This window comes from Marinobacter sp. 1_MG-2023 (genome assembly GCF_030549045.1).
GTDB lineage: Bacteria > Pseudomonadota > Gammaproteobacteria > Pseudomonadales > Oleiphilaceae > Marinobacter.
The window spans coordinates 1-114,124 of the sequence record NZ_JAUOST010000005.1; the positions used below are offsets into that span (position 1 = coordinate 1).

The window sequence follows — 114,124 nt, forward strand, 5'->3', positions numbered from 1 at the left end:
CCAGAGCCAGAGCCAGAGCCAGAGCCAGAGCCAGAGCCAGAGCCAGAGCCAGAGCCAGAGCCAGAGCCAGAGCCAGAAATGGTAGCGGAACCTGAAACCTCCGCAACCCCTGAAATGCCGACTGACAGCCCCCCGGGAGAGGCAATAACCAGCGAATCCGCCGAGCCGGCGCCCGAGAATGGCGAAACCCAGTCACAATCATCGGTGCCCTTGCAGACTGCAGGCAACCCGGATGCCGTCGATGATTACCTGACGAAACTCAGCAGGCACCTGTCTCGCTTTTACGAATACCCCCGCCGAGCCCGCAGGCTAGGGCAGGAAGGCGCACCAGTTATAACCTTCGAGTTCCGTAGGGACGGCTCACTCGTTGACCACAGCCTGCGCACAAAATCCGGCCATGCCCTGTTGGACGAAGCCGCCCTTGCCATGCTCGAACAAGCGGCTCCACTGCCCCCTGTGCCGGATGACATGTCCGGTCGAACCTTCAGCTACGCACTGCCCGTCAGGTTCCGCTTGCGCTGAATTCCGCACCAATGCTGCGCGAATCGCACCTGCGTTGTGCGAGCTGCCGGACTTGGCTTTAATCAATACGGCCACCCGCCTTCGCATTACCTATTGAATAAAAAGCCTTTTATTAAAAATTTTCGATACTGGCACGACACCTGCTGTTAGTCATTCAGCAGATCGTAATTATCTGCCCACACAAAAGTTTGTTTCAGACGACGGCGTCTGCTCACACCTGCCAGCTAACGGCAGCCTGTGAGCGGCGCCGTTTTTTTTCGCCTGTCGAAAAGACGGCCAGAAAAGCACAGGGGATTACCTTATGTCTTACATCATGCCTTCAGAGTTCGTCACCAAAATGGTGGACGCCGGTGAATCAAAAATCTACATGGCCACCAGGGACGTGCTAATCCGGGCGTTCATGGCTGGCGCCATTCTGGCGTTGGCAGCAGTATTTGCCATTACCGTAGCCGTTCAGACCGGCAGCCCACTGGCGGGAGCCATGCTGTTCCCGGTCGGTTTCTGCATGCTCTACCTGATGGGCTTTGATCTACTCACCGGGGTATTCATGCTGACACCACTGGCGTTGCTGGATAAGCGCCCGGGGGTTGATACCAAAGGTATTCTGCGCAACTGGGGCTGGGTATTCCTGGGTAACTTTGGTGGCGCCTTGACGGTGGCGGTAATCATGGCCTTTGTCTTCACTTACGGGTTCAACACTGACCCCGGCGCCGTGGGCGACAAGATTGCCAGCGTCGGCAAGGCTAGGACCCTGGGTTATGCCGAATACGGAATTGCCGGCTGGATGACAATTTTCCTGCGCGGCATGTTGTGCAACTGGATGGTCTCCATGGGCGTGGTTGGCGCCATGATTTCAACCACTGTCCCCGGCAAAGTGCTGGCCATGTGGATGCCGATCATGCTGTTCTTCTACATGGGCTTTGAACATTCCATCGTCAACATGTTCCTGTTCCCGTTCGCTCTGATGATGGGTGGCGAGTTCTCCATCATGGACTACTTCATCTGGAACGAAATCCCGACTGTGCTGGGCAACCTGGTCGGCGGCCTGTCCTTTACCGGCCTCACCCTGTACACCACGCACATTCGTACGGCACCCAAGCGCAATGTTCCGGTCAACTTCAGCGGTGAGCTGGCCCGTTCAAACTAAACAACTGCAGTAGGGACAAAGCCCGGGGGCCGCACCCTCCGGGCTTTTTACCGTAGTTTGAGGCAGAGCGAGCCATGACTACCCAACTTTCCGTGACCACAGGCCAGCATTCGGACAAAGGTCTGAAGCCGCTTAACCAGGATTTTCATGGCCTGGTGCTACCAGAGAACCATCAGCTCCGATCCAAGGGAATCGCGGTGGCCATCGCCGATGGCATCAGCTCCAGCAATGTCAGCCAGATCGCCAGTGAATCAGCGGTGGCAGGTTTTTTGAGCGACTATTACTCGACGCCAGACAGTTGGACGGTCAAGCAGTCAGCCCAGCGCGTCCTGCGGGCCAGCAATGCCTGGCTGCATGCCCAGACCCGCCAAAGCCGGTACCGTTATGATCAGGACCGCGGATATGTATGCACCCTCAGCGTGCTGGTTCTGAAATCCGCCACCGCCCATCTCTTTCATGTGGGCGACGCACGTGTTTATCGAGTTCAGGGTGACTCTCTGGATCAACTGACTAGCGACCACCGGGTCTGGCTATCGCGAGACGACAGTTGCCTGAACCGAGCCATGGGGCTGGGGCAGCAGCTGGACATTGATTACCTGGCGACTCCAGTGTGGCCCGGAGATACCTTTGTGCTGGCAACCGATGGGGTTTACGAGCACCTCTGCGAAGGTGACATGGCTGGAATCATCCGCGAATCCTGTAATGACCTGGAGAATGCAGCCAAACAGATCGTTGCAGCTGCCCTGGGCAACGGCAGCGACGATAACCTGAGTGTGCAAATCGTGCGGGTCGACTCGATCCCCGCCAGCAAAAGCAATGACGAGATAACCCGGAATGCGCACCAGCTCCCCTTTGCTCCTGAGCTTCACTCGGGGCATGTGGTGGACGGTTACCGGATTCAACGACCGATTCACGCCAGCAGTCGAAGCCACGTCTATCTGGCCGTTGACGAGGCCAGCAGCCGGCAGATTGCTTTGAAAGTACCTGCCATGGAAATGCAGCAGGACCCAGCAGCGCTGGAACATTTCACCACCGAGCAATGGGTAGCTCAGCGCATCAATAGCCCCCATGTCGTGCGGGCTTTTGCTCCGGAGCGGCAACACAGTTGTCTGTATCTGGCCACGGAATACGTTCAGGGCGTCAGTCTCAAACAGTGGTTACAGGACAATCCACACCCGGACCTGGAAACCGTACGCCGGCTGGTAGAACAGATAGCGCGGGGATTGCGCGCCTTTCACCGGCTGGAAATGGTGCATCAGGACCTGAAGCCGGAAAATATTCTGATCGACAACGAGGGCACCGTGGTCCTTATCGACTTCGGCGCCACCCGGATTGCCGGCCTGCAGGAACTGAAAGAGCATGACGAACCCTATTGGCCCAGGGGCGCTGCGCTCTACAGTGCACCGGAAACCTTTTTGGGGGAGCCCGCAAGCTGGCAGGCCGACCAGTTTTCTCTTGGTGTGATTACCTATCAGTTGCTGACCGGCCAGCTACCTTACGGCACCCGAGTGCCCGGCATCCGTAACCCTAACCAATTGCGGCGCCTCAGCTACCACTCCGCTCGCCTGCACCGGAACGACCTGCCGGGGTGGGTTGACAGTGCTATCGCCCGCGCTGTTAACCCGGAACCCCACAAACGCTACCAGGCACTCTCTGAATTCCTGTTCGATCTGCGTCAACCGAGTCGTCACTGGCACCAACAACACCGCAAACCCCTGATTGAGCGCCACCCGGTAGGCTTCTGGCAGGGATTGTCAGCGCTGTTGCTGTTCGCTCTGATCTTATCGTTTGCCTATCGACCATAATCCGGGCCATTTATTGCCCCGCCAGCAAAAGCTCGCCCAAGCTTCCAGGCAAGGGTTTGCTTGGTGCTCTCGACCATGACCAAAGAGAAGCGTCATCTTGCTGTTTTTAATGGATTTTAACAGATTGGCACGCGCCTTGTAGAAGTCTGCGCGTCCAGGGAACACCCCGGGGACGAACACTTACTTAAACGTCATGGAGCAGACAATGCCAACCCCTTGTTATATCGCCATCGAAGGTAAAACCCAAGGCAACATCACCGCAGGTGCATTCACATCCGATTCCGTCGGGAACATCTACGTAGAAGGTCACGAAGACGAAGTCCTGGTTCAGGAATTCAGCCACGTTGTTACCGTACCCACCGACCCACAGTCCGGCCAGCCTTCCGGCCAACGTGTGCACAAGCCATTCAAGTTCACATCCGCGCTGAACAAGTCCACCCCGCTGATGTACAACGCTCTGGCTTCCGGCGAAATGCTGCCAAAGGTTGAACTGAAGTGGTACCGCACGTCCGTTGAAGGCAAGCAGGAACACTTCTTCTCTACCATTCTGGAAGACGCCACCATCATCGACGTCAACTGCAACATGCCACACTGCCAGGACGCCGCCAGCGCTGATTTCACACAGCTGGTTACCGTTTCCCTGTCCTACCGGAAAGTAACCTGGGAGCACGCTGTTGCCGGCACTTCCGGTTCAGACGACTGGCGTTCGCCGATCGAGGCGTAATTCGCGCTTTGATGTGAAAAAGAGGGGCTACGGCCCTTCTTTTTTCCACCGATCAAAGCCCGGTATTTGACGGTTTCCTACTGTCCCGGTTTAGTAAGCTTTTGATGTCGGCGCTGGATTAGGCAATTTGCCCAGTGCTAGGCCACCCACTTCCGACCACTAGCCGCAAACTCCACGACCAGCTCGAAAACGTTGTCACACTTCTCCTTGAACGCCACACGGTCATAGCTTTCCGGAAGATCCTTATCCAAAACCTCTTCAATGGCGGCCTTAACAGCCCGCTGGGTCTGGCCATCTCTCCACCAGTCCTGAACCCGTACTTTGTGGTGCCCTTCCAGTAACCTGATAATCAGATCCTTGGCTGCCAACTTGACCTTCTGCTCTTCCGACTTGGTGAGTTTGTCTTTCTTGAGGAGCTTTCGGAATTGTATTTTAGGCTGAAGGCCCTGCAACAGCGCCTGCTCGATGTTATCTTCCGAAATAAAACTAGCCATCGGTCTACTACCTGCTCCATGGACCGGGTGGGTGCCAGACTTCCTCAGAGGTGCCTGCAGCCTTGCCCGCCATCACTGGCGCAAGAAACTCAGTCACCACCGTTACAACCTCCATGAACGCGTCTGGTACATGGGGCTGGCCAAGGCGTTTGCAGAAAGCTTGCCATTGCGGTTGCTTGCTTTCCACAAAAGCGGCAGAAAAGGGACTGGTTTCAGGGATTCCCGTTCCGCGTTTATGGAACGTGCGTTCAACCGCACCCATCAGATTTTCCAATCTGAACTCATGCTGGCGCGAAAGCAGCCAGATATCATAAAAGTCTTTCATCCGACTGTTCAGTTCACCAAGATTCACCATGGCCTGAAACTTCTCAGCGATGGAAGACTCCGGTGTATAACACTGAATTCTGGCTGTGGGAAAATCCAGCAGGGCCGGGAACTCCAGCCAGGAAGGAAAGGGAAAAACCGGGTCGCCAAATCCGATGTCCAGTTGCATCGGGATTCTGGCATTATCAAGAAAACCGGTGAAGGCCACTCTCAGCCCCTGATAATCGGCATCTTCGGTAATGCTATCCACTTTCAAAGTGTCCGGATCAAAGCGCAGACCGTCATCGACGACTTCCGCAGCAATAACATCACGAACTTGCGCCAGAATCGCCTCAGGCTCATTGCTGGTCTGACCCAGCATATCAATATCCCGGGTCGGTCGGCTGCTCGGCCCCTGGATAGCCCAAAGCATCAGCGCGCCCTTGAGAGTAAAACAACCGCTATGGGGCGACTGGCTCAGCCGGTATAGAAACCGCTCCATCGCGTAGTACTGTAGCAGCTCCTGAAAGGGGCGTTTCTCTTCCCGGGATTTATTCAACAACTTCTGACGAACAGACGCGGCGATGTTTTTCGCCATCGTGATCTCCTTTCACGCTTGTTTATTCCTTTAAACGCCTGGCTCCACTCACAGCTTCGCTTCCACGTAGGGTGCCATCACATTAGCGACCCGGCAGATTCTGGCGTATTCCATCAGCTTGCCCGGCAGGAAGGTTTTGCGGGTGCGGTAGAGCTCCAGTGCTTCCAGCACCACATCCATACCGATGCGATTGCGGAACTTGAAGCAGTCCGCCAGTGTTTTCTCCGGGTTGTAAACTTGCAGTGTGATGCCGTCCACCGTCACCTGCGCTATGCCTTCACTGAAGGACCGCCCGGAGAACCGGTAACCCGCCACCGGGGGATAATCCAGAACCGGCAGACGAGCATCCCGCTCAACCGCGAGATGGACCTGATGGGGAATCTGCGTGGTGATACCATGCCAGTCCAGCGCGGAAATAAGACAGAGCACTGCATGGGGGAAACGAGTAACGGCGGCGACCAGATCCGGGTTTTCAATAGGAGGCAGGTCCGCCAGCCGGTATAGGCCCCGGCTGACCGGCTCAATCAGCCCTTCATCCCGCAGCTGATAGAACTGGTATCGATTGATGCCCTTGGCCAGCGCCTCGCTCAGGCGGAGCTGACCGCCGTGCAGGCGGAACAGAGATTGGAGTTGCACCCGGAATGAACGGGTGGAATCAGACTCAGACAAACCGTCACCACTTATTTATATCTGGTGACAGTTTGTCTTATTAGTGTTGCAGGTTCAAGCAAGACTAAAGATCAGTCCGAGCACCGGCTGGGTCATAGCAAACACCCTCTTCGAACGTTATTCTTGTTGAAAGCTATTAACCAGACCATGAGGCGTGTAGCCCTTCAATTGATATGACTGACCCGAAACCTCAAGCCCGCAAACTCGGCGAACTGATGTGCATTGTTACCGAACAGATTCTCTGGCAACCTGCTGCAGGCTGGGTTCAGAAACGGGTATCTGGCAGCTCTCTTGTGTGCCGGGTGGGCTCTGGGCAGGCAACTTATCATCGCTTTGAGCCGCAGCGAAAACAGCACCAGATTACCTACGGCCTCCGTATGATTCAGGCCAAGCATCAGCCGGATACGGCCAGTGGCTGGCTTTCTGCACGGGAAATCCAGAGGCGAGGCTATTTCGGCGGCGAGCTGAGTACACTTAACCTGCTGGCACACACCTGCTGTCACGAGTTTGCACACCTGTTACAGCACAGCGCCGGCAAGAGATATCGTGGCTCGGTTCACAACCGGCATTTCTACACCATTCTCGATGAACTGCATGAGAGTGGTGGTGCAGAAACGACGCGGGCGACACTGGCGAAGCAGGCGAATGAACACCAGATCCCTCTATCCAGTGAAACTTTCGAGCTCCCTGAACCGGCACTCCAGCCGTCGCCCTGGCAAGTAGAAGATGCCGTGGCCTTCAGCTCCGGTGCTCGAGAGTTTCAGGGAGAGATTGTCCGGGTCAATCGGAAAACCTGCACTGTCGACGGGACAGGAAGCTTCCGGGGGCAACGCTACCGAGTGCCCTTATCAATGCTGCGCAGGCGGTCTACTTCAACACATCGGCCATAGAGACCAGCGCCCGCGCAACCTCGGGCAGCTTCTTACCCTGATCCATGGCCAGCTTTCGCAGAACCCTGTGGGCTTCGTCGTTACTGATCTTTCGGTGACCCATCAGCAATGAGACCGCTTTTTCCTGGATTTTCCGCTCCTCCAGTGCTTCCTTCGCACTCCGCAAATCCTCGCTCATTTTTTGAAGCCGGAGTGATTGTTCCTGAACCAGGTGAAAAATCGACCGCCCTGATTGCTGGCCCATTCCCTCACTGCTCCAGACTTCACCTGCCAGGGCCTCCCCACTGTCATCCGGCTCACATAGAACCAACAGGGGCTGAGCCGAAGGTTCAGGCTCATCGAGTGATGCGATGAGTGTCTCATGGTGTGCCAAGGAACGTCGCGCCTCGGAGAATCGCTCTACGCAGCGACCATGAAAGCTGCCCTCCACGGACTCTTCTACTTTCTTGAATTCGTCCATACGCTCGCTCATTAACGCAAACCACTGATCGGAAAGCTCCGGGTCCAATGGCTTGTAGCGACCGATAGAGCATCCGAGCTTCCGCAGGCGCTCAATTTCCTTCTCCCGCTCGTGAGCCAGAAGGTCCTGCAACTGCCCGCAGCTTTGCTCATCTGCAAACCCGAGAAACACCTCAAAACACCGTTCCTGTGCTTCAACAAGGTGCGTTATGCGCCGAGCCAGTGCACCATCAAAGCTCCCCTTCGCGAAGCCAGCAGAGCCTGTTGCACGCTCCTGACCACAGAACTCTTTGCCGTTCATCAGATGCACCATGGCCACCAGCAAACGCGCAAGTGAAGGGTCTACCGCTGTATCCGCCGCTTCGAAGACCACCGCAATCAGACGATGAATAAGCATGCTGTAGGATTCGGTTGCCTCCGACACCGACAACGTGCGGTCCTTTACCCCCAGGCGCAGCGCCGGCAGGCTCCCCAGTCCGTGAAGAGCACTGGCAATATGGGCCAGTAAGGGACTGCTTACGGGATGAGCCGTCAGCTCTTCATGGATCTCATCCAGAGCCCTTTCGAAAACGGTGTACAAACAACCGGATTCCGCGACCATGGCCTTTCGTTCCTCGCCGAACTTTTCACCATCCGACCCCAGAAAGATGTTAGATGCGCCTCGCTCCCGCTGCAGGCCGTGCACCAGGTTACCGATGCTCTGCATCAGCTTGCCCATCTGCAAAAAATATTGGAGGTGCATAAGCTCGCACCGTCTGGAGGCAATCAGATACTCCTCAGCCGAGGGCTGCGCAGATTTGCGTTGGCGTTTACGGGTGTCCATTTCAAAACTCCGGGTGAGTCACACGGTTGCGTTACCGGGTACCGGAGCAATTACTGCGCCAGCCAAAAGGCATCAAAATCGTGCAACCTGCTCCGCCAAAGTGCAGAAAACCCGCGTATCTGTGCGCCACCGCCAACCAGGAAAACTATAACCATATGATTTAAATAGCTCTTTGAAACTGGCATGAACATCGCTTTGCATAACCCAAGGATGCATATCCCGGCCAAGGACCAGGCCGAGCTTCCAGAACACTATTGTTGGCATTGGCGCCGGACCATCGACTCCCACAGGGGACGAGATGCTCCGGCTTTTTTTTGTTTAAAAGGACACCACCATGAGCAAGAAAACCCTGATCGTGATTGGCAATGGCATGGTAGGTCACCATTTCCTGGAGCAGTTCGTCGCCAGCTCCAAAGCCGCTGATTACGCGATAATCGTATTCGGGGAGGAAAAACAGCTGGCTTATGATCGCGTACATTTATCGGAGTATTTTTCCGGCTCCACCCACGCCGATCTCGCTATGGGCACCACAGACTGGTACACCGGGCAGGGTATTGAGCTGCGGCTGAATGAGCCGGTCACCGCCCTGGACCGTGAGCAGCGCACCCTTACCACTCCCCAAGGCGAATACAACTACGACGAACTGGTGCTGGCCACCGGGTCCTTTCCGTTTGTACCGCCGATTGAGGGCCGGGAGCACCCACATTGCTTCGTATACCGGACCCTGGAAGACCTCGATGCTATCCGGGCCAGTGCACATGAAGGCAAATCCGGGGTAGTGGTTGGGGGCGGGCTGCTCGGCCTGGAAGCCGCTAACGCACTAACCAGCCTCGGCCTGAAGGCGCATGTGGTTGAATTTGCCCCCCGTCTGATGCCCGTACAGCTTGATGCCGATGGCGGGGCACTATTACGCCACAAGATCGAAGAGCTGGGTGTTCAGGTGCACACCGAAAAAGCCACTACCGCCATCGTTGAAGGCGAGAGTGCTCGGCTGCGCATGAACTTCAGCGATGACAGCCATCTGGAAACCGACCTGATCGTATTTTCTGCGGGTATTCGCCCGCAGGATACCCTTGCGCGAACCAGCGGCCTGGAGGTGGGCGAGCGCGGCGGTATTGTCGTGAATGACCAGTGCACTACCTCAGACCCACATATCCATGCCATTGGCGAGTGTGCGCTCTGGGAACAGAGAATTTTCGGGCTGGTTGCCCCCGGCTATACCATGGCCCGCACCCTGGCTTCGGTTCTGAACGGCGACAACAATGCCGCCTTTACCGGCGCTGACATGAGCACCAAGCTGAAACTGCTGGGTGTCGACGTGGGCTCCATCGGCGATGCCCACGCCCAGACCCCGGGAGCCCGGAGTATCCGTTTCAATGATGAGCAGGCCGGCCACTATCGTCGCATGGTCATCAGTGAGAACGGCAAGACCCTGCTGGGCGCCATTCTGGTGGGCGATAACAGCCACTACGATTCCCTGTTGCAATACGCTCTGAACGACATTCCGTTGCCAGAGAATCCGGAAACCTTGATCCTGCCGGAAAACCAGGGCGGCGCCCCGGCACTGGGTCCGGATGCCCTGCCGGAAACCGCCTCGATCTGTTCCTGCCACAACGTAACCAAAGGGGACATCTGCAAGGCCATTGATGCGGGTTGTGCCGATTTCGGCAGTGTCAAAGCCGAGACCAAAGCCAGCACCGGCTGCGGGGGCTGCACCGCACTGCTGAAGAACGTGGTGGACTGCGAGCTTGAAAAGCGCGGCGTGGAAGTCAGCAAAGACCTTTGCGAACACTTCCCGTACAGCCGCCAGGAGCTGTTCCACCTGGTCAGGGTGAATGGCATTCGCACCTTCCGCAGTCTTATCAGGCAGCATGGCATGGGCCAGGGCTGTGACATTTGCAAGCCGGCGGTCGGCTCCATCCTGGCCTCCTGTTGGAACGAGCACATCCTGGCCACTGACCATGTGCCCCTGCAGGACACTAACGACACCTTCATGGCCAACATGCAGAAGAATGGCACCTACTCCATCGTGCCGCGCATTCCGGGTGGTGAGATCACTCCGGACAAGCTGATTGTGCTGGGCGAAGTGGCCAAAGAGTACGATTTGTATACCAAAATTACAGGCGGCCAGCGGGTGGATCTGTTTGGTGCCACCCTGAGCCAGCTACCGGAGATCTGGGAAAAGCTGATCGCTGCCGGGTTTGAAACCGGCCACGCGTACGGCAAATCACTGCGGACCGTGAAATCCTGCGTCGGGAACACCTGGTGCCGATACGGGGTGCAAGACAGTGTGGGTATGGCGATCCGCTTGGAGGACCGCTACAAGGGCTTGCGGGCGCCGCACAAGGTGAAGATGGCGGTGTCTGGTTGTACGCGGGAATGTGCCGAGGCTCAGAGCAAGGATTTCGGGGTGATAGCTACCGAGAATGGCTGGAACCTGTATGTCTGCGGTAACGGTGGCATGCGGCCGCGCCACGCCGATCTGTTTGCCACCGATTTGTCTGATGATGAGCTGATTCGCACCATTGACCGGGTGGTGATGTTGTATGTACGCACGGCAGACCGGCTACAACGTACGAGTGTGTGGATGGAGAATCTGGAAGGCGGCCTGGAGTACCTGAAGCAGGTGGTGCTGGAGGACAGCCTGGGGATCTGTGCCGAGCTGGAGGAACATATGGCCGGCATTGTCGACACTTACCAGTGTGAGTGGAAAACGGCGGTGGAAGATCCCGAGAAGCGTAAGCGGTTCCGGGAGTTTGTGAACCTGCCAGAGCAGAAGGATCCGGTGCAGCAGTGGACTTCAGAGCGGGGGCAGAGACGGCCTGTTCTGGAGTCTGCGTAGCCTGTTTGTTTGGGTGCGAGAGCGCGGCGGCACGAGGTGCTTTTCCTCTGGGAAAAATAACTCGCTGCGCTCAGACATCTTTTTCCCGGCGGAAAAGCACCCCATACCACCACTCTCACCGAACTCGCGAATATCAAAAAACGAAGACTTAAGGAGAACGAAGATGAAAACTCATACTTCCTGGAATGCGGTTTGTACTGTTGACGATCTGGTGCCTGAATCCGGCATTGCGGTCTGGACGGAAGAGGGGCCGGTGGCGGTGTTTTATCTACCGCACCGACTACCGGCTCTCTTTGCCATCAGTCACACGGATCCATTCAGCGGCGCTAATATTCTGGCCCGTGGTATCACGGGGGACCTGAAAGGAAATGCTGTCGTAGCCTCGCCGTTATACAAACAGCACTTTAACCTGAAAACCGGAGCTTGCCTGGAAGATGACTCGGTGTCGGTCAGAACCTACCCTGTTCTCCTGGACGGCAACCGAATTCTCCTGGAAACAGCCGATGTTCAGCGGCAAGCCGTGGCTGCTTGACCGGGCGGGGCTGGATCAAGCGATTTTAACGGGCCGGCATGCACCCGAGGTCAACCTCTCACAGACAACCTGAGGTAAGATCAGGGAAACATCAATAAAAAGGATGCCGCCCGTGAAGCCTCTGAGCCCCACCGACCAGCTTTTCCTCTGGCTGGAGAAGCGCCAGCAGCCCATGCATGTGGGCGGACTGCAGATCTTTTCGTTTCCCGAAGATGCACCGGATGATTACGTTGCCCGGCTTGCCGAGCAACTTCGCAATGATACTGAAGTGACGGCGCCCTTTGATCGTCGTCTCGACAGTCGGTTTGCACAACCGGTTTGGGTACACGACAAGCATCTGGATCTGGAGCACCATTTCCGTTTTGAAGCTCTGCCTACCCCGGGTCGTATTCGCGAGTTGCTTGGCTTTGTCTCTGCGGAACACTCGCACCTCATGGACCGTGAACGGCCACTGTGGGAGTTTCATCTCATCGAGGGGATGGGCGACAGGCAGTTCGCAGTTTACATCAAGATACACCACTCCCTGGTAGACGGTGTTTCTGCGATGCGCATGTTTCAGAGAATGCTGTCCACGGACCCTGCAAAGCGCAATATGCCACCAATCTGGGATTTGTCGGCACGATCCGGGCGAAATGAGAATGGGGGCGGATCCTCCCTCTGGCGCAACTTGAGTCATTTGCTGGGAGAATCCGGCAAACAGCTCGGCACTGTGCCGGCCGTAGCCCGGGCGTTGTTGCGCACCATGAACACCGCACGCAAAGACCCCTTCTACGACTCCATTTTTCATGCGCCACGCAGTATTCTGAACCAGAAAATTACCGGCTCCCGACGTTTTGCGGCCCAATCATACTGTCTGAAGCGGATAAAAGCAGTGTGCCAAGCTTATGGCGTCACCGTAAACGATGTCGTCACTGCAATGTGTGCCAGTGCTTTGCGTACCTACCTCATGAACCTGGATGCGCTACCAGAGAAGCCATTGATCGCTATGGTTCCGGTATCGCTGCGCAAGTATGACAAACCCGACGACGGGACACCGGAAAGCAAGCAATCAGAAGGCAATCAGGTGGGTGTAATCCTGGCGAACCTGTATACGGACGAGAGCCACGCTGGCACGCGCCTGCAAAAAATTCATCAAAGTATGCAGGAGGGGAAAGACCGCTACGCGAACATGTCTCCTGAAGAAATCGTTAACTACACCGCACTCACCTTATCGCCAGCAGCGTTTCATCTGCTGACAGGCGTGGCCCCTAAGTGGCAGACGTTTAACGTGGTGATATCCAACGTCCCCGGGCCGAAAGAGGCCAGCTACTGGAACGGTGCCAAACTGGAAGGCATGTACCCGGTTTCCATCGCTATGGACCGCCTGGCGCTGAATATGACCCTCACCAGTTACAACGATCAGGTGGAATTTGGTTTGATTGGCTGCCGCCGCACGCTACCAAGCCTGCAGCGGATGCTGGATTATCTCGAAGATGGGTTGGTCGAGCTGGAACAGGGTGCCGTCAGCTGAATTTTACGTCGCGGTTACGCTCCGAGATCTGGTCATTCAAGGTCCAGAAATCGTAGAGAATACCGATAAGGAAGAGGCCGCCGGTCAGCAGGTAGATAATACCTGTGATCCACTTTCCCATGTACATCCGGTGTAACCCGAAAACGCCGGTGAAGGTCAGCAGCAGCCAGCCAATGTTGTAGTTGACCTCACCTTCGCGGAACCGGCTGTCGGCCTGCTCATCCATGGAAGGTATAAGAAACAGGTCGATTATCCAGCCTATAAAAAATAGCCCGAATGTGAAGAACCAGATGGTTCCGGTGATCGGCTTGCCGTAATAAAAACGGTGGGCACCTAAAAATCCGAAGATCCAGAGCAGGTATCCAAACAACTTGCTGTGCGTATCTGGTCTGCTAATCATAACTACTCCGCTGAAAATTATTCGTGACCTTTATATGGGGCTAACACCTTAATTCCACAAGGCCTGCAGTTAAGGTGCCGGGCCGGAGAGTGGCCGACCTCTGATACCGGATCAGGCCCACCTTCGCGGAATTCGCTGGCGGATTTCCCGGTCCACTTTCTGAAAGCCCGGCTGAAGTTGGAGAGGTCGGCGTAGCCCAGTTGGTAGGCAATTTCGCTAACCGACTGGTTTGTATAACGTAACAGCTGAATCGCTCGGTCTTTCAAGACCCATTCTACGATTTCACGGTAGTTGGTCTCTTTGTCTGCGAGCCGGCGCTTTAATGTTCGGGAAGATACGCAGAAGCGCTCTGCCATGGCTTCCAGAGAAGGCAGGGGCCCGGGCATCATGCGCAACATGTTGCGTACGGCCATGGCGAGATCGTCCTGTTCTTTCAACGCTTTCTGCAGCTCGAACTCGCACTCCTCGCGGGCCATGAGACTGGCTTCTGCATCCGCCAGCCTCATGGGGACATCCAGCAATGCTTTTGGAAACACCAGGAGTGCATCGGGCTGATCGTACTCGAATCTGACCGGCAGCTGATCCGCAAACTGGCGGTAATAAGCGGGTTCAGCGCCGCCAAGGCGCACACTTACGCCAGACAGCTTGCCGTTATCAAGAGAAAATCCGCGTTTTTCCACATCCCCGCCATCCAGTAACTGTTCGGTGAGCAAGATGAGTGTGGCACTGACGGTTTCTACCAGAAACGGATAGAGGCTGGGCACATCAAAATCGGTGCAGAGTTTCACCAATACGTGATCATCGGCTTCAGTCCAACTCATGCTCAGAAAGGGCGCTCGTAACTGCAAATAACGGCGAACCGAGTCAAGAGCCCCGGCAAACGTCGGGCTGGTTAAAGCAGCAAATCCAAGCGTGCCATGGATGGTTACCCGCAGCTCCCGGGCCAACATGAAACTCAAACCTTCGTTGCCGGCGAGTTTCAGTGCGCGCTCGGCCATAATCATTGCGTCGGTTACGAACACCCGGCTGTCATTGGCTTTCAGGTCTTCCGGGCCGAATGTGAGGCCCTCGTAGAGCGATAGGTCGTTATGTCCAAGCTGTCGAACAGTCTGTGCCAACACCCGCATGTACACGCCAGGCAAAAGGGAGAGTCCCAACACATGCAGTTCTTTTTCTGCTCCGGGGATCACCATAGGCTGCCCTTTACCACCTGGGAGAATGTCTCAAACTGACTCTAGCAAAAGCCCACACCCACTACAGTGGGACGAGTTGCACCCCGGCTAGCGTCGCGCCGGCCAACTGACCAGCAATTTTGTCCCATATGGCATGGTGACCGTCCCGTTTCCGCATTCGTCCTGACGCTGGACTCCCACACACTGGGCATGACATCAGCCAATGTGAGGAGTAGACCCATGCTGAGCACAAAACCCGCTGAGAAGCGGGCTTCCAAAGTCAGCCTGGCGTCAAAAACGCCGGGTAACGTTAACATCAAGGCCCAACGCATGGGGTTTGAATTTAATGAACAGGTGCCCCGTTACTGGCTGGAAAACAGCCATTTTCTGAGCCACATGATGAACGCTCTCTCAGTACTTTTTCCCCTGGGCGAGCAGTTTTTCGTGGACTCTGTACGCGCCTATCGGGATCAGATTGATGACCCCAAGCTGAAGGCCGAGGTACGGGGATTTATCGGGCAAGAGGCCATGCACTCCCTGGAGCATATGGCCATGAATCAGCATGTGCGGGATCGTGGCATGCCGGTGGACGAGATGGAAAAACACCTCGCCGTGGTTCTGAACGCCACAAAAAAACTGCCAAAGCGCCATCAGCTGGCGATTACCTGCGCCCTGGAACACATGACAGCTATGATGGCGGATATGCTTCTGGAGCGTGACGATATCCGCGAAGGCATGCATGAGACCATGCGCCCGCTCTGGGCATGGCATGCGATTGAGGAAACCGAGCACAAAGCAGTGGCTTACGATGTGTTCCAGCAGGTCGGTGGCACCTACGCCGAAAGAACCTTTTACCTGGCTTTCAGCACGGCCGCTCTGGGTGTCATGGCCACTTATTTCACCTGTCGCATGATGCTGAAGGATGCCAGACGCTTCTCAATCAAAGATACCGTCAGCGGCTTGTGGCGTTTATGGGGGAATAACGGCACCTTTTCCAGCCTGATCCCTGCCTGGTTTGCCTACTTCAAGCCAGGCTATCATCCCTGGGACCATGACAACAGCGAGCTGGTTGCACACTTCAAAGCTGAAATCCAGGCTTACATTGCACCCCAGTACCAAAACGGCAACCGCAAAACCCTGCAGTAACTCCGAGATGCAACCGGGTGGCCGGCCAAATAGTAGCGCCGGCCAGTCTAGTTTCCAGGCGCAACGCTCTGTTCGTTGACCGCTATGCCTTTCGCTTCCACTATGCCCTTACGCCATAACCGCCACTCGCCGGGCTGATAAATATCCCATTCCTCATCGCTGGTCAGCGGCTCGGTTACGATAACGCTCACGATATCGTTCGGCGTCGTTTCAGACTCAAAATCGACGATAACGTCGGCATCTTTCAGCCTTGCGGGGCGAAAGGGCGCACGGCGGGTGATGCTGGCCATTTTGGTAGTGCAGTAAGTGAACAGCCAGTCGCCGTTGCTCAGCAACAGATTGAACACACCCTGACCAGCATAAGTTTTCGAGAGCTGAACCAGTCGCTCGGTAATAGCCTCAGCCGGGTCGCTACGATCACACTGACCACGCAAGTGATTGAGAATGTCGCAGAACAAAGCCTCACTGTCCGTGCCGCCAACAGGTTCGTAAAACCCCGGCGATGACTGAAACTCGGAAAGCTGACCGTTATGGGCAAACACCCAGTAACGGCCCCAAAGCTCACGCATAAACGGATGGGTATTGGCCAGGCAAATTTCACCCACATTAGCCTGGCGGATATGGCAGATCGCTACTTCGCTTTTGATCGGGTGAGTCTGAACGACTTCCGCAAGCCGTGAATTAGCGCTGGCATCCACATCGTGGAAGGCCCGCACGCCTTTGCCCTCATAAAAAGCCACACCCCAGCCATCCTTGTGGGGGCCAGTGTCGCCACCTCGGCGGGTCAGCCCGGTGAAACTGAAGCAGAGATCAGTGGGTGTATTGGCGCTCATGGCCAGCAGTTCACACATAGAGCGAAGTTATTCCTTACAGTTGTTCCGATCAGCGATACAAACTCTTTCCGGCAAAACGCTCAACCAGGGGCTGATAGGCCGAACCCAGCAGTCGGTTGATCGCATCAATACCCCAGGCATCGGTTCCCACAAGAATACGGGACTCATTTTTAAGAATGCCTTTTACAATCGTTTCAGCGGCTTTTTCCGGAGTGGTCATAGCCAGCCTGTCAAAGCCTTTTCGTAGATGTTCGGCACTTTTAGGCCGGCTGGTGCGTGCCGAATTGGCAATATTGGTTTTGATACCTCCAGGGTGCACACAACTGACCGCAACCGGCTGTTTTTCCAGTTTCATTTCCTGGCGCAGGGACTCGGTAAATCCGCGAACGGCAAATTTCGCTGCGTTATAAGCACTTTGTGTGGGCACGCCGATCATGCCAAACACACTGGATATGTTCACCACATGACCATCACCCGAGGCGATCAGGTGTGGCAGGAAAGCACGGGATCCGTTTGCAACACCCCAGAAATTGATATTCATGATCCACTCAAAATCCGCGTCAGACATCTCTCTCACCGTTGCAGAAAGTGCAACACCGGCGTTATTGATGATCACATTAACCTGGCCAAAGTCCTTCACAACATCCGCCGCATGGGCGTATACAGCGTCTCTGTCACTCACGTCCAACCGATAGGTTCTGACTTCCGAACCTTCGATAGAAGCAGCCGTTTCAGCCAGGCCTTCCTCGTTAACATCCGATAAGGCGAGCCTGCAGCCCCGCACTGCCAGCGCTTTGGCGAGGGCTCGCCCGATACCAGAACCCGCTCCGGTTACTACCACCACTTTGTTTTTCAGATTTTTCATGGGCGTTGAACTCTTGTTGTGTGTTGTGCTGATTAAAGAAGATACTCTAACAACCGCCCCTGATCAGCATATGGCTTCAAATTTCTGTCTTGAGCGACGCCAGGGCCACTCGGACTCAGCCCTCGCTTTTGGGTACAATCCAGAATCCGGGAGCTTAGTCTCGCGGATTTCTTCAACCCTGAACCTGCGGATTTTCTGTATGGAATGGAGTCTTACGCATTTCTGGCTGATTCTGGCGCTCGTGTTAGGCCTCGCCGAGCTGACATCTGGCGTGCTTTTACTGCTGGCATTGGCGATTGCCGCCGGCCTGACCGCTGTGCTTGCCTATATTGGCCTGTCGTTCGAGTGGCAGCTTGTTGGTATGGGCCTGTTCTCTGGCCTGCTGGTACCCATTGCTATCCGCTGGATACGCCCGCGCTTTTCGCCTAAAGGCGTGGCCTACGGCACTACCGGCACAGGTGTCGAGCAGGGGCAGCGTTATCGCACCCAAAAACGGGATTTCGACGGTGCCGCGGGTATAAAAATCAATGGCGACTTTTATCGTCTTAGAGACGAAAAAACCGGGGCTACCGATTTCCCTGAAGGAACCCACGTCATATTCAGACAATTCGACGGCACCACCGCCGTTGTTCAAACCGCCCCCAAGGAGTAGTAAGTTATGGAACCCTATATTTCACCGGGACTGATCATCAGTCTTATTGTTGTTGCCATCGGTATTTTCATCATTGCCAAGGGCCTGGTGATCGTGCGCCAGTCTGAAGTCATGGTTATTGAGCGTCTGGGCTCGTTTAACCGGGTTCTGGAAAGCGGCGTGAACATTATTATCCCGTTCGTAGAGCGGCCCCGCCCCATCACTATGATCCGCTACATGCGCATGGGTGAGGAATATCACCCGATGACCACTGATGAAACCCGCATCGACCGCCGTGAAACCGTGATGGATTTCCCCGGGCAACCGGTGGTGACCACCGATAACGTGACCGTAAAAATCAACGGTGCGCTCTACTACCAGATCATCGACCCCCGTCGTGCCGTATACGAAGTAGCCAACATGAGCCAGGCGGTTGAAGTACTGGCCAAAACCACTTTGCGCTCGGTAGTGGGCAAGATGGAACTGGACAAGCTGTTTGAGTCCCGCGCCGAGGTGAACAACGCCATTCAGGCCGAAATGGAAGAACCTGCGTCAAAATGGGGTGTAAAACTGACCCGGGTGGAAGTGCAGGACATCAGCATGCCGGAAGAGGTGGAGGATGCCATGCGTTTGCAGATGGCCGCAGAGCGCAAACGCCGAGCCACCGTAACCGAGGCAGAAGGCGAAAAAACAGCAGCGATTGCCATGGCACAAGGCCAGCGAGAATCCGCCATTCTCAACGCCGAGGGTGATAAACAATCGGCTATTCTGCGTGCCCAGGGGGAGCAGGAATCCATTCGCCTGGTGCTGAGCGCCATGGGTGATTCGGAAGAGAATAAACAGACGGTTATCGGCTATCTGCTGGGGCAAAGTTACATCAAGGTATTGCCGAACATGGCGAAAGACGGTGAGCGGGTGTTTGTACCCTACGAGTCTTCTGCGCTTCTGGGTTCTATGGGTATGTTCCGGGAACTGGCCGGCAGCCCGGACGACGTGGTTCGCCAATCACTACAAAAAGACGGCCTGCGTGGTGGGTTCGTTGGCGGCGCCAGCAACCTCTGACGCTCACGAGTGCTAAATAACCTGCCGGGCATCAGCCCAGCAGGTTATCCAACGGCTTTTCATAGCCGGGAGCGAATACTTCCATAAAGTAAGCGACTTCCGGCAACCCTTCCTGCTCTAGCCTCTGACGGATCTGCTTCTCAGCCGGCTCAAACTCACGGTTACCCGCCCGCACTTCCGCTTGGCACTTCAGCCAAGCCGACAATCGGTCTGCGGCCTTGATCAGTTCGCGATCCTCAGCCGGCAATTGGGACTCCCGAAGATAGGGCGCAAAATCCTCACGCAGGTCCTCCGGTAGCAGTGCCAGCAACTCAGCCTCCGCCTTGTGTTCAATATCACCGAAAGCCTCCCGCATAACTTTCGAGTGGTACTTAACAGGAGTCGGCATATCGCCGGTGATCACTTCAGTAGCGTCATGATAAAGCGCGGCAGCAGCGATTTTATCGGCATTCACCCGCCCGCCAAAGTGCCGGTTGCGGATCAGTGCCAACGCGTGAGCCAGTGTGGCCACTTCCCAGGAGTGGGTAGCTACGTTCTCTTCGATAGCGTTGCGCATCAGCCCCCAACGCTTGATCCAGCGTAACCGGGAAACATAAGCAAAAAAATGACTACCAGCCTGTGACACGCGCTTTATCCCTTTCAAACATCGTGGTGAAATTTACCGCCGCCTCAGCGGGCATCCAACGTAAACCCGACAATGACATTGCCGTCCTCAGATACCTCGGCACTACGTGACGGATCGAGCATGAATAACTGGTTTGCCGGAACACCATGAGTATCCCGCAGGATTTCCTGTAATGCGGCGCCCCGTGCGCTGGCGAGATTACTCATTGCCTCGGGCACCAGAGTCCGCTCTCCCGCCAGATAGGCCTCACGGGCTTCTTGCCAGACCTCCTCTGACAAGGCTCCGTTCTGGCTCGCCGCCAGCTCATCACGCAGCAGCGCCAGCCCATCAGCATCGGGCGAAACACCACCACGTATATTCAGTAACAAATCCGGGCGATCAAGCAGGGCTTCTGCCAGGGCGGCCAGCTTCTCAGCCTCGCCCTGCACCAGCCTGGTCGTACCGGGCTCAAAGCGCACCTTGCCCAACTCCTCGCTACTCAGGCCAGCCAGTTCGGCAATCGATCCAAGCACACTGAACGGTGACGTAGCGGCTTTTGCAAGCAGGTTAACAAACGTTCGCATAACAACCTGACCGATTCTGAAATCCGGGCTGTCCAGATCGCCGCTGACTGGCAGGTTCACATCAATAACACCATTGCCGTCCCTTAGCAGGGTCAACCCTAGCTTCACCGGTGCGTTAACGGCCTCTTCGCTGGCAACGGGTTGCCCCAGACTCAGGCGATCCATAATCACCCTGTTCGATGCGTCTATCTGGCTCCCGGTAATTTCATAGTCAAGATCCAGCTCTAACTTGCCGCTATCAATGCCGTAGCCCAAATAACGACTCAGATAGGGCGAAAGTGCGGGCAATGAGAGGTCTTTCATGGTCAGTTTCAGATTACTGGTCTCTTCCGTACCCAGAGTGCCGATGGTGCCGTCAGCTTCCACGCTGGCGCTGCCACCCACTCGACCTTTCAGGGACACCTTGCCTTGCTGCGGCGATACATTGCTGAGGCCGGTGATTGTTCCATTGAGCTGGTCAAGCGACGTTGTAAACGCGGGGTCCAGAGTACGATCTGTGTAATCGAGCGCGCCTTTTTCAATCATTAACTGGCCGATCCGGAAGATAAACGATTCGTCTTCTGTCGTGTCCTCCTGCGGCTCTGAGGCTGTATCAACAGACTTGGGCGGCAGAGAAATTTTCGCTACGTTGTGCACACTGTCGGTGTTGCGAACAAGGTTAATCGTGGGCTCGGCGAGGGTAACCGTGCCGATTTCCAATCTGGGCGGGTGGACGTTGTACTCGATGGGCGCCAGGCGAAGCGCCTGCCAGGAGATCATTCGATCGCTGCTATCTGGCAACTGAAGGTTCAGCCCGCTGACCTCAGCTGTGCCGCTGAAAGTACCCGTTAGCGGGTCCTGCTGCCCATCCAGATCGAGATTACCATCCAACCCCAATGTGCCAGATTCAATGGCAAGATTGGCTGACTCCTGCAAATAGGGCTCGAACACCGCCAGAAGGATGCCCGAGCCGGATATCGCAGCTTCCAGCGTAAAGGGCAGAGGTGTCAGCTGGCCATTCAGGGACAGCGTGCCACCGCTGGCCAAAGCTGTCTGGAGCTTGTACGACATAGGGTCTTCCATCTCGCTGCTGATGTCGCCGGTGGAAAAGGACAATTGCTCCAGTGTCAGCTCCGCAGGCGAGCCCGGCTTCTGATCCTTCCAGCTCACACGACCATCAGAAATGCTGATGCCATCCAGTGACCACCGGAACGGTTGCTCAGTCGATGCAGGCTCCGACGCTTCAGTGCCAGGTTCTTTTTGTTGGTTGTTCTCATTGAACGCGGCAAGCCCGGCGACCCAGTCAATGTCGCCTGCTTTGTTCCGCGCCAATGCAACATTGGGCTGCTCCACCGAAATCTGACCAACAACGGCTTCACGGGCATTGAGGTCGAATCCTATATCGTCAACAGTGATGGATGCCGTGGTTAGCCCAGGCTGCTCGTTTTGTGCATCGGGAGCCACGGCCAAATCTTCCAGCAACAACCGGCCGTTGCGGGTAGAAAAATACAGAACATCTCCTGACTGCAGCTCGTAATCTGAACTTACCGACACCTTACCCCCGCGCAAATCATAGGGCAGGTAAGGTGCAAGGAAATGCCCAACTGTCTCGTGGTCAACGTTGGAGACCATCAGGTTTCCGTTGGAGTAAAGCGGTGTAACACTCAGGTTGCCGCGCCACTCAATGATCTGGCTGCCCAGTGCTGCCTGCAGGTCATAGTCACTGTTGCGATCATCCCGTTGCCATGTGGCAAGGTCGCTCAAAGTAAGGTCCAGTGGTGTAATCCGGAACTCTGCCATTTCGGCCTGGGTGTAATCCCGAAACAGTAGTTCGCCACCGTTCACATCGATCTGCCCAAAATACACCGAAGGTGGGGCTTGATCCTCCTCCGCCCCGGCCTGCTCTTCCGGCAAAGCGTCGTCCTCTGCACTGGCAGCCTGAAAGTCCCGCGCAAAGTTCACACTGTAGTCTTCAAGCAGATCAACCCGTATAAAAGGTTCCTCGAGCTGAATGGCCTCAAAGCCGACAATTCCACGAATCAGCTGAAAGAAGTTCATGTCGATCATTAGTCGGTCGAAACCAACCACCGTTTCTTCGCTGCTATCGCGGGCAGTAAGCTCAGAGGCTTCGACACTCAACCTGAACGGGTTGGCGCTGATATCGGTAACGTCAACCTGCCAGCCCATACGCTGGCTCAGCTGTTCTGGTACAAATCTTTCCAGCCACCAGGGCAAAAGCAGAAAGCCTGCAAGGCTATACAGAATCAGAAGAACCAGAAATCCGATAATCAGATTTCTGGGCATTCGGCTGTGCTGACGGCTCTGGGCCACGGGTATCTCCTCAATAACGGCGGAATACCGGGGCGATCTTGCCCACCTTCCTGCCCATAAGGATAGTCGGCCAGGTGCCGGTTTGTCAGCTGCTCACTTTGTTGTTAATTGCATGTCACCGGTTACAACACGGGGACCGCTGACAAGCGGCCCAGAACCGGATATGCTCAGCCGTCGTAATGTCATCCCGTGCAGTCTGTTCAACGCGAGTGAGGGAAAGGTTTATGGATATTGGCGATATGCGTCGCGATTTTGAAAGCGAAGGGCTCGATCGCGAGGCACTGAGCGACGACCCGGTCCAGCAGTTCGAGACCTGGTTCAGCGACGCCCGGGAAGCCAGTATTCTGGAGCCGAACGCTATGTCCCTGGCTACAACCGGCGCCAACAACATGCCGGATTTGCGCACAGTGTTGCTGAAGTATTTTGATGAGCGCGGGTTTGTTTTTTACACCAATTACGAGAGCCGCAAAGCCCACGAGATGGCGGAAAACCCGAACGCTGCCCTGCTGTTCCCCTGGATTGGCTTGAACCGTCAGGTACGCATTCAGGGCCAAGTCGAAAAAGTCAGCAAGACTGAATCCCTGAAGTACTTTGCCTCACGCCCAAGAGGCAGCCAGATAGGCGCCTGGGTATCAGAACAGAGCAAAGCCATTAACTCCCGGGGATTGCTTGAGCAGAAAGTGGCGGAGATGAAACGCAAATTCAGCGAAGGTGAAGTGCCATTACCGGGTTTCTGGGGCGGCTATCGCGTTGTCCCGGAGCGCATTGAATTCTGGCAGGGCCGACCCAGCCGTCTCCACGACCGATTTGAATACGTGAGGGAAGGTGATGGCTGGCTCATCCAACGACTTCAGCCCTGACTCCAGCGGCAACCAACCGAAGCCGGCCATCTGGCTATGCCACCAGGCCGGACCCACTCCCGAGGCTCCACCGGACTGGCTTGCACTTGATGAGCGTGAACGGTTTTCCGGGCTCAGCCAGGACCGCGCGGCAGAGTTTCTCACCAGTCGCTGGCTGATCCGCCAGGCTCTCAGCAGGGTAAGCGCCGAAGAGCCAGCCCGGTGTTGGCCGGTGAAAGGGCGCGCGACAGCCTCTGGCAACCCGCCAGGCTGGCAACTCTCACTCAGTCACAGTAACGGGCTGTCTGCCTGCAGCACTCAGTACGGCTCAGCCCTGGGCATAGATATAGAACCCAGCAAGCGTCACCCGCAATGGCAGAAAGTGGTTAAGCGCTGGTTCTCGCCCATTGAACAGGAGTGGCTGTTTCAGGAAGATGACCCCCACGCTTTTCTCTGGGCCTGGACATTGAAAGAGGCATGGTTGAAAGCAACGGGGCGCGGTATTGCGGGAAATCTGCAGACACTGGAAGTGCGAAGGAATTTTGAGCTCTACGGCGACCAGCCTGACGATGACTGGCGAGCCTGCGCCTTTTACACCGAGGGATTTCTGTGCTCACTGGTGTACAGGCAGACTACAAGTGACCAGCCTGATTCATGGCCGGTCATCACGCTGCTGGAACCGCCACCAGAGAATTACAACCTGAGCGCAGGGGAGGTGCTGGACCCCCACTGGGAGCCAATGTTTCAGCGTAGAATCCGGCCAAAGCGCTGAAGGCGAATCGATAAAACCGTCGGGAGACCAACTTATGCCTGTTGCGCAGCAAGATGACAAAGCCCGCGAAACTCCGGCCGGCACTCAACGCTGCCCCTGGTGCGGTACAGACCCGCTTTATGTGCACTACCATGACACCGTCTGGGGTCGCCCCGAATACGACGACCTCGCCCTTTTTGAAAAGTTGTGTCTTGATGGCCAGCAGGCTGGCCTGAGCTGGATTACGATCCTGCGCAAACAGGAGAGCTATCAGGACGCCTATGACCACTTCTATCCGGAAAAAATTGTTCGCTACAACGACGCAAAAATCGCCGAGCTTCTGACAAATCCGGGCATTGTTCGCAACAAGCTGAAAGTCCAATCGATTATCAAAAACGCCAGAGGATTTCTCGACTTGCAGGAGCAAGGCATCGGGTTTTCACATTTTCTCTGGTCTTTCGTTCAACACAGCCCTATGCAGAACAACTGGCGGAGCCATGATGAGGTCCCCGTTACCACACCGGAATCCGAGGCTATGTCCAAAGCTTTGAAGCGAGCCGGTTTCACGTTTGTCGGCCCGACCATTGTTTATGCTTTCATGCAGGCAACCGGAATGGTTAATGACCACCTCGTACATTGCCCGCAGCACATGCAGTGCCGCGCACTCGCCCAATGATCTTAAATGCTCACTGGCTCGTAAGTTCTGGAGAATCAGGTATCCCGGAGCTTCACTGTGAGAATTACCCTGGAACAACTCGCTACGCAGCCTAAGCAGGTCATTGACCTTCTTGAGATCATATCCATTGAAGGCCAGCAATACATGGCCAGGCTGAGCCTCGGAGACAGGCAGCTGCTACTGTCTGACAAGAAAGGTCTTACCCGACTGTTCAGCAGTGCCTGGCAGATTCAGGACACTCTTGGCAGCTTTCCCATTAAAGAGACTCAGGTCATTCACCCTTCGGCCTATCACGAGATGATAGGCATGGCGCCCGCCGCAGTAGAGCCCTTGAGAATACGGGTTCAGAGACAGAAGGTTCAGGGGCAAGAACAGTGATTTCGGTAGCAAGACTGGCAATTCTGGTGGGCATTGCGGGCCTGATCCCCTTCATTGCCGGTGTTACTGCTCTTTTTACACTACCGCAATACAGCGTTTCTGTGTTGGGTTATTTTTATCTTTACAGTGCGGGCATTCTGGCTTTCATGGCAGGTGTGTACTGGCCCATAGCAATGCAACTGGATAATCGTTGTTACCCGCTATCACCGCTGGTAACCATGCTGCTAAGCCAGGTCTTCTTCGTTGCAGCAGGCGTCGGCCTTCTGCTAAGCACTCCAGCGCAGATTGCACTTTACAGTTTTGCCTACCTTGCGCTTTATATTACCGACACTCGCTGGATGCGAGTGTATTGGCCAGGCTGGTACCTGCGACTGCGCCTTGTCCTGACCCTCGTCGCAGTTACCTGTCAATTGACCGTCGGCGCCTGGTTCTTCCTGATCCATTCCAGCCAGGTGGTCTAGAGCTGATACGCCTCCTCCTGCCCAGTAACCAGCGCTTGCAACTTGCGTAGCGCTAACTTTTCTATTTGCCGGACCCGCTCCCGACTAATACCCATCTCATCAGAGATCACTTGCAGCGTGTCCGGTTCAGGCAAGCCCAGTCCGTAGCGGCGAGCAAGAATCGTCTGCTCCCGCTCCGTCAGCTCACTAAACATCGATGTCAGGGCCCGACGATCATCGCGCCCAGACATTCGGTGCTCCGGACTTGCCTGCTTGTCGGCTTCAAGGCTGTCACCCAAAGTGATTGAACCATCATCAATCAAAGGAACGTCCGTTGATAATTCCCGCCATGCCAGCGCCCTGAGTTCTCCAATCCGTGAGGGCGTCGCTTCCATCGCCCGGGCCAGTTCTGTCTGAGACGGCATGCGCCCGAGATTCTGATGCATCTGCAAGGATACTTTGTGAAGGTTGCGAATTTCATTCACGACGTTTTCCGGCGTATGAACCAACCGGGCACCCCGCTGCAAACAGCGTTTGACCTCTTCACTGATCCACCAGTATGCGTAAGTCGAAAAGCGGAAGCCTTTGGTAGGGTCGAAGCGCTCAACCGCTTTAATCAGGCCCACATTCGCATCCTGAATCAAATCAGACATGGGTATGCTGTGCTGATTGTGACGGCGGGCAATGTGCACGGCCAGACGCAAGTTGCTTTGAATGAGTTTGCGACGACAGGCGTTAGCAAGATGGAAGGCGCGGCGGCACCTGGGTGAAAAGATGCAAGCGTCGCCAAGGCTGCCGATGACAGCACGGAAGGTCTGTGGTGTGTCTTCAGGCAGAGTTAACTCTGCGCTGATAACATGGTAACACCGCGTGAGTTTGCGAGAGAGGCGGCGTTCAGACACCTCCGTGAGCATTTCATAGCGGGACGCATCCCTGAAATACAGCCCGACCAGAGAATCCCTTTCACCATCGCTGGGCTTTTTAGGAGATGGTCCCGGCCTGTCTGTATCTAACATGGCACGGTACCCGTTGGAATTTACAGAGAATACGTCCTCATACCAAGGATGGATTCATCGCCGGCCGCCCTGCCGGCGCCATGAATCCACTCTGCACTCATTCCTCAGGCCGCGACAATCGCATAACCATGATTGTGGGGTTCGACTAGAACCCCATGCAAAGCAATGATCGCTTTCTCATAGTTGTCTTCATCAACCACAAACTGGATATCAACCTGTCGCATACACTGGTGCAAAGCCAGAATGTTGATTTCCTCATCAGCCAACACTTTGACCGACCGCGCAAGAATACCCGGCATCTTTATATCGCTGCCAATCGCTGAAACCACCGCTACTTTACGGGTACTGATCTCACCATTGGGAAACTCATCTTTCAGCGCACTTACCACACGCTTTACGTGCTTTAGAGTGCTGTCCACATAGTGGATAATCGTATTGGCGTTAGTGTCCTTCGCCATAAAACGCACCTTGAAGCGGCTGAGAATATCCAGAATGCGACGATCAGAGCCTGGCTCTCCCTGCATATCCTGATCAAACACTTCTATCGCAAACACGCCCTTGGCACCGGCAATAATCTCAACCTGTGGCTTTTCGCTCACATAATCGCCAGTGATCAGGGTCCCCGTGTGTTCAGGCTCGAAGGTGTTCATCACACGTAGCGGAATCTCAGCCTGACGCAGGCCTTTGCCAGCGCGGGGATGAATTGCTTCCATACCCAAATTTGCCAGCTGATCTGCCACGTCATAATTGGTGCGACCCAGCGGGACCACTTTTTCTGCGCCTACAATGTTGGGGTCAGCCGAACTCAGGTGGTATTCCTTGTGAATAATGGCTTCGCGGGCGTCAGTCATCACTGCCACGCGGCTGAAGGTCATTTCGCTGTAGCCCCGATCGAAGGTACGCATCAGTCCTTCTTTGCACTGTGCGTAGCCAGTTACGATGGGTAGTTCACGGCTCAAATCCACCGCATCAAATGCCTGCTTCAGCTTTTCATCCAGCGGTAACAGTTCGGTATCACGCCAACCGGTAAGATCCACAAACCGCGCATTGATGCCTTCCTGCTGCAGTTTCAGGGTTGTATTGAACGCACTGTGCGCTTCACCAATGCCAGCAAGCATTTCCCGAACCGTTAGCAGATGCTCTTCGAGTTGGAACTGGCCGTAAGAGCACAAACGCTGAAGGTCGATAAGACAACCGCGAACACCCTCAATACGATCGGTAATAAACTGATCAGCCTGCTGCTTCAGCATCGGGTCTTCAAAAAGTTCGCCGTTAATATCGGTGATGAACTTGATCAGATGGGTAAGATCATCACCCCATGCCCAATCCGACTCTGCATCAGCGAACAAGGCATACACGCCCGGCTCACCGGTTTTTTTGTGTTCCAGCAACTCGTTGGTAACACCACCGTATGCAGAAACCACGAAGATGCGCTGGTAGAGATCTTCCTTACTACGGTCCGCGACAATAATGTTGTCGCGGACCGCTTCGTAGTTGCTCATTGAGGTACCGCCGATCTTCTCAACGGTATGTAATTGACTCGTCATATTCGTACCCTGGCTTATCCTGCAGATTATTGTTCGAGTTGCGGGGGCGCCTTACGACGCCTCGCTGATTCCTTCCTGCATGATTTCATCAACACTTTTCCCCAACAACTCGGCACCCAGCTTCAAATCGTCCTTGCTGGTTGTCAGCGGCATCAGGCATTTGATGACTTCATCGTTCGGACCACTGGTCTCGATGATCAGGCCATGCTCAAAGGCACGTTTGGTAATTGGCCCGGTAATATCCGCATGGGTAGCCTCAATGCCTCGCATCAAGCCCCGCCCTTTCATTTTGAACTCGCCCGGGTACTTATCGCAAATCGCCTGCAACGCATCACCCAGAACCTGGGTCTTTTCTTTGACACTGTTGGCGAACTCATCGTCTTTCCAATAGGTTTCTACTGCCGTACGGGCAGTAATGAACGCCATATTGTTACCACGGAAGGTACCGTTATGCTCACCTGAGTCCCAAATGTCCAGTTCCGGCTTGAGCAGCACAAGTGCCATCGGCAGGCCGTAGCCACTCAGAGACTTGGAAACAGTGACGATATCCGGCTTGATACCCGCAAACTCAAAACTGAAGAACTCACCTGTACGACCATTGCCTGCCTGGATATCATCAAGGATCAGCAACATATCGTGCTTTTTACACAGAGCTTCCAGGCCTTTCAGCCACTCAGCACGAGCCGCATTCAGGCCACCTTCGCCCTGAACTGCTTCCACAATGACTGCCGCAGGTAGCTCAACACCGGAAGAACTGTCCGATAGCAGTTTGTCCATAATGGCCAGAGTATCAACATCGTCACCCAGATAGCCGTCATAAAACATAAAGTCGACGTTGCTCAGGGGCGCGCCCACGCCACCACGGTGGTGTTTGTTACCTGTTGCAGCTACTGCACCCATGGTCACGCCATGGAAACCGTTGGTAAAAGAGATGATACCGGTACGACCTTTCACCTTACGTGCCAGCTTCAGGGCTGCTTCGACACAGTTCGTACCCGTCGGGCCCGTGAACTGCATTTTGTAGTCCAGGCCACGGGGATCAAGAATGTATTTCTTATAGGATTCGATGAAGTCATGCTTGGCGGTGGTAAACAGGTCCAGGCCCTGGCTTACGCCGTCTGATTCAATGTACTCAAGCAATGCTTTTTTAAGAATATCGTTATTGTGGCCGTAGTTCAGCGAACCTGCTCCGGCCAGAAAATCCAGATACTGCTTACCGTCTTCCGTGTAAAGATGTGCGTTTTTGGCACGATTAAAGATCACTGGAAAGGCACGGCTATATACACGTACTTCGGATTCAGTCTTGAAAACTTCCATAATAGTTCCTCTTAGCCTCTAGGCTTTTGAATAGAGTTCGGTGTCGATGGGGGCCGAGAGAGCAGCGCGGGTGCAAAGGGAGACACAGTGCCCCTTAAAGAACACCCGGATAAGCTCTGAAATCGCTCCAGGGCTGCTTGAGAGCCGCTTGCTGCAGCTACTTGGTGAAAGGCCCTATGCGCAGCAGAAATTCAGAATCGTGCTGACCACCAAAGTGAGTGTCTTTCTCGAAGTGCTCATGGTGCTCAAGCTCGGCGCCCATATCTCGCGCAAAGGAGCGGAACAGTGCCCATGAAGCTTCGTTGTCAGCGGTGATCGTGGTTTCCATGTGGGTCACGCTTTTGCACGCATCCCGAGCCACGATTTCTTTAAGCATCCGCTTGGCCAAGCCCTGACCGCGGCCTTTCTCATGGACGGCCACCTGCCATACAAAAACAGTTTCGGGCTTTGAGGGGGGGATGTATCCGGAGATAAAGCCGACCAGATCGCCGTCTTTCTCCGCAGCAACGCCGGTGTCGGCGAAATGGCTGCACTGCAAGAGGTTGCAGTAAATCGAGTTGGCATCCAGAGGGGGGCATTCTGCTACCAACTGGTGGAGCCTGAAGCCATCATCCTTAACGGGTGTACGCAGGGTGATGGCGGTGGTATTCGATCCTTCTGATGTCATAACGTGGTTAATTCGCCTTAAAAGTAAGAGGTAAATTATATAGACCACAAAATATATTTCAAGTCGGCCCGGTCAAAGGCGCCACGGGAACCATGAGCGCCTCCATCAATGATAGACCGGATTATGGCATTCGCCAGTGACGGAAATATTAAAAAACCGAAGGAAACACAAGTTCGCCCGGGGTCAGCGAGGCACCTTCAAGAACACGCTTTCGATAGGAGATCGCAGCCGGGGAACCCTCGGGCCAGAGGCGATCAAACTCCGAAAGCCAAGCCCTGACATCGAAGTCAACAGGCATCAGATGCAGATGCAATCCACCGGACTCCAGGCCTGCGACCGACTCAGACAGCGGTGCTGAGCGACTAACACGAGCAATCAGGCCGCGGGTATCAGAGCTCAGATTGCCCATACCCGATGAGCCATTGTTGGCCACCAGGCGACGACGCCCCTCGACTTCGCCCGACCAGAGCACCGGCAGGCAGGTGTGGGTGGACACCATCACATCCGCGCCGGAACTCCCAAACCACTCAGTGAGCTTTTCTCTGTTGCCAGCAGCAAAGGATTCATGAGCCAGCCCCCAACCGGCCAGAGACTCCGGATCGCCATGCAACACCAGAATCTTTAGGCCTCCAAATAACAGACAATGATATCTGGGAAGAGAGGCCAGCCGCTTCTGGATATCCGGATGCGATCCGGCAACATCCTGAAGCTTCGCCATAATCTGATTGGAGCGCTCAACCACGCCCTGGTTTATAAACTCAGGATAGGCACAACCGCACCCGGCACCCGTACTCGGGGCAGCCAGTTCATAGTCAACGTTCCCCAGGCTGGCCGTGTGGCTCAGTACCCGACTGTTGATGTTGCGGAACAGTTCGTCACTGGCGTTGAACCAGTTGAAATCGCCATTGAACACCAGCCTTACGCTGCGCCCTTGCCGTTCTTCGGCGAGGGCCATGCGCTCAATTTCATCCAGAGCAAAAGGGTTCCCATAGAGCCCGCCAATGACATACAGAACGTCTTCCGTAACCGGCATGGGGTTTGCGCACAAAGACGCCGGTTCATAGCGATAAGCCAGAGGACAACTGCGACCTTCACTCATCGTACCTCTCCCGCAGTCAGAGATTTACCAACCAGCAAGCGCAAGGCCAGCGGCAGGAAAAAGCCCGCAGTGCAAATAAGGAACCCATAGGCATTAACGCCGAGCAACATGGCGTAATTACCGTCACCAATAGCCCAACCTGCCGGGATAAGACCGATTGCCAGCATCAGCCCCAACCCGAGACCGGTCCAGAAGCTCAGGTGAAAACTCCACGGCGACCAGCGCGTGAACCCGTAAAACAGAAACACCGGCGCCAGCCCCATCACCATGGTTCCGGAAATCGTGGTGGCCTTGAGAATATCCGTACCGGCAAACATCGGCAGGTTGCCAATCACTGCAAATACAATCATTACAGCCGCGCCCACCCGCATACCGGGCAGCCGGTCTGTCGCCCGCTTCGCCAAACGCGGTAAGTCAACCGCCAGGGATTTAGCGAGAGAGGTAAAGGTTGAATCCAGGGTAGAACCTGCAGAAGTCATCATCACCACACTCATAAAAAACAGCGCCGCCAACCCAAGTGACTGGCCGACTGCAGCGGGCGCATTGCCCATGGCCTCAATACCATTCAGGCGGGCGTGAACACCCACCAGGCTGAACAAGAACACCGCCACAAAACCCAACAAGCCCGCAACCACAAAGCTCTTGAGCATGGTTTTTTCCTTGTTCACAAAACCCCGATCCGTCAGCACCGGGTCATGAAACGGATAACTGAACATCTGCAACAAGGCGACTAACAACAAATCAAACCCAGCATTTAACCGGAACTCGCCTTCGCTCAGTAAAGCCGAGGTTTCGTTGGCCGGGATAATCATGAACAGCACCGCACCCAGGAAAAACACGAACACGAAGGTCTGGATCACATCGGTAAAAATCGAGGACCGGAGCCCGCCTTTCAGGCTGTAGGCCAGCGTAAACGCCGTGAACACCATAGCCGCAACGTAATACTCCCACTCCCCGGGCAACCCGAAGTAACCACCCACAACCGCCGTGTTACTCCAGACCTCGTTATACAGCCGAATCAGAATAGCCGCAGCAAACGCCAACCCCGCAAAACGCCCAAACCGCGAAGTAAGAAAATCCTGCAGACTGCGCGCGCCAGTCTGTGTCCGAATGAGATAAATGATGTACCCAGCCACCGGAATCGACAGCCAATAACTGGCATAAGCCAGCCCTCCGGTCACGCCGTAAGTCGCGCCAAGGTTCGCTGCATTGGTCACCGACTTGGCAAAAATCCAGCTGATAAAGATACTCGCCGTAAGCGACCACTGACTAACCGGGTTACCCTGATCATCCGCGCCTTTGTAAAAAGACTCTGAATTCCTGCTTTTTGGCGACAGCACATACATAACCACGCCATAAACCAGCAAAAATCCCCAAAACAGGGAGGCTTCCGTGATGTTCATTGATGTCTATTTCCTCGTTGTGTTCCGGGGTTTTATTCGTATTTCAGCTTCGTTCTGATCAGGAGGCCTGCACGATTCCGCCGCGGTATGGGGGGTGACTGTTTATTTTCGCCGGAAAAAAATGTCTGAGCGCAGCGAGTTGTTTTTTCCAAGAAAATAAACAGTCACCCCCCCATGCCGCCAACTCCCAAGCCAAAAATCAAACAGGCGCCGAACAACTAGCCCCAAATCGATAACAGGAAAAACACCGGTGGTGCCGCAACATAACCCGCTCATCCATGCTCTCCGCCAGCGACCCACCCAGATCATACTGAGGATCATCATCCACCAGCGTGCACGCATAAACCCGCACCGAATCGCCCTTCTTTACCAACATCCGCGTATAGGTACACATGAAATGCGCACGACTATCCACCGTCGGATATTTCTCCATGCAGTTCTCGGTAATCTCCGGGCTACCATCTTCTGATCCCGGCGTACCCAGATCCGGGAACGCAGTAAACGCTAGAGTTTCGGGAATCTGCCACTCACGGAAAATCTCCCGGAACGCAGCTTCCACATCAGCCGGAATTTCATCCGGATCCGTCTGGCGAGCAATAGACACCTTGAACCCCTGCTCAACCAGCCAGTGAATGCCCTCCAGCGCCTGATCAAAACTACCCTCACCTCGATCCTTGTCATGGCGGGCTCGATCCGGGAAATCCAGGCTCACGCGGAAATGGATCGGGTAGGGATTTTCCAGCAACGGCAACACCTGATGACGGCGCTTAAGTAACGGCTCCGTGGCATTGGTAAGCACAAAGCAGGGCCGATGCTGACTGGCATAATCCAGAATGTTCACAAAATCACGAATCACAAACGGCTCGCCACCGGTGAACGAAAGCTGCTCCACACCCATATCGAGGGCTTCGTGAATAAACGGCTTCACATCACTCAACTTCATGCCGGGAATACGGCCATCACCCGGGTGACTGCCTTCCAGACAAAAGGGGCAGGCCAGGTTGCAAGCTGTGCCCGTGTGAATCCACAGCTCTTTAAGCCTGGCGGCGTCGATGTATCCGCGAGGGTCGCCATTGCGGGTGTGAGTCCAGCTATCAAACGCTCTGGACTCCAGTACTTCTACCGCCGGAATGCGTTTTCTGGCAGGTCGGGTTTCGGTCAGGGGCATAAATGCTCCTCGATAGCTCTGGAATAAGGATGCTCGAAAACAGGCGAAGCCTTCTGGTGACAGCTATCGCCCACAATTTTCAGCGCTCGGTTACTTTTATACGGTTCGCCGGAACGGTCGGGCTTTTACCCCGGCGCCAGCCGTGTAATTTTTCCAGCAGTTTCAGAATACCTTCAGGGGCGTGGGCGCGTTTCCACTCACCAGCTGCGTACTTGGCCGACTCATTCCAGGTCGGGTAGGGGTGAATAGTGCCCAGAATCTTGTTCAGCCCAAGGCCATGCTTCATCGCCAGCGTAAATTCCGCGAGGATTTCACCCGCATGAGAACCAACCACAACCACCCCAAGGATCTTGTCTTTACCCGGTGGCGTCAGGATCTTTATAAAACCGTAATCTTCACTTTCAGCAATAGCGCGATCCAGGTCATCCAGGCCATATCGGGTAATTTCGTAAGCAACACCCTGGGCTTGAGCTTCCGCCTCACTGAGCCCCACCCGAGCCACCTCTGGCGAAGTAAACGTTACCCAGGGCATTACCCGATAATCTACCCGAAAGCGCTTGAACTGCCCGAACAGACCATTAACCGCCGCATACCAGGCCTGATGAGCAGCCGCATGAGTAAACTGATAGGGGCCTGCCACATCACCACAGGCAAACACGTTGGGGTAGCGAAGGCTCATATCGTCTTCAACTGGCACGGTCCCATTGCGCAGAGTTTCAATACCAATATTTTCGAGCCCCAGACCTTTGGTGTTCGGGGCGCGACCCACTGCGACCAACACCTGATCAAAGGCAATACGAACCCGCTCGCCCTTGTGCTCGCAGTAAACGACTTTCTCACCCTCTTCGATGGCGAATTCCCTGGCCGCGTGTTCCAGGCGAAGGTCGATACCATCGTTCTCAAACTGGGTTTTTATCAGTTCCGAGACATCGCTGTCTTCTTTAGCCAGCAACCGGTCACCCATTTCTACCTGAATTACCTGGCTCCCCAAGCGAGCAAACGCATGGGCCAGCTCGGAACCGATCGGACCACCACCCAGAACCAGCAAGCGCTCTGGCTGTTCCTGCAATTCCCATAAATTGTCAGAGTTCAAAGGCTCCATTTCTGCAAGCCCTGGAATCGGCGGCATGGCCGGCTTTCCGCCAGTGGCAACAATTATGCTGCGAGCGGTCAACCGCTCGGTACGGCCGTCGTTATGCCTGACTTCCAGCTCCCAGGGAGATACGAAGCTCGCCTCTCCCGAGATGCAATCCACACCCAGCTTGCTGTACCGCTCCGGGGAATCATGGGGTTCTACCTTGGCAATCACTTCTTGAACACGGTTCATGATGTTCTTGAAGGAGCCTTTCACCGGCACCGACTCCAGCCCATAGCGGTTCGCATGGCGCATGGTATCCGCGGCCTTGGCACTGCGAATAAGGGCTTTCGATGGCACGCAGCCAGTGTTCAGACAATCACCGCCCAGCTTGTGCTTTTCAATCATCCCCACTTTCGCTTTCACCGCTGCAGCGATATAGGCGGACACCAGGCCTGCCGAGCCACCGCCAATCACCAACAGGTTGTAGTCAAAGCTCTCAGGCTTCTGCCAGCCGGCATAAACCTTGCGACGGCGGATGAAGCCCACCACGAACTTTGCAATCAGAGGGAAGAGCCCGAGCAATGCAAAAGAAAGCAGCAGGTCTGCGGAGACGATATCACTCGTAGACTGGATCTGACCCAGTTGCGTTCCGGCGTTAACGAAAACAAAAGTACCTGGAAGCATGGCAATCCAGCTTACCAGAGCGTAAGTGCGCAGCTTCATGGCCGTCAGGCCCATGGCCAGGTTAATCAGGAAGAAGGGGAACACCGGAACCAACCGCAGCGTTGCGAGATAAAACGCACCGTCTTTTGAAATTCCCCGGTCCATCTTCGCTACGGTTTCCGCGTAGCGCTTGCGCAGCGTGTCCCGCATGAGGAATCGGGCCACCAGAAACGCCAGGGACGCACCCAGGGTTGAAGCAATAGAAACCGCAATCAGGCCATAAAAATTGCCTAAAAAGGCACCACCTGCCAAAGTCATTATGGTAGCCCCTGGCAAAGACAGGGCTGTGACTACCACATAAACAGCAGCATAGCCGACCACGGCGATCAGAAGATTCTGCTCAATCCATTGTGCCAAAGCACTCTGGTTCGCCTGCAGATTCTCCAGGGTGAGCAACTTGTGCCCGTCGAAGCCGATAAAAGCGGCGACAACTACCGCTATGGCCAAAAGAAGTAAGAGCTTGCTACGAGTCATATCCATGCCTTTTAAAATATAGGAACCAGTATGTTGATTTCATTCAGACACGGTCATCTATTGAATGTTACACGCTACTGAGAAATATTTTTGAGTGATCGCTCCAAAATACAGGAACTTTCCCGGAATCAGAAACACTAAAAACAAAATAATCTCCTAACGCCATACAAGGGACGACGTTCCATGGACACTGCCACCCACCCCGATCCTCAAGGTTTGCTGATCGAAGATCTGAAACGAGGCAATTCATTCGCCTACAAAGAAGCCGTGCGGGAATACTCACCCGGTATGCTGGCAGTCGCCCGGTTTTACCTGGATCACTCCGGTGCTGAAGAAATTGTCCAGGACTGCTGGGTTACGGTGATTGATGCCATTCAGAAGTTTGAAGGCCGCTCTGGCCTGAAAACCTGGCTGCACCGGATTGTCGCCAACCGCTGCAAAAACAAGCTCCGATCCATCAACAGGGAAGTAGCTACTGACTTTTCAGAGAGCCTCGACCCGGAGCTTGCCGACCGTTTCAATGCCAAAGGCCGCTGGGACCTGCCACCAAAACTAAAGTTCCACGAATCTGCTGACACACTTATGGAAAAAGATGCGCTCAGTGGCTGCCTGGACAAACACCTGTCGGCTCTGCCAGAAACCCAGCGTTCGGCCCTGATGCTGTACGAAGCCCATCAGCACAAATCTGAAGATGTCTGTAACATTCTTGATATCAGTGCATCTAACCTCCGTGTACTTTTACACCGCGCGAGGCAGAAGATCTTTCTGATGGTTGAAACGTTTCAGGAGACAGGAAAATGTTGATGTGCAGGGATCTGGCAGACATAGCCAGTGACTACATAGATGGTGAACTCACGAGCCGACAGAACCTGTCCGTGAAAATGCACCTGATGATGTGCAAACATTGTCGGACCTTTATCGGCAATCTGCGCGCGAGTACCGATCTTTTAAAGGTGCATTCATCCGGACGGGAAAATGAAGAGCTGATTCGAAAAATAGATGAGCGGGTGGCTGAGGCCCTCAGGGAAAGAAAGTCTGACGGCGGCACTCGCGAATGACGTAACACAGGCTGCAGTGCGATCTCCGCTACCCCAATCGTTTCAAAAAACTCCCCTTTGGTGGAACTCTGTATGACCGCACCTGTCACTGGAGCGATCACTCAAAAACCACAAAGGAAAAAAGAATGCCCAAACAGCTACCTCTTGCCCTGCTGCTGCTCAGACTCGGCGTTTTTATTGTATTTCTGTTCTGGACCCTGGACAAACTGGTGCAGCCTGAACACGCGGCCAAAGTCTTTACCGCGTTCTATGGGCTAGGAAGTCTTGGAGAAAGCGCTTTTTATGCAATTGGTATCGCCCAACTGGCACTGATTCTCGCCTTCGTCGCAGGGCTCTTTAAAACCTGGACCTACGGCGCCATTCTGGTGTTCCACGGGGTTTCCACCCTCGCGTCATTCAGCAAATACCTCCAACCTTTTGACAACCTCATATTCTTCGCTGCCTGGCCAATGCTGGCGGCCTGTGCCGCCTTATTCCTGTTACGGGATTACGATACCCTTACGCTTTCACGGAAACCGACTCCCGCCCTTGCCTAGCACCATGCATTGGCGGCTTGTGTAACAGATGCCCCGGTTGTCTGTCTGTGTTATCAATATAAACAGATTTACGACCGGGGTACTGCATGTTTCTTAACTGGCTGTCGAGGCGCTTGGCTGCCTATCTTTCCAAGCAGGTAGCGCAACACTCCGTGCCGACTTCAACCTATGAAGCGCTGGAAAAGGCGCTCAGGCCCGGAGACGTCCTGCTTGTAGAAGGTAATACACGCGTCAGCGTCGCGATAAAGTACCTGACCCAGTCAACCTGGTCTCATGCTGCGCTTTACCTCGGGCCGAATTCAGGTTTGGGTATATCGGAAGATGGCGAACCTCACACCCTGATCGAGGCGGATCTGGAGTTCGGTATTCGTCCCCTGCCGCTCTCCTATTATCGAAATAGTCATACCCGTATCTGCCGCCCTGTAGGGCTGGATGACGGCAACATGCGTATGCTAACCGATTACGCACTGAGCCGGTTGGGGAACCAGTACGACATGAAGAATGTGTTTGATCTGGCGCGCTATCTTATCCAGACACCGCCGGTACCTGCCCGGCACCGGCACAAATTGCTGTCGCTTGGAAGCGGCGACCCCACACGAGCGATCTGTTCCACGTTTATTGCCGAGGGTTTTCAGCGTTTGCGTTACCCGATACTTCCGACTGTCGACACAATACCTTCAGACGACCCGAGCTGCAGGGGCTGTATTCGCGAGCATTACCGTATCCGGCACACATCCTTGTTCACGCCGCGAGATTTTGATGCATCTCCGTATTTCCGGATTATCAAACCAACGCTGGAAAACAGCTTCGATTTCAGGGCCATCAACTGGGCAAATCTTTAACCTGCCCCAGTTGCCAGCCAACAAAAAAGGGTGGGGGTTCTGGCCCCACCCAAGGTCGACAAAAATCTTACTGATGCAAACCAACGTAGTTACTTGTCGATGAATTTCTTTTGCTCCGTTCGTGCGTATTCAGTCAGCGCAGCCAACTCCTCGGACCCCCATTCCAGAGGCTCCGCTGCCATCGGAGCCACCATGCAGATCTGGACCATTTCATCCAGGTGCACCATGTCCATCCCAAAGTCACGCTTGCCCATGGCCACGAAATGCGGGTACTCGTCCTTGAAGGTGGGGTTATAGAGCATGCCATTTGTATGGCAAGTGGCACACGCAAGGCCGTTTGAGGACAGGCTGGTGTCGTTGAACAGCTTCTCACCCTTGGCTCTCAGTTCGGCCACATTGCCCTGGTAAGGTGTGTAACCTTCAGGCCGGCGCACCGCTTTCTTGAGACTGGCCGATACACCCTCTCCCTCAGCCTCGCCTTCCGCTTCGCCCTCGGCCTCACCTTCACCTTCGGCGCGACCCTCTGCTTCGCCTTCTCCTTTAGCAGAACCTTCTGCCTCAGCTTTGGCTTCTCCCTCTGCTTCACCTTTGGCTTCGCCTTCAGCCTCACCCTGCGCCGCTTCGGCGGATGGAATCAGCTCCAGAAAAGAGCCGGAACCCGTGTTGAAACCCGCTACAGTCACTACCGTCATCATGGGAAGCGTCACCATGAGATTTCGCGACAGTTTGCGTAAAAGTTCTTTTCGATTTTTATTTGTAGACATATCAACAACCTCCGGTCGTATTTTACCCTTATTCAGGGAGTGCTCAGGGCCTCAGGCGCTTCTAGCCATGCCCGAAACCTGCCTTTCCATATAACGCAACGTCGAGGGATGGACCCCGAATTCTGCATTGACTTCCACACCTGCCTGCTCAGCAAGCATTCCGATAATCGCCATGTGGTGAATGGTGTGGCTGGCCAGAAAAACCAGTTCACGATCGACACTGGTGGTTACCACGTGCCGCTGGCCCTCACTGCTGTGCAGCATCGCAAGTTCATTGCAATACTCTGTTCCAAATCGGGTGCGCAATTCCCGTAAAATGTCTGACAGTCGGCGCCCCCCAGCCCGCCGATCTGTTTCCAGTGCCGGATCCCGGTGCCGGTTTTCATAGTCGAGCAATGCCCCTGGGCAATCAGTGGCCGACAACAAGGCGCTGTAGTGATCGATGATGTGACGAACGTGCTTGCCAATCACATGCTGCTTCCTGTAACCAGAGCTTTGCCGGTACAGGTTCCCGGGCAACGCTTGCAACAAGTTGACGAGTTGCCCGATGGCATGGGCATTTTCTTCAACAATGTCGCTCACGTCCCGACGCTTATCTGAAACTGGCTGTGTCATGGTATTTATCCGTTTGCTGTTGCTCTGTTAAGCACTGAAAGCGACCGAGTGGACACAAGCGTTACTCATGCCCACACCGGACAACATCTCAGCTCTAGGCCTTTCCCTCGGCCTCGCCTTCCCCTTCTCCCTTGCCGTCATCCTTGTCATGGCCTTTCTTCTTGGTTTTGCCTTCAGCTTCTCCATTGGCTTCACCTTTGTCTTCGGCTTCACCTTCTCCATAGCCCTTCATCTTGGCTTCACCCTCGGCTTCCGCCTCTCCAGCGGCAAGCATCAGGTAGCCGGGCTCCGCTGTAACGTCAGCGGCTGAGACGTTGAACGCCGAGGCGCCTATAGCGACTGCAAACACGGGGCCCGTGTAGGCCATGCCCCGGGCAAGCTTGCCGAGCAATCTCTGTTTCTGCGTTTCTCTGGACATGATGCGTCCCCTTTGCTTTTCACGTTATTGCCAGGTTGTATGCCTGGCCTCCCAATATCCGGAATCGAAGAATATTTAGACTCAACGGCTCCCGGATGCCTTTTGCGGTGTTCTCACGGAACACTGCCCGGAAAGCGTTGCAGCAGCGGCCTCCGGATTATTCATATCAACCAGATAGCGTTCGCAGCCTTCCAGCCACTCTGCGAGCCTGCTGAAACCACCGGTATCCAGTGGCCGCCCGTCTTCGGAACAGCAGTTGGCAATGAGGTGTCTGAGTGCCTCATTTACGGTCATGGCCTGTACACCGCTTTTGTCCTCGATTGGCTCGCTCGTAGGGACAAGCACCGCAAGTACCTGGGCGAAGTTGCCCGTTATACCTGCCATTGCGGGCAGGAGCATTCCCTCCAAGTCGGGGGCCTGCAGGGGCAAACCCAGCCCTTCAATGTGATCGTCTCCGGAGGCTTTCAGAAGCGCCCCGCGGCCATAATCAGCACGCCAGTGGGCAGACAGAGCAAGGGTGAGCGCGTCACGCAGGGTTGGTTCACTATGGCTGACCATATACATCGGGCCAGCCTGATCGGGGCCGGCAACCAGGCCGGCGTCTATAGCGATGTCATCGTGTTTGGCTGCGTGCGTTGCCAGGCAGTTTGCAAGGGCGGGCGTGACAGCCGAAAGCGGCAATCGTGGGTGGAGCACCTGACCATCGAGAATCAACGTGAAGCCAGGCGTATCCCGGACAATTTCGAGCCGGGGCAGCGAGTCTTTTCCCGCCTCGTCGGGCAACGCCATTGGCTGCAACAGGTTTTCAATCCGATTGACCAGCGCTGCACTGTCGGTGAAGAATCGAGCGCGGAAGCGACCGCAGGCCAGCACCATCGACATCATCGCGGATGTCTCCGGGAATGGCGGCTGGACAGATTCCAGCGCAACCCGTTCGGCCAGATGATTCTCAGATTGCACCAGAAAACGGTTGTTAACCCAGTCAGCCAGTGTATTCCATACATCATTGCGGATAGCCCAGGCGTCCGGGGCCACAGGCATACTTTTGAAAGCGGAATCTACCAGCGTCGACGCAATATCATCCGGCCCGGCACCTTCTGTGGCCATCAACCAGATCAGTGAGGCGGTCTCGTTCAGGCTACTCAGGTGGCCCAGCCGGGTGTCGTAGACATAGACCTGGTCTTCACTGAAGGTCTCCTCGGACATCCACCGTTCAAGACGAGGCTGCTTCACCGGACGGTCGGAGAGCGCTTGGGCAACCACCCAGTCAGCCAGCCGAGGCAGGGCCATAAACGGCAGGTATACCGTAGGATCCGACCCCGGTATCAGGTTTTTGAAACCACCACTGTTGGCTATTTCGGCCTGGGTTTCCCGAACCAGCCGCTCCGCCATGAAACCGGCAGAATCGGCACCAGCAGGCCGGTTAAGGCCAAGCATTTCAACCATATCCCCTATCAGGGCGCCTTTGATGCCTTCCTCAATGTCGCCGCCACTCTCAGGGCCGGCACAGACTCCCAGAGACGGGCTGAGGTTACACTCCAGGATCCAGGGCTTGAGGTTGCCGTCGACGAGGCAATCAATGCCCATAAGTTCATAACAGCCCCGGGTGTCGGCGCCGATAACTCGTGAGCGCTCGCGCATGGGCTCCAGAGCTGCCAGGCAGGTCAGGGCAACCATATCCTCGATTTTGGTGAATAGCGCCTCGTCGTCATGGCCCTGCTCCCGTAACCAGGCCCGGTAGCGCTCGAAATCCACGAATTCCACCGGCACATCAGCCTCAAGGTTCAGAGCGTTGACATCAGGGTTGGTCAGGTAACTGTACGGATTATTTGCGTTTTCTTCGTCGTAAGGCGCCGACGCGAGCTTGGCAAACCCCTGGTGGTACAGGTAAACCCTGAAGGGCGAAATAGACGACACCAGCACATACAGGCGCAGCACATATTTTCGACCATGCATGGTATGGGGATTTTCAAGATACTCCTGAACCATCCAGGAGGACTCCATGGGCACGTCCGCCGGGTCACCCACCAATTGGACACCTTTTCCGCGGGCGGCATTCTTGGGTTTGAGAATCCAGCGTTTGTCCGGGTTCTGAAGTGCCGCCTGCTGGAAATCGTGATAATCCTCGGGCATGGAGAAAACTCCGGGGACGAAAGCCAAGCGCTCCGTCAGGTGCCCGCCGCCTTTCTCCTGCCGCTCCATTCGTTCCCGCAGCTCCATAAGGCTTTGGTGCAGACGGCTTTTCACCGTGAGGGCATTGTTTCCGGGAATATGGTTAATTTTTCGTTCCGGCCCCACCTGGCTGAAAAACTCCGGGTCTGGCATACCGGTATACCAGCAGGCATGCCATCGTTCGGAGGTCTCTGCCTGTTGCCACAGGGATTTGTCGAGGGATTCGTCAAAAAAGCGGTCTTCCTCGTAGGACCTGTTGCCACCCATCCAATAGTGCCGAGTCATCTTGTCGCGCTCTCCGTTCCGGTTACTCACTGCCTCGGTAGCTTCCAAGGCATTGATTGTTCGCGTTTCACCGGTAGAGACACATGAGAAGTGCAACTGTTACAGTACGTGAGGAACTGTCTGTTCAATCAATAACAAATAAAGAGACTCCTCCTATGCATCGTCCGGTCAAAGCGGATCTTATGCCCTGGTTCGCCCGCGCATTTTCCAGCCCGTACCGATATGCTCTGCAACGATCCATGCACAAAGCTCGGGCAAGGCTGCGAGGCGAGAGCGACCTTGTTCGGGTGTTCGTGAATCCTCGAGACCCTTTCGGGCTAACCTTGTTGCAGGCACTTGTTCAATTGCAGGAGCACTATGGGGTGCGCATCCGGCTCCATACCGTTTGGCAGTTGGATGAAGAAATGTTCCCCGAGCCGGCGCTGTGGGGCTCGTGGGCTCAACAGGACGCCACCCGGATCGCCAAACTGTATAACCTCACGCCGCCTGACCGGCCAACGCCACTCTCGGAAACCGAACTCAAGGCCGCCACCGCCCGGCTGCTTCAGGCCGAACACGCCAACGACGGACTCAATACCGCTGCCCGCTTATTGACGGACCTCTGGAGTTCCGATTCCCAAAGCAAGCCAGGTTCGGGACCTACAGATCTTGATAATCAAACCCTGCTCGATAATGAAAAAATGCTTCGGCGGCTCGGCCACTATCAGGGCAGCATGGTTTGGTACCTGGGTGAGTGGTTCTGGGGCGTAGACCGGCTGGACCATCTTGAACGAAGCCTCACCGATCAAGGGCTGAACCGGGATGCCTCAAGGGCGATAACCTATACGCGCACCTGGGCTGATTTAACAAATATCGCCACAAGATTACCCGATGGCCATCCGGCCGCCGAGACACCTCTGGATGTGTTCTTTTCCATTCGCAGCCCCTACTCCTACCTCGGCCTGGAACGGGTAATTCTGCTGGCGAAGGCATGGAATATACCTCTGCAACTGAAGCCGGTGCTCCCCATGGTGATGCGCGGACAATCGGTACCCGATGCCAAGAAGTGGTACATCTTCCACGACACAAAAAGGGAAGCCGACAAGCTGGGCATTCCTTATGGCTTTGTCGCTGACCCTCTCGGGCCTGGCGTGGAAAGGTGTTATGCCCTGTTTGAATACGCCCGCTCCCTGGGCCGTGAAATCGAGTACATGCGTAGCTACGCCCGGGCCGTCAATGCCGAAGGCATCCGCTCGGAAACCGATGCAGGCTTGAAAGTCATCGTAGAGCGCGCTGGATTGGAATGGCAGAAGGCAGAGACTTTGTTAGATGACCAGAGTTGGCGTGAGTGGGCGGAAGTAAACCGTAAGGCAATGTATGACTGCGGGCTTTGGGGCGTCCCGAGTTTCCGCTATGGAACCTTCAGCTGCTGGGGTCAGGACAGGCTCTGGCTAATTGAGGAGGCCATCAAAAAAAGGGTGGAGACCAGCTCCACCCAAGGGGTTTACGACCCGACCAACAACGCAAAGGTTACAGAGGGCCAGCGCGGCAATTAAGGTAAATCGTTCTATATCTCATGACCTACTGACAGGCGAACCTGCAAATTGTTACAGAATCAGTGCCGGCTTTTTTACCCGCGCCAGTGCCGAATCAACACCCTGGAAGACGACGGGAATGACAAGGTATCGGCCACCAGGTTCAGCCCCGAATGCCAGACTAACTCCGTAACGTTAGAGGTACCGGCTGGACCAGGCCACGAGCATATCCGCAACGTATTCCGCATCCGCAGCTTTTGATAGCAGATGGTCGGCATTATCAAGGGATATAAAGCTTTTGGGATGCTTGGCCGCCTGATAGATAGTGGCCGCTTCGTTGATACCCACAACCTCATCAACCGGCGAATGGAAAATAATCAGTGCCTTACGCAGATTACCGATGTGGTCCGGTGTATTCCATTGCACCAGATCATCCAGCATCTGCGATTTTACATTGAATGTCCGACCGGCCAGGGTCACTTCGGCTTCACCGGACTCACGAATCTCGTCGGCCTTGCTGTCAAAAAGATGCTGGACGTGATGGGCGGTAGCCGGCGCCCCGATGGTGGCAACGGCTTCAAGGGACGGCATGCGCTGGGCTGCTGCCAAAACCGCGGCGCCTCCCAGGCTGTGACCAATGATCATTCGCGGCGCCTCGTAGTGTTGCTTGAGGAATTCGCCGGCCGCCAGCAAATCCTCGATGTTGGAGGAGAAATTGGTATTGCCAAAATCCCCGTCACTGTTGCCCAACCCGGTAAAGTCGAAACGCAACACACCAATGCCCTGCTTCACGAGGGCGCGCCCTATCCGGGACGCTGCAGCAATATCCTTTCCACACGTAAAACAATGGGCGAATAGGGCCATAGCATAAGGCTTGCCCTCGCCCGGCAACTCCAACAAGCCCGCAAGGTTCTGGCCCTGAGCATTTGCGAACTCCACTTTGGATCTCGTCATAGTGTTTTTCCTTGCCCGTTAAGAAGGTCTACTGTTAGTAGACTACCAAGCAGTGCCAATTGTTACAGGACAGACCACGAAATGAAGTTTTTCTTTCGTGAGAATCGCTGCCCTATCCCATTATCGCCCCTCGGTACCCTGGCGATACTCATTCTACTGCTGGGTGGCTGGTCGACGGGCACACCCAATACCGAGCTGAGCGGCACGTCCACGGCAGCCCACTATGACTTCGAATCGCGACTGCCCGGCCAGAAACGTCAGCGTGCAGAAAATCTGTAATCCTTTGATCGCTCGTGTGTCCATAGCGTGAACGCCACACCGCAGAATGTTGACTGAACTCACAGCAACAGGAGTGTGGCCGCTGACCAAAGACGGAGAACAGCATCATGAAAACATTAACACTGATAACCGCCCTCATTGCCTTCACATTTGGCGCAACAGCACATGCAGAAGGAGTAAGCGCGGAGGATATCGAGCGCGGAAACAACCCATCCACCTTCCATATCCAAGAGGGTGAAAGCCAAGGGTCAACCGGATAAGCGGTGAAGCACACGAACCTCAGGCCTCCTGGGGTTCTGTTTGCCATATCGAGGTAATCAATGAGTCGTCGAGCTTCAGTTGGTTAAGCATCAATGGAGAATGCGTATGATAAAACGCAACCCGGGACGGCTCACTGCCATCTTCACGCTGTTGGCTTTCCTGCCTGGCAGGCAGGGCAAACGCCTAACCCGCCTTCGTGTCAGGTGGCCAGCAGATGAAAATTCTGGCCACCAACCCCGTGTGAAAGAGTACCGGCTAGTTTGTCAGTCAGTCTCGTGTTGAAGGGCAGGGTGCTCCACATGGCGCACAGGCCGTTTCATCTCGCTGGCTCAACGCTGTTTGCACGTTGCCTTGCCCGGAATTGAACGCAAAGGTGGGGCTGCTCAGGTGGTCTGCCATAATCAGCACCAGAATAATCCCGAGCATTACCAGAATGCGGGCGGGGCTATAAGCTCGTTCCATGTTCTTCTCCCGCATCAGTTTGGCAGCCGGAACCAGGGGCGCAACCGTATTCCGATCATTGAACCGGCGAAGGCGCAAGCAAACCAGATCCAGGCGTGCAGGCTGGCTGACGCGATACCTGAAAACAGCGCCCCGATGTTACAGCCAAAGCCCAAACGGGCCCCATAGCCCAACAGCAGTCCACCGACTACGGAAGCCAGAAACTGGCGACCTTCAGGCCGACTACGGCTCGCCTCGTTAAAACGGTTCGCCAGGCCTGCCGCCAGCATGGCACCAAGCAACAAACCGAAGTTCATTACCGAAGGTGCATTGGTAAGCATCGAGTCTTTCAAGGCCATGGCGGGGTATTCCCAGGTCCAGAACTCGAACTGGGACATATTCACTCCCAGCACTTCCATAGCTTTGGCGCCCCAAACGTTAAAGGCAAACGTGATACTCCAGGGAGCACCGCTAAGTGCCAGAGTTAACGCGTTCCCAGCGGCCAGAATCAAAATCGCCCAGGTAAACGGCCAGCGACCACTGATCAGCGTTCGGAAGACACCATGTTCCTGGCCTCTCCAGAGCAGCTCATTACGCTCAAGGTTGCCGTGAGCCTTGCGCTCAACCCGGTTAACCCAGCGGGCAATCAGGCCCAGGCCCAGAAGCTGAACAATAATTGCTCCACTGACCCCAAAGGTGTTGACCAGTGGCACCGGGTCGAAGCCCGGCTGATCCAGCCACCAGGGTAGATGGATGGATCCAAGCACAGTACCCGCTATAAAAAACACCAGCGTCACCACCATGCGGATATTACCGGCACCTACCGTAAACAAGGTGCCGGAGCCACACCCTCCACCAAGTTGCATGCCAAGCCCGAAAATAAAGGAGCCCACGACCAGAGAGGTACCTACCGGAGCAACAGCACCCACAAGCCCTGCCTGCCCGCTGTAGAGCATAGGCACCATAATGAGGGAAGAAAGCCCAAACAGCATGAGTTGTGCACGCATACCGGCGCCGCGCTTTTTAACTACCAGGTTGCGCCAACCTGCCGTAAAGCCGAATGCACCGTGGTATAGGGCCATGCCCAACACACTACCAATTACAAATAACGCCACCATGAAGGGCGCGGTTTCCAACCATATCAACCCACCCAGCAAAGCAAGGCCTGCCAGCGCGGTTGCTACGATAAATCGGTCCACCTGCCAGCCTGGCTGCTGAAGCCCGGGCTGGAGAACTGCAGAATCTGTCATTGCGAGTCCACTTGGTTAAACGGGTTAGTTAAACAGGTCGAGAAGCTTGCCAAGCCCCTTCTTCGCTACCTGCATCGGTCGGCTGCTGTCCTGTGACCACTCCGCCATGGAGCCATCATAGAGCGCAACCTCCTGGAATCCGGCAAGCTCACTTAACACGAACCAATCCGTGGCCGCCCAGTGGCCAGTGTTGCAAAACGCGATAGTCCGAGCGCCGGAATCAAGCTCAGCCTGATTAACCCGCGCGGTGATGTCTTCTTCGTTCAGGTACCAGACCGCGTTTTGCTCACCAAGGAAACCTGCGTGGGGCAGATTGAAAGAACCCGGAATTGTGCCAGGTGCCTTGGCGTCGGGGGATTGGTTTTCGCCTCTGAAATAGTCGGAAGGGCGAGCATCCACGAGTTGAGCCTGACTATCTCTGGCTTCCTGCACCTCCTCCAGAGTTGCAAGCAATTCCGGTTGCAGGGTGCCTTCAAACTGCACCAGGTCCCGCTGCCCCCCTTCACCGCCGTCCACCCGGTAACCGGCAGCCTTCCAGCCAGCAAAGCCACCGTTGAGGATGGTTACCTCGTCGTGGCCCAACACTCTGAAGGTCCAGTACACACGGGCGGCACTTCCAAAGTCGGTAGCGCCTGTGCCGGCAGGTACAACCACCACAGTATCGTCGTTACTGATTCCCAGGCTACCAATCAGGCGCTCCACGCTTGCGACAGGCGGTAACAGACCCCTGACGCCGTCCCTGCTTTCGCGCCAGCCATCACCAGTGTAGCTGCTGTATACAGCTCCGGGGATATGAGCATTCTGAAAGCTGCTTCGGTCACCACCATTATCAATGCCCGAACGGACATCCAGCACTACCAGGTTATCTCGTTCGAGGTTCGCTTCAAGCCAGTTGGCATCAACCAGGGGCGGCGTTCTACCGCCATCCGCCCACGCAAGTGAGCTGGCAATCAGCAGAACAATGGCCAATATGCGGCTCATGGCGCTTCTCCTTATATCACTATCAGTTTTTGAGCCGCCATTATGAATTCTACGTTGAGTAATGGACAGCTCAGCTTCTATGACGTTTGGTTATATGCAAATCTCCAATTTTTCTTGCCACTTTCCAAAAATCTGTAACACAAGGGGGCAGTCGGTTGTCTATACCTCGTAAGCGCGGCCTGACCGAGCATCGGACAGACCCTGTGCATCATCACGAACGAGGTACCAAACCATGAAGAAACTGACACTGATATTCGCCGTTATTGCCCTTTCATTCTCAGCATCTACTGCGCTGGCAATGAACGGTCAAGCGGACAGATACAACGAAGCAAAGAGCTACCCGGTTGCAACTGCTGACAAAATTGTGGAAATGAAAGTCTCTGCAAAGTGATCGGGAACGGAAAAGGCCGCTATTCTCCGGAATAGCGGCCTTTTTGTGTCCGTGTTCCGAGAGCAGGCTTAACGCAACTCGGAAAAATTGGCCGGACTGTTTAAAGTCCAGTCATAGTTGATGAATTCTATGGTTCCTGTGCCTGCCACTCGATCCACCACTATCGGATCAGCCCATTCTTCAATGAACGCCTTTTCAGAACCGGAAGCCGCTGCGAAATCCTCTTTATACCATTTGAATAATTCGGTGAGATAAAGAACCTCACCCTCTACACGGAGGTGACGCTCTGTGCTGAACGCCCGGCGGGTATTTTCTGCAAGCATGTCTTCCAGATTGTCTGCGGTATAAAGGATGTCCCGAAGTGGCGGGCAACCAACCGAAGCACAGTTCACCGCAAAATGTACGCGGGCATCCTTCCAGCCCCTGTCCGCGTAGTCGTTTCCCAGCAGGATTTCTTTTTCAATCTCATTAAGACTGTGTGCTCGCCCCCCAATAACAAAGCTCTTCCGCTCAAACACACTGTCAACAAACGGATTCACCCGGCCACCATAATCCCAGACGGACGAAACCAGTTCGCCATCCGGTCGTTCAGTGAGTATCTGGGCAAGCATGAAAAAATTGTAGGCGTTAATCCAGAAGGCTACGGATTCCTCTCGTCCATTCAGGGTCTCGGGGTCGAACTCCCGCAGTTTGGCCTGTTGGTCCGCCAGGTTCTTTTGCAAGCCACTATCGGCCAGAGCAGACCGATAATCGAAAGCCGATACCAGGCCGTTCCCGGGCATCGCTTGCTCAACCACGTAATCAGTCAGAAGGCACTGGTAGCTCTTGTACAGCCCGGTATCAGTATCTGCCCAAGCAAGGGCAGGCATAACGAGAATGGCCAGAACACAGGATAGACGTCGGTAACCAAGCATAATCACTCCAATCGCATCGGATTTTTAGTAAAGGAATGCGATTACAGACAACCATCTTCGCGTTCTGTTACACAGAAAATGCTCAGACTCAAACAACCTTATTCAGATGCAGCCAGCGGGCCAGCCTGGAATTCGGGTGTCGGCCAAGATAAATCGGCAGGGTACTCATAAATACCAGAACAATAACAGCGGCTATTACCGTCAGCACCGGATTGAACTCAAAGCTCTGGCCAAGCCCCGCAAAAACGAAGGTCATCGGCAGCATGCCCAGGGTGGTCGCAAGGGCGTAACGCCAGAGATGTATTGCGGTGACCCCAGCGGCATAACTGACCAGGGCAAAGGAAAACAGGGGGATCAGCCGGGTGATCAGTACCGCGAAAAACAGGAAAGGTTGCGACCCCCGTGCCGAGAACATCGGGTTGTGCCCCAATTTCTTCTGAACGGCATCGCGCCCGAGCATCCGCGCCAGGTAAAAGGCAATAAGCGACCCGGCAAGCGCGCCAATCACTGCAATGGCCGTTCCGGCAAACATGCCATATACCAGCCCCGATGCAGCGCTGATGGGCAATGTCGGAATGGGCCCGACAACTACCGCGAGAATCATCAACAGCATGAGCAACAGTGGTCCGAACATGCCCTGATCGTTAAGCCACTCAGACAGCGCTACTGGTGCCAGACTCACAGGCATGCCCAGTTGGCGAAGAACCAGCCAAATGGCGCCCATCACGAGTGCAACAATAACAAGAATAGTGAGACGGAAAGCCCATTGGGAACGGTTCATCAGACTATTCTACCGGTCATGTTGAGGGCGTGCATTGAGTCTGCGGCATGCAAATAATCTGTAATCCTTCGTTCGCTCGTGTGTCCATACCGTGAAAGCCACGCCGCAGGACGTTGACTGAACCCAGATCAGCAGGAGCGTGGCCGCTATACCAACGAAGAGGAACAGCATTATGAAAACTCTAGCACTGATCGGTGCCCTTGTTGTCTTCGCGTGGGGTGCAACAGCTCATGCGGATACACCAAGTGCCAGAGATCTCGAATGTGGAAACAACCATCCGTGCCTTCATAGCCCGGAGGTCAAAGACGCAGGTACAATCAGCTAAGCGATTTACCCGCTTCATAAACGCGATGAACCTCAGGCCTCCTGAGGTTCCAGCCGACGAAGCATCTCCCAGCTTACCTTTCCAGACAAGTGGCTCAGGGAAGACAATAGCGTCATGAAAAATTACAGGTGATTAAAAGTTGAATGCCTGCTCTCGTTTGCTCTCATTGGCGTTGATGTTCTGTGCTGCAATATTGCCAGAAACCACCAAAGCTGGAGGGACGGTCCGCGTTGAACTCTCCAACGACGTTATTCTCACGTCCGACAATCAGTTCACCAATGGCGTTTCAGCCGTTCTATCGTCAGTACCTGTCAGCTCGCTGGATGAAACCGGGGGCACGCCCGCCTTTGGCAAAGCCTTGGTTGCCTGGGCAATTCCCGACATTGCCGGTCTGAACTATCGTGAGAGTTGGGTGCTCGGTCAGAATATGGAGACGCCGGCAAACATCGAACAACCAGTGCTCATTGAAAATGATGTTCCCTATGTGGGTTTTTTAGGTTGGGGCAACAGCTTTTACGGGTTTGATGATGAATACTTTTTTGGTGCCCAGTGGCTGTTTGGATGGGTGGGGGAGCCGGCACTTGCCAGGCAGGCCCAGGTAACGGTTCACACCGCAATAGGCGGTGATAACCCTGAAGGCTGGGATAATCAGCTCGCCTTTGAACCCATACTCAACGGGTATATCAGTGCCAAACGCCGGCTGTACCAAAACTCCTGGTTTGACGTTGCTCTGAGCGGAGATGCTGCAGTGGGCAACTACTACACGTTTGCGCAGCCCGGGCTGGAGTTGCGGATTGGTGATCGTCCACAAGGATTCACGTTTATTCCGGGCCCCGTCGGTCGTGGGATGGACTATGACGCCACCATCGCACCGGTTACGGGCAATCGGTTTTATGCGTCGATCACCTTGAGAGCAACCTACTTCGCCTGGGCACTGCCGCGTGAAGGCAACCTTCTGGTGAGCAACGACTGGACAGACAGCAACACAATCAAAATCAACCGCACCGTCGGCCAAACCATTCTGGGTTTGCATTGGCTTGGGCCACGCTTTGGGGCCCATCTCAGCCTATGGCTATCGACGGAAACGGTCGACGACGACAACCTGCCTCCGAGCCAAGATCCAAGAAACAGCTTCGGCTCATTCATGGCAGAATACCGGTTTTAATCTCGCGAGAAAGCAACCAGAAACACGCCGGAACCTATGTGCTGCGGCTCCGGCCTCTGCGTTGAGGAGCGATGTCCGAAAGCTTAGCGCAGGTCCGGGTTCAGCGTATAAGTGCCAGTCACCCGCGCGCTCGCCAGCACGTGACCCTTCATGGCGTTGCGCACCGCCTCTCCATCAAACTCTCCGGAAAGACCCAGTGATTCCACATCCAGCGCATGCACTTCGTAGTGATAGTGGTGCAGCAATTCATCGTTCCAGGGCGGACAGGGGCCGTCATAGCCGTAGTAAGTGCCGGCCATATCGGGGTTTCCAGCCAGGAACTGGGTGAAATTGTTCACCCCTCGCAGGCCAACCGGGCCAGAGCCTCCGTCTTTGCCTTTGGGCGTAACGCCATCGCTGTCTTCACCTTCCGGAATACGGCTGATTTTGGCGGGGATATCCACCAGAAGCCAGTGGAAGAAATCAACCCGCGGAATATCTTTGGAAACTGTTTTGCCTTCCTGGTTTGCATCATCAGCCACACTGGGCACATCCGGATCAAACATCATCACAGCGAAGCTTTTCGTACCTTCCGGCGCACCTTCCCAGAACATGTCCGGGCTCCGATTAGGGCCAAAGCTCATGTGCTCTTCCCGGTTGAACACGCCGAACGCGAATATCTCCGGGACCGGTTTGCCCTCTTCAATACCCTCAACGTTCAGTTTCATGGCGCTTTCTCCTGTCAGTTAATGCTGTTAATAGCTGGGTTATATCGTTTTGATTGTGCCAGAGGCGAACCCACTCTGTGCTAAAACGTTGTATCAGCGGTATCGTATGCATGTCTATACCGACTTTTCAGCAGCCTTTGAAACGGAGTCCCAATGAGCGAGCACAAAACCGGCCAACCTCAGCAACCTGAGAACCAGTCAGATGAAGACGCCATCGCCTTTGCACAGGGAATTTTTGAGCTGGCACGCAATGGCGGTGCCGGACCTCTCAGCGTGATGCTGGATGCAGGCGTACCAGTAGACATGCGCACCAGCGAAGGTGAAAGCCTGCTGATGCTTGCCGCGCGCAACGGCCATGCCGATACGGTAGCGCTTTTGCTGGAAAAAGGCGCCAACCCGGAACTCCAGGACGCCGATGGCAACACGGCGCTGAGCCTTGCCCAGGGCAAGGGCGCACAGGACACAATTAAACACCTCAGCCGCTAGGTTTCCGACTTCCTCAAAGAGCACCGCATGTTCAACAAAGGCGAGATTATTCACCATAGCCGGGACAAACTCGGCAGCATTCTGGTGATCGACTACCGCAAGCACCGGGTGTTGACCTTTAACTCCGTGTTTGAGCAAAGCAAGATTGACCGACGATACCCGCATCTCCCCGTGCACGAATACAGCCGGGCCATGTTGCTTCCGGCTGCCTTCATCAAACCGGGCCACGTCACCATCCTGGGCCTGGGCGGCGGGGTTATGGCCAGCGCCTTTCATTATCTTTTCCCGGAATGCCAAGTGCACGCGGTTGAACTGCGCCAGGCGGTACTGGATGTGGCACGGGAGTACTTTGGTCTACCCGAGAGTGATCGCCTGCTCGTTACCATTGCTGATGCCCGCAATGCTCTGAACGATGCTCCAGACGCCAGTACCGACCTGATTCTGGCCGACCTGTATAGCGCAGACCGCATGAGCCCCGCACAGGCAAAGCGGCAATTTATAGAAAGCTGTAGCCGGGCTTTAAGCCCCGACGGCTGGCTGGTTCTGAACTACCACCGGACACCCGACGCCGAAGGGCCCTACTTCCGCCAGCTTCGAAAGCACTTTGCCGTGCTGCTGATATTTAAAAGCAAAACCAACAACACGGTGGTGTACGCCAGCAAGCAGCCCTTCGAGGCCATCCACCCAAAAGACCCCGCACTGGCCCGCCTGGAAAAACGACTACCAATCGACTGGAGCCGGCTGATGAGCAGAGTCAGCCGACTTTGAGCCCAGCCTGGCTCAGGTCCACTTTTCCTGAGGCGGCACGTAGGCGTTGAAGCGATCAATCAGCTCTGTGGGTGTTTGCGTCAACACAATCATGTCGAGGTATTGTTGTTTTACAAACCCTGCAGCCACCATGCTTCTGACCATCTCCAGCAGCGCATCGTAAAACCCTTCGACGTTATAGAAGCCACAAGGCTTCTGGTGCATACCCAGCTGCCCCCAGGTCCACATTTCAAAGATTTCTTCGAGCGTACCAATCCCCCCGGGCAACGCGACAAAGCCATCGGCCAACTCTGCCATCTTCGCCTTGCGCTCGTGCATATCACGTACAACAAACAGCTCTGTAAGGCCAGGGTGCGCCAGCTCACGATTAACCAGATGTTGCGGGATAACACCGTACACCTTGCCGCCGCTGGCAAGCACAGAATCGGCAATAATACCCATAAGGCCAACGTGCCCACCGCCAAATACCAGATCTATACCGTTACAACCGAAGAACTCGCCCAGCTCTCTGGCTTTCTCAGCGTATAGCGGCTCGTTACCTGAACGGGAACCACAGTAAACTGCTACTTTCATGCTTTTCTGTCTCTTGTGTGTTGAACAACCAATAAATCTAGGTCTTATGACCAATTGTACCGGCCGCCCGGAGAACGTTAGTATTAGTATCCTACCTTGTAACCAGGCTCCAGTGATGACAGCCAAGCGTTTTTCAGAGAGAGCGCTTGGCTTTCTTTACCTACATACAGGTCGGATCGCTATGGAAAATCTTCATCATATTGTAGTCGTCGGAGGCGGTGCCGGCGGCCTCGAACTTGTGACCAGCCTCGGCAGAAAGCTGGGCAAAAAAGGCAAAGCCCGCATTACCCTCGTGGACGCAGGCCTGACACACGTGTGGAAGCCGCTTCTGCACGAGGTTGCATCCGGCTCCCTCGACGCCAACTCCAATGAAATAAACTATCGCGCTCATGCGCGCCGGCACCATTACGAATTCCAACTGGGGCGCATGAGCGGCCTGAACCGTGAAACCAAGAAGCTGGTGATCGCGCCTTTTCTCGACGAAGAAGGCAAAGAAGTGGTTCCCGAGCGCCAGCTGAATTATGACACCCTGGTTATCGCCGTCGGCAGCACCGCCAATGATTTCGGCACCCCTGGCGCACAAGAGTACTGCCTGTTCCTGGACAGCCTGAAACAGGCCCGGCGCTTCCACAACCTGATGCTCAATGCCTTTTTACGCAAAAATCACGAAGCCCGGCAAGGCAACGAACACACCCTGGACATCAGTATCATCGGTGCCGGTGCCACAGGTGTTGAACTGGCCGCAGAGCTCCGGTTAGCTTCACGGGAATTGCCGGTGTATGGCATGAACCACCTGAAGCCATCCGATGTACACATAACGGTGATTGAAGCAGCGGACCGGATTCTGCCTGCACTCCCTGGCCGACTCTCTGCGGCCGCTACCAAGGAGCTGGACCACCAGCATGTGAACGTTCTTAACGGCCAACCCGTAAGCGAAATCCGCCCCGGCCTAGTTCTATTGAAAGATGGCACCGAGCTGCCCTCAGAAATGACCATCTGGGCCGCCGGCATCAAGGCACCGGCCTTTCTGGCGGACCTGGACGGACTGGAATCCAACCGCGGAAATCAATTGGTTGTGCACCAGACCCTGCAAACCACCAGGGATTCTGACATTTTCGCTTTCGGTGACTGCGCCGCCTGCCCCCAACCGGACTCCGACCGGCCTGTCGCACCCCGCGCTCAGGCCGCGCACCAACAGGCAGACGCTCTGTTAAAGTCCCTGTGCAACCGGCTCGAAGGCAAAGAACTCGTGCCCTTCGTGTACAACGACTACGGCTCCCTGATCAACTTCAGCCACTACACCACGGTAGGCAACCTTATGGGCAACCTCTCTGGCCGCAGCATGTACATTGAAGGCAAAGTGGCGCGACTGTTTTATGTTTCGCTGTACCGCATGCACCAGGTGGCCCTGCACGGCTTTGTGCGCACAGGGGTGATCTGGTTTATGGATAAGATCAGCAGGGCGATGCAGCCACGGATGAAGTTGCATTAATGGGCGGGGAACCGCATCCATAAAACTGGAGAGAGTGCCGAGCCAGCCTATTTGAACCTTATAACGAGCTCGTGCAACTCTCCGGCAATGGTTTCCATTTGCTGCACCTGGCTTATTGCCAAATCCCCTTTATGCAAGCTGTCGGAGCCCAGGCTGGAGATGTGTTCAACCTGTTCGTTTATCTGGTCAAACACCTGGGCCTGTTCCTCCACAGCGGCTGCCATCTGGATGGACATTTCCGCAATCGTGCCTACCGACCCTGCTATTTGACCAAGCGTTGTCTCAGCTTCGAGCATGTGCGCAAGCCCGCTGTCGGCCGTTTTTTTGCCCTCATCGGTCGCCCTCACTGACACAGACGTTCTGGAGAGCAAGGCTTCGATAATGCTGTGAATCTCCTGGGTGGAGTCCTGAGTCCGCCTTGCCAGGCCCCGTACCTCGTCGGCTACCACCGCAAATCCGCGCCCATGCTCACCGGCCCTGGCCGCTTCAATCGCCGCATTCAACGCCAGAAGGTTTGTCTGATCGGCGATTTCTTCAATGATTTTGGCCGCGCTTGCAATCTTCTGGCTTTCAGACGCAAGCTCGCCCACCGATTCACTGATACTGTGAACGGTTGTTTGCAGGCTCTGGATGACTTCCCGGGTTGTGCCCACAACTGCCGCACCACGATCTGCCAGCTCTCGGGATTCCTCGGCTTTGCGCGCGGTACTCTGAACATTCGAGGACACTTCGGTGATGGTCTGGGACACCTCATGCACAGAAGCCGCTACATTGCTGATTTCCGCCTGCTGCGTTCTCAGGGCTTCATGGGATTCGTAGGTAACTTCAAGCCCTTGCACGGCCCCGGATTTCACTTGCCCGGCAGAGTCTTCAAGCCTGGTAAGCACTGCGTCGAGGTGGGCTTTCTGGGCCATTACGGCCACTTTCATGCGCCCGGAATCAAGGTCATCATCCGTATAGCTTTGTGCCGCGAGGTCGTCGGTAAAGCTGGTTCCAAGTAGGTGCGTTACCGAGCTGATTAACCGACGCCTGGAACCATGCATCCAGATTGCATACGCGATAATTCCACACACCAATACAGCTTGTGAAATTAATGCCTGGCCGACATAGAAGGAGACTGCGGCAGCCACCAGAACGGCCATCAAAAACACGGATTCCGGTGCAAATCTCCGCGAAAGGGAGTTGCCTGAGCTGCCCTGGCGAATTCTTGCGTACTGTTTTTCCGCACGCCGGACATCCTCTCTTAACGGGCAAGAGCGGACTGATTCGTAACCGACAACTTTGCCGTTCTCAGTAACTGGTGTGATGTAAGCGCTGACCCAATAAAAATCGCCGTTTTTACGGCGGTTTTTAACCATGCCCATCCAGGGGGTGCCGGCCTTCAGATGGCTCCACATATTTTCGAATGCGCCCGGAGGCATGTCAGGGTGGCGCACAATATTGTGAGGCTGGCCAATGAGCTCTTCTCGCGTGAACCCGCTGACTTCCACAAACGCCTGATTGCAGTGGCGTATTTTCCCGTCCAGATCGGTCGATGAAATAAGCTTTTGCGACTCTGAAAACGTGTGCTCAGTGTCAGTAACTGGTAAATTTTTTCTCATCAAGAACACCCGGATCGGTGATTGTCGTTTCACTAATCGGGTGTAGGGTGCCCGATATATAAAACATTTGCTGAAACAAATTGTTTTTCAGGAGGTGTGCAGGGCGGCTATAACAGCCACTTGAACTTTATTCCGAATCAAGCAGCGGTAAAGGCGCTGTTATGATTGAACCATTCTTTACGTAATCTTGCAGAATAATACCGTAGGTTCCGTCGGGAACCTCTTTGGAAATCTGATAGACCCTTCCGCTGTCGTCTACTGGCGATTCCCGCAAATCCAGGACCTTGGAGGTAGAGATTGATGATCCATTCACATCCCGAACCATTAACACCTTCGGCTTTAGCCTGTGATCCTCATAGCTCTCAACCACGATGCCCACTTCGCCATTGCGCATTTCGACAATCGACCCGGGCGGATAGATACCGACCATACGGATAAAGGCATCAGCAAGCTCAGTATCAAACTGGGTTCCGCGATTGTTATAAATGATTTCCAGGGCCTGCATAGACGCCATGGCTTTCTTGTAGACACGCGTACTGGTAATCGCATCGTAGGTATCCACCAGCGCAATGATCTTCGCAAAGTAGGGTATGTTTTCGGCCTGAAGCCCTCTGGGATAACCTTTGCCATCCACTCGCTCGTGATGAGAGAAGGCTACATCCACAGCACTTTGCAGGGAGGCGCCGGTGCTCATGAGTATGGTGCGGCCATGAACCGCATGATTTCTCATCAGGGCAAATTCGTCGTCAGTAAGGCGGCCAGGTTTGTTCAGAACCTCGTTAGGAATTCTGGTTTTACCGACATCGTGCAACAGGCCACATAGCGCCAGGTTCTGGATCTCCCCCTTTATCATGCCCAGGGATTTTCCAAACGCGGCAGCCAGAATGGAGACGTTGATGCAGTGTTCGGCGGTATACTCGTCCTGGTTCTTGATTTTGGTGAGCAACATCAAGGCATTGTCGTTACGCAGTACACTTTCTACGCAACTATTCACAACCTTTCTGGCGTTATTTAAATCCAGTGTGCGGCTGACACGCAAACCGGACATGATGGACTTTGCGGTGAGCTGAGCATCTTCAAACCGCATGGTAGCCGTTTGTAACTCCCGGCCTACGCTCACCTTATTAATATAAGACACCCGTTTTCGGGGCGAGCTGGGGGCAGCTCCACTTTTCAACGCCTTCTCAGGCTTCTGTTTGGATTTGAAGAAACCCGCCACACCCCTCCTGTTGGTAGCCTTATCTGCGGGCTGCCGCTTTCTTTCAGCCACACCCTCAATAACAACGAACTCACATTGGCGACGCAACGCATGAATTTCTGTGATGTCGTTGATGATAAAGCCTTGCACAAGAAAGTCTGTGTCTTCCCAGGGCCTGTCCAACCGGATGACATGCATGCCAATTTCCAGGTCAGCAACATCTACCTGGGTTTCTATAAGCTCAACGTATGTGCCGCGCATTGCTTTAGCCCAACCGTGACAGTTACCAACCTAATTAGGGAGCAGTCTAAAGGTAAAAGGCGCAGGGAGTCTGTAAAAAACAGTTAAAACCTGTGTGGTTTGGCGCTACTACGATGAGGCTTCCAGCTTCGCAATGGTCGACCGTGCCGGTGCAGACAACTCGGCAGGGCTTTGATTCGCGTAGGCGATTATTTTCTGCTTCATGCTGCGGGCCCAGAATTTACGCAGGTGGTCGGCAGCCACATCGGTTACCTTTTCATCGTTACCGCAATGTCGGTTGTTGGCGATAATCTGGTCGAGCATCTTGATCAGGTTGTCCAACTGCTGGTCACTCACAGACTGTTCTCCTGAGGTGTTGTATCACCAAGGGTATAGATAACGTGGCGCCCGGGCCGGGCGAACCCGATGAGGTTCATGCCACTTTTGCTGGCCTCGCGGATGGCCAGGGCGGTAGGGGCCGATACCGCCACCAGAGTGCTGATACCTACACTGGCGCTTTTCTGCACCATTTCAAAGCTGGCACGGCTGGAGATCAGCGCGAAGCCTTCGATGAAAGCCTGATTGCCATACTCACGCAGGCGAGCGCCAATAAGTTTGTCCAGCGCGTTGTGGCGGCCTACATCTTCCCTTGCCAACACAACCTTACCCTCCATATCGCACCAGGCCGCGCCGTGGGTAGCGCCGGTTTGCAACTGCACAGGCTGATGTTTTTTCAAATTGTTCAACGCTTCTTGCACAGCCTTGTCCTCGGGGGGTGGCTGCGGAACAATCTGATCAATGGTTCTCACCACATAGGCCAGAGATTCAGTGCCACAAAGCCCGCAACCCGTTCGGCCAGCCATATTTCGGCGCTGTTCGCGTAGTCGTGCATAGCAATCACCGGCAATGTGCATGTCCACCTCTACGCCGTCTTCGCCCGGCTTTATCTCGATGCCGAACAGTTGGTCCGGGCGCTGCAGAATGCCTTCGCTCAAGCTGAAACCCAGGGCAAAGTCTGCAAGATCGCAGGGCGAGGCCATCATCACAGCATGGGACACGCCGTTGTAAACCATAGCCACGGGAATTTCTTCCGCAACCAGATCGTGGGGACGCGCACCTTCAATACCGCCACGCACGACAACCCTGGCTTCACTCATAGATGGTGAAGTGCACGTGGGTGTATCTACTCCAACTGGTTGCTGATTACTTGAGTGTGCTTGCATGGCGGCCTTCCCCGTTTTCCATGGCTGGCTTCAACAAAGCCCGCTGGCGCTCGTCGAAGTCTACGAAGTTGCGCTGCCAACCCGACGGCTGGGACACTTTTTCTACCTGAACAGCGGTTACCTTGTATTCCGGGCAGTTGGTGGCCCAGTCGGAATTATCGGTCGTTATCACGTTGGCTCCGCTGCCCGGATGGTGGAAGGTTGTGTAAACCACTCCCGGCAACATGCGGGTACTGAGCTTTGCCCGCAATACCGTATGGCCCACCCGGCTGCTGATACCTAGCCAGTCACCATCCTTTATGCCACGCAGTTCAGCATCGCTGGGGTGCAGTTCCAACCGATCTTCTTCGTGCCAGTCGCTGTTAGCCGTACGCCGGGTTTGTGCGCCGACGTTGTACTGGGACAATATGCGGCCGGTGGTCAGCAGCAGCGGGAAGCGACGGCTGGCACGCTCTTCCGTAGCCAGATATTCCGTCACTGCAAAACGACCCTTGCCAATGGGAAAGTCCAGCGTGTGCATGGTGGGCGTACCGTCCGGGTGCTCGTCGTTACACGGCCACTGAATACTGCCCAGTTGCTCCAGTTTGTCGTAATTTACACCGGTGAATGTGGGTGTTAACGACGCAATCTCATCCATGATTTCAGAAGGGTGGCTGTAGTTCATTGGGTAACCCAGTGCGTTGGACAACGCCATGGTTACTTCCCAGTCTTCCATGCCGGCAATCGGTTCCATGACTTTACGCACGCGGTTGATACGGCGCTCAGCGTTGGTGAAAGTGCCGTTCTTTTCCAGAAAGGTGGAGCCTGGCAGCAACACGTGGGCTAGCTTGGCGGTTTCATTCAGAAAAATATCCTGCACAATCAGACAGTCCAGAGCTTTCAGCGCTGCCTCTACATGCTGGGTATTGGGGTCTGACTGAGCGATGTCCTCACCCTGCACATAAAGCGCCTTGAAACTGCCGGCGATTGCGGCATCAAACATGTTTGGAATACGCAAGCCCGGTTCGTTGTCGATGGGCGCACCCCAGGCAGCCTCAAAGCGCGCACGCACATCCGGATCATTCACATGCTGGTAGCCCGGCAATTCGTGGGGGAAGGAGCCCATATCGCAGGAACCCTGCACATTATTTTGCCCGCGCAGCGGGTTTACACCTCCGCCTTCCTTGCCGATATTGCCGGTGGCCAGCGCCAGGTTGGCAATACCCATCACCATGGTGGAGCCCTGGCTGTGTTCGGTTACGCCCAGGCCATAGTAGATAGCGCCGTTGTCTGCCTGTGCATAGATGCGTGCGGCTTCGCGCACCTTGTCTGCCGCTACGCCAGTTACCGATTCCATGGCTTCCGGGGAGTTGCGCTCCGCGGCGATAAACGTTCGCCAGGTGTTGTAAGCTTCGGTATCGCAACGGCTGCTGATAAACCCCTGATCCTCAAGGCCTTCGGTCACAATCACATGGGCCAGCGCGTTTACCATGGCGACGTTGGTGCCCGGGCGCAGCGGCAGGTGCAGACCTTCATCAGCATGAGGTGTTTTCAGAACGTCGATACCGCGAGGGTCAATCACCACCAGCCTTGCCCCTTGGCGCAAGCGGCGGCGCATCAGTGAACCAAATACTGGATGAGCATCGGTCGGGTTAGCGCCAATGACCATAATCGTGTCGGCTTTCATCACCGAGTCAAACGTCTGGGTTCCCGCCGATTCGCCGAGAGTGGCTTTTAAACCATAGCCGGTAGGGGAATGGCACACCCGCGCGCAGGTGTCGGTGTTATTGTTGCCAAACGCCGCCCGCACCAGTTTTTGCACCAGATAGGTTTCTTCATTAGTGCATCGCGAGGAAGTGATGCCGCCAATGCTTTCGCGACCGTAGTCAGCCTGAATACGCTTGAGCTTTTTGGCGGAGAACGCCAATGCTTCATCCCAGGATACGACTTGCCACGGGTCATTAATGGAATCGCGAATCATCGGTTCTTTGATGCGGTCCTTGTGCGTGGCGTAACCAAAGGCAAAGCGACCTTTCACACAAGAGTGGCCATGATTGGCTTCGCCACCTTTGTAAGGAACCATGCGCACCAACTGGTCGCCTTTCATTTCGGCTTTGAACGAGCAGCCAACGCCGCAGTATGCACAGGTGGTTACCACGCTGTGTTCGGGCTGACCGGCGTCAATCACGCTTTTTTCCATCAGGGTGGATGTGGGGCAGGCTTGCACACAAGCACCACAGGATACACATTCGGAATCCATGAACGGGTCGTTCTGACTGGCGGAAACCACTGAGTCAAAACCGCGGCCTTCGATGGTCAGTGCGAAGGTGCCCTGCACTTCCTCACAGGCTCGAACGCAGCGCGAGCACACGATGCACTTGCTGGGATCGAAGCTGAAGTAGGGATTGGAATCATCAGTTACAGCGTCCAGATGATTTGCACCGTCAAAGCCGTATCTTACTTCTCGCAGACCTACTGTTCCGGCCACATCCTGCAACTCGCAATTGCCGTTGGCGGGACAAGTCAGGCAATCCAGGGGGTGGTCAGAAATGTACAACTCCATGATGTTGCGGCGCAGCTTCGCCAGCTTGCCGGTCTGGGTGGTGACATCCATGCCCTGGGTCACAGGGGTGGTGCAGGAAGCCGGGTAACCACGGCGGCCTTCGATCTCTACCGCACACAGGCGGCACGAGCCGAAAGGTTCCAGATTGTCAGAGGCACAAAGCTTGGGAATATTGATGCCCGCCAGAGCCGCCGCCCGCAACACCGAAGTGCCCTCAGGTACGCTAATCTCGCGGCCATCAATGGAGACAGAGACAAGCGTTTCCGACACCCTTGCCGGGGTGCCGAAATCAAAATCAGGGTTCGGAATGCTCGTGCCAGCGTCGTAGCTTTGTGTGCTTGGGTCGTAATAATGCAACATGTTATGCCTCCACCGGGTGCGGGCTGGCCATCAGGTCTTCGGGGAAATGTTTCATTACACTCTGCACCGGGAACGGCGTCATACCGCCCATCGCACAGAGCGAGCCGTCCACCATGGTTTCACACAGATCTTCCAGCAACTCCAGATTGCTATCACGATTCTCACCGGCTCGGATGCGACCAATCACCTCCACGCCGCGCACTGAGCCAATCCGGCATGGGGTGCATTTGCCGCAGGATTCAACGGCGCAGAACTCCATGGCAAAACTGGCCTGCTCGCCCATATCCACTGTGTCATCAAACACCACCACGCCGCCGTGGCCGATACCGGCACCGAGCTTCGCGAAGGCTTCGTAATCCATCGGTGTATCCCACTGACTTTCAGGCATGTAGGCCATCAGTGGGCCGCCCACCTGCACGGCTTTCATTGGTCGACCGGTAAAGGTGCCGTCACCGAAGTCCTCTAGCACTTTGCGCAGAGTCACGCCAAAGGCCAGCTCAATCAGCCCCCCCTGCTTGATGTTGCCCGCCAGTTGAATGGGCAAGGTGCCCAGTGACCGGCCCATGCCGTAATCGGCGTAGGCTTTGCTACCGTGAGCCAGGATGTATGGCACGGCCGCCAGCGACAGCACGTTGTTCACCACCGTAGGCTGGCCAAAAAGACCTTTTATAGCTGGCAGCGGCGGCTTGGAGCGAACCAGCCCCCGCTTACCCTCCAGACTTTCCAGCAGTGAGGTTTCCTCGCCGCAAATATAGGCACCTGCGCCTAACCGCACTTCCAGGCGAAAGGTGCGGCCATTGCCACACACGTTATCCCCCAGATAGCCCTGTGCCTCGGCCCGGTGAATGGCCTCGTCCAGCATCCTCTTGGACAGCAGATATTCCGAGCGCACGTAAATAAAACCGAGAGTTGCACCTACCGCCAGCCCGGCGATGGTCATGCCTTCAATCAGCATGTAAGGGTCGCATTCCATCACCAGGCGGTCGGCAAAAGTACCGGAATCGCCTTCGTCGGCGTTGCACACAACATATTTTTGCTGGTTATGCGGTTCGTCGAGTACGGTTTGCCATTTGATCCCCGCCGGGAATGCGGCACCGCCACGGCCTCTTAAGCCGGACGCTTTTACTTCATCCACAATCCCCTGGGGCGTCAGCGCCGCAGCTTTCTTCAAGCCGGCAAATCCGCCGTGGGCGATGTAGTCTTCAATGCAGACCGGGTCGGTAATACCAATGCGGGCGAAGGTAAGACGTTGCTGTTGCTGAAGATAGGGGTGCTGGGCAATATCACCCAGGTACAGAGAATGATCCGGGCTCCCCTCAAACAAGCCGGCGGCCACCAATTCTTCCACATGCTCTGGTTTCACGGGGCCATATGCTACGCGACCATAAGGCGTTCGCACTTCCACCAAAGGCTCGAGCCAGAAAAGTCCGCGTGAACCGTTGCGCACCAGATTGATATCGAGATGTTGCGCTGCCGCCGCATACAGCAGTTCTTTTGCCACTTGGTCTGCCCCAAGAGAAAGTGCAGTGGTATCGCAGGGCACATAAATTGTTATTGTCATGGGATTCGCTCCTGCCTTTACTTTAGCTTAAGGACTGACGTTGTCAGTTTGTCGGCCAGCTCATCGAATGACTGCGGGGTTACCCGGCCAATGATTTCATCGTTCAGCCGAATGGACGGGCCACAGGCACAATTGCCCAGGCAATACACCGGCTCCAGTGTGAATTCGTTATCAGCAGTGGTTTGGTGGTAGCCCACGCCCAGCTTCTCCTGTACGTGGCGCTCAAGTGTGCGACCGCCACGGGCCTGACAGGCTTCAGCACGACATACTTCCAGGATGTTGCTGCCTGCCGGGCGGGTACGGAAATGATGATAGAAACTGATAACTCCGTGAATATCGGCACGGGTTTGCTGCAGCATTTCAGCAATGATAGGTACAGCACCGTCGGGCACGTAGCCGATGCGGTTCTGTATAGCATGCAAAATGGGTAGAAGTGCGCCTGGCTCGTGCTGCAGGGCCGCGACGTCCTGGCGGACCATGTCAGGGTTCCAGTCATCGGCAAGAGGCACCGTTTTATGGCCAGTTCTTTCTGACATATGCATAACTGTTCCTACCTGTTTTTATTTTGATACAGTATCAAAACTCTCAACTACGCCAAATTAGCACTCAAGGCTCAGGTACGGAATATGAACAGACATGCATAACAAGAAACTGAACATATCTCCGGCCTGGGTATTCCGTACCGATACGGACGAACTTTTCGAGCCAGTTCTTTTCCGCCTGCTGGCGAGCATTCGCGATACCAGTAAGCTAACCGTTGCTGCCGCCGCAGTCGGTATTTCCTACAGGCACGCCTGGAATCTGCTCAACCGTGCTGCCGATATTCTGGGGATGCCATTGGTTATTATGCGCAAAGGCCACGGCAGCCAGCTTTCTGCCTTGGGTGAGAAACTGCTTTGGGCCGAGCACCGGGTAAGCGCGCGGCTTGGCCCACAAATTGACAGTATGGCGGCGGAGCTCAATGATCAGATTCAGCAATTATTGGCAGGCTCCAAACCCACCCTGCGCCTGCATGCAAGCCACGGGTACGCGGTTGCACTGCTGCCGGAGTTCTCGGAGCAGGCAAACATCAACCTGCAGTACCGGAACCCGGAAGAAGCGCTTTCTGCCCTGAATCGCGGAGAATGTGATATTGCCAGCTTTCACTTGCCCACCTGCCCATCACTTGCCCGACAGATTATCAGACACTATAAAAAGCACCTGTATGGCCATGAGCACCGCCTTATCCGCTTTGTCACCCGGCGTGAAGGTTTGATGATGCGCAAAGGCGAACATGAGAACATCCGCACTTTGCAGGATTTGAGCACTTCCGGACTCAGCTTTATCAGCCGCGACCGTCACTCCGGCACCCGGATTCTCTTTGATCTTTTGTTGAAGCAACAAGAGGTAGCCGGGGATAGCATCAACCGCACATCCCAGCAAGAGTTCACCCACACGGCGATTGCAGCCTTCGTAGCTTCGGGAATGGCGGAAGTTGGTTTTGGGGTGCAGGCTGCTGCCGAGCAGTTCGGCCTGAACTTTATTGAAATGGCAGAGGAGCACTACATGCTGATCTATCGTCAGGATCGACTGCCACGTGCTGCACTTGAAGAGTTGAAAGCGCTAATGAAAACTCCGGCACTGATCGATCGCATCAACAGCGTGCCGGGCTATGACCCCGACAGCCCGGGCGAGATCACCACGTTTGATGCACTTCCTGGCAGAGCTTAGAAACCTTCAAGCCGGGGCGGTCTCGTCAAGCAAGTTTCGGCCGGACTTCCAGGCTCCATCACTTATATCGTTGGTAATGGCCTCCTCCAGAGCAATAACATCACGGGTCGATAAGGCCGCCAGAATCTCTTTATGGCGATCAACCTCATAGTTTTCTGCAACCGTCGTAAGGATCTGCCGCTGAAAAGGACCAAGCTGCAGCCAGATGCTTTCAATGATCGGCATCGAAGCCTGGGCCGGATTAACCGTGTACAGGGTGCGATGGAAATCCTGGTTCAATAAAGTCAGTTGATCCAGGTCTCTTTCGGAAACGAACCCGTCCATCCTGTCATCTATTTCCGTCAGCTTTTCTATGACGACATCCGATATGAAGGGCAGTGCGCGCTTGGCTGTATGGACCTCAATTGCAATGCGCAGTGCAATCAGCTCTTCAAAGCGGTCAGAGGTCATCAAAGGCACGGTCATGCGGCGGTTGTCCTTGACCTGTATCGCATGTTCCGAGCTGAGTCGCCGCACGGCCTCACGCACAGGAGTTGGGCTGAGCCCCAGGCAGTCGGCCAACCCTCGCATCGTCAGCGAAGTGCCGGGCTCAATTGCGCCCAGCATAATCGCGTTACGCAAGCGCTCGTAAACGTATTCCTGCGTGGTCGTGCCGGATACCGCCGGGATATCAGGAATGTTGAGTTCGCCGTTACTGATCATCAGGCCGCCCCGGAATTGAATGAAAGGTATAGATTATCAAAATAGATTGACACATTTAATCTAATGATATAAAAATCCGAAAAATGATATCACATTTTTTCGAAAGGTATCGCAAGGTGACCCATGTCTGATGATAATAAGGCCGAAACCTGGCTGGCACAGCATCCCGAGATTGATTCCATTTTTGCCTGTGTGTGTGACCTGAACGGCACCATGCGCGGCAAGCGTGTGCCTGCCGATCAACTGGCCAAGGTTATAGACGGCGGGCTACGGATGCCCTTGTCGATCGTAGGCATGGATATCTGGGGCGAGGATGTCGAAAACAATGAACTCGTTTTCGAGACTGGCGATTCCGATGGATTATGCGACTTTACCGGCCGCCCGTTGATGCCAATCACCTGGACCAGTCGTCCGACTGCCCTCGCTATGCTGTGGTTGCGACAGGAGGACGGCTCTCCGTTTCCCGGCGATCCGCGCCGGGCCCTCGCACGCGTTGCAGACCAATACAAGGCGCGGGGTCTGACCCCTGTCGTGGCCACCGAGCTGGAATTTTATCTGGTTGATCCAACGGAGGATTATCCACAAGCGCCATGCTCCCCGGTTACCGGCAAGCGGCTTGAATCTGACGGAGCACTGTCACTGGACGAGTTGCAGCATTTCGATGAATTTCTGAATGATGTTTACGATGCCTGCGAATTGCAGGGCATTCCCGCAGATGCAGCTATCTCGGAAAACGGAGCCGGCCAGTTCGAGATCAACATGCGCCATGTCGCCGACCCCTTGCGTGCGGCCGACGATGCTGTGCTGTTCAAACGACTTGTACGTGGCATTGCCCGCAAGCACGGGTTTGCAGCCACCTTCATGGCAAAGCCCTATGGCGCTCTATCTGGTAGCGGTTTTCACGTGCACTTCTCATTGATTGATGAAAACGGCGCAAACGTATTCGATAACGGTAGCGATGAAGGCTCACCGCTAATGCTGAACGCGGTGGCCGGAATGCTGGCCACAATGCAGCAGAACACTCTCACATTTGCGCCGCATGAAAATTCTTATCGCCGCCTCCTCCCAGGCGCTCATGCGCCGACCAATGTTGCCTGGGGCTACGAAAACCGGACGGCGGCAATCCGCATTCCCGGCGGTGCTGCTAGCGCACGACGCATAGAGCATCGCGTTGCTGGCGCCGATGCCAACCCTTACCTTGTACTGACCAGCATTCTTGGCGGCGCGCTGTTCGGTATCGAAAACAATCTGCAGCCAGCTGCACCCATCACCGGGAACGCCTATGCGATGAAGCTGGACAACCTGCCGCTGGATTGGGCGACAGCCATCGACGCCTTTAAAAAAGGAGCAGAGGTGCCGGGCATCTTTTCCAACCGCCTGCAAACAATGCTGGTTGAATGCAAGATGCAGGAGTTGCGCACGTTTGCCCGCCATGTGACCAATTTTGAATATCACAGTTACCTGGAGATCGTGTGATGGGCTCCCGAAGTCACCCATATTCTGGCGACGGCAACCACACCAAAAGTTACTACGCAGCCTCAGCAAATCCTTCGCCAGAGCGACCGGAACTGGTCGGTGATCACCACATCGACATCTGTATCGTCGGTGCTGGCTATAGTGGGCTCTCCACAGGCCTGCACCTCGTGGAGAAAGGCTACAAGGTAGCTATCATTGAGGGCGCGCGGGTCGGATGGGGTGCCTCGGGGCGCAACGGTGGCCAGATCGTCAACGGGCTGAACGCCAGCCTGCAGACCATCAAAAAACGCTATGGCCAGGACACGGCCACATTCGTCGCCGGCCTTGTGCAGGAAGGTGGTGAGATAATCCGCGAGCGAATCAGCACTTACAACATTCAATGCGACCTGAAAGACAAGAATATTTTTACGGGCCTGACCAGCGCCCACATGAAAGAGCTGGAAGAGCGAATGAAGCTTTGGGCCAGCTATGGATTGAAAAACCAGGAGATGCTCGACAGGGATCAACTGCGAAAATACGTCAATTCTGACCTTTACACAGGCGGGATGATCGACCATTCCGGCGGCCATATGCATCCATTGAACCTTGCCCTGGGTGAAGCGGCGGCTTTTGAGCGCAACGGTGGCATAATTTATGAGATGTCTGCAGTCACTGACGTTGATCACAAGGTGACGCAACCTGTTGTAAGAACTGCCAGAGGCTCGATGACCTGCAAGACACTGATTCTGTGCGGCAACGCTTATCTGGGTCATGTGGTGCCGACACTCACCCCGAGGGTAATGCCAGTATCAACGCAGGTGATGGCAACAGAACCCCTGGGCGAGGCGCGGGCCCGAGAATTGATCCCCTCGGATGCTTGCGTCGAAGATATCCGTTACATCCTAGATTACTATCGCCTGTCCGGCGACAAGCGCATGCTATTCGGCGGAGGTACCGTTTATGGTGGCGCCGATCCCAGCAACATCAAAGCCAAGTTGCAACGCAATATGGACAAGGTATTTCCCCAACTCAAAGGGATCAAAATCGACTACGCCTGGAGTGGTAATTTCGCTCTTTCGTTCAGCCGGGTACCGCAGATGGGGAGAATCGGCGGCAATACCTATTTCGCGCATGGCTACAGTGGCCATGGTGTGACCGGATCACACACCTTCGGCCGCATTCTGGCAGAGGCCGTTCACGGCGACATGACACGGTTCGACGTGTTTGCCAGGGTGCCCTGGTATCCGTTCCCCGGCGGACGCATGTTCCGCGTTCCCTATTCGGTTATGGGCTCCTGGTGGTACTCCCTGCGCGACAAAATGGGAATGTAATAGAAGAATAATTATTAAAAAAGAGACAGCACTGCCAGAAAACGTGAGCCAGTGCTGCGAACGCATACCACTGAAATTGAAACACTAAAGAGAAAAGTCACGGTTTGACACATTAACCATTTAGCCTGCCAACCATTTGATCTAAATGTGGTTTACGTTGATACTGGAAGATGTAGAACATTCAGTATGGAGCGGGTGATGGGAATCGAACCCACGTATGCAGCTTGGGAAGCTGCCGTTCTACCATTGAACTACACCCGCCGGAAGGCGTGAATACCCGCGCAATATAAGCGCTTCTGCCGGTTCCCGGCAAGCACTCTCTTTTGGAGCTCTGATGGACCCAATGCTCACCCTTGTAGGTGCTCTGATGCTTGTTATCAGCATCGTTCTGAGCCCGCTTTCCAGCCGGGTCGGGATGCCGGTGCTGCTTATTTTTCTGGCGGTGGGCATGATGATGGGCAAAGACGGTCCGGGCGGCATTGAGTTCGATGATTTCCAGCTTTCGTTTCTGGTCGCCAACCTGGCCCTTGGCGTTATCCTGCTTGATGGTGGCATGCGAACCCGGGCAGAAACCTTTCGTGTAGGCCTCAAGCCCGCCCTGGTACTGGCAACCGTTGGTGTCGCCTTCACCGCCATGGGAGCCGCATTCGTCGCGTGGTTGGTCTTCGACCTTAACTGGATGACAGCCCTGCTCATTGGCGCCATTATTTCATCAACCGACGCGGCCGCCGTGTTTTCGCTGTTGCAGGGGCGCGGCCTGCACCTCAATGAACGCGTCAGTGCCACGCTGGAAATCGAGTCCGGCAGTAACGACCCCATGGCGATTTTTCTCACGCTGATGATGGTGACGGTGATTGCCAGTAGTGGTGACCACGCCATACAGGATTCACTGCTACTGTTGTTCAAGCAGTTCAGCATCGGCGGCGTTGGCGGCATCATTGGCGGTTTCCTGATTGCCGAGTTGGCCAATCGCATTCGCCTGACGCCATCGCTGTACCCTCTACTTGTGGTGGCCGCCGGCATTCTGGTGTTCTCAGCCACCAACGCACTAGGCGGTAGCGGATTCCTGGCCATCTACCTGTGCGGTGTTGTGATCGGCAATCGCAAGGTACGTATGATGCCAATGATCCTCCAGGTACACGATGGCCTGGCGTGGCTCGCACAGCTCTGTCTGTTCCTGATACTTGGTCTGCTCGTTAACCCATCGGACCTGCTCCCTCTGGCTGGAAGCGGTTTTATACTGGCGCTGGCGCTGATTTTTGTGATCCGGCCGTTAACCGTTATGCTCACTGTCTGGCCATTCGGGTTCAATCGCCGCGAACTTGGCTTTATCAGCTGGGTCGGGCTCCGGGGGGCTGTGCCCATTGTTCTGGCGCTGTTCCCGATTATTGCCGACCTGCCCGAGGCTCAGCTGGTCTTTCATGCTGCGTTCTTTATCGTTCTGGTGTCTCTACTGGTTCAAGGCACCACGCTCACACCGCTCGCACGCGCCCTACGCCTGGAAATCCCGGCGGACGGAGAGCCGTACCGCCGCCTACCACTGGACGCACCTGCAGCAGGCGACCACGAGTTAATGCTGTTTCCGTTGCGGGGCGAAAACTGGGAAACACCAAGAGTGTTGGGCCAGCTCCGCTTTCCGGAAAACACTGCTGTTGCCGGCGTGTTCCGTAACCGGGTCTGCCTGCAACCCAAGGCAGATCTGGAAGTATCCAGTGGAGACATGGTCGCCATGTTTGCCACTCCCAGCGTTCTGAAAGAGCTGGCCAAATCGCTGAGCGGTCGCCACACACCAAAGTATCTCGCTGAGCGAGCCTTTTTCGGGGATTTTGTGCTGAACGGGGATGCGCTGCTTGGGGATGTGGAACAGGTTTATGGCATAGAGTTCGATGAATTCCCGCCAGAGTTGTCGCTGGCAGAGTGCTTCGCACGACGTACCAAAGGCCACCCGGTTATTGGCGACACTGTGGTTCTGGGGCCAGTGACTCTTGTAGCCAGAGCTACTGAAACCGACCAGGTCACCAAGGTTGGCTTGAAAATGGACAAGTCACAAAATGCCTGACAGCAGCATCGGATAGCTATAAAAGTTAACAAAACCCCTTAACAGCTGGCCTTTCGGTTATGTTATAAAAGCCCTGAACAAAGATTAATCATTGGTAAGTTAGGGTTATGGCTATTCTCCGTTTATTGGTTTCATCGTTACTGGCTCTATTTGTTGTGGCAAGTCTTCCGGCCTTCGGGTCTGAACTTCTGGCCAGAGCAGACTCCCGTATGCCGACGCTGAACGATTCGCCAGGCGAGTCTCTGATCGTTAACAGAGTTTTGGTGAAAAAAGGTCAACGCCGTCTTTTTTTGATGAACGGAGAAGAAATAATCCGGAGTTACCGCATATCATTGGGTGATAATCCGGAAGGGCACAAGCTCTTTGAAGGTGACGAACGCACCCCGGAAGGCGATTACACGCTGGACTGGCGGAATTCCGGCAGCGATTTCTATAAATCCATTCACATTTCATACCCCAGCGTAAAAGATCGTGAAATGGCTGAAAACTGGGGGCTGAACCCAGGTGGCAGCATTATGATTCACGGCCTACCCAATGGCGCGGAAGACATGGCATTTGCTTACACAGGCCTGGACTGGACCAACGGCTGCATTGCAGTAAATAACCAGGAAATGGACGAAATCTGGCAATTGGTCAACGACGGAACCCCCATTCGCATCCTCCCCTGATGAATTCTCCATGGCACAAGAATTAAGTTGTTGTCATAACCTCAGAAAATTTACGTATACTTAGTTAACATTTCGTCTCAGAGTGTTTTACACTGTTTCTCGACTCCGGTAGTCAACGCCTATCGGGCCGAAACTGACACGAAGTCGTCTGAACTGACTTTCGGATCAACAGGAAATAACTCGACCAAAAAGGGGATTTACAATGCGTAAACTGACGATCGCCGGAATCGCACTGGCTACTGCTCTGACTGCAGGTTGTGCAACTACTGACCAGGGCGCTCTTGACGAAGCCAATGCAACCGCCAGCTCTGCAGAGATGACTGCAGACAAGGCAATGAACACCGCTAACAGCGCTGCCAGCTCTGCTCGCTCCGCTCAGCAAACTGCTGATCAGGCTCTGGCCGCGGCAAAAGCAGCTCAAAAAGCTGCTGACGAAGCTAACGAGCGCGCCAAGCGTATGCTCGACCGTGCAAGCATGAAGTAAGACTTCAGCTTAAGCACTGCGAAAAAGGCCGGGAATCCCGGCCTTTTTTTATGCTTCAACGTCGCTTCGTATTCCTTTCCCGCAACATCAGAAATACAGCTTCTGCTCAGGCTTTTCCGATGCAACAGGCTGGCTGTCTTCTGACGTTTTATCAGCCGCCAGGCGGGCAACCTGCTCACCGACCATGGCGGGAATTCCGTCAGCCTGGTCTACGGCAAGCTCTATAGCTCTGCGCTGAACCTCCACACCCGGATGCTTCTTGCGGAAGGCTTCTACTTCAAGGGTAACTTCACGCCAAAGGCGGTCGCGATCCTGCTTGCTGTATTCTTCATGGGGGCGATGAACTTCAAGCCAGACTTCACCACCGGACAACCCCATTTTTACCGGATCATTTACGATTTGAACCGAAGTGCCCTTATTTACCTGATACACGAAACGGGATATGTCTTCGTTGTACATTCGGAAACAACCGTGACTGACAGGCATGCCTACGCCAAAAAGCTTGTTGGTGCCGTGGATCAGGTAACCCTTCTCACTCAATAAAAGAGCATGGGTGCCCAGTGGGTTTTCGGGGCCGGGCGGTATCATTCGGGGCAGAAAGTCTCCCGAGGCTTCATATTCTGCACGAATGCTGGCGGGGGGATACCACGCAGGTGATTCCAACGGCATGGTAACTTTTGCGTCGGTCAGGGGAGACGGGTTCTCGGCGGACCCGACACCAACCGGATAGACCTGCACGCCATCCTCGGTGAAATAGTAAAGCCGATACTCCGCGAGGTTGATAACAATACCTTCTCTGCGGGCCTCCGGGAGAACGTATTGGCGCGGTAATGTAATCGTGGTGCCTTCTCCCGGAAGCCATGGGTCCACGCCGGGGTTTGCTTTGACCAGCTCCAGATAACCCAGCGCCAGCTGGCTGCCAACTTCGGCAAACGTGTCTTCGTAGCGGGTGGTGAACACACCCAGCTGACCGGCCAGATCACCGTTAACGTTAAATGTTGGCACCCGGGGGCTGCGATCCGACGCCTTTGCAGAATCCGGTTTTTCAGGAGTGCTGCGCTGCCCAGCGGCCCAAGCGGGCTGGAAAGTCAGGGCGCCGGCCAACAGCATCAGTAGTGAATACGTTTTAAATCCCATAAATCCCATTCCAGAAAAACCTGCTTATCAACGTGCAATGACAGCAGCCACTCTCAAGAGTTCCAGAGCACCGATGCAAGGGTCACTGCGGCCATGACCGCGAACAGCACGCTCGCACAAATTCGCGCTGTCGCCAGTGGCATGCGATCCATTAGCCACTGACCCGCCATAATAACCGGTATATTGGCCAGCAACATCCCCACAGTTGTACCGATGATAACCCAGATCGTTTCAGTAAATCGGGCAGCCAGTACAACGGTCGCTACCTGGGTCTTGTCACCGATCTCTGCCAGGAAAAACATGACGGTTGTCGCCATAAAGGCGCCCATACCCAGAAACCGCGAGTCATCGTTATCGTCCTTGTCGGGAATCAGAAGCCACAGCGCAATCAACACAAAACTCACTGCCAGAATCCAGGGTAACCAGGCTTCGGGAATCCACGCAGCGACCCAGGCGCCCAACCAGGCAGACAACGCATGATTGAGAATCGTCGCAACCAGAATACCCATGATAATGGCCATTCGCCGGGAGTAACGGGCAACGAGAAAGAGCGAGAGTAACTGGGTCTTGTCGCCAATTTCAGCAATGGCGACGGCTATGGTGGAGGTGACAAAAGCATCCATGGATCAGTCCGGTGGGATAGTCGTAAAAACTGCACTTTACACGCGCATTCGCCAAACCGGAATGGCTGCAACAGCGACAAATGCGGCAACAAGCCACCAGGCCGAATGGAAAGCGCCAATAGTAGGCACACCATCACTGTGCTCACCAAATTCGATAGTCAGCGCGACAATATTCACACCAAATGCACCACCGAGCTGCCGGGTAAAGTTGATAATACTGGAGCCTGCGCCCAGTTCTTCCGGCTCGAGAGGATTGAGCGCACCAGTAGTCAGCGCTGGTAACATGAAACCAATACCTACACGCCCAAGCATGGCCCAGACCACCAACCAGCCAAAGGCCAGCGTCAGGCCAGATAGGGCAAACAGCACCGCTGACATCGCGAAAACCACGATGCCGAAAATAACCAGCTTTCGGGCACTTTCCCTGTCTGCCAGGCGGCCTGCCAGCGGAAACGTCATACCCAGAACAATGCCTGCAGGCAGCATCAACAGGCCCGCCTCTGTGGCGCTAAATTCCAGGGCAGTCTGAACATACAGGGGGATCAGATAGGTGGAGCCAAATAATGCCAGCCCGAGGGCCATAGCCCCCATGTTGGCGAATAGGAAAGAGGGTTTACGTATCAGGGCAAGATTGAGCAGAGGAAACTCTATTGTCTGCTGACGCCGCACGAACATGAGCAAAAACATCAGGGCCGCCAGGCCTTCAATTACAATACGGGCTTCTTGACCCGCCAGACTCTGCACTCGATTCAAAGTGTCGAGGCTCAGGCCTATGGTGGCTCCCAATAAAACCAGCCCCTTCAGGTCAAACCGGTAAGGCGATGGGCGGGAAGCAGGCGTTGGCAGGAACCGCAACGCCATGAATACGCCGAGAAAGGTGACAGGCGCTGGCGCAAACATCACATAACGCCAGTCCAGCTGATCCACCAGAAAACCACCAAGCACTGGCCCCAGTGCCGGCGCCAGCACTATGCCCATGCCGTAGATGCCCATGATCCGGCCACGCTGTTCCCGGGGGAAAATCCGGAACACCAGATACATGCCCATCGGCTGCATCACGCCAGCCATGGCACCCTGCCCAACACGGGCCGCAATCAGGTGTTCCGGCGAGCTCGCAAAGCCTCCCGCCAATGAAATCAGCGTAAAGACCGCCATGGCAAACGCCAGAGTCTTACGCACTCCGAAATGGTCAAGCAACCAGGAGGAAGCAAGCATGGTCGTGGTCATGGCAGCAATAAAACCTGTTGCCAGCCAGTGCACCTGCCCCTGCCCAATACCGAACTCCACCATGATATCGTGCAGCGCAACGTTCACCACTGTGGCACTCAGAACCGTCGCGATGGTTCCCAGCATAACCGTAACGAGCGCAAACCACCGCCACTGAGGTCCGTATCGGGCGGTCAGGCTGGCAACAGAATTATCTCTCAAGGATCACTTCTGCTTTTCAGCGTTATCCAGAATTTTGTGGAACACTTTCAACGCGCTCTCAATATCGTCCAGGCTGATACCGTCAAGCATTTCGTCTCGCAGCACATTGGCCCGTGCGGTCAGAACTTCCATAAACTCGCGGCCCGGGTCAGTGAGATGCAGGCGGCGGGCCCGACGATCATTCGGACAGGCGCGGCGCTCTATCAGTTTCTGTTCTTCCAGGCTGTCGAGCAGCCGTACAAGCGTGGGGTTCTCTATAGCCATCAGGCTCGCCAGCTCACGCTGGGTAAGACCTTCGCCGCCCTCCTGAAGGTAAACCATCGTAGTCCAGCGGGCCTGAGTGACACCCAGATCTTTCAGGCGTTCATCCAGCAATTTGCGCCAGCGCCGAGTCACCCGGGCAACAGCAAAAGGGAACTGATCTTTCATGGCAGTACTCCATTCCGAGGCCGGAGTCGCACATTTCTGGCACTCCGACAAAATGCTTACATTATGGGAAAGCTACCAATAGTAAGCTAACCATTAACATAAAAACAGATATGAAAACAAAACAGAATCGGGAAAAACCGAAAGCCAGGATGGCACCCTTGCTTCAGCCCGTGTGCCGTAAGGACTCTTCGTTCATTTCCTCAGCTTCGGGAGATTCATGAAATTCCGTGTTCCGCGGATCCAGCTCGGCCAGAACAGGGGATGTTTCGGGCATAGCTGGCACATAGTGCTCCTGATCCACTACGGCTACATCTTCAGTGTAGGTAATACGAAGAGACGTAATTACAGCAAGCACCAGCAGGAACGCGGCATTTCCCAGGAACAGTCCTTTGGGCCCCATGAGATTAATCAGCTCAGCCATCGCGATGGGGCCAATAACGCTGCCCACGCCGTAGCTAAGTAACAGGGTGGCACTGGCCGCTACGATACGCGTGCTTTCCATGCGGTCGTTGGTTATAGCAACAGATATCGGGTAGATCATTGCCGAGAGGCCAGTAAATACGCCCACCAGGAGCATGAGCAGCGGAAGGTTTCCAGCACCCGAGAAACTGACAGCAACGGCCGCGAGAGCGGCAGCAGATACCACCCAGAACATCACACGACGGCGATCAAAGCGGTCGCACAACCGGCCGAGCGGCCAGGCGAGCAGCATGGCTGCAATAATGGCACTGGCCATAAACGTTGAGGTCTTCGCGACATCCAACCCCATCAGGGTCGCGTAGACTGGCCCCAGCGCATAGAAGCCACCAATCAGGATGCCACAGATCACGGCGCCGGAGACGCCGGTAAACGACTCCCGGGCGAGCGTGAAAAACGAGATGCGCTGGACCTGCTCAATGGTCGGTGCCTCCATCCGGGTCAGAGATAGGGGGATCAACGCCAGCGCCAGCAAAATCGCAGCGAGGGAATAGGGCATGAAGTTAGCTGGATCGCCCACATTAACGATAAGCTGGCCGCCAGCCGCGGAAAGATAAAAAACGATCTGGTAGACAGCAAAAAGCGCTCCACGGTTGGTGTTGCTGGCACGGCTGGAGAACCAGCTTTCGATGACAACCAGTACTCCGGCAATACTGAACCCCGAAAGCACCCTGAGAAACGCCCAGAACTCGGCGGAAATAGCCATGGGGTACATGAGCGCTGTCACAGCTGCCACCGCCGCAAATACCGCAAAAGCGCGTATGTGACCAACCCGGCCAATAATGTGGTGTACGTATAGAGTGCCCAGAACAAAGCCTATGGAATAGCACACCAGGACCCACCCGATGGTGTCCGGTGAAACCGATTCAATACTCAGACGAATGCCTAACAGGGTCATAAGAAACGCATTTCCGCTGACCAGCAGGACAATACTCAGAAGGAGAGCAGACAGGGAGGTGACCATTCGGGTCATTGCAACAACTCCGGGCTTTGCGGGCCGGATTCATGGGGCTGAAAGGCAGAGCTGCAGCAAGATCCGGGATATCGATATCAACGTATTAAAGCAGTACATTAGAGGTGTGACTACTACGCACTTCCCGAAGCCCGGGAACAGGCACGAAACCGCCAAACGCGCTTGTGACGCGGTTTCACAATGTTTCACATTAATGTGCCGTAACAGACCCGCTGCATCATAGAAGGTAATATTACGGTTAGCTATTCAATAAACCCGTGAGCGCCTGGTTATGAAAAAAACGGACTGGCCCATTCGATGGGATTTGCTGCTTCGCTACCGACTTATTGAAACCATTGCCCTGTGGGAAGGTCGCCTGACCACCAACCACATTTGTCACAGCTTTGGTATCGGCCGGCAGCAGGCATCCAAGGATATAAACACTTACCTGCGCGAACTGGCTCCGGGCAATCTTGTTTATGATCGCCACCTCAAAGGCTACGTGCCTGCAGAGCGTTACCGTCCCGTTGTTACCCGGGGACATGTCAGCGAATATCAGGACCTGCTCGCGCGGCAGCAGAGCCTCAGTAGTACCTTCGAGGACCTGGATATAGGTCTGCCGGACAGCACCGTTGTTTACAGCCCTAACCGGGTTATAGCCCCCGCAACCATGCGCGCAGTCGTAGCTGCCACTCGCCATGGCCGCCAGCTCAGGGCGAGCTATGCATCCCTGAGCCGCCCCGAAGCCGTAGAGGGTATCCTCGAGCCGCACACGCTGGTATGTACGGGCAACAACTGGCACCTGCGTGCCTGGTGTGATTCCAATCGTGAGTTCCGGGATTTCGCTCTCAGCCGCTTCCACGCTGCACCCTCAGCATTGCGACAAAAGGCCAAGCATACCAGTGTGCAAGATGACGACTGGAACCGTAGCGTCACAATGTCGATCTCACCCGATCACCGCCTGACGGAAGCCCAGCAAAAAATCATTGCCATGGATTACGGCATGGAGAATGGCCATCTGGATATCAACACTCGCGCGGCTCTTGCCCCCTATGTATTGTCACGCCTCGGAATTACGCTCGACAATCATCATCCCGACCCGCTGATACAGCAACTTGAACTGACTAATCCTGATCAGCTCGGGTTTGGCAGCAAGCGCGAACGCGCTCTGAAAGCCTCCGCAGGCCTCAGATAAGCTGGCCAGTGTGATCGCAGGTTCACGGTCTGTTGCACTTTTTCTTGCACTGCTGCTGACTGCTTCAGAGGGCCTGGCCGCGAATGCCTGCGGAAAACCTGCGACACCTGTTTCTAAGATTCAGGGGCGGGGTGACGCTTCTCCGTTGGTTGGTGACCGGGTTACGGTAGAAGGCATACTTACTTTTGATGCCCGCGCTGAGGGCGGGTTTGGCGGTTTTTATCTGCAACAGGCTGACGACGAAACCGACGCTAACCCGGAAACCTCTGAAGCCTTGTTTGTACATACCCGCAATAACACGGGGGCACCCGGTGAGCGCTTACGCGTTACTGGCACGGTAAAAGAGTTCCATGGCCTGACGGAGCTGACCGACATCGGAACCATCACATCCTGTGGTTCGGAACCTCTCCCGAAAGCACAGACTCTGACGTTACTTTGGCCGGACGCCCTGGAGTCACTCGAAAACATGCGGGTCCACGTGGCCCAGCCGTTAACAATTATCGATTCCTGGAACCTGGCACGTTACGGCGAACTCACGCTGGCGGCTGGCGATCAAATCATTCCCACGGAATACCTTGAGCCTGGACCACAAGCCACACAGATTGCCAGCCGGAACAAACAGCAGAGGGTGCTGCTGGACGACGCACGCAGCGTTCGCCACCCGAACCCGATACCCTGGCCACCCGGCGGCCCGGGTGGCGAGCAAACTGCCCGCAGCGGCGATAAAGTCCGGAATATCTCGGGCATCCTTGATTACCGCTTCGGAGCCTGGCGAATACAACCGAAAGAACCACCAATTTTCGAATCCTCGAATTCGAGGCCCCCAGCACCAGCCCGCCCGGCCGAGCCTCATGTCCGAATCATGGCCATGAACCTGGAGAATTATTTTAATGGCGACGGTGAAGGCGGGGGCTTCCCAACACAGCGTGGTGCACCAACAGCTCTGGCTTACGAGGCGCAACACAGGCGGCTGATAGATGCCCTGCGGCGACCAGACCCGGATATTCTGGCGATCACTGAGCTGGAAAACGACGGCTATAGTAAGACCAGTGCGATAGCTCAGCTGGCTAAGGCTCTCGGCCCGGAATGGGCTTTTGTTATGACTCCGGGTAAAGATGGCCACGACCAGATACGCACCGCTCTTCTTTACCGCAGTGACCGCATCGTGACCGAAACAGATCCGGAGCGCCTGAACAGCGGCCCGTTCAGCAACAAAGGGCGCCCGCCGCTGGTACAGACTTTCCGGCCCGAAGGCCAGCGCCTTGCTATTCAAGTGGTAGTGCCACATTTGAAATCAAAGTCCTGCAAGGGTGCAACCGGTGCCAACCGGGACAGGAACGATGGACAGGGGTGCTATGCCGGACGTCGCACAGAAGCAGCTTATGCGCTTACAGAATGGCTTGACCGGCTGCCGCAGGTTCCCGACCTGGCAGGTACTCTGATCACAGGCGACCTCAACAGCTATTTTCAGGAAGATCCGCTAAAAGCTTTGCAGCAGGCAGGGTTCACCAGCATGGTGCACCATTTCCACCCATGCAAGGCACAGCAGTGTGCCCATTACACCTACCGCTACAAGGGTGAAAAAGGTTCGCTGGACTATTCCCTGGCCTCAGCCTCACTCAAACCCCGGGTTCTCGGCGCCAGAACCTGGGCTATCAATGCCGACGAGCCACCGCAATTGGGGTATAAACACAACCCGCCAGGCACTGCCGCGTCGCCTTGGCGCTCCTCTGATCACAATCCGGTTATTACCGATATCCAGCTCTGAGCCAGCCTCCAGACTCTTGAATTCCCTGCTCGAAGTTTTGCCCTGCTCTGACCAATTGGCCTCTCGTGCCTATTGACGCGTCACTAGAGTCATGGGGGCGTAGCGCCGCAAAGGTCATAATCAACTCCAATAGTCACCACGTCATATAACAAGAACAGCTTGGAACAAGGACTCCTATGCGTATCGCTGCCTCAATTGCCCAGGACCTGGGTATGCCGGCCATCTACCTGCATATACTGGCCGAACTGCTGAATACCATCGGACTCGACGAGCGCGACCTGCTGCTGCGGGTCGGCCTGGATCCGGTTCAGCTGAAATCTGCGGATCTCCGGGTAAGCCAGGCCCAGGCCAGTGAATTTGTTACCCGAGCCATTATAGAAAGCCGCGAACCCGGCCTGGGCATCATGCTCGCAAGCAAGCTCAAGCTTCCATTGCACGGCGTCTTGGGCGTTGCTGTGATGAGCAGCCGGACACTGCAGGACGCGCTGGATCTGATGACCCGGTATCTGACTTTAAGGGCTCCGCACCTGAGCGTGAGCCGCCGCGAGTGCGGCACGGACATACACTACACCATCCGGAGTGATGGCGAGCCGGGCCCTTTGCAGAAGCTGGTTATGGACGCAATGCTGTTCGGATGCGCCTTCATGGGTCAGCAGCTCACCGGCACGACCGCAAAAGGGTCGAGAATTCTCAGAAAGGGTCCTGAGCCCGCCTATTTTTATCGCTTCCGACAGTCGATCGTTATGCCGGTTAATTATGACGCTCAGGTTGACGCGTTGGTGATCCCCGTCGCAGCCCTCTCAGCGCCTATCCGATTCAGTGATGACCAGCTTGCAGAATCGTCACGAGTCCAGTGTGAGAACGCGCTTGAACAACTGACCGCAGATGCAGGCTTCGAGTGCCGGGTGCGACGGGTGATTGAAACCAGTTACCCCTTCCCGCCAAAGCTGGCGCGGGTAGCCGCCACTCTTTTTGTTTCAGAACGCACTTTGAAGCGCCGGCTCCAGGAAGAAAACGCCAGTTTTCAGAGCCTTGTAGATCAGGTGCGGCTGGACCGGGCCAGGGAGCTGCTGACCGGCACCGGGATGAATCTGAACCGGATTGCTGACGTTTTAGGCTACGCAGATGCAGCAAATTTTACCCGGGCGTTCAAGCGCTGGACAGGCAGCAGCCCGAGTTACTACAGAGTCGCAGCCGCATAATCAGTCAATGCCGATGATTTTGTGCATCTGCAAGGTAAGGCGCCAGCGTGGGTGCGCCAGGCAGTAGTCGGTGGCCCTGCGGGTATTGCTCTGCTTGACCGGGTCTGTGCCCTTGTCAGGAGCTGACGGGGAAGCCATGGGCGAGAGAAAAAAATGCCTGGCATTTATGTGCGTAAACCTGTCCGGCATGGCCTTGGGCTGAGGATATACCAGCTTCAGCTCGTCGCAGGCTTCAATCACCACAGGTGCATCCGCCTTCGGACTCACGCACAGCCAGTCGATGCCGGCGGGCGCGGGCAGAGTGCCGTTGGTCTCCACTCCCACTTCGAACCCCCGTTGATGAAAAGCATCAATCAGGCTTTCGTCCAGCTGCAACAAGGGCTCCCCACCGGTACAAACCACGTAGGGCACTCCCGGAGCATTCGGCCAGAGGTTATTAATATGACTCGCCAGAGCTTCCGCGGTCTCGAAAGCTCCTCCATTCTGGCCGTCCGTGCCCACAAAGTCCGTGTCACAAAAGTTACAGACCGCCGTTGCCCGGTCTTTCTCCCGGCCCGTCCACAGATTGCATTTGCTGAAGCGACAGAATACTGCAGCCCGGCCAGCTTGAGCGCCCTCACCCTGCAAGGTATAGAAAGCTTCTTTGACCTTGTACATCAGCGCCCCGTCTCATAGGCCAGCGGATCCGGAATGTCGTTTTCGGCGAAGGCTTCCAGGCGCTCCACGCAAGAGCCACAAAGCCCGCAAGCCTTTTCACGCCCGTTGTAACAGGTCCAGGTGTTGGCGTAGTCCAGGCCAAGCTTCACACCCTCTGCAAGAATGTCACCTTTACTCATATGCATGAACGGCGCTTCGATGCCCACAGGCTCATAGTTTGCAACACGGCACACTGCATCCATCTTTTCTACGAATTCTGGCCGGCAGTCGGGATATATCGCGTGATCGCCGCCGTGGGCGCCATACCACACTGCACCGGCATCCACGGTTACGGCGTAGCCGGTGGCCAGAGAAAGCAGGATCATGTTGCGGTTCGGCACGACCGTGGCTTTCATGTTCTCTTCTTCGTAGTGACCTTCGGGTATGTCTTCGTCGGATGTTAATGCGGAACCGGACATGACCTCGCTCATGGCACGAATATCGATAACCTTGTGAGGGATACCGAGATCGGCACAAACAGAGCGGGCAACATCGAGTTCACGGACATGACGCTGACCATAATTGAAGGACAACGCATGGACTCGCAACCCACGGGCGCGCGCTCGATGAAGCAAAGTAAAAGAGTCCATTCCTCCGGAATAGATTACAACCACGGCGTCAGTCATTCGGGCTCCTGGTTAAGGGATAATTGGGTCTGTAAAGACCAGGTAACAGAGTAGTGGTATTGTAGCAGCGCGAGGGCAGGTAAACTGACCCTAAAGCAACCTGACAATCAGACTTCCAATGACTACTGAACTGCGCCCCGCATTTATTGACTTCGAAGCATCAAGTCTTGACCTGATCGCAAGCTACCCGATCGAGGTCGGCGTTTGCATGCCCGATAGCTCACTGCATAGCTGGCTGATTGCGCCCCATATATTATGGAAGGACTGGTCTGAAAGTGCAGAACAGATTCACGGCATTCCGAGGTCTCGATTATCGGCGGAGGGCAGTGGTGTAGTGCAAGTCGCTCATAACCTCAACCGATTACTGTCCGGGAATGTGTTCTGTGACGCATGGACGTTTGACAGCTTCTGGCTCTACCGGCTGTTCCGGGCTGCCGGCGTGGAGCCCGGATTTCAGCTGGAATCCGTCGCTGTACTACTTGATTCCCAGCAGATCAAGGAGTGGCCATCTGCGCGCCAAAAGGTCATTTCTGCCCTGGGCCTGCCCGTTCATCGGGCAGCAAACGATGCTCTGATTCTGCGAAGAACCTGGGAGTATGTCAGTGCTTCAGAGCGCGTGTTCTGAGAGCCACGATCTCCAGGCCATCCCTTAGGGTGTTTAGCGTCCAGTAAGTGACAAGCGCCATCAACCCGGCACCAAGAACGGTAAAAGCAAGATCATCGCCAACGATCTGGCCGTTCGCCAACAGCATGTATATGGCCAGCGCAGCGATCAAAACGATTTCTACAGCAAAATGGATGCGGAACTTATTGCGGGCAAATCCGAATTCGTCGGACATTTTCTTAGGTTTCAACCTCTGGGTATATATCAGTTTGAGTGATTGATTAGTGTACAAAGTATCCCTCAAACAACCCCGGATATCTGTAAGAGTTAGTGGCTACGGACTTTCCACTACCCAAAAAAAACGCAGCCCTGAAGGCTGCGTATAAAGGAGAGATCCATTAATTACCTGCCTGACAGGCAACCTGGATAGCACAACGTAAAAACACGTGACAAATGCATTATGAGCATACTTCCTGCATGCGTCTGTACGCGTTTGCCGAAGCGCCGGACCTATTGCAAACACTGGGCTAATGGATACACTATTCGTTCGAATTAAACAGCAAAACCGACTATGACCCGAATGACTCCTACACACATGATGAACGCCGTAGAAGCTTGCCTTGAAGGGCAGTGCATGCGTGCGCAGGTAAAGAGCATCTAGCGGCTTTCGGTCAGTTCCCGGGAGCCTTTGCAGCGACCGGGTCAGCATCTCCGCAGAACCCCGGTTGCCCTCGGCTCCGGGGTTTTGTTTTTGCCGTCGCAACACGACAAGGAGATCACCATGAGAAGACAAACGACAGCGCGTGCAGCCAACCAGCCCACAAACACACGGCCAGGGCCCATCCGTCGTCCGGAAAAGCTGCCGTTGTTGGATGCTATCTGCAAAAAGCTGAACCAGCGCGTTAATCTTGATGACGAGCAAAGGGTGCTTGGAGTCTATGAGCGGGGCTGGATCTTCAACGGCGTGCTGGCGACGCTCGGGGCTGCAGAAGCCCGCTACGTTCGCGCTTTGGCTACTCGCCACAATTCCTGGATCGCGCGCCAGGTGGCCTAGTCTGCTCAGGGCAGAATAGAAGCGTCTGAACCGGTCAATGGTGCCGGTTCAGACCCTGCATTGTGGCCGGGTCGCCGCCATGCACCACTGCATAGTTGCTGACCACATCGTGAATTTTTTCCTGGGAATAGGGTTTGACCACATAGCCGTTGGCTCCTGCGCTGATGGCCCTCTGAATACTGTCAATAGAATCATCCGCTGTAACCAGCACAACATGCTGTCCATCCCGGGCCATCTTGAACTCCCTCATTAGTTCATGCCCGTCGCCATCCGGTAAACCGAGATCCAGCAGCACAATCTGGAATTTGCCAGCATCAAATGCCTTGCGAGCTGAGGCCGCATTCTCGCAATCCGTTACGTCAGCTGCTCCTGCCTTATGCAGCATCCCAACCAGTCGTTCACGCATCACCGGCTCATCTTCGACAACCAGTACGGTCAAATTACCCATCCTTTATCTCCTTGTTCGCCAGAGGTATTGCTCACCGGGCTCCTTGCAGAACCGGGATTACCAAGAGTCGGAACCAGTATGCCGAGGCAGGTCCAGCGGTGTAGACCCGACTCTCGAGGCGCGGACAATATCCGGCATAACCCCCTCTGTATTGGCGGGGTATGATTCCTGCTCGCCATCACGGGTCAGTATATTGCTGATACTGACCGCCGTTGAATAGAGCGAAATCGCAATGATCAGTAGCACCGGCTGCACAAACGCCACGAAACCAGGCACTTCAGTGCCTCCCGAAATACTCAGCATCAGGATAATGGCGGGCCCCAGAACGACAAATAGTGTCAGGGCTATAAAGAATACAATACGTTCTTTATAGCGGCCAAGGTCCCGGTTAGTGACCAGCCCAAGCACGAACTTGCCGATTGCAAGACCGGCAAGAATAGCAGCCGCTATGCTCAGATCCGCATTCATCAGGGTTTCGTAAAGCTGACCATCCCAAAGGCGCTGCATGCCGATAACGAGAAACGGGAAAAGCACGAACAGAATATCGGCATAGGTGCCGTACATCATGCTCATGGACTGGTTTTCACGGTGTAACTGGCGCTCACTCATTGAACCCTTCCTTTTTTATTCTGTGTTTGTTCACGCTCTATCATCTCACCCAGTATCGCAAGCTCAGTGCGTACCTGCTCCCATTGTGGGCTCGTGCCTTTTACAAGTGCCTCCACAATACCCGCCTGGCGGGTCATTGCCGGATACCCCATAGCGCCCGCAGAGCCTTTAATCTGATGAGTTTCCGTTTCGAGTGTTGCCTGATCACCGCTTGCCAGTGCCAGGCTCATTCGCTGCCAGCGCCCGCCTAGCCCGGACAAGAACCTGGTCGCCAGGCGTGCAATTTCCTCATCGTCATATACAGTCTCCTCGCTCCGGGGGACATACGTCAGAAAACGCTCCAACAGCGTGTGCAAACGCTGTTCATCTAGTGCTTCGTCCAACACCTCGTCGCAACCTGCTTCACGCAATACGTCGATTTCCTGCTGGTCAGCGGCGCCAACGGCAATGACCGGGTATCGAAAACCCGCTTGTCTGAGCAGCTGCGTTGCATCCACACGATTCATTTCGGGCATATATCGACCCAGAAGCACCAGTTGCACAGACTCGGAAAGCGCCTTACGAACAGCTTCCGCACCTGAGGCAACCGCTATCACGTCCGGCCCCATAGGTTTCAGCATCCGCACTGCCAGGTGCCGGCGTTCTTCATTGGCCTCCGCCACCAAAACACATCCGTGGTATTGCTGGTCGGGCTCCCCGACACTGCCGGGCTGAACCTTCAGGTAACGGGCCAGAACCTGGTAGAAACGCTGCTTGTCGATGGGCTTTGCCAGGTGTTCGTTGCAGCCGGCAAGCCGGTAGTCGGCAATATCCTCTGACATGACATTGGCTGTCAGTGCAATTACTGGCGTATTCACTCCCGCCTCCCGCAACGCAGCGGTGGCATCACGGCCGTTCATGACCGGCATCTGAATGTCCATCAGAATCAAATCAAAAGGCTCTCTGACAGCCACTTCCAAAGCTTCTGCGCCGTTACCCACGTGCACAAGTTCAGCACCGGTGCGCCCTACCAGCAGCGAAACAAGGCGGCGATTTACATCGTTATCTTCCGCACAAAGTATGCGTCCGGAAAGGCGAGGCGCCACAACTACCGGAATACTGCGCCGACGCCGGCTGAGCTCCGACGCGTCCTGCAGGAAATGCACATCATTCAGGGCACCGGTGCGAATCGACAATTCAAACTCACTGCCTTCGCCGTATGTGCTGCTGACCCGGATACTGCCACCCAGCATTTCGGTCAGCCGCCTCGAAATACTCAGGCCAAGCCCTGTACCGCCATACTGCCGGGAAATAGCGGCACTGCCTTGGGCAAAGGGGTCAAACAACCGACCAACCTGCTCCGGCTTCATACCGATTCCCGTATCCACAACCCGAGCAACCAGCAGTTCCTGCTCGCAATCACAACGAATCAAAAGGGAGATCGAGCCTTTTTCTGTAAATTTGAGAGCATTTCCGCACAGATTGATAATAATCTGGCGCAAACGCGTCGGATCCGTCTGGATCTGCTCTGGTAGCGGGAATTCACAGTCTATGTTGAAAGTCAGGCCTTTTTCTCTGGCCCGCGGAGCAAAAAACGCGCGGATTTCATCCAGCAGATCTGGCAGATTCACCGAAACCACATCCAGGTCCAGTTTGTTGGCATCGATTTTGGAGTGATCAAGGATATCGTTTACCAGGTCGAGAAGATGCCGCCCGCTGCGGACAACGGTCTCCGCGCTGCTGCGCTTTTCCTGCTCATCAAGGTCAGGATCCATGAGCGTTTCGCCGTAACCGATTATCGCCGATAGCGGCGTTCGTATCTCATGGCTCATATTGGCAAGGAACTGGCTCTTGGCCTCTGCGGAATTGCGCGCAAGCTCTTTTTCCAGCCGCTCCTGCTCCCGCTCACGCTCGATACGCTGGCGCCGGTGACTTTCCGTAGAATCAACACAGGTTCCTTCCAGGTGCGTGGGCTCGCCATCGGCGTCGTAAGCGGTATGGAGAGAAATAATGGCCCAGCGCTCCTTCCCTTCATTCGTCAGGTATCGAGCCTCCACCCCTTTTACCGTGCCCCGCGCCTCCAGCTGCTCAACCACCAGTTCCCGGAGCTGACTATCGGCAATGCACGCCTCAAGTACATCCGGGTTGTTTTCCAGAAGTTCCTGGCTGTTATCAAACCCCATCAAACGTGCCATAGCCGGGTTGGCCGTAACAAACTGTCGCCCGGGGGACATCTGGAAAACCCCCTCAATGGCGTTATCAAACAATGACTGGTAACGCTGCAGGTTGGATAAAGCCCGCCGGCTCCAGTTCAATGCCTGGCCCTGGACCTGCTTGATCCGGTCAGCCAGAGCAAAGGAAAACAGAATAATCTGTGCAGTGAGGCCGATCTGGGGCGCATAACCAGTGAATGTGTTGAGCGGCAGGTACCCCATAACCGTCAGGGCGTATATACCAAAGCCAATCAGCGCCAGCGTCCAGGCGAAAAAGTAGGAGCGTGCAGCCGGGTTGTAATAGCGCCAGGACAGATAGCTCACCACGATCAGGATAATGCAGAGCAACATTGAACCGATGACAATCCATTCCATGGCAACGTGATAAGGCAGGAACAGTGACAATACAAAGGTAAGAAGTACCGAAGAGATGCATAGCTTTATCACCCGGTCCAGATCCATAGACCGGGCGCGGGTTTCGAGCAATGCCCGAGCCATCAGAAGGCCCCAGAACCAGGTCGTGATGATCTGAAAATGCAGATACTCCTTGCTAAAGATTGCAGGACGGCTATCCAGCAACTGAACGCCGTGTACCTGTTCAGTAGCGATAAACACCGCTGCCGATACCAGGTAGAGCACGTAATAGATATTGCTTCGTTCGCGAACAGATATCGCCACAAACAGGTTATAGGCCAGAATGGCGAGCAGGCTCCCCAGAAGTGCGCCTCGGACCATCTCATCCACGGACACTTTTTCAATGTAGCTGTCCGGGCTCCAGAGACTGACGGGCAAGCGGAACGTGTTGGTATTTATAATGCGCAAGTACACCGAAGTAACACTGCCCGGCTCAAGATGCAGGCGGAACGTGGGGTTGGGCACAGCCAGATCACGCTCTGCCCAGTTGTCTTGATAGCCTGCCGTGCGCTGATCAACCAACTCGCCATCGCGCACCAGATACAGCACCACTTCATCTACCAGTGGCAAAGCCAGCTCCAGAATCCAGTCTGAGCCCGCCTCACCTGTATCCGTACGCAAGTCAAAGCGCGTCCAGTAAGCAGATTCGGTATAGCCGAAATTCAGCACACCGCTTTCATGCCGGGTGAATCGCTCGGGCTCCAGAGCAAGAATATCGGGTAGAAGGTAAAGCTGTCCGGCATCCTCCAGATACGAGATGCAGCCACCTAAATCACGAACGCTCTCCATGCCTTTTTGCAGAAGAATCTGACCATTCCGGCACGGCTCACTGGCGCTCGCAACGGCGGGCGCCAGTGCCGTTACCAGGAGTATCGCGGCAAGCAGCCATTGCACCGCTTGGCCTGAAGCCGATTTGCACCGTTGCTGCAAAATGTGATCTCCGCGAGGGTAGATGCCTGTTTTATGGTTTATTGTCAGCAGTCGGATCGGGGCGGAAAGCCCCGCGGGTATTCACTTTAGTCGTTTACGGACAATTGCGCACCTCAGGGCCTTCTGAAATGAGACATTCCTGCTTTTTCGCTGCCATCTCACTTACACTACTGAACTTGAGCGGTTGCGGACTGGAGGATACCGGTGAATCGGCGTTTAATCCTGCAACCAATGTGGACCTCGCCTTTTCAACATTTGATCTCGAAAATACCGAGCAAGTACCCGACAACCTTGAATACACCCGGTTCCGGGATTTCTACCAGGGCATACAACCCAGCGGTCCCGACGACAGTGCTGACAATCGTGAAACGGCAAACGAGATTCGCGCCCACATTGACAGGTTCATTCAGGCAACCCGTGCCGAAAACAGCAATAGCTATGAAAAAGTGCGCAACCCGCTGGATCTGATCAATCAGGTCATTGCATCCAATCAGGTCACCAACTTCCGGGAAGGCCGGACGTATATCAGCCAACGCATTGCCGCCGGACAGGCCGGCACCTACAACACCCGGGGAAACGGGGCGCTCATCAGATTTACAGATCAGAACGCTGTATTGAGCGACAAGTCGCTCAACGACAAGCTATGGGTTTTCTCGACACTGGACTGGAGATACCTTCCAGTCGGCCCCGAAGGCAGCGATCTGGATGCAAAGGTTTATCGAACCATACAATACGTGAGCCGGAGCGTTGAACCTGAAGCAGCTGAGGCCCAGCCGGAATTGATCAGCCTGCTGGCAGGGAGCCGGTTTGATGCCAACAACTTTGTGACTCTCGGCTACAACAGCCCGGAGTATGCGACTGCGGATTATCTCAGCAGGAACTTCGGCAGTATCGAGCTAAGGCAGGATTTCGTTCAGGACAAAGTCGACACTCTGTTTATCAAGAGTGCAGATAAAACAACACTGGATCTTAACCGATACGACGCCCTCAGCCTGAGCGACTCAAGCCCCGACTGCCTGAGGATCGAGCTGAACTACGCAAATTCAATACTTAGAATATTCTATTCCAATGGGGAACCCACTGTAATTAACACCCCAACCGATGCGGAGCCGGAAAAAACCACCGCTAACCCGGCTCATTGCAGTAACCAGCCAGACAATGATGCAGCTGTCAGCTGGATTGCGACCGGTGCATTCGTGCGTCAATAGACACGGCGTTCATCAAGCCCCCAGTTCTGCAAAAAACCTTTTTTGTGACTGATGATTCGCTCGTAGGCCGAAATCATGACGGCAACATGAGGGGCTTTAGTCAGGCGCAGAATCTCTATACGTCGCTCCAGCCGCTCTACTTCTGTACTGACTTGCTGATGTACGTGGCTTCGGACACTGTCGTGGTGATCGAGCCGGACGTTTCTGGCGGTGGAAGGGTATTCGTACTGGGGGAATCCGGGCTTTTCCATTGTGTCTCTCATCCATTGAGTAACGGCAATTCCTTTACCAGAATGCAGTTTGCACAACTGTCTGACAAAGCGCAACAAAAATGAATGGAGTTTCACTTTTACGACATAATCGCAGCAAGAACCCGAGACGCAGAGAAACCCTTTGAATCCACTGCTATAGTGCCACTTACTGCTTCATTTCCAGCCACCGGGATTGCTTATGAGCCAGACATCCGTTGCCGATACCCTCAGAGAATACCTCTCCCTGCTTGAGTTACTGGACGATGCCTACTGGGAAGCCGCCAGCATCCAGCATAAGGACATGTTGTACGACATCATCAGTATTTTCAGCCAGGAAGTGTCCGAGATAAACAAGCTCAGCATTCAGGACCACCATTACCCTTATGAGGTGATCACGGAAGGCATTCGCCGTGTTGTGCCCAAACTGGAGCGGCTGGATGAGAGCCGCGAGGAAGTCATTCAGCGCACTCAGACACTGACGGACTTTCGCGACATTCTGTCATCCGTGCTCGGTATTCTGGAAGCGCAACTCAGAACCTTGTAAATAGTTGCTGCCTCAGGCAGCGATCACCGGGCGCTCGCTTTCCGGGCGAAGCGGGAACTCCCGGGCAATGGTATAGACGAACTTCCCGAGTGCAGGTAGGTGGTGCCCGACGATGGGAATCCCGGTATTAAGAAGACTTACGGAGATATCCCGCGCCGCATCTGCCCAACAGAGCTTGTTAATCAGCCCCACATGGCCGAAGGCATAGCGGCTTTGCTGGCCCCACAAACCAACCGGATTGCCGCCCAGCATCATCCCGGCACTGAAACGCATGGGGATCATCATGGTTCGATCAATCTGTAATGAGCCGAATTGCTGGATTGCGCGCCGAACAGTGATCTCACTGCAAATGCGCTTGCCTTTCCAAATACCGCCGTTAAGCATCATCTGGAAGAAGCGCCCCATTTCCTCCGCTGTTCCGCAAAGATTACCCGCCGGGATCACGGCTTCCTGAAAGCGAGGGTCGTTGGTTACCTGCTCCACGGTCGCAATGTCACCGCCAAGCGCACGGTTGACGATCCAGGACACAGGGAAGCGAGGTGTAGGGCCGGTAGCGTAGTTGGTGGCCAGCTCATGAAGGTTCTCCGGCTGAATTCCGTAGGTAAACCATTTCATGCCCATAGGCTGGCGCAGGTGTTTATCGAGATAGTTTTCGATAGAGTCGCCGGTCACCTTTTCCAGCACTCTCTGCAGCACATAGCCACCGGTTATTGCATGGTAGGCAACTTTGGCGCCATTTACCTCAACTGCTCTGGCCTCACAGAGCAGTCGCCAGATCTCGTCCTGATTCCATAGAACATCAATCGGGGTTTCATTCGGAATAGCAGGAATTCCACCCCTGTGTGACAGGATCTGATGCACTGTGATGGTCCGCTTCCCGTTCGTGGCGAACTCCGGACAATAATAGGATACCGGGTCCATCAGGTTAACCAACCCCTGCTCAACCAGCATATGCATCAACAAAGCGGTAACCGCCTTGGACGCCGAGAAGTAGCAGATGGGCGTATCGGTTGTCATCGGTACTTTGGGCACACCAGCAGGATCCTGGGGACCATTGCCACTCGCATGGCCAATCGCACGATGCAGAATCTGCTCGCCCCTGTGGCGCACAGATAACTGGATACCCGGGTGGACACCGGTGCGGTAGAGAGATTCGACGCTTTTCCAGATAGCATCTACGGTGCGGGTATCAACACCAACCGATTCCGGTCTTTCGCCGGCGGCATCGCGGTGCGTAACGGTAGATAGATCTTTGGGGACCTTACAACTATGCAGTGCACGACGGGCTATTGGGTTCATCGGGTATGCCTTGGTATTGGTGACTGTTTTTATTCTGTATACGGGTTGGTTAAGTCTGAAGTTATCATAGACTGGTGAGCATGATAAAAACCAATGGTTTCAGGAGCACTCTATGACGCCTGGTATCAATGCGGCCTGTAAAGCCGGCGTTACCCACAACATCCACGAGTACGACCACGATCCCGCCAGCGCGGGTTACGGCAACGAAGCCGCCGAAAAAATGGGCGTTAACCCGACACGGGTATTTAAAACACTGGTTGTCACCGTTGATGGCAAAACCCTCGCCGTCGGCGTGGTACCGGTTACCGCCATGCTGAGTATGAAGTTGATTGCCAAAGCTGCCGGCGGCAAGAAAGCCAGCATGGCCGATCCACAGGAAGTCCAGCGTCGCACCGGCTATGTGCTCGGGGGCGTAAGTCCATTGGGCCAGAAAAACCGTCTGAAAACGTTCATTGATGCCTCCGCTGAGGCCTTTGAAACCATCTACGTCAGTGCTGGTCGCCGCGGCCTGGAGATCGAGCTTTCACCCGGGGACCTGGCCCAATTGACCGGAGGGCGGTTCGCACAGTTACAACAGGAGTAAGGCATCTCCCACGCAATGGGTTTGCGGTTAATCCGCGGCCAAAAAAAACCCGGAAGGCCACAAGGGGCGTTCCGGGTTTTTATTCACAATTGCAACGCGGATTATTTCACCGAAGCACGGGCCTCTTCCATAATCCGGTTAAGAGTTTCACTCGGCTGCATTACCGCCTTCACCTTATCTGCAGGTGCGTGGTAGTAACCACCGATATCCGCAGGATGACCCTGGATAACACTCAACTCTTCCAGAACCTTGTCCTTGTTCTCTTCCAGTTGTGCCGACAGTTTTGTAAAGAACTCTTTCAGCTCCGGGTCACTATCCTGGTTGGCCAGACCTTCTGCCCAGTAGCGCGCCAGATGGAAATGGCTGCCACGGTTATCCAGCTCACCCGTTACCCGTGACGGCGACTGGTTGTTTTCCAGCAGGCGCTCAGTAGCCTTGTCCAGGGTCTGCCCCAGCAGGCGTGCACGCTGATTTTGGTGCTTTTCACCCAGCTCATCCAGGGACACCGCAATGGCCAGGAACTCGCCCAGCGAATCCCAGCGCAGGTGGTTTTCCTGCAACAATTGCTGTACATGCTTGGGTGCAGAGCCGCCAGCACCAGTTTCGTAAAGACCACCACCGTTCAACAGGGGCACGATAGACAGCATTTTGGCACTGGTACCCAGTTCCAGAATCGGGAACAGGTCGGTGAGGTAGTCACGCAGTACGTTACCGGTTACAGAAATGGTATCCAGGCCACGAATCAGGCGCTCCATGGTCCAGCGAATGGCGCGGACCGGTGACATGATGCGGATATCCAGACCGTCAGTGTCGTGATCCTTCAGGTAGGTGTTTACCTTCTTGATCAGCTGCGCGTCGTGGGCACGTTCATCGTCCAGCCAGAATACAGCGGGCATGCCAGTAGCACGGGCGCGATTGACGGCAAGTTTGACCCAGTCGCGGATCGGCAGGTCTTTGGTCTGGCAAGCGCGCCAGATATCGCCTTCCTCAACATTGTGTTCGGTCAGTACGGTGCCATCTTCGGCAATCACCCGCACAATACCGTCTTCCTTGATTTCGAAGGTCTTGTCGTGAGAGCCGTACTCTTCGGCTTTCTGCGCCATCAGGCCTACGTTTGGCACAGTACCCATAGTGGTTGGATCAAAGGCGCCATGAGTCTTACAGAAGTTGATGATTTCCTGATAGATGGTGGCGTAGGTGGACTCAGGCATAACGGCCTTGGTGTCCTTCAACTTGCCATCACGGGCCCACATCTTACCGGAGTTACGAATCATGGCCGGCATGGAAGCATCAACGATCACGTCACTTGGTACGTGCAGGTTGGTAATCCCTTTAACGGAATCAACCATGGCAATTTCAGGGCGATGCTCGTAGGTCTTGTGCAGCGCTTCCTGAATTTCTTCCTGCTTGGATTCCGGCAACTGCTTGATCTTTTCGGTGACAGACGACAGACCATTGTTCGGGTTTACACCGATTTCTTCAAACAGGTCACCATACTGGTCAAACAGTTCCTTGTAGAAGATCTTCACCGCGTGACCAAACACGATCGGGTGAGAGATTTTCATCATGGTGGCTTTCACGTGCAGGGAGAACATCACGCCAGTTTTTTCGCAATCTTCGATGGCCTCCTCGAAGAATTTGCACAGCGCTTTTTTGCTCATGAACATGCCATCAAGCACTTCGCCTTCAAGCAGAGGTAGCTCAGCCTTAAGTACAGTCTGCTTGCCCGCCTTGTTCTCGAAAACAATGCGAACGTTGGTCGCTTTGTCGAGAGTCAGCGATTGCTCGTTGGAGTAAAAATCGCCACCGCGCATGTGCGCCACGTGGGTACGCGAAGCCGGGCTCCACTCACCCATGGTGTGGGGGTATTTACGGGCAAAGGCTTTGACGGCGGCTGGGGCGCGGCGGTCAGAATTGCCTTCACGCAGAACCGGGTTCACGGCGCTGCCAAGTACTTTGGCGTAGCGGGCAGTAATCTCTTTTTCTTCGTCGGTTTCAGGGTTTTCCTTGTATTCCGGAAGCTTGTAACCCTGGTCGATCAGTTCGTTAATAGCGGCGCGTAGCTGCGGAATAGAAGCAGAGATATTCGGCAGCTTGATGATGTTCGCATCCGGGTCTTTGGTGTAGTCGCCCAGTTCCGAAAGGGCATCCGGAACCCGCTGATTTTCTTCAAGGTAATCCGGGAAGGTTGCCAGGATACGGGCCGCCAGGGAAATATCGCTGGTTTCAAATTCAATACCAGCCGGTTTGGCGTAGGTTTCCAGGATCGGAAGAAGGGAACGTGTCGCGAGAGCTGGTGCCTCGTCGGTCAGTGTATAGACAATCTTTGCTTTGGATGATGTCATTTTCGTCCTCAGGATAATAGGTGGGTTCAGGACGGCCATGGCGAGATCTGCAGCCTTGTGAGCGACTGATCGTTGCTATGACTGATTTGGAACTTTTAATAGGCCTACTAAGATACCATTTTTTTGGGATTTCTGGTTACGATCTTAGTATAAGAACGGAGTAAACACCGTTAATCTTCAGTGACAGAGTGATTAAATGGAGGGAATTTACGAAACTTTCGAACATTTTGCTTCGATGTATAGCGGTGGGGCCTCTGCTCCCCACCGCTCACACAAGCTAAGTCTTCGGTAGCAAGTTTACCTCCGCAAGCCGGTCACGAATCTGGTCCAGAGCTTCCGGGTTGCCCAGAGCATCGCGGTTATCTGCCTTACTGGAGCCATTGACCAGGCGGGCAACGGCCAGCTCCACTTTCTTACCGCTACGGGTATAGGGAATGTCAGGCACCTGCACAATGTGCTTTGGAACATGGCGTGGGCTGGCACCTTTACGGATCCGGACCTTGAGCTGATTCAACAGCTCGTCGGTTAGTTGCTGACCTTCCGCAGGCACAACGAACAACACCACTTCTACGTCGCCTTCGATCTGGCGTCCCACCACAAGGCTGTCTTTGATAGCCGCTTCGGTTTCTACCTGGCGATAAATTTCTGCCGTGCCGATGCGCACCCCGCCGGGGTTGAGTGTGGCATCGGAGCGCCCGTAAATAATTGCGCCGCCGTGCTCGGTAAACTCAATGAAATCTCCATGCGCCCACACGCCCGGAAAGCTCTCGAAATAGGCAGAGCGATAGCGTTCACCGTCGGCGTCATCCCAGAAAGCGACGGGCATGGAGGGCAAAGGTTGGCGGCACACGAGTTCGCCCCGACCCTGCTTCACCGGCTTGCCATCGTCACCATAAGCAACAGCATCAACGCCCAGAAGGCTGCACTGTATCTCGCCCCGGCGCACCGGCAACATGGGTGTGGAACCAACAAAACAGCCGCAGATATCTGTACCACCAGCAATGGAACCAAGCAGTGCTTCAGGGGCTCCATGGCTGTACATCCAGTCATAGTCTTCCGGAAGCAAGGGCGAGCCGGTTGAAAATACGACCCTCAGGCTGCTGAGGTCAAGCGTATGCGCCGGGGACATTTCGGCTTTTCGGCAGCCAGCAATAAACCGGGCGCTGGTGCCGAAGTGGGTGACGTGTTCGGCGGCGACGGTGTCCCACAGAAAGCTGAGACTGGGGTAGCCAGGTGAGCCGTCTACCGTGATCACGGCGGCTCCGGTTAACAAAGCTGACGCCTGCCAGTTCCACATCATCCAACCGCAGGTGGTGAAGTAGAGGAATCGATCTCCGGGACCTATGTCACCGTGCAAGATCAGTTCCTTGGCATGATTCACCAGTAAACCAGCAGTCCCGTGGACAATGCACTTGGGCTTGCCGGTTGTGCCGGACGAATACAGGATATAAACAGGGTGATCCGGATCGACAGGGGTGTACGAGGGTGCCTGGCCCGCGCCGGAAGCAAGCGCTGCGTCCCAGGTGGTAACGAGTTCGCCCGGAATAGCGGCTTCACCCGGAAGCTGCTCAACACTGATAACACACTTGAGCGACTGCAGACCTGCCACCAGTTCAGCAAAATCCTGCTGTCGGGCGAATGTCTTGCCGCCATAGCCATAGCCGTTTACCACGATCAGTGCAGAGGGCTCAATCTGGCCAAACCGGTCAAGAATCGCATTGATACCGAAGTCCGGCGAGGCGGAGCTCCAGATGGCGCCAAGGCTGGTAGCCGCCAGCATGCCTACGATGGCCTCATAGCCATTGGTGACAACACCGGCTACCCGGTCGCCTTTTTCGATGCCCTTACTGCGTAAAAACGCCTCCAGTGCGCCAACGTCGGCTTTCAGTTCACCGTAGGTGCGACGCAGAACAGGGCGCGTCTCACAATAAGCCACGATCGCTTCCTGGTTAGCATGATCACCTTCAGCCAGTCGCAGCAGGTTGGCCGCAAAGTTCAGTTTCATGCCCGGGAACCACTCGGCACCCGGCATGTCCCGCTTGCCCAGCACCTTGGTGGCCGGCGTTTCGCAGATCAGCCCGCAATAATCCCAGACTTTGGTCCAGAAGGTTTCCAGATCATCAACGGACCAGCGGTGCAGCGCGTGATAATCGGCAAAGGGACCATATCCCTGATCTTCCAGCCAAGCTTTGAACCTGCCCATCCGGGCATTGTCCAGCGTGTCCTCCGAGGGAGTCCAGACTACGGGTGATAGTTCAGTAAAGCTCATCCGTCGCTCCTGTTGCTTACTGCATGTGCCAGCCGTGGCTGACAACAATCGATTGGCCTGTAAGGGCAGCCGAGGGGAAGGCAGCAAGGTGCACCGCCATTTCGGAAACATCTTCCAGTGTCGTGAACTTGCCGTCCACTGTGTTCTTCAGCATAACCTTGCTGATCACGTCTTCTTCGGAAAGACCCAGTTCTCTTGCCTGTTCCGGAATCTGCTTGTCTACCAGCGGTGTTCTGACAAAGCCCGGACATATAATATTGCTGCGCACGCTATGTTCTGCACCTTCTTTGGCGACCGCCCGGCATAAACCCAGCATACCGTGTTTCGCAGCCACGTAAGGCGCTTTCAGTGGCGAAGCCTCCAGTGAATGCACAGAACCCATATATAGCATAGTCCCGCCGCCGCCCGCGTACATCTGTTTGAGGGCAGCCCGGGTTACCAGAAAAGCGCCATCAAGATGTACATTCATCACACGGCGCCAGTCTGCATACGCAAGCTTGTGAACCGGATCAATATGCTGAATACCGGCATTGGCCACAGCGATGTCCAGGCCACCCCAGGCATTCACAATTGCAGACACGCCCTCTTCAACGGCCAATTCATCGGTCACATCCATGGCTAGCGCCATCGCCGTACCACCCGCTTTTTCGATGGCATCAACAGCTTCTTGCGCACTTTCCAGCGTGAGATCTGCGACCGCCACTCGGGCACCTTCACGGCCATAATGTTCGGCGATTGCCCGGCCGATGCCACGCCCCGCACCGGTAATCAGTGCAACTCGATTTTCGAGACGCATAGTGTTTGTCTCCCAGTTGTTATTAAAAAATCTGCGGAAAGCCGCCCGTCACGAACCGCCATAAACTTCATTTGGCAGCCAGGTTGCCAGCGGGGCAAACCAGAACACCAGAGCCAGGGCCAGCAACTGCAAGGCAATGAACGGCAACACACCCAGATAGATATGCCGGGTGGTAATACCCGGCGGGCATACACCTTTGATGTAGAAAAGTGAAAAACCGACCGGTGGTGTCAGGAAAGACGTCTGTAGGCACATGGCAAACATGATGGCGAACCACACCGGCTCCACACCCAGCTTGAACAGCACAGGTGCCACTAACGGCAATACGATAAGCGTGATCTCTACCCAGTCCAGGAAGAATCCGAGCAGAAAGGTAATGAACAGAACGGTCAGCAGCACACCCGTGGTACCGAACGGCAAACCAGTGATCGCGCCTTCAATAACCTCATCACCACCAAGCCCGCGCAGCACCGAAGCAAAGACCGTAGCACCAATAAAGATGCCGAAGATAAATGCGGAGGTACGGCTGGTCTGGTAGAGCGACTCTTTCAGGGTTTCCATATCCAGTCGCTTGCTGACAAATGCCATGATCAAAGCACCGCCAGCGCCAACGGCGGAGGCTTCCGTGGTTGTGGCGATACCGAAAAAGATCGAACCAAGTACAGAAATGATCAACGCCATCGGTGGCAACACCGCCAGAATAACGCCCAGCCAGGCGCGGGCGTCAAGGCGCTCACGGTTTTGCGGTGCGGGCGCCAGATCTTTCTTTATGTATGAGGCGATGATGATGTAAAGAATGTAGAGCATCGCGAGCATGACACCGGGGATCAGCGCACCCATGAACAACTTGCCCACGGAGGCGTCCGGGGTACCAAGCCGATCAGCCATCAACACCAGCATGATGCTTGGCGGTACCAGAATCCCCAACGTTCCGACGGAGCAGGCTGTTCCCACCGCCAGTGACTTGTTGTAGTTGGCCTGCATCATGGGCCCCAGGGACAGCATGCCCAGCAATACAACAGACGCTCCAACAATACCGGTGGAAGCTGCAAGCAACACGCCTACAAGCACTACGGTAATCGCATAACCACCGCGCAACCCGCCTAGTACCCGCACCAGGCTGTGCATCAGTTTTTCGGCGATTCCGGAACGGTCGAGCATGATGCCCATGAAAATAAACATGGGTAGCGCTACCATCAGCTCATTGGCAACAATGCCGTATATCCTGGCGTCCAGAACGCCAATAGTGCCCTGCCAGGTAAACCACAGGGGAGAATCCAGATACTCGACCATAACGTGGCCGATAATACCGAATACAAGACCAATACCCGCCAGTGACCAGGCAACCGGGAAGCCCAGCAGCAAGAGCACCATAAAGCTGGCGAACATGGCGATAACAAGAATCGCTTCTACACCCATGACGATAGCCTCGCGGTTCAGGGATTTGGATGGCCGACAGAGCGCCGGTCATCGTAGGGAGGCACAACGGCCCTGGGAAAACGGAACAAAAAGGTGGTGCATCGCGAGGCACGGGACACCAGGGCAATCATCACAAACGCCAGACCGAGTGGAAGCATACTTTTGAAAATAAACCGGTAAGGCAGACCACTGGGCGCTTGAGAGTGTTCCATGTAAGTCCAGGCCGTCCAGGCGTATGGCACCATTGAGTTGATCATCAATGCGATAATCGGCAGCGCCAGTAGCAAAATCCCCAGCAGTTCAATAATGGCTTGAGTTTTTGGGCTGAATTTTTCTCTCAACACATCAACACGTACATGGTCATCACGTACTACCGCGTACCCCAGCGTCAGTAGGGTCGCCGTTCCAAACAGGTGCCAGGATAATTCTTCAAGAGCGATGGAGCCTTGAGACATCACATAGCGCGAGAAAACGTTGATCAGAATAACAACCAACACTCCGATCCATAACCAGGAGGCAAGGCGGCCAACGGCAACGACCATTCGGTCAAGCTGCCAGGACAACGCATTGGTCGGTAGCGTATCAGTGTCGGATGCCGGGGCCTGATTATCCCCGGAGACATTGGTATCAGTCACAAAAACCTCGGATTATCCGGATGCAGGGCAGGAGGCGGGTAACGATTATCCGTTACCCGCAGTGAACATCATCCGTTGATCAGTCGGACTGGTAGAAATCCCGCGGCAAGTAGCCATTGGAGTGCCAGATGGAGTGGTGTTCCATGAAGTCGCGCTGGCTGGTCAGCACGCGATTGAACATTTCGTCCTCTGCAGCGATCTCGTCCAATACCTCGTTGGTGATTTTCTGCAGTTCGCGCAACACAGGCTCGGGGAGAGTCTGGGCGTTTACGCCTTCATTTTCGTAGTCACGAAGCGCTGTTGGCTGTGCCCACTCGCTCTCTGCAAAGCCCTTGAGCGTGGCAGATTCGCAGCCCATCTCAATGAGTGCGCGGCTCTGAGGCTCAAGTCCATCCCACACATCCTTGTTAACCAGCAGGTGTGACGTGGTCAGAGTCTGGTGCCAGCCAGGCATGATGTAGTTCTTGATGATCTGGTCCAGGCCCAGCATTTTGTCGATGGCAGGCTGCGAGAACTCGGTTGCATCAATAGTCTTACGCTCCAGCGCCTGATAAATCTCGCCACCGGGCACCATGGTTACCGAGGCACCAAGCTTTTCCAGTACCTTGCCGCCAATTCCCGCAAAACGGATCTTCAGGCCGTCGAAGTCTTCTACACCTTCAATCGGCTCTGCGAACCAGCCAGCACCTTCAGGCCCAATGATGCTGCACAGCATGGGGTGAATGTTACGCTTGGCGTAGATCTCTTCCAGCAGAGCACGGCCATCGCCCTGATAATACCAGGCCAGATAAGCTGGCGGCTCCATGTTGAATGGGGCGCCTGAATACAGCGGCAGAGCCGGAATAGTGCCCTGATCGTAGCCTACCCAGGTATAACCCGCCGGGTACTTGCCACTGCCAACAGCATCCATAATTTCAAACGGAGGTACCAGTTCATTGGGCTCGTAATAGCGCAACTGAACATCGCCACCTGAAATTGTTTTGAGATTCTCAGTCAAATGTTTAACCGGCGTTGTCAGGCCCACAAGGTGAGAAGGAAACGCCAGGGGCACCTGCCAACGGATTTTTTCAGCTGCCAAAGCATCGCTGCTGATCATGGCACCTGTCATAAGGGTTGCGGCAGTAATGCCCAGAGTCAAACCGGAAAGCTTTTGCTTGATAGACATGAAGATGATCCTTCTTGTTGTTGTATATGGCCCGGAGCTCTTTGGCCCGGTAGGCCTGGTCTGAAATCCAGCCAGAAAACACAGAAAACGCAACCGACAGTTATAAACCGGGGGTCCTACGTTTAGCGTCAGGATTATTTTCTGTGTTGTTCTGACGTCCTGCGCACTAGAATTAGCAGAGACTATGCCAATGCCAATTTTTACTTTTATATCAATAAGTTGAAAAAACAAAGGAAACGGTAGGTCACCGAAGTGTCCGAGGTGCCGGACAATATAATGCTATAGTCGTAAGTACTTGTACAGATATCAGGACACCTGTCCTGATATCAGGACATCTTGGCCAGTTTCTCGTACAGCACCGAGCGAGAAATACCCAATAGCCGGGCGGCTTTGGTTCGATTACCTCTGGTAGCAACCAGCGCTTCTTCCACCGCCTGCGCCTCTGCCTCTGCCAATATTTCCGACAAGGGCCTGACGGGCCGCGATGCCGTTTTCGGAAGCGGGCGCGCGCCAAAGCGTGGCAGTACTTTGAACATGGCGTCGGCATCCAGCACGCCACCTTCCTCACTCATGGTCAGAGCTCTCTCCAACACATTGCGCAACTCGCGGATATTCCCCGGCCAGTCGTAGCTTGCGAGCGCCGCGACACCTGCATCCGATATCTCTGCACGCATATCCAGACCCTCACTGATTTCCCAGAGCAGGGTCTCGCACAGCAGGCCGAGGTCAGCAAGCCGGTCTCTCAAAGGCGGTATGGGGATTTCCAGCACATTGAGCCGGTAATACAGATCTGAGCGGAAGCTGCCATCGGCAATCATAGCCTCGAGGTTACGACTGGTTGCCGCAATGACCCGGACATCGACCGATGCAACCTTGTTGGAACCCAGAGGCTCGACCTCCCCCTCCTGGAGAGCCCGCAACAGTTTGGCCTGCAGCGGCAAAGGCATATCGCCGACTTCATCGAGGAACAGAGTTCCGCCGTTGGCAAGCTGGAACTTTCCTTCCCGTAACTTCCGGTCTGCACCTGTGTAGGCACCTGGCGCCACACCGAAAAACTCGGCCTCCAGCAAGTTATCTGGAATGGCGGCCACATTCACACCCACGAACGGTTTTTCCGCGCGGCTCGAAACAGTATGGATCGCTTGTGCCAGCACTTCCTTTCCCGTCCCAGTCTCTCCCAGCAACAGTACCGCCATCTCACGACCGGCAGCCAGGCGTGCACGACGCTTGACCTCAAGAGCTCCCGGGCTGGCACCAACAAAATCGCCGAGGCTGTATCGTGTGCTCCTCGCTTTTTTTGCCAGCGCCTTGCGCGCAGCAGCAAGATCCTGATGCAAACGACGGTACTTGCTCACCAAGGGAGTAAGTGGTTGCAGATCATCATAGAGCACGAATGCCACCGCACCCTCAATTTCACCGGTTTCGTCATAGAAGGGTAATCGGGTAACCACCAACTGCTGTTGCTGATGCTCCATGATATCGAGTAGAAGTGGTTTGCCGGTCTCCACAACCTCGGGCATACGGGTTTCCGGAATAACCTGGCGCACCGGCCGGCCAATAGCGCTGGCCTGGCTTTTCAGGCCCAACAACTGCGAATAGCTGCTGTTCATCCAGGTAATGCGCGCCTCGCGATCAACCGCAATGGCACCGGCACTGGCTTCCTCGAACATCGGGAAGAGTGCTTCGATAAGGTCTCGGGTCAACCCGCTTTTATTTTTCTCACCGAACAACTGTGTCATGTAACGCGTACCGCCGGGGTCAATATCAATCATTATGAAGGCCCTGACACCCGGCAATGCCGGGTGTTCCGTCGGAAGTATATGGCCCCCTCCGTAAAGTGAGCAAATGAGAGGGGGAATGCGATGCTTGGATAGCCATCAATCGGGGATGCGCAACTCGTCACTTTCCAGGCTGATCAGATCGCCTGCTGGCGGGTTCATTGCAATCTCGGGCAGGTTTACCTCGGCCAGATCTGAAGCAGGGTTTCCCCTTGGCACGGCGCGGACCACCTGGCTTGGCGGCAGCGGCGTGTCGGCAGTCAGGCGCTTCCACACCAGATCCAGAGCCTGGAAATAGTAGTGATGCAGAGGGATATAACGCTCAGTAATACCCGCCAGACCGTTTAACGCGTCCAGGTGATGGGCGTTGAGTACTTCGTAATAACGAAGCTCGCTGTTATCACCTTCCACCCGCTGGTTAAGCCCGTAATAGGGCCGGGAAGCGTGATTGATCGGCAGAATTGCATCCGCACGGCCAGTCACAAACACCGCCGGCTTACCCTGCAGGTCGCCGGTGGCACGGATTTCGTCGATACCCTCGGCAATCGCTGTGGCGAGAGCTGCATCATCACCTGACAACGGATTGCCAGTGACGGCATCATGGCCCAACGCGAGGCTGTGCAAGCACAACAAGGCATCGAGACCATAGTCGGCTGTACTGCTACTGGGCGAAACGCTGGCAGGCATGGCCGTAGGCTGGCCTTCAGCATTGTCATAAACCATAACAACACCGGCGGTCGGCGGAATGCCGTTACTTATTGAAAATGCAGCGGCTTCGGCGGCGGCCGCAAACGGCGTGACTGCGCCCGCACCATCCACCGCAGCCATACTGAGGCCACAGACACGGTCTTCGACGCCAGCGCGACCATAAGCATTGGCGTAAGTCATGGAGATACTCTGGGCAACATTGGAAGCGAAGTGCACAGGCGCCAACAGATTCTGCTCGGGCTGAATGCCGAAGTCCTCGTTCAGAATACGCTGTGCCTCGGTAGCGTAATCGTCCAGAGTTGCGCTGGCTGCACCGTTGAGCAGGCCTTTATTTGCCAGGGAGTTGCAGATATTCTCGCGCACCGCCGGTGTGTTGAGGAAGTTCAGTGGTGCGTCATCGCGAATCGCTGGCGCTTGGTTCGCACAGCCCTGATAAACCGCCAGCGCTGTGGTGTATTCAAACAGGCTTCTGCTGTGATCCACTATTGCGGCAGAGCTTCCCTGATTGATAGTAAAGCTGGCATCCACAACCGGGTTTAAATTCGGCTCCGAGACCGCAACGCCATCAATCAATCCCTGAGCGTCCTGTTCGGCCGCACGAACCGATGAGCCACCACCATTGGAAACACTGGAAGCGATGACCAGCGTATTTGCGGGCGTAATCGCATTGGCTTCGTCGTCGGTGCCAAACTGCTCGTTGAGCGCCCAGAACCCAAACTCGATAGACTGCAGAACATGGCGTCCCCAGTCAGCTTCCGGGTTAACTTTCGAGTGGGCGTGTTTCCAAGCAAGCCGGTCCGGCCAGTCAGCAGTAAAATCACTGCGCTCTGTATCGCTGAGGTCAGCCCGGAACTGCACGTCTTCGTCTGCGCCGGTCAACGTGCCGTCGATACGTTGGGTAGTGTTGGTTTCCAGGTTGTGCGCACCCGTCCCGCTACCTTTGTCGGTATAGACCACGGCACAGCCCTTTTTCAGTCCCCATTCTCCGGCCGTTCCTATAGCACCATAAATTCCCCGGGATCCGGAGGAGGGCGCGGTGATCATGCAGGGGCTTTGCGTATCGAAGCTATCCGGTATCTGGGCCATAACCGTAACGGGGACATCACTGCCCGGGACCGTCATGAAGGCAATATACTCCTGCCCGGGTACCAGCCCTTCGGTGCTATTGCCCACGCCGGGGCCAAAGAAAACCCCATAGCCGCCACCCGGCGACGTATCCACTAACGCCCGATAATTATTGTAGATCGCAAGCTGGCGCAGCTCGCCAGGAGTGGGGTTGAGAGGGTCGGCGAAGGCCGGTGGAGTGGCGCTGCCCAGGCCTGTAGCGCCCAGACCGGCAGTGAGCAGGTCATCCGTAATACCATCATAAGCGGTGCGCTGGATATCACCCTGGATAAACCCGGGTACCTGATTTACCTCTGGCGTTTTGTCGTTATCGCTGTCGTTGCAGGCACTCAAACCAAAGCCTGTAGCGCCGATCAGCGTACAGATCATGAGACGTTTCATGGTCGTTCCTTATTTGTTGTTGTTAAGAACGGGTCGGGACCACGACCCGAAAGGAACCCTATGCGCCTCCTGTGCCATAATTCTATCTTTATGTTTTTACTGATTATTTTAATGAATTCTTTAGACTGAACTGCGTATTCGTCCAGATTTCCGGACAAGTTCACGGGGCCAGGCGTTCGAATTTGCATCGAAACCGCCCGCTACGGGGCCACTAACGGGAATTGTCCTGAAAACCGGACACCGTCGTGATTGTCGGACAGCCAATTAAGGCAAGCGGGTTTCTGGAGTGACACAGCGCCACGCGCTGACATCATAACGAGCAGAAAATTATCCTATCCGGATAAAAGGCAACAGGCTCAGGCCGGTAATCGCCAGTATGGCCAGGCAGGCTGCCAGGGTGCGTACCGGTTTATTCCGGAACATATGCCAGATTCCACCAGATTCCCCACTTGAACGCCGCACCTCGTAAGCCTCACGCTGGCTTTCCATGCGCTTGCGCTGATAATCCTGCAACAAGACTCTGGCTCTGTTTGCTTCCTCGTTATCATGCACCCAGAAACCACCCATGCTGATACCCCAGCGACTTGGCGGCGTCTCATAGAAACGTACCTCGTGAGCATCAAACAAGGCCCGTATTTCTTCGGCTTCGTCATCAGGCACATGGCGCAGATTCATCAGGTGGTGGGGCATGAGGGCTCGTTGTCTGGTATCGGACAGGGTAATACCGATATCCTACCATCAAAGACCAACAGACCGAATTCACAACCGGAAGCGTTCATGACAGATCACCCCCTCCACCTGCTGCTGGATTTTGATGCCTGCGCCCAGAGAGATAACGGCCAGGCCCCGGCATTTTTACACCGGAGGGACCGTAAATTTGCACTGACCTGCGAACAACAAGATGTCACGCCGGACCCTGAACGCTGGTTAGCCCACATGAACCGCCTTAGCGGCCCGGGCGCAGGAATATCGTCCGCTGAGCAGACTTTGCGCTTTTGGCGCCGGATCAACAGCGGATTTATGCTAGCGGGTACAATGTTCGGGTTACTGACCATGCTTGGCCTGCTGTTCTATGACGGCGGACAGCGCATCAACATTACCATTTTCCTTGCCTTTGTAGCCTTCCAGTTGTTACTTGCACTGCTCACTACTGTGCAATCTCTGGTTGGCTGGCAACCATGGCGCGGCCTGCTCCAACGCTTCCGGAAGAGGCCGGAACCAGCAATCGCCATACGACTCCAACCGACTCTGATGGCAAGGGCCGCACAACTGGGCGGGCTGTGTTTTACCGTGGCAGGCCTGGTGACCTTACTTGCCATGGTGGTGCTTCAGGATCTTGCCTTTGGCTGGAGTACGACTCTCGAGACCGACGCAAGCAGCTATCACCGCATGGTGTCTGCAGTCGCAGCACCCTGGGCCTGGCTATGGCCGGCCGCCGCTCCCGACCTTGCACTCGTGGAAGCCACTCGTTTTTTTCGCGCCACTGCGGCGAACAGCGGCATCAACCCGGTACGCTGGGGCCAGTGGTGGCCGTTCATCGCCATGGTCTGGACAACCTGGGCGCTGCTGCCCCGGCTCGTTCTGTTCTTGCTGGCAAACATGCTGATCCGGCGTAAAGCCCGGCAGGTTCTGGCCAGCCACCCGGCGTTACGTGCATTAATGTATCGTATGGAAACACCGACGCTTGATACCGGAAACGAACATAATGATGCTTCGGACCTGCCGGACACCGAAACCCGTCTGAGCCTGCAACCCTTACCGGATTCCGATATTGTTTTGTGCTGGGCGGGCGCCGGTGAACCGGAGCTCCCGGATACCTTGACCACAGGCAAAAGCCTGATTGCCAGAGCAGGCGGTAGAATGACCCTGGAAGAAGACCGGCAGTCACTGACGCAAATTGCCAGCTATCTGGCACAGGGGCCACGCCTGCCCGTTCTTTTGATTACCCGCAGTTGGGAGCCGCCAACGGGCGAGCTGGATGATTTTCTTGCCAGCGCCAGAGATCTTTGGCCAAAGGGCACCAGGGTTACCCTGGTGCCGCTGGCTCCCCGCATGGAGCAGGAACCAGATCCGCATCAGACTCAGCAATGGCTGAGATTTTCCGAACGCGCAGGGCCGGAATTTATAACGGTCAGCCTTATGCCGGCTTCCGGAATCGTTCCCGATACGGAAGGGGGAATTATTGAATGACGAGCGCACCCATCTTTGCTGTCGTAGGTCATCCGAACAAGGGCAAATCCAGTGTAGTGGCAACGCTCTCGCAGAACGATGCCATCGCCATTGCATTGGAGCCAGGCACGACCCGCACGCGACAGTCATACCCCCTCAGCGTGGACGGAAAGATCCTCTACACACTGGTAGACACTCCCGGATTTCAGCGGCCCAGGCGGGTTCTGGAATGGCTGGAAGCCCATAGCGTATCGGCATCTGATCACAGCGAAACCGTGCGTGCGTTTGTTCTGCAACATCAGGGCGACGGCCGTTTTACTGACGAGTGCGAACTGCTGACCCCGTTAATTGAAGGGGCCGGTATTATTTATGTAGTGGACGGCTCCGCGCCCTACAGTGCCCAGCATGAAGCCGAGATGACGATTTTACGCTGGACGGGGCAGCCCAGCCTCGCCCTGATCAACAGCATCGGATCCGACGATTACAGCGACACCTGGCAGTCCGCACTGGGGCAGTTTTTTCAGGTTGTACGCAAATTCGATGCCGTTCGCGCCCCTTTCGAGCAACATCTCAGCCTTTTGCGTGCCTTTGGCCAACTTGAGCCGGGCTGGGAGAAATCTCTGGATCAAGCAACACATCATTTGTTGGCCCAGCGTGAGCAACGCCGACACCTGGCGGCTGGCATCATTGCGAAAGCCTTGAAGGATATGATGTCATTCCAGGAAAAGCGCACACTAACGCTGGACCAGGTCGCCGGTACCAGTGACAGCACCCTTGCGGACCAGCTCCGGCAACGCTGGTATCAACATCAGCGCCAGCGGGAACAATCCCTGCGGATCGAAATCGAACACCTGTATCAACATCAAACCATCCGCCGACAGGAAGCCGAGCTGGAATGGCACAGCGACCATGATCTGTTCTCGGAAGACAGTCGCGAACACTGGGCCGTCAGCAAGCGCTATCTCGCCACCGCTGGCTTCGGGGCGGGCGCAGTCAGCGGTGCCGGCCTGGACGCAATCACCCTGGGTTCCTCACTGGGAGCCGGCGCTCTGGTAGGGGGCCTGCTAGGCGCTGCCGGAAGTTATTTTTACGGAGGGAAGCTAACGCTCCCGGTCCTGAATATCGGCCTGCTCCAGAACGGCCTGAAAACAGCCACGTTCGGGCCAGTGCAAGACAGCCAGTTCGGCTATGTCGTGCTGGGGAGGGCTGTCGACCACTGGTGGCATATAAGCCATCGCAACCACGCCGGCAGAGAGTTACTCGACCTCGAACCAGCAGATCATCACTGGCTCGAGCGCCTTGACAAAAAGAGCCGCCAGACCATTCAGCGAACCCTTGATAAGTGTCGCAAACAGCAACTTCTGGACGAAGGTCAAAAGCAGAAATTTCAGGCTGCCATAGAACAATGCATGGAGGTTTACGACAACTGGCGGTTGAACCGGACCTGAAAGGAATGTTTATACTGTAAGGCTATTCCAGCAAAAAACGAGGAATGCTCATGAAGATTGTACGGGTTAAAGACATCATTGGTACCGAGCGCGAAGTGCATGGGCCAGGCTGGACCAGCCGCCGCATGCTGCTAAAGAAAGACGGCATGGGCTTCTCGTTCCACGAGACAATCATCCCGGCAGGTGCAGAGCTGAACCTCTGGTACAAGCATCACCTGGAAGCGGTTTATTGCGTAGCTGGAAACGGCACGATCACCGACAAAGCCACTGGCGAGACCCACGAAATTTCCGACGGCACGCTGTATGCTCTCGACAAACATGATCAGCATACCCTCCGCGGTGGTACCGAAGACATGCGTCTGATCTGCTCGTTCAACCCGCCTGTTACCGGGCAGGAAGTACACGACGAAGACGGTGCGTATCTGCCGGATACCAGCGAAGACTGATCATTCTTGTCTATTGCTGAACACCCCGCAGCACCAGTAACGCCATCGCCAGCAAGCCTGCTGCCGGTGGCGGTTTTACTTTGGCTCGCCGGGGTTTACTTGCGCATCCCGATACTGATTGCGCCACCGCTGGCGCCGTTTATCGGTGATGAACTGGCACTCTCCCAGACCCTCACCGGCGCGCTGACCACGCTGCCCATCCTGATGCTTGCCATAGGCGCCATGCCCGGCTCCCTGTCGATATCACGCATAGGTCCCCGGAATACACTCGCCCTTGCAATATTAGTCATGGTCATCGGCTCCGCCGGCCGCGGCCTGGCGCCAGACACCACCACATTACTGCTCACCAGCGCCGTTATGGGCATTGGCATTGCTATGATGCAGCCCGCATTACCTGCACTGCTGCCACGATGGCTGGAGCCAAAACACCTGGCGGTCGGGTCTGCCATCTACATGAACGGCATGCTGATGGGCGAATTCATCGGCGCCGGCATCACCCTGCCTGTAATCATGCCGCTGCTGGAAAACAGCTGGCGCGCCACCATGCTGGCCTGGTCATTACCCGCATTGTTGGTCGCCGCAGCATTGTTCCTGCCCAAGCGTGACCTGGCGCGGCCCATCCGAAAAGTTGCCTGGCTACCGGATTGGAAAAACCCGCTTACTCTGAAACTTGGCCTGCTACTTGGCGTATCCGGCTCCCTGTTCTTCGGCGTAAATTCCTATATGGGCGCGTTACTGGAGCAAAGAGGCGAGTTTGATAACCTTACCGAAGCCCTGTTCTGGTACAACTTTGCTCAGGTGATTGCGTCACTGTTGATGCTGAAAATGGCCCGCTATTGGGTAGGCAGAAAGGCACCACTAATCACCGTGCTGATGCTCAGCCTGCTGGGCACGATAGGAATGCTGTTATTTAGCGGATGGTGGGCAATCGCCAGCGCGACAGTCATGAGTCTCACCGCTGGCATAATGCTGATCATGTTGGTGGCATTGCCGCCGCTACTGGTGCCAGCCAACGAAACCGGTCGGCTATCCGCCGGCAACTTTCTGGTGGGCTATACTCTGGCGTTCACCGTGCCCATGCTGGGGGGTCTGGTATCAGACTGGACTGGCGACGTAACACACGCCATAGCGGTAATGATTGCCTACGGCGTACTTGCCTTTCCTATAGCGGTCAAACTTAACCTTCAACGTCAATAAAGCCCTGCCTAAGATCGATGGTGCAGGGCTGGGGTGCGGGGGTGTCTTTTCCTCTGGGAAAAACAACTCGCTGCGCTCAGACATTTTTTCCCGGCGGAAAAGACACCCCCACACCCCGGCCTTCGAACTTTAGATATAGTAGTCCTTTAACGGCGGGAATCCGTTGAACTCCACGGCGCTGTATGTTGTTGTGTAAGCCCCCGTGGACAGCCAGTACATTCGGTCACCGATAGCCAAATTCAACGGCAGCGGGTATTTGTGATGCTCGTACATTATGTCGGCGCTATCGCAGGTAGGTCCCGCAACCACGCAATCCTCACCTTCACCTTTTTTGTCCGTCCAGATGGGGAATTTAATCGCTTCATCCAGCGTTTCAATCAGCCCATTGAACTTGCCCACATCAGTAAATACCCAACGGTGCAAAGCCGTACGGGACTTACGGGCGATCAAAACCACTTCGCTCACCAGAACACCCGCGTTGGAAATCAGCGACCGGCCTGGCTCGATAATGATCTCAGGCAGATCATCGCCAAAGTCTTCCTTCAGGAACCGCGTGATCTCAGACGCATACACACCCAACTCATTGGTCCGGTTGATGTAATTAGCTGGAAAACCACCACCCATATTGATCATCTTCAACTCGATACCGTCTTCTTCTTTCAGACGTTCGAAAATGACCTTCACCTTATTCAGAGCCGAGTCCCAGGCACCGATTTCGCGCTGCTGGGAGCCCACGTGGAATGACACACCGTAGGGCACCAGGCCCAGATCACGAGCGAGAATCAGCAGATCCATGGCCATATCAATCTCGCAGCCAAATTTGCGCGAAAGCGGCCAATCTGCCGTTTGCGTGCCATCAGTCAGAATGCGCACGTACACCCTTGAACCGGGAGCCGCCTTGGCAATGTTACGCAAATCTGCCTCGGAGTCCGTGGCAAACATACGCACACCCTTTTCATAGAAAGTGCGAATATCCTGCGCCTTCTTGATGGTGTTGCCATAGCTGATCCGGTCGCCGGTCACGCCCAGCCCCATCACCTTTTCCAACTCATACACCGACGCAATATCAAAACTCGCACCCTTGTCCCGCAGCATGGTCAGAACCTGGGGAGCCGGATTGGCCTTCACCGCGTAATAGACATTGGCATAGGGGAAACCTTCCACCAACTCATCGTACTGCCGATCGATAGTGGCGGTATCAATCACCACAAACGGTGTCTCTTTGGTATCTGCAAACGCTTTGATCCGGTTAAAGGTCTCGGCGGTGTAGTAATCTGCGATGTTAACGTTGGCTGACTCGGTCATTGATGGTGTGTCCCTCCTGAGGGAATACAGCTTGGGCGCCGGCGCCAGAAAGGCCCCGACAATAATCGCGATAATCGGGCTTTTCTCCCCCCTCAGATATGAGCATATCTACCCATTTCCCAGACTTTGATGAGAAACCTCCAATGGCCGACCGGAAGCGGGCTGGGAAGACTTTTGCGCCGGGAAAAAATGTCTGAGCGAAGCGAGTTGTTTTTCCCAGAGCAAAAGTCTTCCCGGCCTACTGCCCACTCCCACAATGGGCCTTAGCGAACCCCAACCAAACCCTCTATAATTCCCCATCACAAAACGACAATCACAGGATCCCCCAATGGCGCGACTCATCACAGCAGCACTGATTACCCTGCTGTTACTCGCCGGCTGTGCCGAAAACACCACGCCGCCCACCTTCAAACAGGCGCTGCCCACAGCAACCCAACAGCCGGTCAGCTTCAACGAAGACGTGCGCCCCATAGTCGAAGCCAAATGCCTCGCCTGCCACAGCTGCTTTGATGCGCCCTGCCAGCTGAAAATGGAATACTCCGACGGCCTGATTCGCGGCGCTCACAAAGACTCCGTATATAACGGCGCCCGTCTGGACGCTCAAGCACCCACACGCCTGGGTATCGACGCCCAGACAGAACAGCAGTGGCGAGACAAGGGCT

The 114,124-nt window shown here is 55.1% G+C and carries 109 protein-coding genes and 1 tRNA gene (1 of these 110 cut by a window edge); 48 read left to right on the forward strand and 62 right to left on the reverse strand.

What is annotated here, in order from left to right:
* The 4 genes from Q4606_RS12845 to Q4606_RS12860 form a co-directional block, all read left to right on the forward strand.
* Positions 1-522: energy transducer TonB (locus Q4606_RS12845; RefSeq protein WP_303607771.1), on the forward strand; the 522-nt coding region annotated here is incomplete at its 5' end.
* 301 nt (positions 523-823) lie between these two features.
* Positions 824-1,669 carry a formate/nitrite transporter family protein gene (locus Q4606_RS12850; RefSeq protein ID WP_303607772.1) on the forward strand — a complete coding sequence of 282 codons (846 nt, stop codon included), beginning with the start codon at positions 824-826 and terminating at the stop codon, positions 1,667-1,669.
* Between the two features lie 74 nt (positions 1,670-1,743).
* A complete protein-coding gene (locus Q4606_RS12855) occupies positions 1,744-3,474 on the forward strand; it encodes a bifunctional protein-serine/threonine kinase/phosphatase (protein ID WP_303607773.1) in 1,731 nt (576 codons plus the stop codon).
* A gap of 205 nt (positions 3,475-3,679) precedes the next feature.
* Entirely contained in the window at positions 3,680-4,198 is a 519-nt protein-coding gene (locus Q4606_RS12860) for an Hcp family type VI secretion system effector (RefSeq protein WP_303595447.1), read from the forward strand.
* A gap of 137 nt (positions 4,199-4,335) precedes the next feature.
* Here the strand turns inward: Q4606_RS12860 and Q4606_RS12865 are convergent, their stop codons facing one another.
* From Q4606_RS12865 to Q4606_RS12875, 3 genes are read right to left on the reverse strand one after another with little or no spacing between them, the layout of a single operon-like run.
* On the reverse strand, positions 4,336-4,692 hold the full coding sequence (locus Q4606_RS12865) for a hypothetical protein (RefSeq protein WP_303595445.1): 357 nt from the start codon (positions 4,690-4,692) through the stop codon (positions 4,336-4,338).
* Positions 4,693-4,699: 7 nt separating this feature from the next.
* Positions 4,700-5,593, reverse strand: coding sequence for a nucleotidyl transferase AbiEii/AbiGii toxin family protein (locus Q4606_RS12870; RefSeq protein WP_303607774.1), 894 nt, complete (start codon positions 5,591-5,593; stop codon positions 4,700-4,702).
* Positions 5,594-5,641: 48 nt separating this feature from the next.
* Positions 5,642-6,262, reverse strand: a complete 621-nt coding sequence (locus tag Q4606_RS12875) for a type IV toxin-antitoxin system AbiEi family antitoxin domain-containing protein (protein ID WP_303607775.1) — start codon at positions 6,260-6,262, stop codon at positions 5,642-5,644.
* A 173-nt stretch (positions 6,263-6,435) separates the two neighbouring features.
* Between Q4606_RS12875 and Q4606_RS12880 the strand changes: the two genes are divergently transcribed.
* Positions 6,436-7,152 (forward strand): hypothetical protein, encoded by a 717-nt coding sequence (locus Q4606_RS12880; protein ID WP_303607776.1) that lies wholly within the window; start codon positions 6,436-6,438, stop codon positions 7,150-7,152.
* Here Q4606_RS12880 and Q4606_RS12885 read toward each other — a convergent pair.
* Complete coding sequence (locus tag Q4606_RS12885; RefSeq protein WP_303607777.1) at positions 7,130-8,434, reverse strand: nitrate regulatory protein; 1,305 nt, start codon at positions 8,432-8,434, stop codon at positions 7,130-7,132. The genes Q4606_RS12880 and Q4606_RS12885 overlap by 23 nt on opposite strands.
* A gap of 334 nt (positions 8,435-8,768) precedes the next feature.
* Between Q4606_RS12885 and nirB the strand changes: the two genes are divergently transcribed.
* The 3 genes from nirB (at position 8,769) to Q4606_RS12900 (ending at position 13,318) form a co-directional block, all read left to right on the forward strand.
* The gene (gene nirB / locus Q4606_RS12890; protein WP_303607778.1) at positions 8,769-11,276 is read left to right on the forward strand and encodes a nitrite reductase large subunit NirB; all 2,508 of its coding nucleotides are present in this window, start codon (positions 8,769-8,771) and stop codon (positions 11,274-11,276) included.
* 163 nt (positions 11,277-11,439) lie between these two features.
* Positions 11,440-11,808: a nitrite reductase small subunit NirD gene (nirD, locus tag Q4606_RS12895; RefSeq protein WP_303607779.1), complete on the forward strand. Its 369-nt coding sequence runs from the start codon at positions 11,440-11,442 to the stop codon at positions 11,806-11,808.
* 112 nt (positions 11,809-11,920) lie between these two features.
* Positions 11,921-13,318, forward strand: a complete 1,398-nt coding sequence (locus Q4606_RS12900) for a wax ester/triacylglycerol synthase family O-acyltransferase (protein ID WP_303607780.1) — start codon at positions 11,921-11,923, stop codon at positions 13,316-13,318.
* On the opposite strand, the gene Q4606_RS12905 is transcribed toward Q4606_RS12900, so the two are convergent.
* Both Q4606_RS12905 and Q4606_RS12910 read right to left on the reverse strand, forming a co-directional pair.
* Entirely contained in the window at positions 13,311-13,718 is a 408-nt protein-coding gene (locus Q4606_RS12905; protein ID WP_303595430.1) for a TM2 domain-containing protein, read from the reverse strand. The two genes, Q4606_RS12900 and Q4606_RS12905, sit on opposite strands and share 8 nt — an antisense overlap.
* A gap of 17 nt (positions 13,719-13,735) precedes the next feature.
* Complete coding sequence (locus Q4606_RS12910; RefSeq protein WP_303607781.1) at positions 13,736-14,911, reverse strand: AraC family transcriptional regulator; 1,176 nt, start codon at positions 14,909-14,911, stop codon at positions 13,736-13,738.
* 219 nt (positions 14,912-15,130) lie between these two features.
* Here Q4606_RS12910 and Q4606_RS12915 point away from each other — a divergent pair, with 219 nt between their 5' ends.
* On the forward strand, positions 15,131-16,036 hold the full coding sequence (locus tag Q4606_RS12915) for a metal-dependent hydrolase (protein WP_303607782.1): 906 nt from the start codon (positions 15,131-15,133) through the stop codon (positions 16,034-16,036).
* Positions 16,037-16,083: 47 nt separating this feature from the next.
* Here Q4606_RS12915 and Q4606_RS12920 read toward each other — a convergent pair whose 3' ends face one another.
* Entirely contained in the window at positions 16,084-16,887 is an 804-nt protein-coding gene (locus Q4606_RS12920; protein WP_303607783.1) for a class II glutamine amidotransferase, read from the reverse strand.
* Positions 16,888-16,918: 31 nt separating this feature from the next.
* Positions 16,919-17,734 (reverse strand): SDR family oxidoreductase, encoded by an 816-nt coding sequence (locus Q4606_RS12925; RefSeq protein ID WP_303595425.1) that lies wholly within the window; start codon positions 17,732-17,734, stop codon positions 16,919-16,921.
* A gap of 199 nt (positions 17,735-17,933) precedes the next feature.
* Between Q4606_RS12925 and Q4606_RS12930 the strand changes: the two genes are divergently transcribed.
* Both Q4606_RS12930 and Q4606_RS12935 read left to right on the forward strand, forming a co-directional pair.
* Positions 17,934-18,386 (forward strand): NfeD family protein, encoded by a 453-nt coding sequence (locus Q4606_RS12930; RefSeq protein WP_303595424.1) that lies wholly within the window; start codon positions 17,934-17,936, stop codon positions 18,384-18,386.
* Between the two features lie 6 nt (positions 18,387-18,392).
* On the forward strand, positions 18,393-19,427 hold the full coding sequence (locus Q4606_RS12935) for an SPFH domain-containing protein (protein ID WP_303595423.1): 1,035 nt from the start codon (positions 18,393-18,395) through the stop codon (positions 19,425-19,427).
* Between the two features lie 31 nt (positions 19,428-19,458).
* On the opposite strand, the gene yfbR is transcribed toward Q4606_RS12935, so the two are convergent.
* A complete protein-coding gene (gene yfbR, locus Q4606_RS12940; protein WP_303595421.1) occupies positions 19,459-20,052 on the reverse strand; it encodes a 5'-deoxynucleotidase in 594 nt (197 codons plus the stop codon).
* A 44-nt stretch (positions 20,053-20,096) separates the two neighbouring features.
* Positions 20,097-22,925: a DUF748 domain-containing protein gene (locus tag Q4606_RS12945; protein ID WP_303607784.1), complete on the reverse strand. Its 2,829-nt coding sequence runs from the start codon at positions 22,923-22,925 to the stop codon at positions 20,097-20,099.
* Positions 22,926-23,149: 224 nt separating this feature from the next.
* Between Q4606_RS12945 and pdxH the strand changes: the two genes are divergently transcribed.
* From pdxH to Q4606_RS12970, 5 genes are read left to right on the forward strand one after another with little or no spacing between them, the layout of a single operon-like run.
* On the forward strand, positions 23,150-23,785 hold the full coding sequence (gene pdxH, locus Q4606_RS12950; protein WP_303607785.1) for a pyridoxamine 5'-phosphate oxidase: 636 nt from the start codon (positions 23,150-23,152) through the stop codon (positions 23,783-23,785).
* Positions 23,754-24,536: a 4'-phosphopantetheinyl transferase superfamily protein gene (locus Q4606_RS12955; protein ID WP_303607786.1), complete on the forward strand. Its 783-nt coding sequence runs from the start codon at positions 23,754-23,756 to the stop codon at positions 24,534-24,536. Before pdxH ends, Q4606_RS12955 begins: the two co-directional genes overlap by 32 nt.
* 34 nt (positions 24,537-24,570) lie before the next feature.
* Positions 24,571-25,191 (forward strand): DNA-3-methyladenine glycosylase I, encoded by a 621-nt coding sequence (locus tag Q4606_RS12960; RefSeq protein ID WP_303607787.1) that lies wholly within the window; start codon positions 24,571-24,573, stop codon positions 25,189-25,191.
* Positions 25,192-25,248: 57 nt separating this feature from the next.
* Positions 25,249-25,569 carry a DUF6482 family protein gene (locus tag Q4606_RS12965; protein WP_303607788.1) on the forward strand — a complete coding sequence of 107 codons (321 nt, stop codon included), beginning with the start codon at positions 25,249-25,251 and terminating at the stop codon, positions 25,567-25,569.
* A complete protein-coding gene (locus tag Q4606_RS12970; protein ID WP_303595411.1) occupies positions 25,566-26,030 on the forward strand; it encodes a DUF3429 domain-containing protein in 465 nt (154 codons plus the stop codon). The genes Q4606_RS12965 and Q4606_RS12970 overlap by 4 nt, the downstream gene beginning before the upstream one ends.
* Here Q4606_RS12970 and Q4606_RS12975 read toward each other — a convergent pair.
* From Q4606_RS12975 to Q4606_RS13010, 8 genes are all read right to left on the reverse strand, one after another.
* Complete coding sequence (locus tag Q4606_RS12975) at positions 26,027-27,025, reverse strand: RNA polymerase sigma factor RpoD/SigA (protein ID WP_303607789.1); 999 nt, start codon at positions 27,023-27,025, stop codon at positions 26,027-26,029. The genes Q4606_RS12970 and Q4606_RS12975 overlap by 4 nt on opposite strands.
* A gap of 104 nt (positions 27,026-27,129) precedes the next feature.
* A complete protein-coding gene (locus Q4606_RS12980; RefSeq protein ID WP_303595409.1) occupies positions 27,130-28,572 on the reverse strand; it encodes an aspartate kinase in 1,443 nt (480 codons plus the stop codon).
* 51 nt (positions 28,573-28,623) lie between these two features.
* Positions 28,624-29,889, reverse strand: coding sequence for a diaminobutyrate--2-oxoglutarate transaminase (gene ectB / locus Q4606_RS12985; RefSeq protein WP_303595408.1), 1,266 nt, complete (start codon positions 29,887-29,889; stop codon positions 28,624-28,626).
* A gap of 157 nt (positions 29,890-30,046) precedes the next feature.
* Positions 30,047-30,556 carry a diaminobutyrate acetyltransferase gene (ectA, locus tag Q4606_RS12990; protein ID WP_303595407.1) on the reverse strand — a complete coding sequence of 170 codons (510 nt, stop codon included), beginning with the start codon at positions 30,554-30,556 and terminating at the stop codon, positions 30,047-30,049.
* Positions 30,557-30,704: 148 nt separating this feature from the next.
* Complete coding sequence (locus Q4606_RS12995; RefSeq protein ID WP_303595406.1) at positions 30,705-31,655, reverse strand: hypothetical protein; 951 nt, start codon at positions 31,653-31,655, stop codon at positions 30,705-30,707.
* Positions 31,652-33,058 carry a sodium:solute symporter gene (locus tag Q4606_RS13000; protein ID WP_303595405.1) on the reverse strand — a complete coding sequence of 469 codons (1,407 nt, stop codon included), beginning with the start codon at positions 33,056-33,058 and terminating at the stop codon, positions 31,652-31,654. The genes Q4606_RS12995 and Q4606_RS13000 overlap by 4 nt, the downstream gene beginning before the upstream one ends.
* A 199-nt stretch (positions 33,059-33,257) precedes the next feature.
* A complete protein-coding gene (locus tag Q4606_RS13005) occupies positions 33,258-34,226 on the reverse strand; it encodes a radical SAM protein (protein WP_303595402.1) in 969 nt (322 codons plus the stop codon).
* A gap of 79 nt (positions 34,227-34,305) precedes the next feature.
* Positions 34,306-36,501 carry an FAD-dependent oxidoreductase gene (locus tag Q4606_RS13010; RefSeq protein WP_303607790.1) on the reverse strand — a complete coding sequence of 732 codons (2,196 nt, stop codon included), beginning with the start codon at positions 36,499-36,501 and terminating at the stop codon, positions 34,306-34,308.
* Between the two features lie 183 nt (positions 36,502-36,684).
* Here Q4606_RS13010 and Q4606_RS13015 point away from each other — a divergent pair, with 183 nt between their 5' ends.
* The 4 genes from Q4606_RS13015 to Q4606_RS13030 all read left to right on the forward strand — a co-directional run bounded on the left by Q4606_RS13015 (position 36,685) and on the right by Q4606_RS13030 (position 38,937).
* Positions 36,685-37,305 (forward strand): RNA polymerase sigma factor, encoded by a 621-nt coding sequence (locus Q4606_RS13015; protein WP_303607791.1) that lies wholly within the window; start codon positions 36,685-36,687, stop codon positions 37,303-37,305.
* Positions 37,299-37,559, forward strand: a complete 261-nt coding sequence (locus Q4606_RS13020; protein WP_303595397.1) for a zf-HC2 domain-containing protein — start codon at positions 37,299-37,301, stop codon at positions 37,557-37,559. The genes Q4606_RS13015 and Q4606_RS13020 overlap by 7 nt, the downstream gene beginning before the upstream one ends.
* A gap of 125 nt (positions 37,560-37,684) precedes the next feature.
* The gene (locus Q4606_RS13025; protein ID WP_303595396.1) at positions 37,685-38,095 is read left to right on the forward strand and encodes a hypothetical protein; all 411 of its coding nucleotides are present in this window, start codon (positions 37,685-37,687) and stop codon (positions 38,093-38,095) included.
* A gap of 86 nt (positions 38,096-38,181) precedes the next feature.
* Entirely contained in the window at positions 38,182-38,937 is a 756-nt protein-coding gene (locus Q4606_RS13030) for a YiiX/YebB-like N1pC/P60 family cysteine hydrolase (protein WP_303607792.1), read from the forward strand.
* Between the two features lie 89 nt (positions 38,938-39,026).
* Here the strand turns inward: Q4606_RS13030 and Q4606_RS13035 are convergent, their stop codons facing one another.
* From Q4606_RS13035 to Q4606_RS13050, 4 genes are all read right to left on the reverse strand, one after another.
* Entirely contained in the window at positions 39,027-39,701 is a 675-nt protein-coding gene (locus Q4606_RS13035) for a c-type cytochrome (protein WP_303607793.1), read from the reverse strand.
* Between the two features lie 51 nt (positions 39,702-39,752).
* On the reverse strand, positions 39,753-40,316 hold the full coding sequence (locus Q4606_RS13040) for a DinB family protein (RefSeq protein ID WP_303607794.1): 564 nt from the start codon (positions 40,314-40,316) through the stop codon (positions 39,753-39,755).
* Between the two features lie 94 nt (positions 40,317-40,410).
* Positions 40,411-40,734 (reverse strand): hypothetical protein, encoded by a 324-nt coding sequence (locus Q4606_RS13045; RefSeq protein ID WP_303607795.1) that lies wholly within the window; start codon positions 40,732-40,734, stop codon positions 40,411-40,413.
* Positions 40,735-40,815: 81 nt separating this feature from the next.
* Positions 40,816-43,191 carry an amylase gene (locus Q4606_RS13050; RefSeq protein WP_303607796.1) on the reverse strand — a complete coding sequence of 792 codons (2,376 nt, stop codon included), beginning with the start codon at positions 43,189-43,191 and terminating at the stop codon, positions 40,816-40,818.
* A 155-nt stretch (positions 43,192-43,346) separates the two neighbouring features.
* Between Q4606_RS13050 and Q4606_RS13055 the strand changes: the two genes are divergently transcribed.
* Complete coding sequence (locus Q4606_RS13055; protein ID WP_303607797.1) at positions 43,347-44,726, forward strand: DsbA family protein; 1,380 nt, start codon at positions 43,347-43,349, stop codon at positions 44,724-44,726.
* 174 nt (positions 44,727-44,900) lie between these two features.
* Here Q4606_RS13055 and Q4606_RS13060 read toward each other — a convergent pair whose 3' ends face one another.
* The gene (locus Q4606_RS13060; RefSeq protein ID WP_303595386.1) at positions 44,901-45,659 is read right to left on the reverse strand and encodes a S9 family peptidase; all 759 of its coding nucleotides are present in this window, start codon (positions 45,657-45,659) and stop codon (positions 44,901-44,903) included.
* Positions 45,660-45,740: 81 nt separating this feature from the next.
* Between Q4606_RS13060 and Q4606_RS13065 the strand changes: the two genes are divergently transcribed.
* Together Q4606_RS13065 and Q4606_RS13070 are read left to right on the forward strand one after the other, a co-directional pair.
* Entirely contained in the window at positions 45,741-45,938 is a 198-nt protein-coding gene (locus Q4606_RS13065; RefSeq protein ID WP_303607798.1) for a hypothetical protein, read from the forward strand.
* 107 nt (positions 45,939-46,045) lie between these two features.
* Positions 46,046-46,198, forward strand: a complete 153-nt coding sequence (locus Q4606_RS13070) for a hypothetical protein (RefSeq protein WP_303595384.1) — start codon at positions 46,046-46,048, stop codon at positions 46,196-46,198.
* Between the two features lie 268 nt (positions 46,199-46,466).
* On the opposite strand, the gene Q4606_RS13075 is transcribed toward Q4606_RS13070, so the two are convergent.
* Genes Q4606_RS13075 through Q4606_RS13085 form a run of 3 tightly spaced genes read right to left on the reverse strand, consistent with a single transcriptional unit; the run spans position 46,467 to position 48,871 of the window.
* Positions 46,467-46,661, reverse strand: coding sequence for a hypothetical protein (locus Q4606_RS13075; protein ID WP_303607799.1), 195 nt, complete (start codon positions 46,659-46,661; stop codon positions 46,467-46,469).
* A 14-nt stretch (positions 46,662-46,675) separates the two neighbouring features.
* Complete coding sequence (locus tag Q4606_RS13080; protein WP_303607800.1) at positions 46,676-47,890, reverse strand: YeeE/YedE family protein; 1,215 nt, start codon at positions 47,888-47,890, stop codon at positions 46,676-46,678.
* A 24-nt stretch (positions 47,891-47,914) separates the two neighbouring features.
* Positions 47,915-48,871 carry a sulfurtransferase gene (locus Q4606_RS13085; RefSeq protein WP_303607801.1) on the reverse strand — a complete coding sequence of 319 codons (957 nt, stop codon included), beginning with the start codon at positions 48,869-48,871 and terminating at the stop codon, positions 47,915-47,917.
* A gap of 232 nt (positions 48,872-49,103) precedes the next feature.
* Here Q4606_RS13085 and Q4606_RS13090 point away from each other — a divergent pair, with 232 nt between their 5' ends.
* Positions 49,104-49,262, forward strand: coding sequence for a hypothetical protein (locus tag Q4606_RS13090; protein ID WP_303595378.1), 159 nt, complete (start codon positions 49,104-49,106; stop codon positions 49,260-49,262).
* A 68-nt stretch (positions 49,263-49,330) separates the two neighbouring features.
* On the opposite strand, the gene Q4606_RS13095 is transcribed toward Q4606_RS13090, so the two are convergent.
* A complete protein-coding gene (locus tag Q4606_RS13095; RefSeq protein ID WP_303607802.1) occupies positions 49,331-50,176 on the reverse strand; it encodes a DUF547 domain-containing protein in 846 nt (281 codons plus the stop codon).
* 88 nt (positions 50,177-50,264) lie between these two features.
* Entirely contained in the window at positions 50,265-50,957 is a 693-nt protein-coding gene (locus Q4606_RS13100) for a TVP38/TMEM64 family protein (protein ID WP_303595375.1), read from the reverse strand.
* Between the two features lie 172 nt (positions 50,958-51,129).
* Between Q4606_RS13100 and Q4606_RS13105 the strand changes: the two genes are divergently transcribed.
* Positions 51,130-51,282: a hypothetical protein gene (locus Q4606_RS13105; RefSeq protein WP_303607803.1), complete on the forward strand. Its 153-nt coding sequence runs from the start codon at positions 51,130-51,132 to the stop codon at positions 51,280-51,282.
* 139 nt (positions 51,283-51,421) lie between these two features.
* Complete coding sequence (locus Q4606_RS13110; RefSeq protein ID WP_303607804.1) at positions 51,422-52,447, forward strand: lipid A deacylase LpxR family protein; 1,026 nt, start codon at positions 51,422-51,424, stop codon at positions 52,445-52,447.
* An 83-nt stretch (positions 52,448-52,530) separates the two neighbouring features.
* Here Q4606_RS13110 and Q4606_RS13115 read toward each other — a convergent pair whose 3' ends face one another.
* Entirely contained in the window at positions 52,531-53,154 is a 624-nt protein-coding gene (locus Q4606_RS13115) for a YbhB/YbcL family Raf kinase inhibitor-like protein (RefSeq protein ID WP_303607805.1), read from the reverse strand.
* A 153-nt stretch (positions 53,155-53,307) separates the two neighbouring features.
* Between Q4606_RS13115 and Q4606_RS13120 the strand changes: the two genes are divergently transcribed.
* Positions 53,308-53,640, forward strand: a complete 333-nt coding sequence (locus Q4606_RS13120) for an ankyrin repeat domain-containing protein (protein WP_303595369.1) — start codon at positions 53,308-53,310, stop codon at positions 53,638-53,640.
* A gap of 27 nt (positions 53,641-53,667) precedes the next feature.
* Entirely contained in the window at positions 53,668-54,408 is a 741-nt protein-coding gene (locus Q4606_RS13125; protein WP_303607806.1) for a spermidine synthase, read from the forward strand.
* A gap of 12 nt (positions 54,409-54,420) precedes the next feature.
* Here Q4606_RS13125 and Q4606_RS13130 read toward each other — a convergent pair whose 3' ends face one another.
* Complete coding sequence (locus Q4606_RS13130; protein WP_303607807.1) at positions 54,421-54,981, reverse strand: TIGR00730 family Rossman fold protein; 561 nt, start codon at positions 54,979-54,981, stop codon at positions 54,421-54,423.
* A 181-nt stretch (positions 54,982-55,162) separates the two neighbouring features.
* On the opposite strand from Q4606_RS13130, the gene Q4606_RS13135 reads away from it, so the two are divergent.
* Positions 55,163-56,473 carry an NAD(P)/FAD-dependent oxidoreductase gene (locus tag Q4606_RS13135; RefSeq protein ID WP_303607808.1) on the forward strand — a complete coding sequence of 437 codons (1,311 nt, stop codon included), beginning with the start codon at positions 55,163-55,165 and terminating at the stop codon, positions 56,471-56,473.
* 47 nt (positions 56,474-56,520) lie between these two features.
* On the opposite strand, the gene Q4606_RS13140 is transcribed toward Q4606_RS13135, so the two are convergent.
* The 7 genes from Q4606_RS13140 to Q4606_RS13170 all read right to left on the reverse strand — a co-directional run bounded on the left by Q4606_RS13140 (position 56,521) and on the right by Q4606_RS13170 (position 65,734).
* Positions 56,521-58,074 (reverse strand): PAS domain-containing methyl-accepting chemotaxis protein, encoded by a 1,554-nt coding sequence (locus tag Q4606_RS13140; protein ID WP_303607809.1) that lies wholly within the window; start codon positions 58,072-58,074, stop codon positions 56,521-56,523.
* 127 nt (positions 58,075-58,201) lie between these two features.
* A complete protein-coding gene (locus Q4606_RS13145) occupies positions 58,202-59,533 on the reverse strand; it encodes an HD-GYP domain-containing protein (protein ID WP_303607810.1) in 1,332 nt (443 codons plus the stop codon).
* 108 nt (positions 59,534-59,641) lie between these two features.
* Positions 59,642-59,869: a formate dehydrogenase subunit delta gene (locus tag Q4606_RS13150; RefSeq protein ID WP_303595358.1), complete on the reverse strand. Its 228-nt coding sequence runs from the start codon at positions 59,867-59,869 to the stop codon at positions 59,642-59,644.
* Entirely contained in the window at positions 59,866-60,669 is an 804-nt protein-coding gene (fdhD, locus tag Q4606_RS13155; RefSeq protein WP_303607811.1) for a formate dehydrogenase accessory sulfurtransferase FdhD, read from the reverse strand. Before fdhD ends, Q4606_RS13150 begins: the two co-directional genes overlap by 4 nt.
* Positions 60,670-60,715: 46 nt before the next feature.
* On the reverse strand, positions 60,716-63,637 hold the full coding sequence (gene fdhF / locus Q4606_RS13160; RefSeq protein ID WP_303607812.1) for a formate dehydrogenase subunit alpha: 2,922 nt from the start codon (positions 63,635-63,637) through the stop codon (positions 60,716-60,718).
* A gap of 1 nt (position 63,638) precedes the next feature.
* Positions 63,639-65,198 (reverse strand): NADH-quinone oxidoreductase subunit NuoF, encoded by a 1,560-nt coding sequence (locus Q4606_RS13165; protein ID WP_303595352.1) that lies wholly within the window; start codon positions 65,196-65,198, stop codon positions 63,639-63,641.
* A gap of 17 nt (positions 65,199-65,215) precedes the next feature.
* Positions 65,216-65,734 carry a formate dehydrogenase subunit gamma gene (locus Q4606_RS13170; RefSeq protein WP_303607813.1) on the reverse strand — a complete coding sequence of 173 codons (519 nt, stop codon included), beginning with the start codon at positions 65,732-65,734 and terminating at the stop codon, positions 65,216-65,218.
* 100 nt (positions 65,735-65,834) lie between these two features.
* Between Q4606_RS13170 and Q4606_RS13175 the strand changes: the two genes are divergently transcribed.
* A complete protein-coding gene (locus Q4606_RS13175) occupies positions 65,835-66,908 on the forward strand; it encodes a substrate-binding domain-containing protein (protein WP_303595347.1) in 1,074 nt (357 codons plus the stop codon).
* A 6-nt stretch (positions 66,909-66,914) separates the two neighbouring features.
* Here the strand turns inward: Q4606_RS13175 and Q4606_RS13180 are convergent, their stop codons facing one another.
* The gene (locus Q4606_RS13180; protein WP_303595346.1) at positions 66,915-67,610 is read right to left on the reverse strand and encodes a GntR family transcriptional regulator; all 696 of its coding nucleotides are present in this window, start codon (positions 67,608-67,610) and stop codon (positions 66,915-66,917) included.
* A gap of 123 nt (positions 67,611-67,733) precedes the next feature.
* Between Q4606_RS13180 and Q4606_RS13185 the strand changes: the two genes are divergently transcribed.
* Complete coding sequence (locus tag Q4606_RS13185; protein WP_303595345.1) at positions 67,734-69,086, forward strand: glutamine synthetase family protein; 1,353 nt, start codon at positions 67,734-67,736, stop codon at positions 69,084-69,086.
* The gene (locus Q4606_RS13190) at positions 69,086-70,396 is read left to right on the forward strand and encodes an FAD-binding oxidoreductase (RefSeq protein ID WP_303607814.1); all 1,311 of its coding nucleotides are present in this window, start codon (positions 69,086-69,088) and stop codon (positions 70,394-70,396) included. The genes Q4606_RS13185 and Q4606_RS13190 overlap by 1 nt, the downstream gene beginning before the upstream one ends.
* Positions 70,397-70,583: 187 nt before the next feature.
* Here the strand turns inward: Q4606_RS13190 and Q4606_RS13195 are convergent.
* Positions 70,584-70,657 (reverse strand) — tRNA-Gly (locus tag Q4606_RS13195).
* Between the two features lie 73 nt (positions 70,658-70,730).
* On the opposite strand from Q4606_RS13195, the gene Q4606_RS13200 reads away from it, so the two are divergent.
* The 3 genes from Q4606_RS13200 to Q4606_RS13210 all read left to right on the forward strand — a co-directional run bounded on the left by Q4606_RS13200 (position 70,731) and on the right by Q4606_RS13210 (position 73,607).
* Complete coding sequence (locus Q4606_RS13200; RefSeq protein ID WP_303607815.1) at positions 70,731-72,455, forward strand: potassium/proton antiporter; 1,725 nt, start codon at positions 70,731-70,733, stop codon at positions 72,453-72,455.
* Between the two features lie 107 nt (positions 72,456-72,562).
* The gene (locus Q4606_RS13205) at positions 72,563-73,123 is read left to right on the forward strand and encodes a murein L,D-transpeptidase family protein (RefSeq protein WP_303607816.1); all 561 of its coding nucleotides are present in this window, start codon (positions 72,563-72,565) and stop codon (positions 73,121-73,123) included.
* Positions 73,124-73,325: 202 nt separating this feature from the next.
* Positions 73,326-73,607, forward strand: coding sequence for an Lpp/OprI family alanine-zipper lipoprotein (locus tag Q4606_RS13210; RefSeq protein ID WP_303595339.1), 282 nt, complete (start codon positions 73,326-73,328; stop codon positions 73,605-73,607).
* Positions 73,608-73,694: 87 nt separating this feature from the next.
* Here the strand turns inward: Q4606_RS13210 and Q4606_RS13215 are convergent, their stop codons facing one another.
* The 5 genes from Q4606_RS13215 to Q4606_RS13235 all read right to left on the reverse strand — a co-directional run bounded on the left by Q4606_RS13215 (position 73,695) and on the right by Q4606_RS13235 (position 78,674).
* Complete coding sequence (locus Q4606_RS13215; RefSeq protein ID WP_303595338.1) at positions 73,695-74,744, reverse strand: L,D-transpeptidase family protein; 1,050 nt, start codon at positions 74,742-74,744, stop codon at positions 73,695-73,697.
* Between the two features lie 53 nt (positions 74,745-74,797).
* A complete protein-coding gene (locus tag Q4606_RS13220) occupies positions 74,798-75,367 on the reverse strand; it encodes a TMEM165/GDT1 family protein (protein ID WP_303595337.1) in 570 nt (189 codons plus the stop codon).
* A gap of 36 nt (positions 75,368-75,403) precedes the next feature.
* Complete coding sequence (locus tag Q4606_RS13225) at positions 75,404-76,795, reverse strand: DHA2 family efflux MFS transporter permease subunit (RefSeq protein ID WP_303607817.1); 1,392 nt, start codon at positions 76,793-76,795, stop codon at positions 75,404-75,406.
* Positions 76,796-76,798: 3 nt separating this feature from the next.
* Positions 76,799-77,224 carry a MarR family transcriptional regulator gene (locus Q4606_RS13230; RefSeq protein WP_303595335.1) on the reverse strand — a complete coding sequence of 142 codons (426 nt, stop codon included), beginning with the start codon at positions 77,222-77,224 and terminating at the stop codon, positions 76,799-76,801.
* Positions 77,225-77,387: 163 nt separating this feature from the next.
* Positions 77,388-78,674, reverse strand: a complete 1,287-nt coding sequence (locus Q4606_RS13235) for an MFS transporter (RefSeq protein WP_303607818.1) — start codon at positions 78,672-78,674, stop codon at positions 77,388-77,390.
* A gap of 271 nt (positions 78,675-78,945) precedes the next feature.
* On the opposite strand from Q4606_RS13235, the gene Q4606_RS13240 reads away from it, so the two are divergent.
* The 3 genes from Q4606_RS13240 to Q4606_RS13250 all read left to right on the forward strand — a co-directional run bounded on the left by Q4606_RS13240 (position 78,946) and on the right by Q4606_RS13250 (position 82,818).
* Positions 78,946-79,848 carry a YafY family protein gene (locus tag Q4606_RS13240; RefSeq protein ID WP_303595333.1) on the forward strand — a complete coding sequence of 301 codons (903 nt, stop codon included), beginning with the start codon at positions 78,946-78,948 and terminating at the stop codon, positions 79,846-79,848.
* A 10-nt stretch (positions 79,849-79,858) separates the two neighbouring features.
* Positions 79,859-81,616, forward strand: coding sequence for an ExeM/NucH family extracellular endonuclease (locus Q4606_RS13245; RefSeq protein ID WP_303607819.1), 1,758 nt, complete (start codon positions 79,859-79,861; stop codon positions 81,614-81,616).
* 176 nt (positions 81,617-81,792) lie between these two features.
* A complete protein-coding gene (locus Q4606_RS13250) occupies positions 81,793-82,818 on the forward strand; it encodes an AraC family transcriptional regulator (protein WP_303607820.1) in 1,026 nt (341 codons plus the stop codon).
* Here the strand turns inward: Q4606_RS13250 and queE are convergent, their stop codons facing one another.
* Both queE and queC read right to left on the reverse strand, forming a co-directional pair.
* The gene (gene queE / locus Q4606_RS13255) at positions 82,819-83,475 is read right to left on the reverse strand and encodes a 7-carboxy-7-deazaguanine synthase (RefSeq protein WP_303607821.1); all 657 of its coding nucleotides are present in this window, start codon (positions 83,473-83,475) and stop codon (positions 82,819-82,821) included.
* Positions 83,475-84,140, reverse strand: a complete 666-nt coding sequence (gene queC / locus Q4606_RS13260) for a 7-cyano-7-deazaguanine synthase QueC (protein WP_303595329.1) — start codon at positions 84,138-84,140, stop codon at positions 83,475-83,477. Before queC ends, queE begins: the two co-directional genes overlap by 1 nt.
* 118 nt (positions 84,141-84,258) lie before the next feature.
* Here queC and Q4606_RS13265 point away from each other — a divergent pair, with 118 nt between their 5' ends.
* Positions 84,259-84,765: a hypothetical protein gene (locus Q4606_RS13265; RefSeq protein ID WP_303595328.1), complete on the forward strand. Its 507-nt coding sequence runs from the start codon at positions 84,259-84,261 to the stop codon at positions 84,763-84,765.
* Here Q4606_RS13265 and Q4606_RS13270 read toward each other — a convergent pair.
* Positions 84,740-84,979 carry a hypothetical protein gene (locus Q4606_RS13270; protein ID WP_303595327.1) on the reverse strand — a complete coding sequence of 80 codons (240 nt, stop codon included), beginning with the start codon at positions 84,977-84,979 and terminating at the stop codon, positions 84,740-84,742. The genes Q4606_RS13265 and Q4606_RS13270 overlap by 26 nt on opposite strands.
* 546 nt (positions 84,980-85,525) lie before the next feature.
* On the opposite strand from Q4606_RS13270, the gene Q4606_RS13275 reads away from it, so the two are divergent.
* Positions 85,526-85,798 carry a hypothetical protein gene (locus tag Q4606_RS13275; RefSeq protein WP_303595326.1) on the forward strand — a complete coding sequence of 91 codons (273 nt, stop codon included), beginning with the start codon at positions 85,526-85,528 and terminating at the stop codon, positions 85,796-85,798.
* A gap of 34 nt (positions 85,799-85,832) precedes the next feature.
* On the opposite strand, the gene Q4606_RS13280 is transcribed toward Q4606_RS13275, so the two are convergent.
* Genes Q4606_RS13280 through Q4606_RS13290 form a run of 3 tightly spaced genes read right to left on the reverse strand, consistent with a single transcriptional unit; the run spans position 85,833 to position 90,355 of the window.
* Complete coding sequence (locus Q4606_RS13280) at positions 85,833-86,246, reverse strand: response regulator (protein ID WP_303607822.1); 414 nt, start codon at positions 86,244-86,246, stop codon at positions 85,833-85,835.
* A 57-nt stretch (positions 86,247-86,303) separates the two neighbouring features.
* Positions 86,304-86,855 (reverse strand): hypothetical protein, encoded by a 552-nt coding sequence (locus Q4606_RS13285; protein ID WP_303595324.1) that lies wholly within the window; start codon positions 86,853-86,855, stop codon positions 86,304-86,306.
* Positions 86,852-90,355 (reverse strand): 7TM diverse intracellular signaling domain-containing protein, encoded by a 3,504-nt coding sequence (locus tag Q4606_RS13290; protein WP_303607823.1) that lies wholly within the window; start codon positions 90,353-90,355, stop codon positions 86,852-86,854. Before Q4606_RS13290 ends, Q4606_RS13285 begins: the two co-directional genes overlap by 4 nt.
* A 164-nt stretch (positions 90,356-90,519) precedes the next feature.
* On the opposite strand from Q4606_RS13290, the gene Q4606_RS13295 reads away from it, so the two are divergent.
* Positions 90,520-91,599 carry a hypothetical protein gene (locus Q4606_RS13295; protein ID WP_303595322.1) on the forward strand — a complete coding sequence of 360 codons (1,080 nt, stop codon included), beginning with the start codon at positions 90,520-90,522 and terminating at the stop codon, positions 91,597-91,599.
* On the opposite strand, the gene Q4606_RS13300 is transcribed toward Q4606_RS13295, so the two are convergent.
* Positions 91,593-91,850: a hypothetical protein gene (locus Q4606_RS13300; protein ID WP_303595321.1), complete on the reverse strand. Its 258-nt coding sequence runs from the start codon at positions 91,848-91,850 to the stop codon at positions 91,593-91,595. The genes Q4606_RS13295 and Q4606_RS13300 overlap by 7 nt on opposite strands.
* 199 nt (positions 91,851-92,049) lie before the next feature.
* On the opposite strand from Q4606_RS13300, the gene Q4606_RS13305 reads away from it, so the two are divergent.
* Positions 92,050-92,394 (forward strand): hypothetical protein, encoded by a 345-nt coding sequence (locus tag Q4606_RS13305; protein ID WP_303595320.1) that lies wholly within the window; start codon positions 92,050-92,052, stop codon positions 92,392-92,394.
* A gap of 12 nt (positions 92,395-92,406) precedes the next feature.
* Here Q4606_RS13305 and Q4606_RS13310 read toward each other — a convergent pair whose 3' ends face one another.
* A complete protein-coding gene (locus Q4606_RS13310; RefSeq protein WP_303607824.1) occupies positions 92,407-93,693 on the reverse strand; it encodes a serine hydrolase in 1,287 nt (428 codons plus the stop codon).
* A gap of 112 nt (positions 93,694-93,805) precedes the next feature.
* On the opposite strand from Q4606_RS13310, the gene ybaK reads away from it, so the two are divergent.
* Positions 93,806-94,276: a Cys-tRNA(Pro) deacylase gene (gene ybaK, locus Q4606_RS13315; protein ID WP_303607825.1), complete on the forward strand. Its 471-nt coding sequence runs from the start codon at positions 93,806-93,808 to the stop codon at positions 94,274-94,276.
* A gap of 101 nt (positions 94,277-94,377) precedes the next feature.
* Here ybaK and Q4606_RS13320 read toward each other — a convergent pair whose 3' ends face one another.
* The 9 genes from Q4606_RS13320 to Q4606_RS13360 all read right to left on the reverse strand — a co-directional run bounded on the left by Q4606_RS13320 (position 94,378) and on the right by Q4606_RS13360 (position 107,587).
* Positions 94,378-96,621 carry an NADP-dependent isocitrate dehydrogenase gene (locus Q4606_RS13320; protein WP_303595317.1) on the reverse strand — a complete coding sequence of 748 codons (2,244 nt, stop codon included), beginning with the start codon at positions 96,619-96,621 and terminating at the stop codon, positions 94,378-94,380.
* A gap of 277 nt (positions 96,622-96,898) precedes the next feature.
* Entirely contained in the window at positions 96,899-98,890 is a 1,992-nt protein-coding gene (locus tag Q4606_RS13325) for an acetoacetate--CoA ligase (RefSeq protein ID WP_303607826.1), read from the reverse strand.
* A 16-nt stretch (positions 98,891-98,906) separates the two neighbouring features.
* Positions 98,907-99,686, reverse strand: a complete 780-nt coding sequence (locus tag Q4606_RS13330; RefSeq protein WP_303595315.1) for a 3-hydroxybutyrate dehydrogenase — start codon at positions 99,684-99,686, stop codon at positions 98,907-98,909.
* Positions 99,687-99,734: 48 nt separating this feature from the next.
* Positions 99,735-101,105, reverse strand: a complete 1,371-nt coding sequence (locus tag Q4606_RS13335; protein ID WP_303595314.1) for a TRAP transporter large permease subunit — start codon at positions 101,103-101,105, stop codon at positions 99,735-99,737.
* A 17-nt stretch (positions 101,106-101,122) separates the two neighbouring features.
* Positions 101,123-101,647 (reverse strand): TRAP transporter small permease subunit, encoded by a 525-nt coding sequence (locus Q4606_RS13340; RefSeq protein WP_368502317.1) that lies wholly within the window; start codon positions 101,645-101,647, stop codon positions 101,123-101,125.
* 172 nt (positions 101,648-101,819) lie between these two features.
* Complete coding sequence (locus Q4606_RS13345) at positions 101,820-102,905, reverse strand: TRAP transporter substrate-binding protein (protein WP_303607828.1); 1,086 nt, start codon at positions 102,903-102,905, stop codon at positions 101,820-101,822.
* A gap of 326 nt (positions 102,906-103,231) precedes the next feature.
* Entirely contained in the window at positions 103,232-104,644 is a 1,413-nt protein-coding gene (locus Q4606_RS13350) for a sigma-54-dependent Fis family transcriptional regulator (protein WP_303595503.1), read from the reverse strand.
* A 138-nt stretch (positions 104,645-104,782) separates the two neighbouring features.
* Positions 104,783-106,897, reverse strand: coding sequence for a 3-hydroxybutyrate oligomer hydrolase family protein (locus Q4606_RS13355; RefSeq protein WP_303607829.1), 2,115 nt, complete (start codon positions 106,895-106,897; stop codon positions 104,783-104,785).
* 327 nt (positions 106,898-107,224) lie between these two features.
* The gene (locus tag Q4606_RS13360; protein ID WP_303595310.1) at positions 107,225-107,587 is read right to left on the reverse strand and encodes a DUF6164 family protein; all 363 of its coding nucleotides are present in this window, start codon (positions 107,585-107,587) and stop codon (positions 107,225-107,227) included.
* An 87-nt stretch (positions 107,588-107,674) separates the two neighbouring features.
* Between Q4606_RS13360 and Q4606_RS13365 the strand changes: the two genes are divergently transcribed.
* Genes Q4606_RS13365 through Q4606_RS13380 form a run of 4 tightly spaced genes read left to right on the forward strand, consistent with a single transcriptional unit; the run spans position 107,675 to position 112,157 of the window.
* Positions 107,675-109,087: a DUF2868 domain-containing protein gene (locus Q4606_RS13365; protein ID WP_303607830.1), complete on the forward strand. Its 1,413-nt coding sequence runs from the start codon at positions 107,675-107,677 to the stop codon at positions 109,085-109,087.
* Complete coding sequence (locus Q4606_RS13370) at positions 109,084-110,514, forward strand: GTPase/DUF3482 domain-containing protein (protein ID WP_303607831.1); 1,431 nt, start codon at positions 109,084-109,086, stop codon at positions 110,512-110,514. The genes Q4606_RS13365 and Q4606_RS13370 overlap by 4 nt, the downstream gene beginning before the upstream one ends.
* Before the next feature lie 50 nt (positions 110,515-110,564).
* On the forward strand, positions 110,565-110,960 hold the full coding sequence (locus Q4606_RS13375) for an ectoine synthase (RefSeq protein WP_014869413.1): 396 nt from the start codon (positions 110,565-110,567) through the stop codon (positions 110,958-110,960).
* Positions 110,961-110,966: 6 nt separating this feature from the next.
* Entirely contained in the window at positions 110,967-112,157 is a 1,191-nt protein-coding gene (locus Q4606_RS13380; protein ID WP_303607832.1) for a CynX/NimT family MFS transporter, read from the forward strand.
* A gap of 129 nt (positions 112,158-112,286) precedes the next feature.
* On the opposite strand, the gene Q4606_RS13385 is transcribed toward Q4606_RS13380, so the two are convergent.
* A complete protein-coding gene (locus Q4606_RS13385; RefSeq protein WP_303607833.1) occupies positions 112,287-113,462 on the reverse strand; it encodes a type III PLP-dependent enzyme in 1,176 nt (391 codons plus the stop codon).
* 328 nt (positions 113,463-113,790) lie between these two features.
* Here Q4606_RS13385 and Q4606_RS13390 point away from each other — a divergent pair, with 328 nt between their 5' ends.
* Positions 113,791-114,124: the 5' portion of a fatty acid cis/trans isomerase gene (locus tag Q4606_RS13390; RefSeq protein ID WP_303607834.1), read on the forward strand. Its footprint extends 2,021 nt past the window's final position; the window shows 334 of its 2,355 coding nt (coding positions 1-334); its start codon is at positions 113,791-113,793; its stop codon lies beyond the right edge, outside the window.

What these genes read in the sequence shown, in the direction of transcription:
- Q4606_RS13330 (WP_303595315.1), bottom strand. Translation starts at nt 99,686, where the DNA reads ATGCGTCTCGAAAATCGAGTTGCACTGATTACCGGTGCGGGGCGTGGC.
- Q4606_RS13010 (WP_303607790.1), bottom strand. Translation starts at nt 36,501, where the DNA reads ATGACTCGTAGCAAGCTCTTACTTCTTTTGGCCATAGCGGTAGTTGTC.
- Q4606_RS13230 (WP_303595335.1), bottom strand. Translation starts at nt 77,224, where the DNA reads ATGAAAGATCAGTTCCCTTTTGCTGTTGCCCGGGTGACTCGGCGCTGG.
- Q4606_RS13095 (WP_303607802.1), bottom strand. Translation starts at nt 50,176, where the DNA reads ATGCTTGGTTACCGACGTCTATCCTGTGTTCTGGCCATTCTCGTTATG.
- ectB (WP_303595408.1), bottom strand. Translation starts at nt 29,889, where the DNA reads ATGGAAGTTTTCAAGACTGAATCCGAAGTACGTGTATATAGCCGTGCC.
- Q4606_RS13240 (WP_303595333.1), top strand. Translation starts at nt 78,946, where the DNA reads ATGAAAAAAACGGACTGGCCCATTCGATGGGATTTGCTGCTTCGCTAC.
- Q4606_RS13085 (WP_303607801.1), bottom strand. Translation starts at nt 48,871, where the DNA reads ATGAGCCGCATATTGGCCATTGTTCTGCTGATTGCCAGCTCACTTGCG.
- Q4606_RS13375 (WP_014869413.1), top strand. Translation starts at nt 110,565, where the DNA reads ATGAAGATTGTACGGGTTAAAGACATCATTGGTACCGAGCGCGAAGTG.
- Q4606_RS12935 (WP_303595423.1), top strand. Translation starts at nt 18,393, where the DNA reads ATGGAACCCTATATTTCACCGGGACTGATCATCAGTCTTATTGTTGTT.
- Q4606_RS13295 (WP_303595322.1), top strand. Translation starts at nt 90,520, where the DNA reads ATGAGACATTCCTGCTTTTTCGCTGCCATCTCACTTACACTACTGAAC.
- Q4606_RS13015 (WP_303607791.1), top strand. Translation starts at nt 36,685, where the DNA reads ATGGACACTGCCACCCACCCCGATCCTCAAGGTTTGCTGATCGAAGAT.
- Q4606_RS13370 (WP_303607831.1), top strand. Translation starts at nt 109,084, where the DNA reads ATGACGAGCGCACCCATCTTTGCTGTCGTAGGTCATCCGAACAAGGGC.
- Q4606_RS13220 (WP_303595337.1), bottom strand. Translation starts at nt 75,367, where the DNA reads ATGGATGCTTTTGTCACCTCCACCATAGCCGTCGCCATTGCTGAAATT.
- Q4606_RS13270 (WP_303595327.1), bottom strand. Translation starts at nt 84,979, where the DNA reads ATGTCCGACGAATTCGGATTTGCCCGCAATAAGTTCCGCATCCATTTT.
- Q4606_RS13005 (WP_303595402.1), bottom strand. Translation starts at nt 34,226, where the DNA reads ATGCCCCTGACCGAAACCCGACCTGCCAGAAAACGCATTCCGGCGGTA.
- Q4606_RS13325 (WP_303607826.1), bottom strand. Translation starts at nt 98,890, where the DNA reads ATGAGCTTTACTGAACTATCACCCGTAGTCTGGACTCCCTCGGAGGAC.
- Q4606_RS13200 (WP_303607815.1), top strand. Translation starts at nt 70,731, where the DNA reads ATGGACCCAATGCTCACCCTTGTAGGTGCTCTGATGCTTGTTATCAGC.
- Q4606_RS13030 (WP_303607792.1), top strand. Translation starts at nt 38,182, where the DNA reads ATGTTTCTTAACTGGCTGTCGAGGCGCTTGGCTGCCTATCTTTCCAAG.
- Q4606_RS13115 (WP_303607805.1), bottom strand. Translation starts at nt 53,154, where the DNA reads ATGAAACTGAACGTTGAGGGTATTGAAGAGGGCAAACCGGTCCCGGAG.
- Q4606_RS13335 (WP_303595314.1), bottom strand. Translation starts at nt 101,105, where the DNA reads ATGGGTGTAGAAGCGATTCTTGTTATCGCCATGTTCGCCAGCTTTATG.
- Q4606_RS13100 (WP_303595375.1), bottom strand. Translation starts at nt 50,957, where the DNA reads ATGAACCGTTCCCAATGGGCTTTCCGTCTCACTATTCTTGTTATTGTT.
- Q4606_RS13050 (WP_303607796.1), bottom strand. Translation starts at nt 43,191, where the DNA reads ATGACTCGGCACTATTGGATGGGTGGCAACAGGTCCTACGAGGAAGAC.
- Q4606_RS13065 (WP_303607798.1), top strand. Translation starts at nt 45,741, where the DNA reads ATGAAGTTTTTCTTTCGTGAGAATCGCTGCCCTATCCCATTATCGCCC.
- Q4606_RS13215 (WP_303595338.1), bottom strand. Translation starts at nt 74,744, where the DNA reads ATGGGATTTAAAACGTATTCACTACTGATGCTGTTGGCCGGCGCCCTG.
- Q4606_RS13305 (WP_303595320.1), top strand. Translation starts at nt 92,050, where the DNA reads ATGAGCCAGACATCCGTTGCCGATACCCTCAGAGAATACCTCTCCCTG.
- Q4606_RS13360 (WP_303595310.1), bottom strand. Translation starts at nt 107,587, where the DNA reads ATGCCCCACCACCTGATGAATCTGCGCCATGTGCCTGATGACGAAGCC.
- Q4606_RS13090 (WP_303595378.1), top strand. Translation starts at nt 49,104, where the DNA reads ATGAAGAAACTGACACTGATATTCGCCGTTATTGCCCTTTCATTCTCA.
- Q4606_RS13365 (WP_303607830.1), top strand. Translation starts at nt 107,675, where the DNA reads ATGACAGATCACCCCCTCCACCTGCTGCTGGATTTTGATGCCTGCGCC.
- Q4606_RS12955 (WP_303607786.1), top strand. Translation starts at nt 23,754, where the DNA reads ATGGCTGGCTCATCCAACGACTTCAGCCCTGACTCCAGCGGCAACCAA.
- nirB (WP_303607778.1), top strand. Translation starts at nt 8,769, where the DNA reads ATGAGCAAGAAAACCCTGATCGTGATTGGCAATGGCATGGTAGGTCAC.
- Q4606_RS13045 (WP_303607795.1), bottom strand. Translation starts at nt 40,734, where the DNA reads ATGTCCAGAGAAACGCAGAAACAGAGATTGCTCGGCAAGCTTGCCCGG.
- Q4606_RS13235 (WP_303607818.1), bottom strand. Translation starts at nt 78,674, where the DNA reads ATGACCCGAATGGTCACCTCCCTGTCTGCTCTCCTTCTGAGTATTGTC.
- Q4606_RS13355 (WP_303607829.1), bottom strand. Translation starts at nt 106,897, where the DNA reads ATGAAACGTCTCATGATCTGTACGCTGATCGGCGCTACAGGCTTTGGT.
- Q4606_RS13035 (WP_303607793.1), bottom strand. Translation starts at nt 39,701, where the DNA reads ATGTCTACAAATAAAAATCGAAAAGAACTTTTACGCAAACTGTCGCGA.
- Q4606_RS13020 (WP_303595397.1), top strand. Translation starts at nt 37,299, where the DNA reads ATGTTGATGTGCAGGGATCTGGCAGACATAGCCAGTGACTACATAGAT.
- Q4606_RS13210 (WP_303595339.1), top strand. Translation starts at nt 73,326, where the DNA reads ATGCGTAAACTGACGATCGCCGGAATCGCACTGGCTACTGCTCTGACT.
- Q4606_RS13385 (WP_303607833.1), bottom strand. Translation starts at nt 113,462, where the DNA reads ATGACCGAGTCAGCCAACGTTAACATCGCAGATTACTACACCGCCGAG.
- Q4606_RS13130 (WP_303607807.1), bottom strand. Translation starts at nt 54,981, where the DNA reads ATGAAAGTAGCAGTTTACTGTGGTTCCCGTTCAGGTAACGAGCCGCTA.
- Q4606_RS13285 (WP_303595324.1), bottom strand. Translation starts at nt 86,855, where the DNA reads ATGAGTGAGCGCCAGTTACACCGTGAAAACCAGTCCATGAGCATGATG.
- Q4606_RS13190 (WP_303607814.1), top strand. Translation starts at nt 69,086, where the DNA reads ATGGGCTCCCGAAGTCACCCATATTCTGGCGACGGCAACCACACCAAA.
- Q4606_RS12855 (WP_303607773.1), top strand. Translation starts at nt 1,744, where the DNA reads ATGACTACCCAACTTTCCGTGACCACAGGCCAGCATTCGGACAAAGGT.
- Q4606_RS13040 (WP_303607794.1), bottom strand. Translation starts at nt 40,316, where the DNA reads ATGACACAGCCAGTTTCAGATAAGCGTCGGGACGTGAGCGACATTGTT.
- Q4606_RS13125 (WP_303607806.1), top strand. Translation starts at nt 53,668, where the DNA reads ATGTTCAACAAAGGCGAGATTATTCACCATAGCCGGGACAAACTCGGC.
- Q4606_RS13265 (WP_303595328.1), top strand. Translation starts at nt 84,259, where the DNA reads ATGACTACTGAACTGCGCCCCGCATTTATTGACTTCGAAGCATCAAGT.
- Q4606_RS12880 (WP_303607776.1), top strand. Translation starts at nt 6,436, where the DNA reads ATGACTGACCCGAAACCTCAAGCCCGCAAACTCGGCGAACTGATGTGC.
- Q4606_RS13165 (WP_303595352.1), bottom strand. Translation starts at nt 65,198, where the DNA reads ATGACAATAACAATTTATGTGCCCTGCGATACCACTGCACTTTCTCTT.
- Q4606_RS13060 (WP_303595386.1), bottom strand. Translation starts at nt 45,659, where the DNA reads ATGACGAGATCCAAAGTGGAGTTCGCAAATGCTCAGGGCCAGAACCTT.
- Q4606_RS12980 (WP_303595409.1), bottom strand. Translation starts at nt 28,572, where the DNA reads ATGACGAGTCAATTACATACCGTTGAGAAGATCGGCGGTACCTCAATG.
- Q4606_RS13070 (WP_303595384.1), top strand. Translation starts at nt 46,046, where the DNA reads ATGAAAACATTAACACTGATAACCGCCCTCATTGCCTTCACATTTGGC.
- Q4606_RS13205 (WP_303607816.1), top strand. Translation starts at nt 72,563, where the DNA reads ATGGCTATTCTCCGTTTATTGGTTTCATCGTTACTGGCTCTATTTGTT.
- Q4606_RS12860 (WP_303595447.1), top strand. Translation starts at nt 3,680, where the DNA reads ATGCCAACCCCTTGTTATATCGCCATCGAAGGTAAAACCCAAGGCAAC.
- Q4606_RS12995 (WP_303595406.1), bottom strand. Translation starts at nt 31,655, where the DNA reads ATGAGTGAAGGTCGCAGTTGTCCTCTGGCTTATCGCTATGAACCGGCG.
- Q4606_RS12975 (WP_303607789.1), bottom strand. Translation starts at nt 27,025, where the DNA reads ATGTTAGATACAGACAGGCCGGGACCATCTCCTAAAAAGCCCAGCGAT.
- Q4606_RS13080 (WP_303607800.1), bottom strand. Translation starts at nt 47,890, where the DNA reads ATGACAGATTCTGCAGTTCTCCAGCCCGGGCTTCAGCAGCCAGGCTGG.
- Q4606_RS12870 (WP_303607774.1), bottom strand. Translation starts at nt 5,593, where the DNA reads ATGGCGAAAAACATCGCCGCGTCTGTTCGTCAGAAGTTGTTGAATAAA.
- Q4606_RS13300 (WP_303595321.1), bottom strand. Translation starts at nt 91,850, where the DNA reads ATGGAAAAGCCCGGATTCCCCCAGTACGAATACCCTTCCACCGCCAGA.
- Q4606_RS12905 (WP_303595430.1), bottom strand. Translation starts at nt 13,718, where the DNA reads ATGATTAGCAGACCAGATACGCACAGCAAGTTGTTTGGATACCTGCTC.
- Q4606_RS12910 (WP_303607781.1), bottom strand. Translation starts at nt 14,911, where the DNA reads ATGGTGATCCCCGGAGCAGAAAAAGAACTGCATGTGTTGGGACTCTCC.
- Q4606_RS12915 (WP_303607782.1), top strand. Translation starts at nt 15,131, where the DNA reads ATGCTGAGCACAAAACCCGCTGAGAAGCGGGCTTCCAAAGTCAGCCTG.
- Q4606_RS13145 (WP_303607810.1), bottom strand. Translation starts at nt 59,533, where the DNA reads ATGCGCGGCACATACGTTGAGCTTATAGAAACCCAGGTAGATGTTGCT.
- Q4606_RS13000 (WP_303595405.1), bottom strand. Translation starts at nt 33,058, where the DNA reads ATGAACATCACGGAAGCCTCCCTGTTTTGGGGATTTTTGCTGGTTTAT.
- queE (WP_303607821.1), bottom strand. Translation starts at nt 83,475, where the DNA reads ATGTACAAGGTCAAAGAAGCTTTCTATACCTTGCAGGGTGAGGGCGCT.
- fdhF (WP_303607812.1), bottom strand. Translation starts at nt 63,637, where the DNA reads ATGTTGCATTATTACGACCCAAGCACACAAAGCTACGACGCTGGCACG.
- Q4606_RS13170 (WP_303607813.1), bottom strand. Translation starts at nt 65,734, where the DNA reads ATGTCAGAAAGAACTGGCCATAAAACGGTGCCTCTTGCCGATGACTGG.
- Q4606_RS12930 (WP_303595424.1), top strand. Translation starts at nt 17,934, where the DNA reads ATGGAATGGAGTCTTACGCATTTCTGGCTGATTCTGGCGCTCGTGTTA.
- Q4606_RS13055 (WP_303607797.1), top strand. Translation starts at nt 43,347, where the DNA reads ATGCATCGTCCGGTCAAAGCGGATCTTATGCCCTGGTTCGCCCGCGCA.
- Q4606_RS13180 (WP_303595346.1), bottom strand. Translation starts at nt 67,610, where the DNA reads ATGATCAGTAACGGCGAACTCAACATTCCTGATATCCCGGCGGTATCC.
- Q4606_RS12920 (WP_303607783.1), bottom strand. Translation starts at nt 16,887, where the DNA reads ATGTGTGAACTGCTGGCCATGAGCGCCAATACACCCACTGATCTCTGC.
- Q4606_RS13075 (WP_303607799.1), bottom strand. Translation starts at nt 46,661, where the DNA reads ATGGAACGAGCTTATAGCCCCGCCCGCATTCTGGTAATGCTCGGGATT.
- fdhD (WP_303607811.1), bottom strand. Translation starts at nt 60,669, where the DNA reads ATGAGTGAAGCCAGGGTTGTCGTGCGTGGCGGTATTGAAGGTGCGCGT.
- Q4606_RS12865 (WP_303595445.1), bottom strand. Translation starts at nt 4,692, where the DNA reads ATGGCTAGTTTTATTTCGGAAGATAACATCGAGCAGGCGCTGTTGCAG.
- Q4606_RS13320 (WP_303595317.1), bottom strand. Translation starts at nt 96,621, where the DNA reads ATGACATCATCCAAAGCAAAGATTGTCTATACACTGACCGACGAGGCA.
- Q4606_RS12850 (WP_303607772.1), top strand. Translation starts at nt 824, where the DNA reads ATGTCTTACATCATGCCTTCAGAGTTCGTCACCAAAATGGTGGACGCC.
- pdxH (WP_303607785.1), top strand. Translation starts at nt 23,150, where the DNA reads ATGGATATTGGCGATATGCGTCGCGATTTTGAAAGCGAAGGGCTCGAT.
- Q4606_RS13250 (WP_303607820.1), top strand. Translation starts at nt 81,793, where the DNA reads ATGCGTATCGCTGCCTCAATTGCCCAGGACCTGGGTATGCCGGCCATC.
- Q4606_RS13350 (WP_303595503.1), bottom strand. Translation starts at nt 104,644, where the DNA reads ATGACACAGTTGTTCGGTGAGAAAAATAAAAGCGGGTTGACCCGAGAC.
- Q4606_RS13275 (WP_303595326.1), top strand. Translation starts at nt 85,526, where the DNA reads ATGAGAAGACAAACGACAGCGCGTGCAGCCAACCAGCCCACAAACACA.
- Q4606_RS13310 (WP_303607824.1), bottom strand. Translation starts at nt 93,693, where the DNA reads ATGAACCCAATAGCCCGTCGTGCACTGCATAGTTGTAAGGTCCCCAAA.
- ybaK (WP_303607825.1), top strand. Translation starts at nt 93,806, where the DNA reads ATGACGCCTGGTATCAATGCGGCCTGTAAAGCCGGCGTTACCCACAAC.
- Q4606_RS13140 (WP_303607809.1), bottom strand. Translation starts at nt 58,074, where the DNA reads ATGAGAAAAAATTTACCAGTTACTGACACTGAGCACACGTTTTCAGAG.
- Q4606_RS13025 (WP_303595396.1), top strand. Translation starts at nt 37,685, where the DNA reads ATGCCCAAACAGCTACCTCTTGCCCTGCTGCTGCTCAGACTCGGCGTT.
- Q4606_RS12960 (WP_303607787.1), top strand. Translation starts at nt 24,571, where the DNA reads ATGCCTGTTGCGCAGCAAGATGACAAAGCCCGCGAAACTCCGGCCGGC.
- Q4606_RS13345 (WP_303607828.1), bottom strand. Translation starts at nt 102,905, where the DNA reads ATGTCTATCAAGCAAAAGCTTTCCGGTTTGACTCTGGGCATTACTGCC.
- Q4606_RS13175 (WP_303595347.1), top strand. Translation starts at nt 65,835, where the DNA reads ATGCATAACAAGAAACTGAACATATCTCCGGCCTGGGTATTCCGTACC.
- ectA (WP_303595407.1), bottom strand. Translation starts at nt 30,556, where the DNA reads ATGACATCAGAAGGATCGAATACCACCGCCATCACCCTGCGTACACCC.
- Q4606_RS13280 (WP_303607822.1), bottom strand. Translation starts at nt 86,246, where the DNA reads ATGGGTAATTTGACCGTACTGGTTGTCGAAGATGAGCCGGTGATGCGT.
- nirD (WP_303607779.1), top strand. Translation starts at nt 11,440, where the DNA reads ATGAAAACTCATACTTCCTGGAATGCGGTTTGTACTGTTGACGATCTG.
- Q4606_RS12925 (WP_303595425.1), bottom strand. Translation starts at nt 17,734, where the DNA reads ATGAAAAATCTGAAAAACAAAGTGGTGGTAGTAACCGGAGCGGGTTCT.
- Q4606_RS13135 (WP_303607808.1), top strand. Translation starts at nt 55,163, where the DNA reads ATGGAAAATCTTCATCATATTGTAGTCGTCGGAGGCGGTGCCGGCGGC.
- Q4606_RS12885 (WP_303607777.1), bottom strand. Translation starts at nt 8,434, where the DNA reads ATGGACACCCGTAAACGCCAACGCAAATCTGCGCAGCCCTCGGCTGAG.
- Q4606_RS13185 (WP_303595345.1), top strand. Translation starts at nt 67,734, where the DNA reads ATGTCTGATGATAATAAGGCCGAAACCTGGCTGGCACAGCATCCCGAG.
- Q4606_RS13105 (WP_303607803.1), top strand. Translation starts at nt 51,130, where the DNA reads ATGAAAACTCTAGCACTGATCGGTGCCCTTGTTGTCTTCGCGTGGGGT.
- queC (WP_303595329.1), bottom strand. Translation starts at nt 84,140, where the DNA reads ATGACTGACGCCGTGGTTGTAATCTATTCCGGAGGAATGGACTCTTTT.
- Q4606_RS13340 (WP_368502317.1), bottom strand. Translation starts at nt 101,647, where the DNA reads ATGGTCGTTGCCGTTGGCCGCCTTGCCTCCTGGTTATGGATCGGAGTG.
- Q4606_RS13120 (WP_303595369.1), top strand. Translation starts at nt 53,308, where the DNA reads ATGAGCGAGCACAAAACCGGCCAACCTCAGCAACCTGAGAACCAGTCA.